Here is a 115,343-nt window from a genome sequence, read left to right on the forward strand (position 1 = left end):
CCGAGGTCGTCCACCTCAATCACGGCTCCTTCGGTGCCGTGATGAACGAGGTCGTCGCCGTGCAGGACGCCCTGCGCCTGCGCGCCGACCGCAACCCGGTGGACTGGTTCCCGCGGGTGCCGGAACTGGTGGGACACGCGCGAGAGCGGATCGCCGGCTTCGTCGGAGCGGACCCTGCGGACACGGCCTTCGTGACCAACGCCTCCGCCGGCGCCACCGTCGTCTTCAACAGTCTCCGGCTCGAGGCGGGCGATGAGATCCTCGTGACCGATCACGGCTACGGCGCCATCACCATGGGAGCGCGCCGACTGGCGCTGCGCTGGGGTGCACGGATCGTCACCGTGGCGCTGCCGCTGGATGCTAGTGAAGAGGAGATCCTCGGGCGGTTCGATGAGGCGATCACGACGCGGACACGACTCATCGTCGTGGACCAGATCACCTCCCCCACCGCCCGCTTCTTCCCCACCCGAGCCATCACAGATCTCGCGCACCGGCACGGCGTGCGTGTCCTCGTCGACGGCGCTCACGCCCCCGGCCTCGTGCCCGACGCGGCAACGGCGGGGGGCGGCGACTGGTGGTTCGGCAACCTGCACAAGTGGCCGTGCGCCCCTCGCGGGTCGGCGCTCCTGGTGACGCAGGCACCGGATCGCGAGGACCTGTGGCCGCTGATCGACTCCTGGGGTGGCGATGACCCGTGGCCCCTGCGTTTCGACTCGCAGGGCACGGCGGATGCCACCGCATGGATCGCTGCCCCCGACGCCGTCGACGTCATCGAGCGCGAATACGGCTGGGAGCGCACGCGCGCGACCATGTCCGAGCTCGCCGACTACGGTGCCGCGGTCATCGGCGAAGCGATGAGCGAGCACATCTCGGGTCCGGCGACCCCGGACGTCGGGATGCCCGTCGCCTCGATGCGACTGGTGCGTCTTCCCGATGGCCTCGGCCGACGCCGCGAGGACGCCGATGAGCTGCGCATGCAGATGATCGACCGGGTCGGCGTGGAGACCGCGTTCACGAGTTTCGAGGGCATCGGATACCTCCGCCTCTCGGCACATCTGTACACGCTGCCCGAGGACTTCCACGGATTCATCGATCGCTGCATCCCGGTGATCCTCGAACTGGCCGCCGAACGGCGTGCCGAGGCGCTCGCCTGAGCGCCGTGACTTCTCACCTCACACAACCACAGCACCAACGAAAGGAAGCACCATGAAGCGCACACGCATGGCCGCCGTCGTCTCGGGAGGCATCGTCGCCGCCCTTGCTCTGACGGCCTGCTCCGGCGGCTCCGGCGACACATCGGATTCCGGCGAGGCCGGAGGCGACGTCACTCTCCAGATGGTCGAGAGCCTCACCAATCCCGCCCGAACCGAGCTGATCCGCGGACTGCTGGACGAATTCGAAGCCGCCAATCCCGGCGTGAAGGTCGACCTCGTCTCGCCGCCCACCGAGCAGGCCGATCAGAAGATCCAGCAGATGCTGCAGGCCGGCAACGGGATCGACGTCCTCGAGGTTCGCGATATCACCGTCGGTCCGTTCACCAACAACAAGTGGATCTACGACATGACCAGCGATCTGGAGGGCTGGGATGGCTGGGACGCCCTGACCGACAACGCGAAGAGCGCGGCGGTCACCGACGGCAAGACGTGGTTCCTGCCGTACGGCTTCTACGGTCTGTCGCTGTTCTACCGCACCGACCTGGTGAAGGACGCGGGCTTCGACGCCGCGCCGCACAGCTGGGAGGATCTGCTGGCCCAGGCCGAGAAGATTCAGGACCCGAGCAAGAACCAGTACGGCTATGCGTTCCGTGGCGGCACCAACGCCAACAGCAACGCGGTCGCGATCATCGAGGCGTACACCGCCGACCAGCTCGACGACAAGAACGCGTTCCTGCTGAAGAGCGGCAAGACGATCTTCTCCGCTCCCGAGGCTCAGGACGCGATGGATCTGTACCTCGAGCTGTTCAAGAAGGGCTCGCCGCCGTCGGCCGTCTCGTGGGGTTACCCGGAGATGGTCGAGGGCTTCACCAACGGCTCCACGGCGTTCCTGCTGCAGGACCCCGAGGTGATCGCCACCGTGCAGGCATCCACCACGCTGACAGCCGACCAGTGGTCCACCGCTCCGCTGCTGGTCGGCCCGACCGGCAAGGCGGCTCAGCCGCTCGCCACCGCCGGCTGGGGCGTCTCCGAGTCGAGCAAGCACAAGGCCGAGGCCGTCAAGCTCGTCGAGTTCCTCGCCTCGGGCGATGCCGCCGTCACCTTCGCTCAGAAGAACAGCCTGGTGCCGATCATCGCCGCGGCCTCCGATGACCCCTTCTACAAGGAGGGTCCGTGGGCCAGCTACGTGACGATGACGCAGGACCCGGACACCTACGTGAACGTCATCCAGCCGCGTGGCGTCTCCTGGTGGACCGACTGGATCCAGCGCGCCGACAAGGACATCCAGAACGTGCTGCTGGGTTCGATGACCACCTCCGACATGCTGGCGGGCTGGGACACGTACTGGACCGAGAAGCTCGCATCGGAGAAGGGCTGATCCGTGACTGCGGATTCGCTCACCCGTGAGGGCCGCACCGCTTCCCGCGGTGCGGCCCCCCGCGGCGGCACTCGGCGCCGCACCTTCGGTGCGAAGACCGCGCTGTCGCTGTTCCTGTTCATGGTTCCGGCCATCGTGTTCGTCGTCTGGTTCACCTACCTGCCGATGCTGCAGGGCGCGCAGATGGCCTTCCGCGACTGGAACACGTGGGACCTGACGTCGACCCCGTGGGTGGGTCTGCAGAACTTCGTCACCGTGTTCCAGGATCCGGCCTTCCCGATCGTGGCGGGCAACACCGTGATGTGGGTGGTCGGGTCGATCATCCCGCAGCTGGTGATCGGATTCATCCTCGCGCTCTGGCTGCGCAAGAAGTTCCGCTTCCGCGGGGTGTATCAGGCGCTCGTGTTCTACCCGTGGGCGGTGTCCGGCTTCCTCATCGGTCTGCTGTTCCGCTGGATGTTCAACGCGGAGTTCGGCGTCTTCAACGACCTGCTGATGAAGGCCGGGATCATCTCGCAGCCCGTGCCGTGGTTGGCGGATCCGAGTCTCGCGATGACCTCTGTGATCGTCGCCAACGTCTGGTACGGCGTCACGTTCTTCGCGATCATGATCCTCGCCGCACTGCAGTCGGTGCCGGACGAGCTCTTGGAGGCAGCCAGCCTCGATGGCGCCGGCAAGGCTCGGCAGCTGTTCTCAGTGATCATCCCGTACATCTCCACCACGCTGCTGTTGACCGTGCTGCTGCGCATCATCTGGATCTTCAACTTCCCCGACATCATCTACGCGATGACCGGCGGCGGTCCGGCCAACCGCACCGACATCATCACCACCTGGATGATCAAGTACACGCAGCTGGGCAACTACGGCCTGTCCAGCGCGATCGGCCTGCTGGTGATGGCGTTCCTGCTGGTGTTCTGCGCCTTCTACCTGATGGCGATGGGAAGGGTGAACAAGCGATGACCGACACCACGCGCACCATCGTCACCGGCACGAAGTCGGTGCCCGTCACCCGCCCGACCGGCCGCCCGAAGGTCACCGTGGGCGGCATCATCAAGGTGATCGGGCTGGCCGTCTGGCTGATCATCACGCTGTTCCCGCTCTACTGGATCCTGGTGACGTCGTTCAAGTCGCCCGGCTCGATCAGTCGTTTCCCGCTGGAGTACTGGCCCACTGAGCCCACGACCGAGAACTACGTCGGCCTGTTCGAGAAGTCGAACTTCGGCGGCTTCCTCGCCAACTCGGCGCTCGTCGCCGTGGTGGCAGGACTCGGAGCCACGGTGATCGCCCTGCTCAGCGCCTACGTGCTGGCGCGGTTCCAGTTCCGTGGCCGCGGCGCCGTCATGCTGGCGTTCCTCGTGACGCAGATGATCCCGGCGTTCATCGCGCTGGGACCGCTGTACTCGATGATGTCCAGCCTCGGCCTCGTGGACAACAAGTTCGGACTGCTCCTGGTGTACGTCGCCATGTGCATCCCGTTCTCCACGATCATGCTCCGCGGGTTCTTCGAGAACGTCCCGGATGCGCTGGAGGAAGCGGCGATGGTGGACGGCTGCTCCCGTCTCGGCGCCCTCTTCCGGGTGCTGGTTCCGGTGATGATGCCCGGCATCATCGCGGCGTTCATCTTCAACTTCGTCAACTGCTGGAACGAGCTGTTCCTGTCGGTGATCCTGATCAACTCCGACGCGAACAAGACGATTCCCGCGGCCCTCAACGGCTTCATCTCGACGTTCAACATCGACTGGGGCCCGATGGCCGCAGCCGCTGTGCTGACGGTGCTGCCCACGATGGTGCTGTTCGCCCTGGCGAGCCGGTGGATCGTCGCCGGTCTCACCTCCGGTGCCGTCAAGGAGTGACGCGTGCCTGAAACGAGTGATGCCCGGTCCTTCTGGACCGGGCATCACTCGTTCAGTGGCAGATGATCACTCGGCCGCCTGGCGCATCGTCGCCACCTGGTACAGCGCCACGGACGTGGCGATACCGGCGTTCAGCGACTCGGTGGCGGCAGAGATCGGAATGGAGACGATCTGGTCGCAGTGCTCGGTCACCAGACGCGACAGGCCCTTGCCCTCGGAGCCCACGACGATCACCACGGGCCGATCGGCCAGCTCCAGCTGCGGGAGCTGCACGTCGCCGTCGCCATCGAGGCCGAGGATGAACACGCCCTGCTTCTTGAACTCCTTGAGGGTGTTCGTGAGATTCGGGGCGATCGCGACCGGGATGCGAGCGGCAGCACCGGCGGACGTCTTCCATGCGGCGGAGTTCACGCTTGCGGAGCGGCGCTGCGGAAGGATGACCGCCTGGCCGCCGAACGCCGCGGTCGAGCGGATGATCGCGCCGAGGTTGCGGGGGTCGGTGATTCCGTCCAGCGCCACGAACAGCGGCGTCTCGTTGCGGTTCAGGACCGCTTCCAGGACGTCCTGCGGGTGCTCGTACTCGTACGGCGGCACTTTCAGTGCAACGCCCTGGTGCACACCGTCGAAACCGGCCATGCGGTCCAGCTCCTGGCGCGTGACCTCCATGACGGGGATGTCACGGTGACGAGCGATCGCCAGCATCTCCTTGACGCGGTCGTCCATCTCCACGCGCTGGGCGATGTAGAACGCCGTCGCGGGGATCTTCGTCCGCATCGCCTCGAGCACCGAGTTGCGTCCGGTGACGGTCTCGGTGTCGTCGGTCGACTTCGCGCGCGATCCGCGGTTGATGTTCCCCTGCGGCTTCTGACCGGGCTTGCCCTTGCCACCGGCGGCGGCGTAGCGCTCAGCCGCGGCCTTGCGCTTGCCGGCGGGGTGCCAGGCGCGATCCTCCGCCTTCGGGGTGGGTCCGCGTCCTTCGAGGGCCTTGCGGCCGAGGCCGCCGGTGCCCTTGGTGGCACCCTTCTTGCTCGCGGCGCGACGTGCGCCGGGGCGTCCTGGCTTAGCCATTGATACTCCAGTGTGTTCCGTCCGCCGCATCCTCCAGCGCGATGCCGGCTGCGGCGAGTGCGTCTCGGATGCGGTCTGCCGCACCCCAGTCCTTGTCAGCGCGCGCCTGCGCACGCTGCGAGATCAGTGATTCCATGAGGGAGTCGAGTGCGACCCGCTCCGCTCCTGCGGTCGCGGGCTCATCGATGTCGAGCCCCAGGATCTGCATCATCAACCGCACGCTCTCGGCAGCGAACGCCGCCGCGGCACCATCTCCGGCGTCGATCGCGGAGTTGCCCGTGCGCACCGTCTCATGAATGACGGCGAGCGCTTGCGGCACGTTCAGGTCATCGTCCATCGCGGCCGTGAACTCCGCGGGCAGCTCGTCGATGGTGGCCGCCGCCACCGTCTCCGGGAACGTGCGTGCTGCGCGACGGAAGAAGCCGGTGATGCGCCCCAGCGCCGCCTCCGCCTCGTCGTAGGACGATGCCGTGAGATCGAGCGTCGAGCGGTAGTGGGCTGCGGCAAGCGCATAGCGCACCACCTGCGGGTCCCGCTCGGCCAGCACGTCCTCGGCGAGCGTGAAGTTGCCGAGCGACTTGGACATCTTCTGTCCGCCGACGGTCACCAGGCCGTTGTGCACCCAGTACGTCGCGAACGGATCGCCCGCCGCGGTCGACTGCGCCAGCTCGTTCTCGTGGTGTGGGAAACGCAGGTCCAGTCCGCCGCCGTGGATGTCGAACTGCGGACCGAGGTAGCGGCGCGACATGGCGGAGCACTCGATGTGCCAGCCGGGACGACCGGCGCCCCACGGGGAATCCCAGATCGCCGAGGCGGGTTCGCCCTCCTTCGCGCCCTTCCAGAGCGCGAAGTCGTGCGGGTCGCGCTTTCCGCGCGGGTCCGCGTCGGCGGCGTCCTCCATCGCATCGACGGACTGGTGCGTCAGCTCGCCGTAGCTCGGCCACGAACGCACATCGAAGTAGACGTCCCCGGCGGCCGCGTAGGCATGGCCTGCGTCGATGAGGCGCTGGATGAGCTCCTGCATCTGCGGGATCGACGCCGTGGCGCGCGGCTCGTACGTGGGCGTGAGGATCCCGACGGCCTCGTAGGCCGCGGTGAACTCGCGCTCCATGCGGTACGCCCGCGCCCACCACTCCTCGGTGTCGGTGGCGTTGGTGAGGACCTTGTCGTCGATGTCGGTGACGTTGCGCACGAACGTAACGCGCCCGTAGCTGTACTCCAGCCAGCGGCGCAGGAGGTCGAAGCCGAGCGCCGCGCGAACGTGGCCGATGTGCGGGCCCGACTGCACCGTGGGACCACAGACGTACATCGTCACGTTCGTAGGATCGAGCGGGACGAATTCGCGCAGCGTCTGGGTGCGCGTGTCGTGGAGGTGCAGAGTCACCCCTCCAGCCTACCGGCGCGGCCCGGGAACCCGCTGGGCTGTGACATCACGGGCATCCTGCCGGCGCCGGGCTGAGGTGCCGGCCAGCGGTGCCACGCGCGAACCCAAGGATGAAACCGACCCGCGACCTCAGGCTGCGAACCCACGCCACGAACCCAGGCAGCCAACTCGGGCTGCGAACCCACGCTGCGAAGCCAGCCTGCGCACCCGACCCGCGAACTCAGGCTGCGACCAGCATCGCGACGGCGAAGGCCTGGACGCCCTCTGCCGCGCCGACGAATCCCAGTCCATCGGTCGTCGTGGCGGACACGGACACCGGAGCGCCGAGCACGTCCGACAGCACCTGCTCCGCCTCCGCGCGGCGCGGGGCGAACTTCGGCCGCGCCGCCTGCACCTGAACCGCGACGTTGCCAATGCGGAATCCGGCGCGCTCGACGATCCGCCGAGTCTCGGCGAGGAAGGCGGCACCGTGAGCTCCGGCGAACTCGGGTCGCGCGGTCCCGAAGTGCGCCCCGATGTCCCCGAGACCCGCCGCCGAGAGCAGCGCGTCGACGATTGCGTGCGCCACGGCATCGCCGTCCGAGTGTCCCTCCAACGCCGACTCGCCCGGCCATTCCAGGCCCGCGAGCCACAGCGTTCCCTGATCCGTGAAAGCGTGCACGTCGGTCCCGATCCCTACGCGCGGGGTGACCTGGCGGGCCCGCTGCACTGTTCCGCTCAAAGACGTGCCGGCGGATGACGGGGCGACAAGCTGTCGCGCGCGTTCGAGATCCGCGGGGGTCGTGATCTTGAACGAGAGCTCGTCACCCGCGACCGTCCCGACGGTGTGGCCCTGGCTCTGCAGCAGGGCTGCGTCATCGGTGAATTCCTCGCCCGCGGCGGCGTAGGACGTGACAAGCACGTCCCGCCGAAATCCCTGCGGGGTCTGCGCGGCCGCAAGTTCGGCGCGATCGACCGCAGCGGTGATGCGCGCACCGTCCACCCGCTTCAGGGTGTCGACGACGGGGATCACCGGGATGATTCCCCACCCGGTCTCATCGACCGCCGCGATCACACGTTCGAACACCTCCGGCGGAGTGAGGGCCCGGGCGGCGTCGTGAACGAGGACCACCTCGATGTCGCCCCACAGGGCGGCGAGCCCGGCCGCGACCGATGCCTGCCGAGTGTCGCCGCCCACGACGACCGAAGCGAGGTGCCGGCGCTCGCCCGCGCGAACATCCAGTTCGGCGGTAGCCTCACCCACGCGATTCGCCGGGGCCACCACGACGATCTGCATCGGCGTCGGCACCGTGAGGACACCGTCCAGGGCATGCGCCAGGATCGTTCGATCATCCAACCCCACGAACGCCTTCGGCTCCCCCGCCCCCAGCCGGGTGCCCGCCCCCGCCGCAACGATCACGACGGCCACTCGGGGAACAGGGATGTAGTCCATACCCACCATTTAAGCCACTAACTCAACTAGTAGCGCGTTCCGGTTCATGCAGCACCCGGTACGCGCCGGTTTCCGCGCGGAGTTTATGTCGTCGCTCCCCGGGTTCGTGAGCGCGCTCGAGTCTCGTCACCAGTTCTCGGTCCCTGAGCGAGCGAAGCGAGGCGGAGGCGTTGGAGGATCGCCACGGATCACCGTCGTGAACGATGGGCAAGGTCACGAGGTGACGGTCCTCTGCTCCTGCAAACTGCATTCTGTCGCGGTTCGAAGCGGGGCGGAGTGAGTGTCGCGAACCGAGGATATTGTCGCGAATCGAGGACCGAATGCGGTGCAGCGCCCTACCGTCACGCGAATCTCCTCCGTTCACACCGCGGAGACACGCCGGCGGTTCACCGTCCCCAGGAAACGACGAACGCCGCCCGGTACACGGGCGGCGTTCGAAAGGATCTCAGGAGGCGAGGACCTCGTCGAGGAGGCTGGACGCCTTCTCCTCGTCGGTCTTCTCGGCGAGAGCCAGCTCGGAGATCAGGATCTGGCGCGCCTTGGCCAGCATCCGCTTCTCCCCAGCCGACAGTCCGCGGTCCTGATCGCGGCGCCAGAGGTCGCGCACGACCTCGCTGACCTTGATCACGTCACCCGACGCGAGCTTCTCCAGGTTCGCCTTGTAACGGCGTGACCAGTTGGTGGGCTCCTCGGTGAACGGAGCACGCAGCACCTCGAACACGCGCTCGAGGCCCTCCTTGCCGATCACGTCACGTACACCCACGAGGTCGACATTGTCTGCCGGCACCTCGATCATGAGGTCCCCCTGGGTCACACGGAGCTTCAGATACGTTTTCTCGACGCCCTTGATCACGCGGGTCTTCACCTCGGTGATCGTCGCAGCACCGTGGTGCGGATAGACGACGGTCTCGCCAACCTCAAAAAGCATGCAGCTGTGTCCTTTCGGCAACCTCCAGAATACCACAGCAGATATGCGCTAAGGTTTGCGCCCTCGTGGGAGTGAACGGTGAACGACGGCCGTACCCCTAGACTGGAGGGAGACCGTCAGCATCCTGAGGAGGATCAGTGAACACGCGCGCTCTCGCGTCCATCGCCCTCGGTGCCGCCATCATTCTGGGCACCACCGGCTGCAGCATGATCTCGCCGCAGGCCACCACGATCCCCTACTCGGCGGCAGAGGGCGTCAACGTCCCGAACGCCTCCGGCCCTGTACTGGTCCGCAACGCTTTCTTCATCACCGGTGAGGACGCCGTCAACCTGGTCGCCGTCTTCATCAACGACACCGCGGAAGACCTGACCGCCACGGTCGCCGTCGACGGTGTCTCCGCCCCGCTCAAGGTTTCGGTTCCGGCCGGCGAGCGCGTCAGCTACGGCGTCGACGGAGAGCACCTCGACGTCCCCGGTCTCAAGACCGCCGCGGGCGACACCGTCAAGGTCACGTTCACCTCGGGTGACGGCACGTCGGAGGCCGTCGAGGTCCCCGTGCTCGACGGCACCCTCACCTACCTTGAAGAGGCCGTGCCGACCCCGTCGGCCACCAACTGACCTCAGACAACGAGAGCGCGCCGCATCCGAAGGGATGCGGCCCGCTCTCGTTTCAGCTCAGGCCTCGAAGCGGTATCCCAGACCGCGGACGGTCACCAGCATCACCGGCTGTCCGGGGTTCTCCTCGATGCGCGAGCGGATGCGCTTGATGTGGACGTCCAGCGTCTTGGTGTCACCGAAGTAGTCGCTGCCCCACACCCGATCGATGAGCTGACCGCGCGTGAGCACACGACCGGCGTTGCGCATCAGCACCTCGAGCAGTTCGAACTCCTTCAGCGGCATGTTGATCTCGCTGCCGGCCACCGACACCGTGTGACGGTCGAGGTCCACGGTCACACGTCCGCCCTGCAGCAGGCGCTCGTCGAGGTCTGCCTCCGCTGCAGCCGTGCGGCGAAGCACCGCCCGCATGCGGGCCAGCAGCTCGCGCGCGGAGTAGGGCTTCGTGACGTAGTCGTCGGCACCGATCTCGAGTCCCACCACGATATCCACCTCGGTGTCCTTCGCGGTGACCATGATGATCGGAACCGCCGACGTGGTGCGCACCTGGCGAGCGACCTCGGTACCGGGCATACCCGGGAGCATCAGGTCGAGCAGCAGGATGTCGGCGCCGCGCTCCCGGAACGCGGCGAGGGCCGCGGGACCGTCTTCGGCGATCTCGACCTCATATCCCTCCCGACGCAGCAGATACGCCAGCGGATCGGCGAGGTCGGGCTCGTCCTCGATGAGCAGCACTCGGGTCATGACGGGTTCTCTCCGTTCTGCGTCTCGGTCAGTGCCGGGACGGGGACAGGCGCCGATGCGGTCGCGTCGGCAGAGACCTCATCGCGGCGCGCTGCGGGAGCGGAACCTTCGACGAGGTCACGGCGGTCCGCGACGATCGGGACGGATGCCGGGAGGGGGCTCTCCACAGCGGGGGCCAGCGGTGCGGTCTCGGTGGCGAGCTCTTCGCTCTTGCGCCGATCCTCACGCTTCTGCTTCTTGCGCAGCTTGTCGGCCTTGCGAGCTTCGTCGCTCTTGCGGGCCTTGTCCGCTTTGCGCGGCTTGTCGGTCTTTCGCGCTTTCTCGTGCGCGGGCGACTCGGACGCGGGCAGCACGATCGTGAACGTCGCCCCCTTGCCCGGACGCGACCACAGGCGCACGTCACCACCGTGGCGCTGTACGGCATGCTTGACGATCGAGAGCCCGAGTCCGGTGCCGCCGGTGCTGCGCGAGCGCGCCTGATCGGCGCGGTAGAAACGCTCGAAGATGCGCTGCTGATCGTCCTCGGCGATGCCGATGCCCTGGTCCGCGACCGCGATCTCGATGACGTCGTCCACGCGTTTGACGCCGATCCCGACGCGGGAACCCGGCGCGGAGTACTTCACGGCGTTGGAGACGAGGTTGCCGAGCGCGTCGCTGAGGATCTGCGCATCACCGCGCACGAACAGGCCGCGCTCACCGCCGCGGAGAAGCTCGACGTTCGCTCCCTGCGCGGCGACGATGTTCGCGTCCACCGCCGCGGCGACGACCTCATCCACCGAGACGTCGCGCACCTCGGAGAGGCCGTCGGTGGACTGCAGCTTCGACAGGCTCATGATGCGGCCGGTAAGGCCACCGAGGCGACGTGCTTCGGCCTGCAGCCGCGCGGCGAACACGCGTACCTGATCGGGGTCGTCCGCTGCCATGTCGACGGCTTCGGACAGCAGCGTGATCGCGCCGACGGGCGTCTTCAACTCGTGACTCGTGTTCGAGACGAAGTCGTGGCGCATCTGCTCCAGCCGTTCGCTCTCACTGATGTCGCGCACGGTCAGCATGGTCAGACGGGCACTGAGGACCGTGGCCCGAGCGCTCACCAGACGAAGCTCGGGAGACAGCTCCCCCAGCCGGATGCGCAGCGTCTCGGTCTCCGTTCCACCGGCGGAACGCGCTCGACGTACCAGCGCACGCAGATCCGTGTTCTCCAGCGCACGCCCGGTCTCGAAACCCAGCCATCCGGCCGCGGTGGACGTGGCCAGCAGCTGAAACGAGGTGTCCAAGACGGCTGCGGCGTCGTCCATCCCGGCGAGTACGGCGGTGATCCCCTCCGGCACATCGCCGGCGACTTCGCGCAGGTGGCGGTCACGAGCGCGCAGCGCCACAACCAGAGCCACGGTGACGGCAGCGCCGATGACCAGGCCCAGGGCGAGGGCGAAGATCGCCAGCTGCGTGGAGGACATGACTACAGCGTATTCTGGCCGCGAAGGCCGACGAGCCCGGATTCCGCGCCAGCACAGGCATCGCCGCCGGATATTCACGCGGGCGGCACCAATCGTTAACCTTCGCTCGTTTTGATTGCGCCGAAGCCCGACAGCCTGGAGATCCCGGCGAGTGCACGGGCGGCGCAGACCTGCAACAGTGAAAGGCACACAGCCATGCGGGAAGTTTTCCACCAGTCCCTCGACGACGTCCAGGGACGCCTGGTCGAGATCGCCGAGCTCGTCACCATCGCGATCACGAAGGCGACCACGGCGTTCGCCACCAGTGACGTCGCGCTGGCCGAGGAGGTCATCGAGGACGACCGTCTGATCGATGCTCGCGCCGTCGTGCTCGACGAGCTCGCCATCGAGATCCTCGCCCGTCAGCAGCCGGTCGCGCGCGACCTCCGCATGGTGGTCTCCGCGCTGCGCATGAGTGCATCGCTGGAGCGCATGGGCGACATGGCCGAGCACATCGCTCAGCTCGCCCGCTACCGCTTCCCCGAGCGCGCCATCCCGAAGGGTCTCAAGAGCACCTTCACGTCGATGGGTGAGCTCGACGTTCAGATCGCCACGAAGCTGGCCGACCTGCTCCGCACGCAGGACCTGACGATCGCGGACGAGATCCGCAACCTCGACGATGACATCGACGAGCTGCACGCGCGGGTCTTCGAGAAGGTTCTGAGCGACACCTGGAAGGGCGAGGCCGGAGCGACGGTCGATGCGACCCTCGCCAGCCGCTACCACGAGCGCTTCGCCGACCACGCGGTGTCGGTCGCGAAGAAGGCCGTCTACCTCGCCACGGGCGACTGGACGGCGGAGGGCGAGACGAGCGAGAACGCCGTCTGACGCCCGATGAAGCGGCGCGGGCCACGTCAGGGGTGGCGGACCGCGCCGCTTCGTCGTTCCGGTCGTCGGACCGGTCTCCGTCGGCGCTGCCAGAGGCGAGTTGAGGAGCAGGATCTGAGAGCCACCAGCACGCTGGTCTCAGATACGGTTCGACACAGCTCGAGCTGGAGCGGATAGCGAGACCACTCGACCGGATCCGGGGCGTGATCGGCCATCAGCCCCGCGAACGTGAACGTCCCCGCACCGATCCGGTGCGGGGACGTTGCGCGTGAGCCTTACTTGTTGCCCTGGTTCGCCACTGCTGCAGCTCCCGCGGCGGCAGCCTCGGGGTCGAGATACTCGGCCGGGGCGATCGGCTTGAGGTCGGCGTCGAGCTTGTAGACCAGCGGAATGCCGGTCGGGATGTTGAGCTCGGCGATGTCGTCGTCGCTGATGCCGTCGAGGTGCTTCACGAGGCCGCGCAGCGAGTTGCCGTGGGCCGTGACCAGCACGGTCTTGCCCGCGCGCAGATCGGGAACGATCTCGGCGTCCCAGTACGGCAGAAGACGGTCGATGACCAGGCTCAGCGACTCGGTGCGCGGAATGTCGCCGTCGATGCCCGCGTAGCGGGGGTCGTTCACCTGGCTGAACTCGCTGTCGTCCGCGAGCGCGGGCGGCGGCACGTCGAACGAACGACGCCAGAGCTGGAACTGCTCCGGACCGAACTCCGCGAGGGTCTCGGCCTTGTCCTTGCCCTGCAGCGCTCCGTAGTGACGCTCGTTGAGTCGCCAGGACCGCTTGACCGGGATCCACAGGCGGTCGGCGTTGTCCAGCGCGATGTTGGCGGTCTGGATCGCGCGGCTGAGCAGGGACGTGTGCAGCACGTCGGGCAGGATGCCGGCCTCGGCCAGCAGCTGTCCGCCGCGGGCCGCCTCGGCCTTGCCCTGGTCGGTGAGACGGACGTCCACCCAACCGGTGAACAGGTTCAGCTCGTTCCACTGGCTCTGGCCGTGGCGAAGAAGGATGAGGGTGTACGGCTCGGTCATGTCTCCAGCCTACCGGCGGCACCAGCGCCGTTCACGTGCGCGACGCCGGATGACACGGGCACGAGAGAATGGATGCATGCCGCGTCCCGTCTCTCCCGCAGGTCACGCCACACGCGGCACGACGAACACCAACCGACTCCGCCGTGTGGATCGGTGGATCAGCGCACAGCCCCACCTCCGACGAGCCGATTCGCCGCTCGTCGTGGACCTCGGTTACGGCGCCAGTGGTGTCACCGCGTTCGAGCTCTACGACCGGCTTCGCCGCACGCACTCGGAGGTCGAGGTTCTGGGGCTGGAGATCGACGCGGAGCGTGTTGCCCGCGCCACGGCGCAGCTCGCGGAGATCCGCGAGGGCCACACGCGATTCCCCGCCGACAGCCGCGTGTCGTTCGCGCGCGGTGGCTTCGAAGTTCCCTCCCTGCGGCCCGCCACGGTGATCCGCGCGTTCAACGTGCTGCGCCAGTATGACGAAGCGGACGTCGCCGATGCGTGGCGAATGATGTGCTCTCGGCTCACGCCGGACGGGATCCTGGTAGAGGGGACCTGCGACGAGATCGGTCGGGTGTCGAGTTGGATCTCTCTCGACAGCGAGGCGAACCCGCGGAACCTCACGATCTCGCTGCGCCTCGCGGAGCTCGAGCGTCCGAGCATCGTGGCGGAGCGCCTGCCGAAGGCGCTGATCCACCACAACGTGCCGGGCGAACGCGTGCATCGGCTGATGACTGACCTGGATGCATCCTGGGATCGCAACGTCGGCCTCGGCACGTTCGGCGCGGTGCAACGCTGGCTCGCGGTGGTCGCCGATCTGCGTGCGGGAGGATGGCCGGTTCGAACGCCGAAGACGCGTGCGAAGCTCGGCGAGCTCACCGTGGACTGGGCATCGGTTGCGCCGGAAGTCGCGGGCTAGGCTGGCGAGGTGACGACGGCAACGGTGGTGGGGTCCGGCCCGAACGGACTCGCCGCGGCGATCCGCCTCGCGCAGGCCGGTGTGCGCGTGACCGTGCTCGAGGCCGCCGATGTGGCCGGCGGCGGTGCGCGTACGAGCGAACTCACGCTGCCCGGGGTGCGCCATGACGACTGCTCGACCGCTATGCCCGGCGCCGTGGCATCGCCGTTCTTCCGGTCTCTGAATCTGGAGCGCCATGGCCTGGAGTGGCTGCATCACGACACGGTCGTCGCTCATCCGACAGACAGCGGCGTCGGTGTGGTCTTCCGCGACCTCGAACGCACTGCGCAGGGCATGGGCGCAGACGGCGCATTGTGGCAGCGCCTGTTCGACCCCCTGACGCGGGACGCCGACGCAGTCTTCGACACCGCGTTCGCCCCCGTCGTCTCGATCCCTCGCCACCCGCTGGCGCTCGTCCGACTCGGACTGCGGGCCGCCCCACCGGCGTCCTGGTGGGCGCGCGGGTTCCGGCGTCCCGAGAACGCGGCCGCGTTCGGCGGGATCGCAGCGCACATGATCGGAAGCCTGACCGCTCCGCTGTCGAGCTCGGTGGCGGCGATGCTGACCACCGCGCTGCACGCGCACGGCTGGCCCTTCCCACGCGGCGGTGCGGGGTCGCTCACGTCCGCGCTGCTCGCCGAGCTGGCAGAGCTCGGCGGGCGGATCGAACTCGGTCGGCGCGTCGCGCGCGTGGACGAGCTCGACTCCGAGATCGTCATTCTCACCGTCCCGCCGCGCAGCGCCCTCACGATGGTCGACGTTCCGGCGGGGGTCCGCCGAGCGTGGCGCCGGTTCCGCCCCGGACCCGGAGCGTTCAAGCTGGACATCGCGATCGAGGGCGACGTGCCCTGGCGCGACGATGCGCTCCGCCGCGCCGGCGTTGTGCACCTCGGCGGCACGTTCACGCAGGTCGCACGTGCCGAGGCCGACGTCGTGCGGGGCCGCATGCCGGAGCACCCGTTCATGCTCGTCACGCAGCCGCACCTCGTCGACCCGACGCGCTCGCACAACGGCGTCAACCCGCTCTGGCTCTACGCCCACGTGCCGAACGGCTGGCCGCACGATGAGACCGAGCGGCTCCTCCGCGAGTTGGACAACTACGCGCCCGGCGTGCGCGAGCAGATCCTCGCCGTGCGCACTCGTGGCCCTGCCGCGATGGAGGAGCACAACGCCGCGTATCTCGGGGGCGATATCGGCGGCGGTGCCACCACCCTGCGACAGCTCATCGCGCGCCCGCGAATGGGGAAGCGCGGCTTCACCACCGGCGTCCGCGGCGTCTACCTCGGCGGCGCGTCGACCTCGCCGGCGGGCGGCGTGCACGGCATGTGCGGCGTCAACGCCGCCGAGCTGGCCCTCCGCGACCTCGCCCGCTGACCCTGATGCCGCAAGCCCAGTGGGGCAGCGAGCAGGAGCGGCTCAGTCCTGCTTCAGGGGGCGGCGCGACAGCCGCGTCAGGCGCGGCACGTCGGCCACCGAGCCTGCGTCGGCCGGGACCACGACCTCCTGTGCACCGGTGATGTCTGTCTCGCCAGAGCGAACGTGCAGCACGACATCGGCCGGGATGCGACGCGCGACCACCGCGAGCGCGATCGGTCCCAGCTCATGGTGCATGGCGCTGGACGTGATGCGGCCCACCTCATCGCCGTCGACCTCCGAGCGAACCTCATCGCCGGGGGCGGGGAGCACGCTGTCGCTTCCGTCCAGATGCAACATGACGAGGCGGCGCGGCGGGTGACCGAGGTTGTGCACCTTCGCGACCGTCTCCTGACCCCGGTAGCAGCCCTTGTTCAGATGCACGGCGGAGCGGATCCAGTCGACCTCGTGCGGGATCAGCCGATCGTCGCGCTCGCGCGCCCACCGCGGCCGCCAGGCCGCGATCCGCAGCGCGTCCGCTGCCAGTACACCGGCCGCGCGTAGCTCGCCGAGATTCGAGGCGAGCGCATCCGCCTGCTCCGTCGTGACGATCGCCTCGCGCCAGTCGCGCTCGGCACCCGGGTGATCGGCGACCTGGGCGTACTGCCACCCGCCCGCGGCGACGACGCCCCACGGGTCGTGCCACACGATGGCATCGGGAGCGACAGAAGCGACCTGCTCCCCCGCCGCGTCGCCGACGTAGCCGATCACGCGCAAGTCGTCGCGCACGGCGATGTCCACCTGCGCGCGGAAGCGCATGCGCAACAGCCACGTGGACAGCGGGTCGGCGTCATCGCGGTCGACCAGGAGCCACGCCGTTTCGCCGTCGTCGATGATGCCCGCGGCGTGTTCGACCCGCCCCTGTGGATCCAGCACCAGCAACTCGGACGAGAAGCCGGCGGGAAGATGGGCGACCGACTGCGACGTGATGGAGTCCAGCCAGGTCAGCCGATCGGGTCCGCTCAGCGCGACGATGGCGCGATCGCCCAGCGGAGCAAGGGCGCGTCCCTGCTCCAGCGTGCGCTGCTCGCGCAGCGGCTCACCGAAATGCGTGACCGCGTCACCGTCGAGGACGGCACCAGGCAGCGAGGCGAAGCCAGCCATCTCAGGACACTTTCGCCAGGCGAGCCGAAGCGTGGGACGCCAGCGGAGCGCCGAGGGCAGCGATGTCCCAGGCCCACAGCAGGTGTCCCTGCACCAGGCCGTACATTCGCTCGGCGGACGCGTAATCCTTCGCGGACGACGGCCGCAGCACCGCATCTGTGGCGAGGTCGATACGGGGACCCTTCACCTGTCCGAGATACAGCTCCGTGACGCCGTCCGCATGAACAATGGACACCTCGATATCGAAGGCGTCATCGGCGTTTCGCAGCGCTTCGACGTCCTCCACCGTGCGGGCAACAAGTGCCTCCGCTCCCGGCAGCAACCCAGGGCCGACATCAGAAGCCCCGCGCGGACGAGCGATGCGCCAGAACCCGACCTCGGAGTTCAGCCGAACCCGTTCTCCGCCCTCGTCCACCGGTGTCAGCACAGCGGTAGCGGAGTAGTTCAACGCGTCGCCGCCGTCATGGCTGAAGCTCACGCGATGCGTGAACTCGCCCGTGAAGTGATGATCACCGGCGGTGTAGTCGATGACACCGGTGCCCTCCCAGACCCCGAGGAGCCAGGACAGCGGCACCAGGTCTGCGGGCAGATCGCTGGGCAGCTCGATCATGGCTTGCGCGCGATCAGCGCTGGCCGCGGAAGAGGTTGTAGACCACGACGCCCGCGACGAACGCGATGGCGAGCGACGCGAGGCCCAGCAGGCCGACGAAGAGCATCTCGAGTGCGAAGAGGTCCATGAGATCCACTCTAGCCCGCTTGCCGCTTCCCGCGGGTCAGAGACCGCTCAGTGCGGCGAGTCCGAAACCCGCGGACACCAGACCCATCACAACGAGGGCCCCGAGCATGCTCGCACCCATGCGCCCGATGAACCCCTGGGCGGGTGCGGAGAAGATCTGCACCGCGAAGGCGACGATCAGGGTGATCCCGAGTCCAACGCACAGCCAGCCCACACGCTGGTCCAGCGGTGCCACGATCCCGACCGCCACGGCGATCAACGCGCTGACGATCCAGACCGCCGCGATGCCGATGAGGGGCGAGCGCGGAGCGAGCTGCGGCTGTGACATGACGTCATTCTCCCAGACCTGGCGCGGGACCGCTCCCGAGTGCGGCATATCATGGGGGCTTAGCCGCAGGAGAGGAATCGGCGTGGCGCAACTGCTCGTGCTCAGTTCGACACCGGATGCAGCCCTGCCCGCCCTGGAGCTGCTCAGCCACACGGTGCGCACGATCCCGGCGACACCGGCGCAGCTGGTCGCCGCCCCGGACTCGGATCTGATCCTGGTGGATGCACGCGCAGACCTGGTCGCGGCGAAGTCGCTGTGCCGGCTGCTGCGCACCACGGGTATCAACTCCCCCCTGCTGGTGGTGGTCACCGAGGGCGGACTCACCGCACTGTCGCCCGACTGGGGCGTGGATGACCTGCTGCTGACCTCGGCCGGCCCCGCCGAGATCGATGCGCGGCTGCGGCTCGCGCTGGGTCGCGCCGCGGCGATGGATGAGCGGCCCACGCGCGTGCAGACCTCGGGGATCACGATCGATGAGGCGTCCTACTCAGCGAAGGTCAACGGTCGTCCGCTGGATCTGACCTACAAGGAGTTCCAGCTGCTGCACTTCCTCGCCACCCATCCGTCTCGCGTCTTCACGCGCGAGCAGCTGCTGAGCGAGGTGTGGGGCTATGACTACTACGGCGGCACCCGCACGGTCGACGTCCACGTCCGCCGCCTGCGCGCCAAGCTCGGTGACATGGAGCAGCTCATCGGCACGGTGCGAAACGTGGGTTATCGTTTCGACGCCTCCGAAGAGGAGCAGCAGACGGAAAGCGTCCGCTGAGCGCTTAACCTGTTCGTCACCCGCCACTGTAAGGATGAGCACATGATCGACACGACGATTCCTGACGCCGGACTGGGCGAGGACGACGACGACTTCGACGTGCTTGCCGTGGAATCGGATGACCAGTTCCCCGACGACCGCTACCTGGATCGCGAGCTGAGCTGGCTGAAGTTCAACCAGCGCGTGCTGGAGCTGGGCGAGGACCCGACGACCCCGCTGATCGAGCGCGCGAACTTCCTGGCGATCTTCGCCAGCAATCTGGACGAGTTCTTCATGGTGCGCGTCGCAGGTCTCAAGCGTCGCATCATCACCGGTCTCGCCGTCCCCACGAACGTGGGTCGCGCACCCGCCGACGTGCTCGCCGACATCTCGGCAGAAGCTCACCGGCTGCAGCTGCGTCACGCGCAGGCGTGGACCGATTCGGTGCGCCCGGCGCTGACCGAGGCGGGGATCTCCGTGGTGTCGTGGGACGCCCTGGACGACGCAGACCGTGCCCACCTCGCCGAGTACTTCCAGGCGCAGGTCTTCCCCGTGCTGATGCCGCTAGCCGTCGACCCCGCACACCCCTTCCCGTACATCTCGGGCCTGTCGCTGAACCTCGCCATCCGCATCCGCAACGCGCGCACGGGTCGCACCGAGTTCGCGCGACTCAAGGTGCCGCCGATGCTGCCGCGCTTCATCGAGGTGCCGGGTTCGGGCGGCGTGCGCTACATCCTCATCGAGGACCTCATCGCCAACCACCTCGGGGACCTCTTCCCGGGCATGGAGGTCATCGATCACCACGCCTTCCGCCTCACCCGCAACGAGGACATGGTCATCGAGGAGGATGAGACCGAGAACCTCATCCAGGCCCTCGAGGCGGAGCTCATGCGTCGCCGGTTCGGACCGCCGATCCGTCTCGAGATCACCGACGACATGGACGAGGTGACGCTGGAGCTGCTGCTGAAGGAGCTGTCGATCACCGATCAGGAGGTCTACCGCCTCCCCGGCCCGCTCGACCTGCGCGCGCTGTTCTCGCTGACGCGCATCGATCGTCCCGAGCTGCGGTACGCGCCCCATGTCCCGGTGACGGCCGTGCCGTTCCGTCCCGTCGGCAACGAGAGCCGCGCCGACATCTTCGGCGCGATCCGCAACGGCGACGTGCTCGTGCACCACCCGTACGAGTCCTTCGCCACCAGTGTCCAGGCGTTCCTGGAGCAGGCGGCGCGCGACCCGCACGTGCTCGCCATCAAGCAGACCCTGTATCGCACCTCCGGCGACAGCCCGATCGTGCAGGCGCTCATCGACGCCGCCGAGGCCGGCAAGCAGGTGCTCGCGCTGGTGGAGGTCAAGGCCCGCTTCGACGAGGCGGCCAACATCGGCTGGGCGCGCCAGCTGGAGAAGGCCGGTGTGCACGTCGTTTACGGCCTCGTCGGTCTGAAGACGCACTGCAAGCTGGCGCTCGTGATCCGCGAGGAGGACGGCGTGCTCCGCCACTACTCGCACGTGGGGACGGGCAACTACAACCCGAAGACGTCGCGCTTGTACGAGGACTTCGGCCTGTTCACGATCGACGATCAGGTGGGCAAGGACCTCACGCGTCTGTTCAACGAGCTCAGCGGGTACGCGATCGAGAAGAAGTTCAAGCGCCTGCTGGTGGCTCCGCGTCACCTTCGCAAGGGACTGCTGCGACTCATCGACAAGGAGCGTCGCAACGCCCTCGCCGGCAAGGACGCCTCGATCCGCATCAAGGTCAACTCGATGGTGGACGAGCAGATCATCGATGCCCTGTACCGCGCCTCCAGCGCCGGGGTGAAGGTGGAGGTGTGGGTGCGCGGCATCTGCAGCCTCAAGCCCGGCGTCCCCGGCCTCAGCGAGAACATCACGGTGCGCTCGATCCTCGGCCGCTACCTGGAGCACTCCCGCATCTTCGCGTTCCACAACGACGGCGACCCGCAGTTCTACATCGGCTCGGCCGACATGATGCACCGCAACCTCGATCGTCGTGTGGAGGCGCTGATCCGCGTGGTCGCGCCGGCGCATCTCACGGAGCTCGGCGACCTGTTCGCCCTGGCGATGGACGAGGGCACCAGCTCCTGGCACCTCGGCCCCGAGGGCGAGTGGACGCGGCACTCGGTGGATGCGAAGGGCGCTCCGCTCGTCGACGCACAGGATGCGACCATGGCCCAGATCGCGCGGCGTCGCCGCGCTCGCGCGGTGCGATGAGCGACACCGCGGTCTACGCGGCCGGCGCGGTCGTCTGGCGCATGGTGGAGGGGAAGCTGCGCATCCTCGTCATCCATCGCACCAAGTACGCCGACGTCACGCTCCCGAAGGGAAAGGTTGATCCCGGCGAGACACTCGCTGAGACGGCCGTGCGCGAGGTGTTCGAGGAGACCGGCGTGCGCATCGTCCTCGGTGCGCCCGTCGGGGTCTCCCGCTATCACCTCCCCAGCCGCAAGCAGAAGATCGTGCACTACTGGACGGCGGAGGCCACGGAGGCGGCGCTGCGGGCATCGGCTTTCGTGCCCAACCGCGAGGTCGCCGGGATCGAGTGGGTGTCGCCGAAGAAGGCCCGCACGTATCTCAGCTATCCGGTCGACGTCGAGATCCTCGACAACTTCCTGCGGCTGGTCGATGACGGGGCGCTGGAGACGTTCCCGATCATCGTGCTGCGTCACGCGCGTGCCGTCGCCCGCGCGGACTGGAAGGGCGAAGATGCTGCTCGTCCGCTGACCGCACGCGGCACCAAGCAGGCCGCACAGATCGCGGGTCCGTTGCGCGCGTTCGGGGTGAAGCGGATCATCTCCTCCCCCGCGGTGCGCTGTGTGACGACCTCGGTACCGCTGGCGGCATCACTCGGGCGCGAGATCGTTCGGGCCGAGGGCATCAGTCAGGACGCGTTCGAGGCGGGCGAGGACGACATCCGCGGGATCGTCGGCAAGCGGGTGCGCTCGCGCAAGCCGGCTGTGCTGTGCAGCCACCGACCCCTGATCCCGAAGATCTTCCATGAGATCGCGCTCGCCACCGGAACCGTCGAAGGCCGATATCTCGTGGACGCCGCGGAGCTGCAACCCGCCTCGTTCAGCGTCGTTCACCTGTCGGCAACCAACCCCGGATCCGGCATCGTCTCGATCGAGACGTACGAGTCCCGGGTCTGAGCGACGCCGCGGCGTACGCAGTGAACTGAGATCGCCCGTTCACCTCCCGTTCACGTAGCCAGCGACACCTGTTTAGAGTCCACGCTTACGTTCGTCGTGTGCCTGCACCAGGGCACCAACCGACACAGTGAAGGATTCACCTCGTGAAGCTCACCCGCTTTGTTCAGATCGGCGCCATCGGCGCCGTCGCCGCTCTCGCGCTCGCCGGCTGTGCCGCGAACGAGGGCGGCTCGGGCACCACGGACCCGACCAACGGCTCTTCCTCGGCTTCGACCGAGACCACCACGTCCGCCGCTCTCGCGGGTGACCTCGTCGGCGGTGGCGCCACCTCGCAGCAGGTTGCGATCCAGACGTGGACCAAGGACTTCCAGACCGCGAACCCGGACGCGACCATCAGCTACGACCCGCAGGGTTCGGGCGCGGGCCGCGAGTCGTTCGGCACCGGCGCGTTCAACTTCGCGGGCTCCGACCGCGCGTTCAAGACCGATGAGATCTCGGGTGGCACCTTCGAGGCGTGCGCCGACGGCAGCGCGCTGGTGGAGATCCCGGCGTACATCTCGCCGATCGCCATCGTGTTCAACCTGGGCGCCGACATCAAGAGCCTGGATCTGGACCCCAGCACCCTCGCCGGCATCTTCGCGGGCACCATCACCAAGTGGAACGACCCGGCGATCGCCGCGACGAACCCCGACGTGAAGCTGCCGGACAGCACCATCAGCCCGGTGCACCGCTCCGACAAGTCGGGCACCACCGGCAACTTCACCGACTACCTGTCGGCCACCGGTGCTGACGCCTGGACCTACGGCTCGGTCGAGGAGTGGCCCTTCGAGGGCGGCGAGGCCCGTCAGGGCACCTCGGGCGTCATCGAGGCCATCAAGGGCGGCGAGGGAACGATCGGCTACGCCGACTCGTCCCAGGCCGGTGACCTGGCCTCCGTCAAGGTGAAGGTCGGCGAGGCATACGTCGGTCACTCTGCCGAGGGTGCTGCCGCTGCCGCCGACGCGTCGCCGTTCGAGGAGGGCCGCGAGGCCACCGACCTGGCGATCAAGCTGGACCGCACCACCACGGCGAAGGACGCCTACCCGGTCGTGCTCATCAGCTACCTGATCGGTTGCGCCGAGTACAAGGACGCCGAGATCGGTGCGCTGGCGAAGGGCTTCTTCTCCGCCGCGATCAGCGAGGCCGGCCAGGAGGCCGCCGCCACGTCGGCCGGCTCGGCGCCCATCTCGGACACGCTCCGCGAGAAGGCTCAGACCGCTGTGGATGCCATCAAGTGATGACCTGAGGGGTGCGGACCGCCGGTCCGCACCCCTCACCTCTGCTCACCTCACGGAAAGGCGACATGTCAGCCACCACTGCCGCGACCGATGAACCCATCGTCGCCAAACGACGCGCCGGAGACATCTGGTTCTCTTCAGCCGCGCTGTTCGCGGGTTCCATGATCCTGGTCACGCTGGCCGCTGTTGCGATCTTCCTCATCGTGCAGTCCCTGCCCGCCTTCACGGCGACCAGCGAGGATGCATCGGTTCTGAAGACGAACTTCTGGGACTACGTCTGGCCCCTGCTCTTCGGAACCATCTGGGCGGCCTTCCTCGCCCTGCTGATGGCCGTGCCGCTCTCCCTGGGCGTTGCGCTGTTCATCACCCACTACGCGCCGCGCCGACTGGCGCAGACACTGGGCTACATCGTCGATCTGCTCGCCGCGGTCCCGTCCGTGGTCTTCGGCCTCTGGGGCATCATCGTGCTTCCCGGGGCCGTTCAGCCCGTCTACGCGTGGCTGAACACGAACCTCAACTGGATCCCGCTGTTCGGCGGCGACGTCTCCAAGACCGGCAACACGATCCTCACCGCGGCCATGGTGCTCGCTGTCATGGTGGTCCCGATCATCACTGCCATCTGCCGCGAGATCTTCCTGCAGACCCCGAAGCTGCACGAGGAGGCTGCACTCGCCCTCGGCGCCACGCGCTGGGAGATGGTCCGCATGGCCGTGCTGCCCTTCGGTCGCTCGGGCATCGTGTCGGCCTCCATGCTCGGCCTCGGCCGCGCACTGGGCGAGACCATGGCCGTCGCCATGGTGCTCTCTGCAACCGGGACGGTCTCGTTCCAGCTGCTGACCTCGCTCAACCCCTCGACGATCGCCGCGAACATCGCGCTGACGTTCCCGGAGGCGTACAAGGTGAACATCAACGTGCTCATCGCCACCGGCCTCATCCTTTTCGTCGTGACGTTCGCCGTCAACGCCGCCGCGCGCTGGCTCGTGAATCGTCGCAAGGAATTCTCGGGAGCGAACTGAGATGACCTCCACCATCGTCCCCCCGAGCGTTCCCACCGTGGCCGCTCCCGCCTCTGCTCCGCTCACGCGCGGTCAGCTCCCCCGCTGGGCCCCCTGGGCTCTGCTCGGCGGACTGATCGTCGCCCTGGGCGCCGTCTTCGCCCTCGTCTCCGCGGCCAGCGGTGAGGCCTTCAGCATCGCCGGCTGGCTCGTGGTCTCCGGCATCGCCTACGTCGTGCTCGTGACAGTGCTCTCGGGCATCGTGGAGGGTCGCCGCAAGGCCACCGACCGACTCGTGCTCGCTTTGGTCACCGGCGCCTTCGTCATCGCGATGATCCCGTTGGTCTCGGTGGCCTGGACGGTCATCGCCTACGGCGTTGCACGCTTCGACGTCATGTTCTTCTCGAACTCGATGCGCAACATCGTGGGCGAGGGCGGTGGTGCGCTGCACGCCATCATCGGAACGCTGCTCATCACGCTCGGCGCCGCGGTGATCTCCATCCCGATCGGCCTGCTCACCTCGATCTACCTCGTGGAGTACGGGCAGGGTCGCAAGCTCGCCCGCGGCATCACGTTCCTCGTCGACGTCATGACGGGTATTCCGTCGATCGTCGCGGGTCTGTTCGCCTACGCGGTGTTCGCCCTGATCTTCGGACCGGGTGTGCGCATGGGAATTATGGGCTCCGTGGCTCTCGCCGTGCTGATGATCCCGGTGGTCGTCCGCTCCAGCGAGGAGATGCTGCGCCTGGTTCCCAACGAACTGCGGGAGGCGGCCTACGCGCTGGGTGTGCCGAAGTGGCTGACCATCCTCAAGGTCGTGCTGCCCACCTCCATCGCCGGAATCACCACGGGCATCATGCTGGCCATCTCCCGTGTGATCGGTGAGACGGCGCCACTGCTCATCACGGCAGGCTTCGCCGCCTCGATGAACTACAACCTGTTCGACGGGCGCATGCAGACCCTGCCGGTGTTCGTCTACACCGAGTGGGCCAACAAGGGAATCCCGCCCGAGGCCTACGTGGATCGGGCCTGGGCCGGTGCCCTCACACTTATCATCATCGTCATGGTGCTGAACCTCGTCGCGCGTCTCGTCGCGAAGTTCTTCGCCCCCAAGACCGGCCGCTGAGCCGAAAGGAACATCGTGTCCAAGAGCATCGAGGTCAACGACCTGAACGTCTACTACGGCGACTTCCTCGCCGTGGAGGGCGTCTCCATCAACATCGAGCCGCGCACCGTGACCGCGTTCATCGGCCCGTCCGGCTGCGGCAAGTCCACGTTCCTGCGCACCCTGAACCGCATGCACGAGGTCATCCCCGGCGCGCACGTGAAGGGCGAGGTCCTCCTCGACGGCAACAACCTGTATGGCCCGGGTGTCGACCCGGTGATGGTTCGCCGTCAGGTGGGCATGGTGTTCCAGCGCCCCAACCCGTTCCCCACGATGTCCATCAAGGAGAACGTGCTGGCGGGCGTCAAGCTGAACAACTCGCGTATGAGCAAGTCCGACCAGGACGCGCTCGTCGAGAAGTCGCTGCGCGGGGCCAACCTGTGGAACGAGGTCAAGGACCGGCTCGACAAGCCCGGCTCCGGCCTGTCCGGCGGACAGCAGCAGCGTCTGTGCATCGCGCGCGCGATCGCAGTCTCCCCCGACGTGATCCTGATGGACGAGCCCTGCTCCGCCCTCGACCCGATCTCGACGTTCGCGATCGAGGAGCTCATCAACGAGCTGAAGAACGACTACACCGTGGTCATCGTCACGCACAACATGCAGCAGGCGTCGCGCGTAAGCGACAAGACGGCGTTCTTCAACATCGCCGGCACCGGCAAGCCCGGCAAGCTCATCGAGTACGCCGACACCACGACGATCTTCACGACCCCGTCCGTGCAGGCCACCGAGGACTACGTCTCGGGCCGCTTCGGTTGATTCGCGGTTTCCTGTGACGGGGCCGGCTCTTCGGAGCCGGCCCCGTTCTGTGTTCTTGGTGTGCGGCGGGCGAGTGGGGTAAGCGCATCACTGCGTATGCGATCGTGCCGGCGTGCGTCGCAGCGCTGGCTGCGCCGCCGACGTCGCGAAACGAGGACATTGTCGCCAAGTGAGGACGATTCCGCGCTTTCGGTACTCGCCAGGACGAAATCCCCTCCGTTCGGGACGCGCAGGGACGCTGGCGATTGCTCTGTCGCGGCCAGTTCGTCAGACGACCTGCTTGAGCTGCAAGCGACTCGCCGAACGCCTGCGAGCATGTGAGCGTGCGCGGCAGCGACTCCCCAGTTCGCCGGCGAAGCAGGGGCGCCACCGGCGTGATCGGAGTCGCGTTCGGCGTCGGGCAGGCGGAGCGGTGGCAGCACTGAGCTGGTCCGCGCCGAGTGCCCTGCTGACACTGGCGGACGCAACAGTGCTGGCACTGCTACGACTGCTCTGGCTGAATCCGTTGCCCGATGCGCTCATGCTCGCGGAATCGTCGCGATCCTGCTCATGGCGATCATCACGATTGCGGCCCTGGCTTCCCCGGCCGAGCGTCGAGTCCCGCAGGATTCTGCCCGCGAGCTTGCTGATGCGCGCGACCAGTGCCTTCACCGCGACCTTCGCAATACTGTCTCTCGGAGTGCCGCTCGTGACATCCGGGGGTCGTCGGCCGTCATGGGCATGCTCCCGAGCGAAGCCGATCGGCGCGCGGAATCAGCGCGTCTGCGACCACCGCAGCGTCATCGACAGCGCCTCTGTTCCTCCGGCGTCCGTGATCCGCTCTCCTGCCGCGAACTCGCCGGGTGTGCAGGTCCACGGCTCCACGCAGATCCCGCGCGGGTCCTGCTCGTAGATGACCCAGACCCGCGACTCGCTCTCCACCGCGAGCGTGCGCCCGTCTTTCCAGCGCAGCCGCGGCACGATGCGGGCACCACGATGCACGGCGTTGCGCGGCGTCGCCGCAGGCTCGTCCGAGAGCGTCTCGGCACCGGCATCGTCCGCAAGGATCAGCTCGTCGAAGTCCGCGTCGAGTTCGGGCAGGCTCCCGTCGGCTTCTCGAACGAACCACGGATGGAATCCGAGCCCCACCGGAGCGGACTGCTCCAGGGTCAGCTCAAGATTCACGTCGAGTCGGTCCGGGAAGAGCTGATACGACTGCCACGCGACTCCCTGCCACGGCCCGTCGGTGATCTCGTACTCGAACTCGACCCAGCTGGTCCCCTGCCCGACGACCTCCCACGTGCGCTCCAGGAGGAATCCATGCGAGATCTTCCCCTGGCTGCGGCTCGGCAGGTCGATCCGATCGGTGCCGTTCTGGGCGACCCGTGAGGGCACGGTGCCCGGCCAGGGAGCGAGCGGGTAGTTGCCGCCGACCCACTCCCCTGTGCCTGCGGCGCTCGGGTCGGCCGCGAGGAACTCCGCGCCCGCGACGGTCAGCGACAGCAGGGCGGCACCGTCGGTGGGAGTCAGACGCGCGCGGGCGTCTCCGGCGACGAGGTCGATCAGCTCCGCCATCAGTCGCGCGGCGAGAGCAGGTAGGCGTTCATCTCGGCCGTGAGCTCGTCGTCGACGGTCAGCGCGCTCTCGTCGACCGACGTGATGGGCGCGGCCAACCGCACGCTGGAGACCAACCAGGCCGCATCGGCCTCCGCGAGGGCCTCGGTGCGCAGCGTCTCGTAGCCGACCTCGAATCCGCGGGACGACAGGTACTGGAACAGGCTGATCTGCGTGGTGCCGTGGAGGATTCCGGCGCCCGGCGCTGGTGTGACGAACCGGTCACCCGTGCGGATGACGACGGATGCGGTCGGGGCCTCCAGAAGGATGCCGTCCGACGAGTGGAACACCGCGTCGTCCGCGCCGCGCTTGTGCGCTTCGCGGATCGCCGCCATGTTCACCGCATACGAGAGCGTCTTCGCTCCGAGCAGCAGCCACGGAGCCCTCGCGGGCGCTTCGCTGTCGATGCCGCGATCGAGGGTGACCACGGCGATGCCCTCTGTGCGTGCCTGCGAGTTGTCCGCTGCGGGGGCGAGCGTCACCCAGGCCGTCGGGGTGGGTCCGTGCTCCACGCCGCGGCTGAGGATCAGCTTGATCACGTACTCGCCCGGTCCGCTGTGCGATGCGGCGATGGCGATCGCCTCGCGCCACTGGGTCAGGTTCGGTGCGGGCAGATCGCACAGTCGTGCCGAGTGCTCCAGCCGCTCGAGGTGCGGTCCGACCTCCTGCGCGTGCCCGTCGACCACGCCGATCGACTCGAAGATCCCGTCGCCGCGCTGCGTGCTGAGTTCTCCGACAGACAGAGCGGGGGCGGACGGATCGGTCTCAGCGAACGTGTCGGAGAATCCGGAGCGGTGGTCATCGGCCGCAACAGGCCGGATGAGCAGTGCGAAACGCGTCATGTCCCGAGCCTAGTCCGGCCGGAATCCTCGACGCGCGGATTGCCCGGACATGGAAAGACCGGGCCGCAGAAACGCCTCTCGGCGCGAGGCCGCTCGGAGCGGCAAGTTTTGGAGCCCGGGGTTACTGCGGCCCGGCACTCGATCATAACGCGGTCGAGCGCGAACGTATTCCGCGCCTCGGGATCACGGGGCTGGCGGAGGTGGCGCCGGGCGTGTCTGGGCATCGGCCGGGTATCGGGCACGGATCCTGGGCTGCTGAGCTTGGCGCTCTGCGAACGGACGTGCTGACGGGGCACTCCGCTGACGGCGCTGGCGTCAGGTGAGGCGCACGATGTCTCAGGTGAGGGTGCCGGCGCGCCAGTGCGCTGCCGCGGCATCGAGGTCCGCAGCGAAGGTGGACAGCCGCAGAGCCTTCGTCGTGAGCGCGGTGGAGCGTTCCGGCTCGGTGAGTTCATAGTCGTCCGCGAGATGGGTCGCCCCAGACGCTTCGACGCGGCTGAAGGACGCGGCGCGATTGAGCGCGACAGCGAAGTCGCCGTCAAACACTCCGCGGAGGATAGCATCAGCAAGCGCCACCATCTCGTCCGGCCCCGCCGGTGTCGGCGCTCCCGCGACGATCGGATCGGCAGATGCGAGCTCGTGGCGTCCCCGCTCGTAGATGATGCTCGAGGTGTGGGCGTCCTCGTGCACCATCAGCTGCAGCAGGTAAATCCGCCAGAGCGCGCCCGGGAGGCTGCGGGCCGGTGCCTGAGACCACAGTGAGGCGATGGTGTCGATGCCATGATCCGCGGTGAAGGCGACGAGCCGCTCGACGACCTCCGCTTCGGGATCCTCGCGCACGCGTGACAGCAACGCGTGCGCGGTGGAATGCGCCACGCGAGAGGTGTCGGCCGGGTCATGTCCGCCGAAGATCGTGTCGAACATCGACGACGGCCGACGCACCGGCTTATGGAACGACTCAGGCATCCATCCAGCGTACGCGCGGCTCCCAGCACGAGGGTCCAGGTGCGCCGAATCGATGAACATGCACCGAGAACATGAGACATTCGCCGAAGTGGTCATGGGCTCGGCGCATGTTCCTGCACGCGCGCCGGGTCCTCTGCGGAGCGCGACACCGCGCCGAACCTCTAGAGTGGAGGGACGGGCCTCTAGCTCAGTTGGCAGAGCATCGGACTTTTAATCCGCGGGTCGTGGGTTCGAGCCCCACGGGGCCCACCGTGACTTGTCGGCAGGCTCTCGGAGAGAGCACCGGGATCGAGCGCCCCTCACTCTCCGCCACCTCAGGCTTCGATGACACCAGAGTGGCAACACTCGCGCGAGAAGCGGACTGATCCAGAGCGACGGCGTCCAGGTCGTTGTCAAACACGTCGCAACGTCATCGCCGCTGAGGCGTGGCCGAGCATGCCCCTGACCGGTTTCACGTCGGCACCCGCGATGATGACCAACGGCGGTGCGGTGTCGAGCAAGCCGTGAAGTGTCACTCGCACGAACAGAGCTGACCCCTTCTCGCCACACTCTTCGCTGCGGTGATCTCCTTCGCGATGTCGGCTTGCCCCGACCTCGCCGCCGCAGTGACCCATCTGCTGGTTGCCTTCGATGGCCGCCCGCGATGTTCACCGTCACGAACATGAGCGCATCATGTGGCGCACCGCTTCGAAAGCCAACCTGCATTCCATCGCGGTCGATGAAGGCACAAGGATATGGCGAGCAACGGCGCCCGCAACGACAACAGAATGCCAGCCTTTCCCCGTGGTGAGGTTGGCACGGAGCGTGTTTAGCCTTCCGTTCGTTGTTCCCCCGGATTACCATCCCCGCATGGTGGGAAACTGATATGTACGACATCCATCAGATCGTCTGCGCTCCGCAGCCGGATATCGGCGGATACCTGGACCCCTCTCCTAGGGTCGCCTTGCCTCCTCGCGCCAGTGGCATCGCTCTTTTCGCCAAGCCTCTGAATGTCTGGGGACATACTCGACGCGATCAAGGCTCGATGGTCATTAACGCCGACATCGTGAGCGGAGCTCATGCGAGCACAGCGATGTGCCATGAGATCGGACGCTTCACAAACCTCCCGCGATACTCGGGGACTGCCGACAACTGCGTGGTGAGCGCGCCTTCGACTGTGGCGAGCTACCACACCACTGAAGTTCCACTGATCAACGGAAGATACTAACCATGTCCAGCAAAGACGACACCGTCTCTCCGCGCGGCGATTCGGCCGCGGGCATGCGAAAGCGTCGACCGATCCGCTCCGTTTACCCGATCATCACATCGGTCCTTCTCGCATTGTCACTGGTGTCATGCGCATCTCCTCAAGATAGGCGGGATGCGACCCCTCCGCCATCACAAGAGACAGTCGCGACGTCGTCGGAGATTCTCGGCGATTGGGGTTCGCTCGGCCTCGATGTCGAGCCCGTGACCAACACAAGCGAGATCCTCCAGTGGTCGGATATCGCCGTCACGGGCACGATTAGCGGCTACGTCGAAGGGAGTTATGTCGCGCGAACCAATGGTGTCGTCGTGAAACCCGTCATCGCGAGCATCGAGAATGTGACCGTCCAGTACGGCGACCTGCCGAAGCAGTCTGATGGCGTTGTCTATGTCGCCCTCATCGCGCCCGCGGGCGTCGAGGCCGTCAGCCGGAGCGTCCCCCCGGGGACGCCCGTGGCTCTGTACGGCTGGCAGATCAACGCACCAGAAGGTGAAGGGGACGAACCAGGCAGTGTCGAGGGAATCCCGGACGGACAACCGCTGTACGGATCGGCTCATCCCGCCGGCCTTGTGTTCCAGCTCGTTTCACATGACAAGCCGATCCTCGTGTGGCCCGAGCTCGGCGGCGTCGCGCCAGGGCTCACTCTTGATGATGTGCTCCCCGGACATGACCTCAAGATCATAGAGGACGAAGCCACCTATCGGGACGCCTTCGACTGAAGCGCAAGCGGGCACGTTCTCACACGGGCTCGCGCATGTCGACGAACGCCGACCGAGCGGACCCACACCTACGCCTCTGCGGCGCAGGCCTCGAATCGTGCAAGTTGGCCCGTCGGGGAGAAGCCAACGTAGGTCCTGCCCGTTGCGACGATGATCGCGTGACCGCGCCAGCGGCACGGCCCGAGCTTCACACCCGTGAATGTGCGCCGCAGCGCATCACACCGATACGGTGATTCCATGACCGAAGACCCGGCCGGTTGGGTCCGTGGCGGCGCTGCCCGACGCGCCGCGCTGATCGTGCGCTTCGTGATGGAGCTCGCACTGTTGATCGGCGCGTTCACGGCGGCGTGGCGTCTCACCACCGGCGGGTGGCAGTGGGCGACGGGAATCGCCGCGGTGGTCGTCGTCGCGGTGGTGTGGGCGCTATTCCTCTCGCCGAAAGCGGAGTACCCGCTTCCCGAGGCGGCGCGGCTCGCGATCGAGACAGCTCTGGTTGCAGCGGTCGCGATCCTGCTCTCCGTCGGCGGATTGACTGCCGTCGCGGTCGTCGGATTTCTGGTGTGGCTCGCCGACCGGATCGCGGTGTACGTATTGGACCCCCACCGCGGACAGCACCCGGCGAATCGCCGCTGAATCACAGCGGGCGCGACATCTCCAGTTCGTCGCCGATCGACGCCGTGAAATGAACACCGGTGGCGACGAAACCCGCACGACGATACGCGGCCTGCGCACGCAGATTGTCGACGTGGACGTCGAGGAAGATCTCCGACAGACCCTCGGCACGCGCCCACGCACCGCAGATGGTCAGCAGATCGTCGATCACGCCCTCCCCGCGAGCCATGGGGTCGACGTAGACGCCGACGATGATGGCGCGATCGGCCGGACGAAGCACGCCGAACTCGTTGACGGAACCCGCCTGTTGGATCAGCACCGTGGCCGTTCCGATCCACTCCCCCGCACGCTCCGCGATGAACTGGGCGGCGGTCGAGCTGCCTTCAGCCGCGTTCTCCGTGCGATCCTGCCAGAACGAGTCCGGCTCCGCGCTGGATGCTTCCACGGTGCTGAGGAACGCGATGTCCGCGTCCGGATCGGCCAGCGCGCGCAGGCGCAGCTCCTTGACACGCATCCACTCGTCCGCACGCACCTGGCGCACCGTGGTGATGATCTCGGAGGGCTCCAGGTCCGCACCGGCGGCGGCGAGTTCGCTCAGCGCGCGTGCGCTCGACTCTGGCGCCACTCCCGCGATCAAATCGGTGAGGACGCGCACCTCGAATCCGGCGTGGACGGCATCCAGCGCGGACGCCCGGACGCAGTGGTCGGTCGCGATACCGACCACGTCGACCTCGGTCACGCCATACGAGGCGAGGAGCGCCGCCGTGCCGATGCCATCCTCGGTCGTCCCCTGAAACATCGAGTAGGCGGGGATCCCCTGTCCCTTGCGGACATGGTCCGTGATGGCGCTCGTGTCCAGCAGCGGGTCGTAGTCAGCGCCCGGGGTGCCGGCGACGCAGTGCACGGGCCAGGTGTCCACGAAATCGGGGGTGCCGGTGGCGAAGTGGCCCCCGTTGTCTCCGTCCGCATCGTGCCAGTCACGCGAGGCGACAATCCGGTCGTACTCGTCGGCGTGCTCGGCCAGGAAGGCCGTGACGCCCGCCGCGACGGCATCGCCTCCGGCGACGGGGAGGGCGCCACCCTCCGTGAAGTCGTTCTGGACGTCGACGATCAGAAGTGCACGAGCCATAGAGCGAGCCTACGTGTTTCCGCGGAGAAGCACGCTCTGCTCACACGAGCGAAGGACGGATCATGGAGAAACTCGAAAACCCCCGGAGAACCGGGGGTTTTCTGTGGAGCCGCTTGTCGGAATCGAACCGACGACCTAGTCATTACGAGTGACTCGCTCTGCCGACTGAGCTAAAGCGGCGGGCCGTGGATCAGCTTACAGCATGCGCGAGTGTGCTCCGAAACCGGCCAGATTCCGGGCGAGCCGGATCACTCGCAGCGCAGACCGTCCTCCGGCGCGGTGCCGTCGATGAGGTAGGCCTCGACGGCGTCGTCCACACAGTTGTTGCCCTTGCCGTAGCCGGTGTGTCCCTCACCCACGCGCGTGATCAGCACGCCCTGTGCGAGCTGATCGGCGAGGTTCACCGACCACTGGTACGGCGTAGCGGGGTCATTGGTAGTGCCCACCACGACGATGGGTCCCGTCCCCTCGGCCACGATCGGAGCACGCACTCCGGTCGGCGGGACGGGCCACGATGCACAGGTGTTGGGGCCGTCCCAGAAGTCGGCGATCGTGGGGGCCTCAGCCCGCAGACGCTCCTCAGCGGCCGCGCTGTCGGTATCGCCCTCGTCGGGGTAATCCATGCAGTTGTATGCCGTGAACGCCTCGGTGGAGTTGTCCTCATACTCGCCGGGACCGACCCGACCGTTGTAGAAGTCGGCCAGCGACATCGCGACGCTGCCGTCGCCCTCCAGGGCGCCGGCCAGGGCCTGCGAAAGATAGCTCCAGTTGTCCTGGTTGTACATGGCCGCCGAGATCGCGGTCATGAGCGAGCTGCCGTCGAGGACGCGATTGTCGCTCGTCGGCAGCGGCGACGCATCGACCGTGTGCATCAGCGTGGACAGGTCGGTGAGCGCCTGATCCACGGTTCCTGTGAACGGGCAATCCCGTGTGGTGATGCAGTCTGACATGTACGCCCGCAGCGCGGACTCGAAACCGGCAGCCTGGGTGAGGCCCACGTCGGTACCCGAGATGCTCGGATCGATGGCACCGTCGAGCACGAGTCGCCCGGCCCGCTGCGGGAACTGCTGCGCGTAACTGGCGCCCAGGAAGGTGCCGTACGAGTAGCCGAGATAGTTCAGCTGCTCGTCGCCGAGGACACCGCGGAGGATGTCGAGGTCGTTCGCGGCGTTCACCGTGGTGATGAACGGGAGGATGCCGTCGGAGTTCTCGGCGCATGCCTCCGCGAAAGCCTGGCCGCGTGCGTCCATCTCGGTGCGTCGCTCCTCACTGCCCAGCGCACCGGCATACGGATCGTAGAGGAACGCGTCCTTCTCGTCGCCGCTGAGGCAGGAGACCTCGGTCGATTCCCCCACGCCGCGAGGATCGAAGCCGATGATGTCGTAGTTCTCGCGCAGCGGCTTGCCCACGGCGAAACTCAGCGAGTCACGGATGAGCGCGACGCCGCTCGCACCCGGTCCGCCCGGATTCGTGAGGAGGGATCCCTGACGCTTGCCCATCGCGACGCTGCGGATGACCGCGAGCTCGATGCTGCGCTCCTCGGGGTGCTCATAATCGAGCGGCACCTTCACCGTGGTGCACTGGAAGGTCGTGTTGCAGATCTTCCAGTCCAGCTCCTGCGTGTAGAAGGAGACGAGGTTCTCCGGGACGCCCTCCGTTGAGGCGGGAACGTTCTGATAGATCTCGCCCGCACCCTTCGGGATCTGCGAGTACAGACAGGCGCTGAGGGTGAGCGAGGCCGTGACCAGCAGCGCGAGCGCAGCCATCCCCCGTCGCAGCAGCGAGGTCTTCATGGTGTCCTTCCGGTTCCGACCGTGACGAGCAGGCTCTCGATGGCGAGCACGGGCGCAGCGTTCTGCTGGAGCGCCTCACGGGTGGCGGTGATCGCGTCCAGCACGGTGAGTGTGCGCTGTGGCGTCCACTGTTCCGTGCGAGCGCGTGCATCCGCGGCGAGTTCGACATTGATCAGTCCGTCCGTGCGCCCGAACTGCATCATGGCAACGTCACGGAAGAGGGACTGCATATCGGTGAGCACGCGGTCCAGACCATCGCGCAAGCTGCGGGTGGCGCGACGCTTCTGCTCGTCCTCGAGCGCGTTCAGCTGGGAGCGCACGGCGGGCGGGATCGCAGCTCCCTCGACGATGCCGACGGTGCGCAGGAGCGCAGCCCGCTCCTGCGCGTCCCGCTCCGCGGTGAGCGCCTTCGCGTCCTCCGTGGCGGCTTGAACGATCTGTCCGGCTACCTCGATCACGTCGCCGATGGAGCGCACCGCCAGCACACCGCGCAGTGTGGCTTCGCGACGTCGACGCGACGCTTCGTCCGTCGCGAGGCGCTGGGCCATGCCGATGTGACGCTGCGCATGGCGGGCGGATTGCTCGGCGATTTCAGCCGACACACCCGTGCGCGCCTGGATCAGGCGTGCGACGTCGGCGACCTCCGGTTCCCGCAGGCGCAACGTACGGACGCGAGAGCGGATCGTGGGAAGAAGGTCCGCCTCGGACGGAGCGCACAGCACCCACACTGTCTCGGCGGGCGGCTCCTCGAGAGCCTTCAGGAGGACGTTCGACGTGCGCTCGGTCATGCGGTCGGCGTCTTCCACCACGATCACGCGATGACGGCCCGCCGACGGTGACAGGTAACTGCGCTCGACGAGGGCGCGCGCGTCCTTGATGGAGATGATCACGCCCTCGGTGCGCAGAGCAGAAAGGTCGGGATGCGTGCGTGCCATCACCTGCCGCATTGCGTGCTCATCGCCAGGAGCGGCGATCAATGACGCGGCAAAGGCGTAGGCGAGCGTGGAACGTCCGGAACCGGGCGGACCGGTGATGAGCCAGGCGTGCGTCATGCTCGCGGGATCGGCAGCGGCGGAACGCAGCGTTTCGACCGCGTCATCCTGCCCCCAGACATCGCCCCAGGGAAGATCCCGGGTGTCGGAGGTGGTCGCCGTCTGCATGGTTTCAGCCTAGCGGGGGCCTCCCCCACTGCCGGTGTGGTCAGCGCAGGCGCGCAAGCACTGCCGAGCGGATCCGATCGGCGATATCGTCCACGGAACCGGCGGCGTCGACGACGAGGAAACGCTCGGGTTCGGCAGCGGCGAGCGCCAGGTAGGCGGCGCGGACCCGAGCGTGGAAGCTGTCGCCCTCGGCTTCCATCCGGTCGAACGGCTTGTCCGCCGCGTTCAGACGGGTACGGGCGGTGGCTTCGTCGATGTCGAGCAGGATCGTGAGGTCAGGCAGCGCCCCATCGGTCGCCCACAGCGAAAGGTTGCGAACCTCGTCAGCGTCGAGCACCCGCCCGGCGCCCTGATACGCGACCGACGAGTCCAGGTACCGGTCCTGCAGCACCACATCACCGCGCTCCAGCGCCGGACGCACGACGGTGGTGACGTGGTGAGCGCGATCAGCGGCGTACAGAAGTGCCTCGGCGCGCGGCACGATATCGCCGCGGTGGTGCAGCACGATGTCGCGAATGAGCTGCCCGACTTCGGTGCCGCCCGGCTCACGGGTGCGCACGACCGTGCGCCCCTGTTCCTCCAACCACGCCGTCAGCAGCTCGGACTGTGTGGTCTTCCCCGATCCGTCGCCGCCCTCGACCGTGATCCAGAGGCCGTGCGGAGTGCTCACTCCGCGGCGTCCGTCGTCTTCTTCGCGGCAGGCTTGCGCGTTGCGGCCGGCTTCTTGCCCGCGGTCGACTTCGTCGCCGTGGTCTTCGACGCCGTGGTCTTCTTTGCGGCCGTCGTCGCCTTCTTCGCCGTCGTGGTCTTCTTGGCTGCCGCCTTGCGCTTCGGGGCGGGCCCCTTGGCGCGCTTGTCGGCGAGCATCTGCACCGCGACCTCGAACGTGATGTCGTCCGGCGTCTGACCCCGCGGGATCGTCACGTTGGTCTCACCGTCGGTGACGTAGGCGCCGAAACGCCCGTCGCGAATTCGGATCGGCTTGCCGCTGACGGGGTCCGCCTCGAACTCCTTGAGCGCACTGCTCGCCCGGCGCGCACCGTACTTCGGCTGCGCGTACAGCTCCAGCGCCTCCGGGAGGGTGATGTCGAAGATCTGCGACTCCGTCTGGAGGGACCGGGAATCTGCGCCCTTCTTGAGGTACGGACCGAACCGACCGTTCTGGGCGGTGATCTCCTCCTCCGTGGCCGGGTCCACACCGACGACGCGCGGCAGGTCGAGCAGCTGCAGCGCCGTGGCGAGGTCGAGCGTGTCCACCGACATCGACTTGAAGAGCGACGCGGTGCGCGGCTTCGGCTCGTCCGCCTTCTTGGTGCGGCGCTTGGGCTTCTCCTCGACCTCTCCGGTCTCCTCGTTCACTTCTTCGTCCGACGGCGGGTCGATCTCCTGCACGTACGGACCGAAGCGCCCGTCCTTGACGACGATCAGCTTGCCGTTGTCGGGGTTCTCGCCGAGCACACGGTCGCCCGCGACAGGCGCGTCGATGAGCTCCTGGGCCTTGGCGGGGGTGAGCTCGTCAGGCGCGAGATCCTCCGGGATGTTGACGATGCGCGGCTTCGCGTCGGGGGAAGCCGGATCCGTGACCTCCAGGTACGGTCCGTAGCGACCGAAACGCAGCGTGGCGTTGTCGGTGATGCGCGTGGCGTTGAGGGCGCGCGCGTCGATCTCTCCGACGTTGTCGACGATGTTGCGGAGCCCCGTGTGATCGTCCGAACCGAAGTAGAACTCCTTCAGCCAGTCGGCACGGTGCTGCTCGCCCCGAGCGATCGCGTCCAGGTCGTCTTCGAGAGCCGCGGTGAAGTCATAGTCCACGAGCTCGGCGAAGTTCTCCTCCAGCAGTCGCACGACGCTGAACGCCATCCAGCTGGGCACGAGGGCCTGGCCGCGCTTGCTGACGTATCCGCGATCGATGATCGTATCGATGATGCTGGCGAACGTGGAGGGGCGACCAATGCCGCGCTCCTCGAGCGCCTTCACCAGCGAGGCCTCGGTGTAGCGGGGCTTCGGCGTGGTGCGGTGGTCCTTGGCCTCGACCTCGGAGACGCCGACCGACGAGCCGACCGCGAGCGCGGGCAGGGACTGGTCGGCTGCGGCGTCGGAGTCGCGACGGCGCTCGTCCTTCCCCTCCTCGTACGCTTCCAGGAAGCCCTTGAAGGTGTACACGGTACCCGACGCGGTGAACTCGGCCGACCGCCCTGCGGCGTCGACGGCGATGGTGACCGTGGTGGTCTCGAACTTCGCGTCGGACATCTGGCTGGCGACGGTGCGCTTCCAGATGAGGTCGTACAGCCGCAGTTCATCGCGATCCAGGGCGGAAGACACCGACGCCGGCGTGCGGAAGTGTTCGCCCGACGGACGGATGGCCTCGTGCGCCTCCTGCGCGTTCTTCGACTTCGACTTGTACAGGCGCGGCTTGAGGGGGACGGCCTTCTCACCATAGAGCGACACGGCCTGCTCGCGTGCGGCGGTGATCGCCTGCGAGCTCAGCGCGACCGAGTCGGTACGCATATAGGTGATGTACCCCTTCTCGTAGAGGCGCTGCGCGGTGGACATCGCGATCTTCGCCGTCATCGAGAGCTTGCGTCCGGCCTCCTGCTGGAGGGTGGACGTGGTGAAGGGAGCGTACGGGCTGCGGGTGCCGGGCTTGGCCTCGACCTTGGTGACCTCTCCGGTGCCCACGGCGGTGATCGCGCTGGCGAGAGCGGTGGCGGCTGCCTCGTCGAGAACGACGACGGCCTTCTTCAGCTCACCCTTGTCATCGAAGTCGGCACCGCGCGCCAGCGGAGCGCCGTCGAGGCGAACCAGACGGATGCCGAAAGCGGCGCCGGAAGCCGAAGCCTCGGCCTCCACGTCCCAGTACGCGGCGGAGACGAACGCCATGCGCTCACGCTCACGGTCGACGACCATGCGGGTGGCAGCGGACTGCACTCGGCCGGCGGACAGGCCCGGCTGGACCTTGTACCAGAGGACGGGGCTGACATCCCAGCCGTAGAGGCGGTCCAGGATGCGTCGGGTCTCCTGGGCATCGACCAGGGCCGTGTCCAGTTCGCGGGTGTTACCCACGGCGGCCTGGATCGCGTCCTTCGTGATCTCGTGGAAGACCATGCGCTTGACGGGGACCTTGGGCTTCAGCGTCTCCAGAAGGTGCCACGCGATGGCCTCGCCCTCGCGGTCTTCATCAGTGGCGAGCAGGAGCTCGTCGGCGTTCTTCAGGGCTCGCTTGAGCTCGCTGACGGTCTTGGTCTTGCGCTCCGAGACCACGTACAGGGGATCGAAGTCGTTGTCGACGTCGATGGAGTACTTTCCGTACGCCGCCTTCTTGTCGGCGGGAATGCTCTTCTTGTCGGCGAGGTCACGAATGTGCCCCACCGAGGACAGCACCTCGTAGTCGTCTCCCAGGTAGCCCTGGATCGACTTCATCTTCGTCGGGGACTCGACGATGACGAGCTTCTTGCCGTTTGCCACGGAGCGTCCTTTCTTCGACAGCACACCATACACGCCGTTTTCGCGGCGGTGGCTGTGACGCACATGATCGGGTCCCGCGGTGGAGGGAAGTCCAACTGCGGGTCGGGAGCCGGATCGGGGCGCTGTGCGCGCGATGATCGGGGCCGATGATCCAGCCTAGGGCCTGTTCTTGGGGGTTTGGTGCAGACGCCGGTCCAGATCGCGCAGCGGTGAACCGACAAGGCGTCCGCCCGAGGCACGCCCAGGCTCGGAGCGCGATGATCGCACATCTCAGAATCACGAGCGCAATCTGCGCCTCGGCCACTACCGGCTCGATGCGGGCGCGCGTAGCCTCCGGTGCGCGCCTGACTCGCCCCCGTGCCGGCACCCTATTCCGGCGGCCCAGCACGAGCGCGCGCCGCAGCGGTGAGGACGCCTCCTCTCACGTGCACCGTCACGGAGGCAATGGCGCCGTCGACGACGCACGAGTCGACGACAGCGCCATTGGCGGCTGCCACGTCACCAGCGCGTGCACACGGGTCGCCGGGGATCACGCCCGTGACCGTGTCGGCGGCCGCGAGCGCGGCGGCGTCCGCAGCACCCGCCGCACGTTGGGACATCACCCCTGCCTCGCCGATCACGATCGCACCGGCCATGAGCGTGCCGGCCGCGACCATGACGCTGATCGCCGTCGCCACTCCGGACATCCGTACCTCCTTACTTATGACGTGTCCGTCGAAGTCACATGCGAGGCGAACCTCTCCGTCACAGACCGCCCGACAGGGCGCATGCCCGTGCCGAGATCGTGATGGTGGCTTCGCCGAACAGCACCATGGGTGCGGTGGCAGCGACGCAGACAAGATCGCCCTCAGCTCCTGAGCTCACCTGCGCTGCCGGCACAGCAGCCGTGACTGCTGCCGATGCCCGCCCGCTGTCCTCGCCCCGCGCCAGCAGACGAGCGGCATCTGCCACCGCGTCCTGCAGCAGCACCCGTTGCCCCTGAGCCGATACGGCGCCGAGAGCGAGCGTGAGCACCAGCAGCACGGCGGGCAGCGTCACGGCGAACTCCGCCGCGACGCCGCCCCGTTCGTCGCGCCATGCTCTCCTGGTGAGCGAGACCATGGCACGACGGATCACGGCACGGAGAGCGCGCGATGCACCAGGTCGGTGAGGATGCCGCGCACCTCGTCGGACCTCATGATGACGACCAACATCCCGGCGAACGCCACGGCCGCCATCGTGGCGATCGCGTACTCCGCGGTCGCCGCACCGCTCTCGTCCCTCAACGAGACCGCCCATCGGCTCGGCCGACCCGCAGATCGGATCACGGGCAGGGCTCCGCGCTGGACGACTGCCGCGATCTCGGCACGGGAGCGCCGCCGGGTCGCGGCGCTGGTCAAATTGTTCATCTCTTCTCCTGTTCATGGGCACGATTTGCGGGCAGGGCACGTTCGTGGCGGAATCAGCGGGCCGATCCCGGCTTGCGGGGTGGCGACGACGGTGAGCAGACGTGCAGCTCATCACCACACCACCGGTGTCGAGGCGAGCACGCTGAGGATCATCGGCGCGACGCCGAGAAGGAAGAAGGCCGGCAGGGTGCAGGCCCCGAGAGGGAGCAAGAGCCGGCTTCCGAGCTGTGCGGCAGCGAGTCGCCCCTGGGTTCGAGCGCTCTGACGGTCATCGGCTGCCGCAGCGCGGAGCAGCTCTGCCGCCGGAACACCCGCGACGCGAGACAGTTCCAGCACGCGTGACGTGGTGGCCTGGTCACCGCCCGGGTCGGCGTCTTCGACGAGGGCGGATGCGCGAGAGGCTGACGCTCCGCCCGACAACGCAATCGCGGTGAGCTCCGCTCGCAGCCCCGGCATCTCTGTTCGCCGTGACGCCGATCGGATCAGGCGAGCGGACCACCACCGGCCGAGCAGCATCATCCCCGCTCCGCCGATCACACTGGCAGCACCGAACGGCGTACCGACGACCACCCCGATCACGTCGAACCCCAGTGCGGCGCCGAGAACGAGACCGGCGGCAGGCAGCCAGGTCATGAGGCGAGCGGTCATCGCGGGTTCCGCGAGCGCGATGGCGACATCGTCCGCGGCTTCAGCGGCGTCGCGCGCGGCGCCTGCGATGGCACGCAGGCTGTCGGCGAGTGGTGCGCCGACCTCGGCCGCGATCCTCCACGCACCGGCGATAGCGCGCCAGTGCTCGCCCTCCTGCTCTACCGAGTCCGCGATCCGCTCCCCGCTGCGTACCCGTGCGACGATCGACTCGGCCGGCCCACCGTCGACCTCCGCGACGAACTGCCACGCGCGTTCCGGCGAGATCCCAGCACGCAGAAGCACAGCCAGACGCTGCGCAGTCTCGGCCACGACCCGACGCTGTTCTGCTCGGCGTCGTTCAGCGCCCCGCATGAGCGGCGCTCTCAGACGCTGCGGGCGCCGACGGCACCGGCACGAAGGTCCACGCGCCGCCACGGTGGCGCTCGCGCACGGGTGGTGCTGCGGGTGCGGAGTGCTCGGAGGGATGAGGTAGCCCAACACCGCGGCCGTTGCCGACGGTGCCGCTCGCATCCCACCCGGCGATGAGCCGATCCCACTGTGCGTCGAGCTCTGCAGGCGACAGCGTCGGCGCTTCTCGCGGCGCGCGCAGCGCTCGCATGCTCGGTTCGCTCCACGCCTGCGCCTCGTCCGCGTCACTGTCTCGGGCGGGGCTCGGGTGTGCCGGGTTGCCGCGGTCGACGATCTGCTCCCTCTCGCGGAGCGAGACTCGCGGTGCGCCGTTCGCGGAAGCCCCGTCTGACCGAGGCGTGATGCGCAAACGCTCCCGCCACTCGTCGAAAGTGGGCAGGACGCCACCCTCCGCGGGCCCTGTGCTCGTGGCCTTCGCGGTCGCGCGAGGCGAGCCGGCGGTCGACGTCGCCCTTCGCCCGCGAAAGGCAGGTTTGCCTGTTTCCTCGGCGGTGTGCAACGAGGACTCGTCGGACGTCCGAGCGGACGCCGACCCGTCGAACCGGTTGTCCGAGATCGTCCGGATCGGAAGCGAGCCGGGACGGACCGCCGCGACGCGATGCCAGTCGCCGTCTGTGGTGAAGTGTGATCGGGCGACGGATTGACGCAGCGGTCGGTCGTCAGCGACATCGTCCTGATCTGACGACGAACTGTCGCGACGCCTCGGGAGTTCCTGACTGGCGAGGGTTCGCGGCGGGATGAAACGTCGGTCAGAAGCCGCCGACCCAGCTTGACCGCCGATTCCAGAGGACGGGATCTCCTCAGCTTCGCCCGCCGCGGGGGCTCCGCCACGAGCCTCGTGAGGTAGCTCCGTTCCGCCGCGAGCGCCCCCGGTGAATCCCGCCGGCAAGGCCGGTGTCGGCGACTCCGCGGCCACGACTGCACGTCGTCGTGATCGACGCGTCATCACGGGAGCGGGTGTCTGCGGGATCTCCTTCGGCACCACGAACAGCCGGCCGTCGACGATGCGGAATTCCCCCACCGCGGCGACACGGCGGTATCCGTTGGCGTCGCGTTCGAGGTGGATGACGAACTCGATCGCGCTGGTGACCTGGCGGGCGAGGGTGGTCTCGTCGAGTCCGGCCAACGCGCCGAGCGCTTCCAGGCGGGTGGCCACGTCGGCGAGGCTGTTGGCGTGCACGGTGCCCGCGCCGCCGTCATGGCCGGTGTTGAGGGCGCTCAGCAACTCACGCACCTCGACACCACGGCATTCACCGACCACCAGACGGTCCGGCTTCATTCGCAGCGCCTCGCGAACCAGCCGCGCCAGGCCCACTTCTCCCGCACCTTCCAGATTCGCCTGGCGCGATTCCAGCGCGACGTGATGCGGATGATCCAGGGCGATCTCCGCCACGTCCTCGATGGTGACGATCCGCTCCATCGGCGGAGCTTCACCCAGCAGCGCGGACAGCAGGGTGGTCTTGCCGACGCCGGCGGCGCCGCTCACCAGCAGGTTCGCCCGACGTGCGACCGCCTCCCGCAGCACGGCCTCGACACTGTGATCGATCATCCCCTGCTCCACCAGCGTGGACAGCGTCGTCGCGGCGAAGCGCGGGATCCGGATCGAGAGCGTGGTGCCCGCGGTGGCGATCGGTGCCAGCACGGCGTGAACGCGGATGCCGCCGCGCAGTCGAACGTCCACACAGGGATGAGCGTCGTCAACGTGCCGCCCGCCCTGTGCGATGAGCTCGGAAGCCAGTTCGCGCACCTCCCGTTCGGACGCCGTCCAGTCGGGAACAGGCTCGGTGCCGAAGCCACGGTCGATGAACATGCCGCGCGAACCATTCACGAACACGTCGGTGACGAGCGGATCTTCCAGCTGCGCGCGAAACGGAGCGAGAGCATCCTCGATGGCGATTTCCTGCGCCTTCGGTGCCGGTGTGATGACGAATCCAGATCCCATGCCGCGAGCGTAGGCAGGGCGCGACACGACCGGAGCGAGAAGGCTGCGGAGGGGAAGAACTTCTCCGTCGGAGAGGCCTGTGGAGAGGCAAAGAGAAGGTGGCATCCCGTGGGGGGAACAGGATGCCACCTGATGCGATGACCGCCCTTGGGGGTGCGGCGGCCTCGCCCATGCCAGGATCGATTGATCGGCCAGCACCGATCTTACGCATCCCGTGCCGCCGAGCACAAGCCATGTTCAGACCCCTCACAAACCGTCCTGCACTACTCCTTTCCGGCAGTAGTCTGGGCGCGAGGAGCGAAGTAGATTCGCCAAAGCCGCGATGGAGCGGCCTTCGTCATTTCATCGCAAAGGAGCATGCGCATGAGCAGTCAGATCGACCACCTGCTGAACGAATCACGGCGATTCCCGCCGGCGCCAGAGTTCACGGCACAGGCCAACGCCACGGCGGATCTCTATGACGAGGCTGCCGACCGCGAGGCCTTCTGGGCGCAGCAGGCTCGCGATCTGATCACCTGGCACACGCCGTTCACCGAGGTGCTCGACTGGTCCAACCCGCCGTTCGCGAAGTGGTTCGCCGACGGGAAGCTGAACGTGGCCTACAACTGCCTGGACCGTCACGTCGAAGCGGGCAACGGTGACCGCGTCGCGCTGCTGTGGGAGGGTGAGCCCGGCGACTCTCGGGCAGTCACCTACGCCGAACTGACCGACACCGTGAAGCGCATGGCCAACGTGCTCGAGGGTCTCGGTGTCACGCAGGGCGATCGCGTGGCGATCTACATGCCGATGATTCCCGAGGCGACCGCGGCGATGCTCGCGTGCGCCCGCATCGGCGCCATCCACTCGGTGGTCTTCGGAGGATTCTCCGTGGACAGCCTGCGTTCGCGCATCGACGACGCCGGAGCAAAGGTCGTCATCACCGCCGACGGCGGCTACCGCAAGGGCAAGGTCTCGTCCCTCAAGCCGGCCGTGGATCAGGCGCTCGCCGATCGCAACGGCGAAGGCCCACAGGCCACGGTGGAGCACGTGATCGTGGTCAAGCGCGGCGACAACGAGATCGACTGGGACGCGGAGCGCGACATCTGGTGGCACGAGGCCGTCGAGGCAGCGAGCCCGGAGCACGAAGCACAGGGCTTCGACGCTGAGTCGCCGCTGTTCATCCTCTACACGTCGGGCACCACGGGTAAGCCCAAGGGCATCGTCCACACCTCAGGCGGCTACATCACCCAGGCCGCGTACACCAACCGCATCGTTCACGATCTGCACCCGGAGACCGACGTCTACTGGTGCACCGCGGATATCGGATGGGTCACCGGGCACACGTATGTGACCTATGGTCCGCTCGCGAACGGCGCGACCCAGGTGATGTACGAAGGCACACCCGACGCGCCGCACCCCGGCCGCTGGTGGGAGATCATCCAGAAGTACGGCGTGACGATCCTGTACGCGGCTCCGACTGCTGTGCGCTCCTTCATGAAGACGGGCCGCCAGATCCCCGAGCAGTACGATCTGACCTCGATTCGTCTCCTCGGTTCGGTGGGCGAGCCCATCAACCCCGAGGCGTGGATGTGGTACCGCGAGGTCATCGGCGGCGGCTCGGCTCCGATCGTGGACACCTGGTGGCAGACCGAGACCGGCGCGATCATGATCAGCCCGCTGCCCGGTGTCACCGAGCTCACCCCCGGGTCCGCTCAGATCCCGGTTCCCGGCATCGATGTGGCGATCGTCGACGAGGGTGGCAACCCGGTTGAGGACGGCAACGGTGGTCTGCTGGTGATCACGCGGCCGTGGCCGAGTATGCTGCGCGGCATCTGGGGCGACCCGGATCGCTACGTGGACACCTACTGGAAGATGTTCGCCGACAAGGGCTACTACTTCGCCGGCGACGGCGCTCGCAAGGACGAGGACGGCGACATCTGGCTGCTCGGGCGCGTGGATGACGTGATGAACGTGTCCGGACATCGCCTGTCGACCGCCGAGATCGAGTCCGCCCTGGTCGCACACGAGGCCACCGCGGAGGCCGCCGTGGTGGGCGCGAACGACGAGACCACCGGCCAGGCCGTCGTCGCCTTCGTGATCATCAAGGAGAACTACCTCAAGGCGCATCAGGTGGACGGACTCGCCGACACGCTGCGTCTGTGGGTGGGACAGCAGATCGGTCCGATCGCGCGCCCGCGCGACGTCTACATCGTCGGAGAGCTGCCCAAGACCCGCTCCGGCAAGATCATGCGTCGCCTCCTGCGCGACGTGGCCGAGGGCCGCGAGGTCGGCGACACGACGACCCTCGCCGACACCGCCGTGATGAGCGTGATCTCCAAGCAGGTCAAGTAGTCACGATCCAGACGCGAAGGCCCGACCGTTCCTGCTCCGGAACGGCCGGGCCTTCGTCCGTGCGCGGGGCGTGGGCGCGGCCGGGGTGGTCTTGCGCGGCAGCGGACGGCGATCACCGCGCTTCACGCCGTGCGTGAGCCCCGGGCCGGGCGTCGGCATCTCTTGTGACGGGGGTTAGGCATCATACATACTTACCTTCAACCCGACTGATGCTTCACCTCCCCTCCCCCGAAAGGCGCATCATGTTCTCTCGCCGTCCCCGCGGCCTGTCCTCACCCGTCCCCTCACGTCGCAACCTCCGCGCCGCGCGGTTCGGTGGTGCCGTTCTGGCCACCGTCGGGCTGATGTTGACGGGACTTCCCGCCGCCGCCGATCCCACCTCCATCGTGGACGTCCACGTCTTCATCGCTGATGGCTCCTCCGAGGCACCACTCGCGGGCGTGCGCGTGAATGTCCAGCGCTCCGAGGGCGACGGAACCGCTCTCGTCAGCGGGATCACCGGCCCGACCGGCGAGGTGAGTCTGGCAGTGACCGGCGAGCCCACGAGCTACATCGCCGAGGCGACCTGGCCGGGCGCGCGCGGTGATCTGGAACAGACGACGGTGCGCACCGAGTTCTTCCTGAGCGACGATGCCTCCGCCGACCTCCTCTTCTGGGGCCAGTACAACACCGTGGCCGGATGGCTCACCGCGTCGACGGCCGACGGCTACCTCAGCGATTTCGCGGGCGCGTCGCTCGCGGTTCGCAGCCAGGACATCGTCGTGCAGCGGATTCCGGTCCAGCCCGACGGCTCGTTCCAGACCGGTGCCCTGCCGACGAGCAGCGATGACGACTATCGGCTGACCTTCGAGCCGCCGGCGGGATACCTCCTTGCGGAAGAGCAGCCGTCGGTGAACAGCGCATTCGCGCTCCCCCGGGATCTCGGCTCCCCCCTTCAGGTGGAGCGTTCGTTCGCGCTGGTGTCGATGACGACACCCGAGCCGACTCCGACACCGACAGCGCCCGAGCCCACGAGCACGCCAGAGCCCACGGTGACGCCGACGCCAGAGCCGACTCCGACGCCGGAACCGACGGCGACCCCGGAACCGACCGCAACACCGGAACCGACTGCCACTCCGGAGCCCACCCCCACTCCGGAGCCCACCTCCACTCCGGAACCGACAGCGACCCCGGAGCCCACTCCAACGCCGGAACCGACCGCAACGCCGGAACCGACTGCAACGCCGGAACCGACTCCCACCCCAACACCGGAACCGACGGTCGAGCCCACCGCAACTCCGGAACCCACCCCAACACCGGAACCCACCCCAACACCGGAACCCACCGCGACACCGGAACCCACGGTTGAGCCCACGGCAACGCCCGAACCCACCGGAACCCCAGAGCCGACAGCAACACCGACAGCGACGCCGACCCCGACGCCCACCTCATTTCCGCCCGGGTCCCCGACGCTCAGCGTTCCCGGTGCTGTGAACATCTCCGATGTGTTCACCGCTCCCAGCAGCACGATGCTCCTCGAGATCCTTCGTGGGCTGCAGACGCAACAGCCCACCGTCGTGTTCGGCGATGTGGGTCAGGTGCTCGGTGTCGCCTGGCAGCCCGGTATGTCTCCCGTCACTCTGTCGCCCATCTTCACCCCGGTCATCCCGCTGCTTCCCGACGTGAATCTCGGCCAGCAGCCCGTCGTCGCCATGGACCTCGAGGCCATGTTGCGCGCGGTCGCCGACTCCCGCACGTCGACGACCGACGCTCAGCTGCTCGCGCAGATTCGGGCGATCCAGGATCAGAACACGCTGATCACCGCCTACCAGGCGCTGCTGTCTGCCGCGAACGGATTCAACGCCGCTAACACCGACGAGGCCTTCGCGGCCGTGGTCGAGGCTGCGCGCGCCGCCGCGGTCGACGACCCGTTCCTGCACGCCGCTCCCGCGGATCGCGCATCGAAGCTCAGCGAGCTGATCTCCGCCGTGAAGAAGAAGGTCGATGCCGCTGCGAGCCTGCAGCAGATGGACGCCCTGCGTCTGCAGGAGCTGACGAACAAGCGCAACGAGTCCGCCGACCTCATGGCCGACATCACAAAGAAGATGGAGGATGCACGCTCGAAGCTCATCGGCACGATGCGTTCGGAGCCGGTCGGCATCGGAACGCTGCAGTGGGATCGGGGCGCTGTCACCGGCTCATTCGATCTGAGCCGGGTTCCGGCGGGTGAGCACCACCTCATCCTCGACTTCGCGGACCTCGGTGTCACCCTGGTCTCCGACGCGACGGTGGGCCGAACCGCGCTGCCCACCACCGGTGTCGAGCAGTCATCCGCACCCGCGATCGGCGTCGGTCTGCTGCTACTGGGCGCGCTGACGTTGTGTGCACCCGCACTGCGACGGGGGCGTCGCGCCACCCGCTGACGGAACACGGAACGAGCCCCGTCGTACCCGAGGGTGCGACGGGGCTCGTTCCGTTTCAGGCGAGTCCGAGCTCCGCTCCGGGGATGGCCGCCAGCAGCTCCCGTGTGTACTCGTGCTGCGGCGCGTCGAAGATCTGCTCCGGCGTTCCGCTCTCCACGATCCGCCCGCGCTGCATCACGTGCACATGGTCGGAGATCATGCGGACCACCGCGAGGTCGTGGCTGATGAAGAGGTAGCTGAGTCCGAGACGCTGCTGCAGGTCGGCGAGCAGATCGAGGATCTGTGCCTGCACCAGCACGTCGAGCGCTGAGACCGCCTCGTCGAGCACGACCAGCTCCGGCTCCAGAGCGAGGGCCCGGGCGATCGCGACGCGCTGACGCTGACCACCGGACAGCTCGTGCGGCAGCCGAGACGCCATCGCGGAGGGCAGCGCCACGCTGTCGAGCAGCTCCGCGACGCGCGCGCGGCGCGATGCGGCCGTGCCGACCCGATGCACCGCCATCGGCTCCTCGATGCTCTGCTGCACCGTGTATCGCGGATCGAGGGAGGCGAACGGGTTCTGGAACACCGGCTGGATCCGCCGGCGCAGCGCGAACATCTGCCGACGCCGCGCGCTGGCGATGTCGATGCCGTCGATCGTGATGGTGCCGCTGGTGACATCCTCGAGTCCCAGCACCATGTTGGCGGTGGTCGACTTGCCCGAACCGGACTCCCCCACGATGGATACTGTGCGCCCGCGTGGGATCTCGAAGCTCACGCCGTCGACGGCGGTGAACGTCGTCGGGCCGCCGGCCACGGGGTTTCGCAGCGAGAACACCTTCGTGAGGTCGGAGACGATAACGAGCGGCTCGGAGGAAGTGGCCGATCGCTCCGGCAGCGGTTCCCGTCGGCTGGACAGGCTGGGAGCCGCGGCGATGAGCTGTTTCGTGTACTCGTGCTGCGGGTTGCGCAGCACCTCCTCGCTGGTGCCCGTCTCCACGACGTCGCCGCGGAACATCACGACGATGCGATCGGCGCGCTCGGCCGCGAGCGCGAGGTCGTGGGTGATGAGAAACACCGCGGTGCCCAGCTCGTCGGTCAGCGTGTCCAGCTGATCGAGGATGCGCCGCTGCACGGTGACGTCGAGCGCGGAGGTGGGTTCGTCCGCGATGAGCAAGCGCGGACGGCACGCCAGGCCCATGGCGATCAGCACACGCTGGCGCATACCGCCGGAGAACTCGTGCGGGTACTGACGCGCGCGGTTTCGTGCGTCGGGGATGCCGACCATGTCGAGCAGCTCGATGACGCGCTCGGTGGTCTTCTCCCCCTTGGTGAGTCCGTGCACCTCGAGCGCCTCGCCGATCTGGTCGCCCACGCGCATCAGTGGATTGAGGTTGGACATCGGGTCCTGTGGCACGAGACCGATCCCGGCACCACGCAGGCTCACCATCTGATGCTCGCTGAGCTCGGTGATCTCGCGCCCGTCGAAGCGGACGCTGCCTCCGGTGATGCGCCCGTTCTCGGGAAGCAGTCGGTTGATCGCGGCCGCGGTCGTCGACTTCCCGGAGCCGGATTCACCGACGACAGCGACCGTCTCGCCCGCGGCGACGTCGATCGAGACGCCCTTGACCGCGGTGACGGTCTCGGATCCGGAGCGGAAGGCGATCGAGAGGTTCTCGATGCGCAGAACGGGTTCCGTGCTCATGATGTGCTCTCCCAGGTGAGGTTCGGGACCGCACGAAGCGCGTCGGTCCAGATGGAGTCGGTGGTTCGCGGCTCGGCCGCAAGGAGGCGGTTGCTGAGCACAGCCACCGCGGTGTCGGCGTCGGGAAGCACCCCGAACGCGCATCCGGTGAAGCCGGGATGCCAGATGATGCGGTGAACCGTGCCGTCCCGCCGCACTCGGCCCGTCCGCCAGCCGAGCGCCTGGCCGTGATCCGGCCCCTCCGCGAAGAACTCTTGGGAGACCTGCTCTGCGACGAAGTCGTCGCAGAGCAGGGCGCGGCCGAGTGTGAGCAGATCCGCCACCGTGGTGAACAGGCCGGCGTGGCCGGACACGCCACCGAAGGCGTGGGCAGCGTTTCCGTCGTTGACGGTGCCACGGATGTCCGCCTCGCGCCAGGTGAAGCCCGGGTCGGCGAGCAGGACGGGATACGGCTCCCCGGTGCGGACCATGCGCTGCTCGGTCGCATCCCCATGACCGCTCACCACCGCATCCTCGACCGGACCGTATCCGGTCGAGGACAGCCCCAGCGGCTCGGTCACGAGCGCTCGCACGGCCTCTTCGAGGGGCGCGCCGGCGACTGCCGACACGATCCGGCCGAGGATCATGAAGCCGAGGTCCGAGTAGTGCCTGCCCGAACCGGGCTCATAGCGCAGCGCCAGCTCGCACACCGTCGCCCACGGATCGGGAGTGAAGTAGAGCGGCTGCCATTCCCAGAGCCCTGCTCGGTGAGTGAGGAGATCGCGGACGCTCGCGTCGGCCGCGCTGCGCACCTCCGGGAGGATGCTTCCCGCCGCGACATCGATGTCGAGCTCGCCCTGCGAGACCAGGCGCATGAGTGCCGAGGTCGTCGCGGCGACCTTCGTCACCGACGCCACGTCGAAGCGTGACAGCGGCGTGACGGTGCCTCCAGCCCCGTCGACACCCCCGGCAGCGACGTCGACGACACCGGCGATGGACGTGCCCACGACAACGCCGGTGGGCGGATTCGCCCCGGTCAGGATCTGGGCGACGGCTGCGGTGGTACTCATATCGTCTCCTCCGTGATGGTCTCGATCCCGAGCCCATCACGCTCGCTCAGCAGGATGCGGTCCCGCTCGTAGCGCGCCCCACCGACCACGGGTGATCCGTGCAACCACAGCCCGCCATCGAGATCGTGGACGCGGTTTGGCGCGCACGCGCCCGCCACCGCAGCAGCGGCGGCAACGCCCACTGCGCTCTCGAGCATGCAGCCGACGAAGACACTGACACCGGCATCGCTGGCCCGCGTGGCGAGGCGTAGCGTCGCGGTGGGACCCCCGCTCTTGGCCAGCTTGAGATTGACCGCATTGGCGGCACCGAAGGCGAGAATCCGATCCAGATCATCGTCCGTGCGGATCGCCTCGTCGGCCAGAACCGGGATTCCCACCCGCGATCGCACGGTGGCGAGTCCGGCGATATCCGCGGCGGCGACGGGCTGCTCCACCAGCTCGATGGCGATGCCCGCGCGCTCCACGGCATGCAGCCGACCCACCGCGTCCGCGACGCTCCAGGCCTGGTTCGCATCGATGCGGATGCTGATATCGTCGCCCACGGCTGCTCGGACCGTCCGCAGCAGCGGGACCAGGTCGCTCGCCGCATTCACTTTCAGTTTGATCGTGCCGAACCCCCGCTCGACGGCGGAGACCGCGGCGGCTTCCGTCTCGGCCACGGACGCGGCGGACAGGGTCATGTCGGTTCGGACTGACGAGGATGCAGCTCCGAGCCCAGCGGCGAACGAGCGGCCTGCGCGCTGGGCGGCCAAGTCCAGCACGGCGCATTCCACCGCACTGCGCGCCGCGGCATTCCCCCAGACGGCCCCCGCGATCATGCCCGGCAGATCCGGATCCGCGGGATCGCGTCCCACCACGGCGTCGGCGAGCGGCCCCGCGACCACGGCCGTCACCGATTCGGGACTCTCCCCCGTCACCCGCCAGCTCACGGCTGCTTCGCCCCAGCCCGACCGTCCGGCATCGTCGCGCGCCTCGACGAGGGTCACATCGAGGTGATCCGCGCGCCGCACGGCGGTGACGAACGGCTGCGCCAGCGCGAGCCGACGACGGTGAACGAGGAGCTTCGTGATCATCCGATCACCTTCTCCATCTGCTGCTCGGTGCTGCCGAACTCCTCCTCCACGCGCGTGGTACCGGTCGGCACCCACCCCCGCGAACGGTAGAAAGCGACCGAGGGCGCGTTGTCAGCGAACACCCAGAGGTGTGCGCGCTCGAAGCCCGCTTCGGCAATGCGCGCGACCGCCGCGTCCAGCAGCATCGATCCGATGCCCGCTCCGTGGATGTCGGGGTCGACGTACAGCGAGTGGACATCGCCGGCCGACCAGCGCGTCACGCCCACAACGGATGCGTCACGCACGGCCACCAGACTCGCACCCTCCGCCGCATCGAGCACGCGCCGCCACAGGGCGGCGGCGCGCTCGTCCGTCATCGCCGCGATCGTCTCGTCGGCGAGGATTCCGCGATAGCTCTCGCGGAAGCAGCGCAGAAACAGCGCGGTGATCGCCGCGTGGTCGTCGGCGACGGCGGGACGGAGGGTGATGGTCGTCATGCGGATTCCAGGCGCAGGTCTCGCAGCACGGGCACGGGCGCGGGAAGCCGCAGCGGCCCGGCACCGGGTGTGATCGTCCCGAGCACGCGGGGTTCGCGAGCGCCGGTACCACCGGGGACGATCGCGGGAACGGCGTGCAGGGTGCACCAGCCGATGAGCGAAAGGAGAATCGCCTCCTTGGCATCAGCGGGTGCTCCCAGTTCGTCCGCCAGTACCACCTCCGTGTCGGGAAGGCCGGCGCGCAGCCCCTCGAGGATCACGGGGTTGCGCACGCCTCCACCGGACGCGGCGAGATAGCCGACGTCCGCACGGCGAACGTCGTCCACGATCGTGCGAACCGTGAGCTCGGTCAGGGTCGCGATCAGATCAGCGGGGGCGACCTCACGACCGAGTGCCGCGACATGCTGGTGGACGTACGGGAGGTGGAACAGCTCCTTGCCCGTGCTCTTCGGCGCCGACTGTGCGTAGTACGGCTCCGCGAGGAACGACGCCAGCAGCTCGTCGTCGACGGTGCCCGAGCGAGCAATCGCGCCGTCGGCGTCGAACCCGAGCGGATTGAGGCCGAGATCGGTGACCACGGCATCGATGAGGGCACCGGCAGGACCGATGTCGTACGCCACCACCGAGCCGTCACGGATGACGGTGACGTTGGAGATGCCGCCCATGTTGAGCGCCGCCGCGGTGCCACGGCCCCGCAGCAGCAGCTCATCCAGGAACGAGACCAGCGGGGCACCATGTCCGCCCGCGGTGATGTCGCGGATGCGTACGTCCGAGATCACGGGTGCCCCGGTCAACTCGGCGATCCAGGCGGGCTGGCCGATCTGGAGAGTTCCGCGCGCATGCCCGTCCTCCACCCAGTGGAACACGGTCTGCCCGTGAGAGCAGATCGCATCGACCGCACCGGCCGCGGTGATCGAGGCCGCCGCTGCGTCTGCGAACGCCTGCCCCACGAGGGTGTCCAGCTCGCACATCTCGGCGAAGGTGGTGGGGTGTGGCGGGAGGGCGTCGATGATGCGCTGCCGTAGCGCCGGCTCGTACGGGGTCTCGGCGGTGTGCACGACGCGACCGACGAGGTGGCCGTCACTCTCCTGGAAGTCGACGATCGCGGCATCGATCCCATCGTGGGACGTACCGGAGATCAGTCCAAGAATGCGCATCAGTGCTCCTCCTCCGACGCATGGCGCCGGTTCTGCAGGGACGGGGCCGCCGTTCGGGCGGTTCGGGGGTTTCGGGTCATCGCTTGCCGCGATTGCGAGGATCGAGGCTGTCACGCAGTCCGTCGCCCAGCAGGTTCAGGCCGACGACCAGCAGCACCACCACGATGCCGGGGGCGATCATCGTCCACGGCGCCACCATGATCAGCGTGCGTGCTTCGAAGATCATCGATCCGAGCGAGGGAGCGGGCGGCGGGGCACCGAGACCGAGGAAGCTCAGCGCAGCCTCCGTGAGTACCGCCCACGACAGCGAGAGCGTGACCTGAACGATGATGATCGACGTGAGGTTGGGGATCACGTGGCGGAACACCGTCGCGATGCTGGACTGCCCCGTGCTCTTGGCAGCCTTCACGTACTCCACCTCGCGCAGCGTGAGCACGGGTCCGCGCGTCACGCGGATGAAGATCGGCACGTACACGATGGCGATGGCCACCGCGATCGTGAACCAGTTGCGCTCGAACACGGATGCCAGCGCCAGGGCCAGCAGCAGCGGCGGGAAGGCGAACAGGATGTTGGTGATGGCCGTCACGACGCCGTCGGAGATGCCGCGGTAGAACCCCGCGAACACACCCGCGAGGGTTCCGACGACGGTGGCGAACGCGACGGCGACCACGGCGATCAGACCGGAGTTGGCGACGCCCGCGGCCACGCGCACGAACACGTCGCGTCCGAACTGATCGGTGCCGAACCAGTGCGCACCGCTCGGCGGCTGCAGCCGCGAGGGCGGATCCTGCGCCAGCGGGTCGTACGGGAGCCACCCGAACGCGGACGCGAGGCTCAGCAGCGTGAGGAGGATGACGAGGATCAGACCGATGAGACCGGAGCGGCTGCGCAGCAGCAGCCGAACACGTTCGCGCAGCTGACCGCCGCCGGGGGCGATCGCGGTGGTGGAGAGGTCGCTCATGATGCACGCACCCGGGGGTCGATGATCCGGTAGAGAAGGTCGGTCAGCAGGTTCACGATCACGAAGGACAGCGCGATGATCAGCACCGTGGATTGCACCAGCGCGTATTCCTTCTGCTGGATGCCCAGCAGCACCTGACGGCCGATCCCGGGGAGGGAGAAGATCTGCTCCACCACGACGGCACCGCCGAGGAGATAGCCGAACTGGAGGCCGGTCATCGTCACGATCGGCACGAGGGCGTTTCCAAGAACGTGGGTGAACTGCAGGCGGCGCGCGGGCACGCCCTTGGCACGCGCCGTGCGGATGAAGTCGTTGGAGCGCACCTCCAGCACCGCCGTACGGGTGGTCCGCATGATCGGTGCCGCGATGCCGAAGGCGAGCACGAAAGCGGGCATCAGCATCTGTTGGAGGTTGAGGCCCGGGTTCACCCACAGCGGGGCGTATCCCTGACCGTTCGGGTTGTAGCCGAAGGACGCCGCGAAGACGGCGAGCAGGGCCGTCCCGAGAAGGAAGGCCGGGATCGAGAGACCCGCGAGACCGACGACCTGGCCCACCGCATCTCGCGGGGAGTCAGGCTTGGAGGCGGACAGCATGCCGAGCGGGATCCCGATCACCAGCGCGAGCACGATCGAGAGGATCGCCAGCTCGATCGTCACCGGCAGCGAGGCCGCGGTGAGGTCGGCGACGCTTGTCTGCGCGCGGGATGAGAAACCGAGGTTCCCGACGAAGATGTTGCCGAGCCACGAGAAGAACTGCACGATCAGGGGCTGGTCGATGCCGTAATAGGCCTCCAGCGCCTGCCGCTGCTCCGGCGTCAGCGACGCTCCCTCTGTGCCCAGGCTCGCGGTGATCTGGTCGCCGGGGATGGCGCGCAGCATCACGAACACGAAGACGGCGACGCCGAACAGCGTGCCGATCGCGGCGAGGATTTTCCGCAGCCAGACGTTGCGGAGGATCGATCTCAGCATGGATCAGCTCCCGTGGATTCAGGCGAACGTGCGGGGCGGGCGTGATGCCCGCCCCGCACGTCGGATCAGTTCAGACCGGTGGTGCGCAGCGACTGCAGCGAGCCGTTGGCCATCGGGGTGAAGCCGGTCACGTTCGACGTGGTGGCGGTGTAGGTGTAGCTCGTGAACATCCAGATCCACGCGGCGTTGTTCTCCAGCTCATCGGAGACCTGCTCGTAGATCTTCTTGCGCTCGGCGGGGTCGCTCGTGGCCTTGCCGTCCGCGAACAGCTTGTCCAGCTCGGGCGAGCTGTAGCCGGCCACCTGGTTCAGGTTTCCCGTGCTGGTGAAGTAGCGCGAGTACATGCCGTCCGGGTCCGGACGACCGCCGTTGAGCGCGACAGCGGCGTCGAAGTCGCCGGCCTTCCACCGCTCGACGTACGCGCCCGACTCCAGAACGTCCAGCTTCAGCGTGATGCCGGCCTCGGCCAGCTGCGACTTGAGGTTCTGTGCTTCGTTGACGGACGTTGCGTACTCGCCCTGGGACACGATCGTGGTCAGCTCGACGCCGCCCGCCTTGCCTGCCTTCGCGAGGTATTCCTTGGCCTTGTCCAGGTCACGGGTGGGGCAGGGACGCGCATCGGGGTCGGAACGGTAGGCCGGCGATGTGATCGGGCCGGTCACCTCGCCCTCGCCCAGTGCCGCCGTGTCCAGCACCTGCTGACGGTCCACGGCGCACTGGATGGCCAGGCGGACGTTGACGTCGGAGACGGCGTCCTTGTGGGCGTTCAGCTGCAGCGCGTGGTAGCTCAGCTGCGGCGTCTTCGCGACCGAGATGGTGCCGGTCTCGGCGGTCTGCGCCACCAGCGGGTCGTTGAACACAGCGAACTGCACGTTGCCGGATTGCATCGCGGACACGATGGAGGACTCGTCGGGGATGACGCGGAACTCGACCGAGTCGAGGATCGCCTTGTCGCCCCAGTAGGACTCGTTGCGCTTGAGCGTGATCGACTGGCTCGGGGTGCGGCTGTCGAAGCTGAAGGCACCGGTGCCGTTGGGCTTGGTCTCCAGAGACGACTCAGCGTCGTCGCTGGAGAGCATCGCCATGTTCACGACGGCGAGGTTGGCGAACAGCGCCGCGTCCGGCGACTTCATCGTGAGGACAACGGTGCTCTCGTCCGGTGCGGCGACGGATGCTACCGAGGCGAGCGATGCGGCCGAGACCGCAGCCGTGTCCGGGTTCATGATGGCCTCGAGCGAGTGCTTCACGTCGGCGGAGTCGAACGCGCTGCCGTCGGCGAACGTGACGCCGCTGCGGAGCGTGAACGTGACGGTGAGGCCGTCTTCGGAGACGTCCCACTTCTCGGCGAGCCCGGGAACCACGTTCAGGTCGGCGTCGAACTCGGTGAGCGTGCCGTACAGGTTCTGCAGCACGTTGACGGCCTGGAACTGCGTGGCCTTCCACGGGTCCAGGGTGTCGGGGTCGCTGGTCACGCCGATAACGAGGGCACCGCCGGCCGCGGCGGCACCGCTGCCCTCGGGCGCCGAGCTCGGCGACGTGTTGCCACCACCGGAGGTGCAGCCGGTGACGACCAGCGCCAGTGCGGCCACGAGGCCGGTCGTGGCGAGGGTGACGCGCATCCTGCGCGATCCTGCGTTCATGAGGACTCCTCTTCAGATGCCTCGCCTGACGATGGGTGCTGTGCCGCCGAGGAGAGCATCGGTGATCTCGATTGGCACAAAAGTACACCAGAACGTTCGCAGATGAAACTTTTTTCCATGCACGGTAGTGTCAAGCCGGAAAGAGGAGTTCCGATGAGCCCAACGACCGCCCGCGATGATGCGAGCGCGACCACCGTCCTCGTCCGCATGCGGGCGATGATGCCCGAGCTTCGCCCCACGGAAAAACGGATCGCCGACTTCTTCCTGGGCGACCCCCTCACTGCGGCGGAGACGTCGGTCGGTCTGATCGCCACGGCGTGTGACACATCCACCACGTCGGTGATGCGCTTCGTGCAGCGTCTCGGCTACGCGCACATGAAGCAGCTGCGCGCCGACGTCCTCGCCGCCAGCGTCAGTGAGCGCCTCATGGCCGAGCGGCTGACCGAGGCCCGCGGCGACATCGAGCGCGACGACAGCATGGACGACATCGTGGCCAAGGTGTCGCTGGCGGAGACGCTCTCCATCGCCGACACCGCGCGCACTCTGGATACGACGGAGCTCGCGCGCGCGGTGGAGATCGTGTCACGCGCGCCACGCGTGGACGTGTTCGGACTCGGAGCCAGCGCCTTCATCGGACTGGACCTGCAACAGAAGCTCAACCGCATCGGCCGCACCGCTCTGTCGTGGAACGACGCGCACGCCGCGTGGACATCCGCGGCCACGTACGACGCCCGAAGCGTCGCGATCGCGGTGTCCCACTCCGGAAACACCAGCGATACGGTCGAGTACCTCTCTCTGGCTCGAGCCCGCGGTGCGGCGACCATCGCCATCACGAACCACGCCGGCTCCCCACTCGCTCAGCAGGCGGACATCGTCCTCACCACCGCGGCGCGAGAGACCGGGTTCCGCTCCGGAGCGCTGGGAAGTCGCATCGCTCAGCTCATGGTGGTCGACTGTCTCTTCATCGGCGTGGCGAGCTCCGAATACGACGCATCGATGAGCGCGCTGCACTCCACGTACGACGCGATCCAGCGCATGCGAAGCCGCTGAGATGAACGCCCGCGCAGCTGTCTATCTGGCCTTCGCCGGACTCGGCATCACCACGGCCACCTTCCCGGCGCTCATTCCTTCTCGGGCCGCAACGGACGGCGAACTCGTGCTGCTCGCCGCGCCGATGCTGTTCTTCGGGCTCTTGATCGGTGTGCTCGTGACCACTGCCATCGGCGCGCGCCTGCGTCCGACAGCAATGGCGGCGATCGGATCCACCGTCCAAGCAGCGGCGCTCATCGCGGTGCCGATCGCGCCGGGCGCCGTGGGGTTCGTCATCGCGGCCGCGATCGGCGGTCTCGGGTTCGGCATCTCCGAGGCCGCAGGCAACCTCGTCGCGCGTGCTGCGGCGGAGACCGTCGGAACGGCCGGGCTCCTCGCTCGGCTCACCGGCGTGGTCGCGATCGTGGCCGCCACGGTTCCTCTGCTCTTCGCTGCGGCCCTCGCCGAGCCGTGGCGGCTGTCGCTGATCGGGATCCTCGCGGTCGCTCATCTGCTCACGGCGATGCTGCTGTGGCGCTCGGTTCTGCCCGATGCGCGTCCCGCCATCGCCGCCACACGCCTCGGCCACCGTGGCACGCTTCTGATCGTCGCGATCACTCTGGCGTTCTTCGTGGGTGTGGAGAGTGTGTTCGCCGGCTGGTCGGCCGTTTTCGGCGAGCGTCTGGCGGATCTGTCACCGACCGCCGCGTCGATCGCGACCACCGCGTACTGGGGCGTGGTGGCAGCCGGCCGCTTCGGTTTCGCCGCGCTCGTGCACCGGGGGCATCCGCCGCGGCGCACCTTCATCATCGGAATGATCGCCGCGACCGTGCTGCTCGGCGTTGCCGCATCGGTTCGCGACGCGGCTCCTCTGGTAGCACTGGTGTGCATCGCGATCGTGGTGGCGACGCTCGCGACCGGCTACGCCGCGCTGGTGGGCATCGGCCTCGACACAGCTTCGGACGCGCAGGCACCGCGCGTCGTCGGGATCCTCGTCGCGTGTGGTGCGACCGGCGGCACAGTGATCCCGGCTCTGCTGCTCGCCACGACCGGCGATCCCACCGCCATGGCGACGCTGGCGGCGTGTGCGGCGCTCACCGCCGCCGTCGCTATCACGTCCGCCATCGTCGCCGCGAGGCTCACCTCCGCCCACTCCATGCATCGCTGAGCGAACGCCACCGCTGCGGTCGCGAAAGCGCGCCCGCCAGCTGTCACAAAGCTCGCGCGTCGGCCTCCGGGCGCTGAGCGCCACCAGCGAGACGAAAGCACCGAACACACGAACGGCCTCCACCCGTCGGGCGGAGGCCGTTCGTCACACCGGACGTCAGGCGACGGTGAAGATCACCTCGACCTCGACAGGCGCGTCGAGGGGAAGCACGGGAACACCCACGGCGGAGCGGGCGTGCACGCCGGCGTCACCGAAGATCTCACCGAGCACGACAGAGGCACCGTTGATGACACCCGGCTGCCCCGTGAACTCGGGGACGGATGCCACGAACCCGGTGAGCTTCAGCACGCCGGTGACGTTGTCGACTCCGCCAACGATCGCGGCTGCGGCGGCGAGCGCGTTCAGCGCCGCCTGACGTGCATAGGACTGTGCGTCGGAGGCGGGAACGAGCCCGTGCCCCTCCCCCACTTTGCCTACGGCGGGAAGCGCGCCGGAGACCATGGGCAGCTGACCCGACGTGTAGACGAGGTCACCGTGGCGAACCGCGGGGACATACGCGGCAACGGGCGCTGCGACCGGAGGCAACTCGATGCCGAGCTCGGCGAGACGGGCGGAAACGGTCATGCTCACTCCTGGAACTGCTGGGCGGCCTGCGCTGCGGAAGCGAGGCCGGTGTTGGCGGGTGCCGCGTCGGTGACGGGGCGCTTGAAGTAGCCGACCAGACCACCTTCGGGTCCGGTCACCACCTGCACCAGCTCCCAGCCCTGCTTGCCCCAGTTGTTGAGGATGGCTGCGGTGTTGTGGATGAGCAGGGGTGTCGTCAGGTATTCCCACGTGGTCATTGAAAGCTCCGAATGCGGCGAATGAGAGGCCGTCCTCTCAGGGAGCGGCATTAGCATCTAGCCTATGCCTCGAACCAAACGCACGGCCAGCGGCGTCGTCGGCGGCCTTCTCGGCCTCGTCGGCCTCAGTGCCATCGCCGGTGTTCTCGTCACCGCGACCGTCACTCCCGCCATCGCCGTCGGCGGTACCGCGGCCACCGGCGCGATCTCGATGTTCAACGAGCTGCCCCCGATGCTCGAGATCGACACCGCCATGTTGCCGTCGACGTTCTACGCCAAGGACCCGGCAACCGGACAGTACGTCGAGATGGCGAAGTTCTACGAGCAGAACCGCGACCCGGTCACACTCGAGCAGGTCGCGCCGGTGATGATCGACGCACTGCTGTCGAGCGAGGACAACCGCTACTTCACCCACGGCGGGATCGACTTGATGGGAACGACCCGAGCCCTCATCAGCAACGCGCTGAAGAAGGAGACCTCGGGTGGCTCGTCGATCACCCAGCAGTATGTGAAGAACGTGCTTCTGCAGAAGTGCGAACGCGAGGCTACTCCCGGTGATGAGGAAGCGCTGAAGAAGTGCGTCGACGAGAACGCCGGTGTCGATGGCATCGAGGGCATGGAGCGCAAGCTCCGCGAGATGCGCTACGCGATCACGCTGGAGCAGCAGTACACCAAAGAGGAGATCCTCCTCGGCTACCTCAACATCGCCTCCTGGGGCGGACTGACCTACGGCATCGAGGCCGCCGCGCAGCGCTATTTCAGCGTCTCGGCCGCCAACCTGAACCTCAACCAGGCGGCGACTCTCGCCGGCATGGTGCAGTCGCCGAACTACTACCGTCTCGACCTTCCCGACAACGAGGACAACGGCACCGCGAACGGCTATGCCGGCACGAAGGAGCGTCGGGACACCGTTCTGTACAACATGCACAAGGACGGGAAGATCACGAAGGAGGAGTACGACGCCACGCTCGCCGCTCCCATCGAACCCGTGATCAAGGATCTCAAGAAAGGCTGCGCCACTGCCGCTGGCGCCGAGTACTTCTGCACCCTGGTGCAGGAGAGCATCCTCTCCGATCCCGCATTCGGCGCCGAACAGGAGGACCGCGAGCTCCTCCTGAACCGCGGCGGCCTGAAGGTCTACACCACGCTGGACTGGAACCTGCAGACGCGCGCGAACGACGCGATGCACTCGCTGGTTCCCGCCGCAATGGATGGGATCCTCGTTGGTTCGTCGGGACTGAACATCGAAGCGTCGACCGGTCGCGTCCTGAGCCTGACGCAGAACACCAATTACGACCCTGTGGGCGGAACCCCGGGGACAACTCCGCTTGTCTTCGCTGGAGACTATCGATGGGGCGACCAGAGCACAGGGTTCTCGGTCGGCTCGACCTTCAAGGTCTTCACCCTGATCGACTGGCTCGAAAAGGGAAAGTCTCTGAATGAGCAACTCGATGGCAGGTACCGCAAGAACTTCACCTCCCACTGTGGCGACGACACCGTAACTGGCACATCAGAGAACTTCGCGAGCAATCCTGGCTACCGAGGCACGCCATTGAGGTTCACCAAAGACTCTCTGAACACCGGGTTCTTCGCCATGGCGGAGCAGCTTGACGTGTGCGAGATCATCGAGGTCGCCAAGCGCTTCGGTGCCGTCGACGGGCGCGAAGGAACGAACCCGGATACCGGTCAGCCCTACGACTTCGACAAGGTGCTGTTCACCCTTCTTGGCTCAGGCAACGTCTCGCCTCTCGGAATGGGCGGCGCATACGCAGCGCTCGCCAACGGCGGTGTCTACCACAAGCCGCGCCTCATCGACAGCGTTCAGAACGCCGACGGCTCCGAGATTGACCTCGGCATCAATCCCGCTGGAACGCCCGTGACGCGTCCTGAAGTGGCTGCGACTGCGCTCTACGCGCTGCGCGGCGTCATGGAGGGCGGTGGAACTGGAGCGCAGGGCAACCCTTACGACGGCACCATGGTGGGTGGAAAGACCGGAACGCACCAGTCTCAGCAGACCTGGCTGATCCAGACCAGCTCCCGGGTGACGAGTGTCGCCTGGGTGGGACAGTACAACGGCGATGTCCCGGTTGAGAGCACTTGGGTGGACCAGGCGGGGATGTACTTGAACAACATCCGCTACTACCTCGGTCGCGATCTCCAGTCGGCGGCGGATGAGTTCTATCCCGCTCCAGACTTCCCCGCACCGGATCAGAACCTCATCCGCACCGTCTACAAAGACCTCCCCAGCGTCATCGGCATGACCACGGACCAGGCCACGAAGGTGCTGGAAGATGCGGGATTCCAAGTCGCGGTCGGTACGCCGGTCGATGCTGACGAGGCCGCGGGAACCATCACGGCGCAGGATCCTGGCGCCGGAAAGGCAGCTGGAGGAACCACCGTCACCATCACGCCGAGCAACGGCAAGGGCAAGCCCGATAACTCGAAGGGCAACGTCACGGTTCCTGATGTGACGGGACAGGCCTTCAACAAGGCCGTTGCGGCTCTCCAGCAGGCGGGATTCTTGTCACTCCTGCAGATCTGCAACACGGATAGCAACGCCCCCGGCAACGGTGTCGTCACCGGGACGAATCCGGCAGGCAACACCAAGGCGAAGACGGACACCACGGTGACCATCACTTACTCGGCCAAGGATTGCAGTAAGACAGGATGACCATGACGTCGGACATCACAGCCTGATGCGATCCACGGCACGCCAGGCCCTCACCGCCCTCGGGGCGGTGGGGGTCGCCGGTGCCGCCGCCCTCACGTGGGGCATCGGCATCGAACGTCACCTGTACACGCTTCGACAGCACACCGTCGCGGTGCTGCCGGAGGGGTCCGACCCCATTCGCATCCTGCACGTGTCTGACGTGCACATGGCGCCATGGCAGGTGCGCAAGCAGGCCTGGCTCGCGTCGCTCGCCTCTCTGCGACCGGACCTCATCATCGACACCGGCGACAACCTCGGTCATGAGGATGCTCTGCGCGGCATCCGTGCCGGATTCGCCGGCTTCGCGGGCGTACCGGGAGCGTACGTGTACGGATCGAACGACGTCTTCAGCCCCGCGCCGCGCAATCCGTTCCGCTACTTCTCTGGCCCGTCGAAGTTCATTGAGGATGCGCCGCGGCTCGACATCGAGGGTCTCGATTCGTTCCTCTCGGATGGCCTCGGCTGGAACAGCGTCGACAACGGCGCAGCCTCAGTGGACATCCGTGGCCACCGCATCGACATCATCGGAACCGGCGACGCACATCGGCAGTGGGATCGCCTCGACGAGCTTCCGACGCATGCGGCTGCGCTGCGCGCCCAGGAATCCGACCTCCCGCGTCTCACGATCGGAGTGACACACGCTCCGTACCGTCGAGTACTCGACGCGTTCGCGGCCGAAGGCGCTGACATGATCTTCGCCGGCCACACCCACGGCGGTCAGATCCGTATCCCCGGTGTGGGTGCGCTGGTGGCCAACTGCGACATCCCACTGTCGCAGTCGCGCGGGCTCAGCTCCTGGCCGTCGGCGACACGCCCGATCCCCCTCAATGTGAGCGCAGGACTCGGCCACTCGATCTACGCGCCAATCCGCTTCGCGTGCCGCCCCGAGGCGTCTCTGATCACCCTGGTGCCCCGAAAAGGGTGACTTTGGTCAAGACCACCTCACCCGATCAGGTAGACTGAATGAGTTGTCATCAACGGGGTGTGGCGCAGCTTGGTAGCGCGCTTCGTTCGGGACGAAGAGGCCGCAGGTTCAAATCCTGTCACCCCGACACAATCGCCGAAGGGCCGGTTCATCAGAACCGGCCCTTCGGCGTTTCACCCTCCCACGGCTCGCTGCCGCGGGCTATCGGCGTCTCTCGATCCGAGGCGCAGATAATTGCAGGCAACGATTCGTCCGGAGGGGGAAGAGTGCGAGCACCGACAGCGGTCGGCCACGTCCTCGTGGCCCCAAGCCGCCACGCCTCCCCTGCCGAACTCACGGACGCGGGCGGTGAGTCGTGATCCACTCGCCGCGAATGGCAACGGTAGCAACGGCGCGGCTGCTGCTCGGCATCCTCGTGCTCGGCGTCCTCGCCTACACGTTCACGCTGCTCGCCAGGACCCACGGCGTCTCGTTCATTGACTATTTCGGGTTCTTCACCAACCTCACCAGCTTGCTCACCGCGATGGTGCTGATCGCGACCGGCGCGATGACCCTGCTGCGAGGGCGCACGCCACTCCCCCTCACGCTCGCGCGAGCCATCGCGACTGCGTGCATGATGCTGGTCGCTGTGATCTACAACGTGCTCGTTCCCGGAACCGGTGCCGCACCGCCGTGGGTCAGCGCTCTGCTGCACGTGGTGTTGCCCCTGCTCCTGTTCCTGGACTGGATCCTGATCCGCGACCACCCCGGCATTCGATGGCGCCACTTCTGGCTCGTCCTCCCATACCCGGTGGCGTGGCTCGCGGTGGTTCTCGTGCGCGGCGTCACGGACGGTTGGGTCCCCTACGGCTTCCTGCTGCCGGAACGCGGGTGGCTGAGCATCCTGCTGACCTCGCTCGGACTGCTCCTCGCCCTCGGAGCGGCGGGCGCGGTGGTTTGGGTCACGCGCACCTCACCGTGTGGACTGTCCGGCCAGCGTTCAGAAGCTGCTGGATAAACTGGTAGCTTCCCGCACAAAGGACTGTCTGCCGTGCCTGCACCGAAGCTCGTCGCCTTCGATCTCGACGACACTCTCGCTCCGTCGAAGTCCCCTGTGGACCCGCGCATCGCGCAGCTGCTCGTGGACCTCGCTGAGCGAGTGGAGGTTGCGATCATCTCCGGCGGGCAGTGGGAGCAGTTCCGCAACCAGGTCCTCGCCTATCTTCCCGCCGGCTCCGAGCATGCCCTGGAGCGTCTGCACCTGATGCCCACCTGTGGCACCCAGTACTTCCGACACGACGGCTCGGACTTCACCGCCGTCTACGCCGACTATCTCACCGACGATGAGAAGTCCCGTGCGATCACCGCGCTGCGTTCCGAGGCGGCGCGGCTCGGGCTCTGGGAGTCGAACCCCACGGGCGATGTGATCGAGGATCGAGGGTCGCAGATCACGTTCTCCGCACTCGGACAGCGAGCCGCTCTTTCCGACAAGAAGGCGTGGGATCCCACGGGTGCCAAGAAGGCCGCGCTGCGTGACGCCGTTGCCGCGCTCGTGCCGGATCTCGAGGTCCGCTCCGGCGGCTCCACCTCCATCGACATCACCCGCATCGGGATCGACAAGGCATACGGGATGACGCGTCTGTCCGAGGCGACCGGCATCGCGTTCGAGGACATGCTCTTCTACGGCGACCGACTCGACGAGGGTGGTAACGACTACCCCGTGCTGACTCTCGGCGTGCCTGCGCGCCCTGTCGAGGGCTGGGAGGACACCGCGGCGCACCTCGACGCGCTGCTGTTGGAGCTTCCGATCCGCATCTGACACCCCTTCCCTGGTCTGCATCGCACCCGGAGTGCGAGCGGACCGAGCGCAGGTCCCACGAAGCCCGACGGGCGAGGCGCGAGCCCCGGCAGAGCACGACTGGTGAAGCCCGGCGCGTTTCGAAGCGCGGGACCGCGAAACATGGGAAATCGCGAAGCGCGGGACATCGTCAAGCGCGGGCCCCAGAGCGCGACGGACCACGCGGAGGTTCGGCAGCGAGTCCGACGGGCGAAGCGCGGGGATCGCGAAGCGCGCAGGATCGCGAAGCGCGCAGGATCACGGATCGCGAAGCGCGCAGGATCACGGATCGCGAAGCGCGCAGGATCACGGATCGCGAAGCGCGCAGGATCACGGATCGCGAAGCGCGCAGGATCGCGGATCGCGGATCGCGGATCGCGGATCGCGCAGGATCGCGGGTCGCGGGTCGCGGAGCGCAGCAAAGCGTGGGCGTTGCAAAGCGCCGGGGCGCGAACACGGCGCACTGCGAGCGCGAAGCACGGGCATTGCGAGGCGTGGTGCATCGCGAAGGGGGAATGCGGCGAGCTCATGAGCCTCGGCCGAATCCATGACCATACCGGCGTTTCCCTCATGGATTCGGCGCATGTTCATGGACTCGACGCAGGCATCACGCGCGAAGGGCCGGACGAGACGCCTCGTCCGGCCCTTCGCAACTGCAGGTCAGCTCGCGGCCACGTCCTTAGCCTTGGCCGCCTTCGCCGAAGCCTTGACGGAGCGGGCCGGCTTGTTGGCGGGCACCGTGCGCGGCTGGTGGGCGGTCATCGCCTCGGCGACGTCCGCGAACGGCTTCGCGATGGGCTGCAGTCGCGACAACTGCGTGACGTGCTTCGGGCTGAGCTCCTCGATGCTCGCCGCCTCCAGCAGCTTCATCGTGCGCTCGATCTCGGTGCCGAGGATCGAGATCGTCTTGTCCACACCGCGGCGCCCGCCCGCCATCAGGCCGTAGAGGTACGCGCGACCCACGAGAGTGAACTTCGCCCCCAGCGCGACGGACGCCACGATGTCGGCGCCGTTCATGATGCCGGTGTCGACATGGATCTCCATGTCGGAGCCGAGCTCCTTCACCACGTGCGGCAGCAGGTGGAACGGGATCGGCGCACGATCGAGCTGACGGCCGCCGTGGTTCGACAGCACGATGCCGTCGATGCCCTTGTCGGCGAGCAGAAGCGCGTCCTCGATGGTCTGCACGCCCTTCACCATGATCTTGCCCGGCCACAGCGAGCGGATGATCTCCAGATCATCGAAGGAGATCGTGGGGTCCATAGCGGCGTTGAGCAGGTCGCCGACCGTGCCGCCGGTCGACGACAGCGACGCGAACTCGAGCTTCGGCGTCGTGAGGAAGTTGATCCACCAGGCCGGGCGCGGAATCGCGTTGATGACCACACCCGGCGTCAACTGGGGCGGGATCGAGAAGCCGGCGCGCTTGTCGCGCAGGCGGGCGCCGGCGACGGGGGTGTCGACCGTGAAGAACAGGGTGTCGAAGCCGGCGGCAGCGGCCCGGCGCACGAGGTCGTAGGACACCTCGCGGTCGCGCATCACATAGAGCTGGAACCAGTTGCGACCGTTCGGGTTGTTCGCCTTCACATCCTCGATCGAGGTGGTGCCGAGGGTCGACAGGGTGAACGGGATGCCGGCAGCACCCGCGGCACCGGATCCGGCGATCTCGCCCTCGGTCTGCATCATCCGCGTGAAGCCAGTGGGTGCGATACCGAACGGCATCGACGACGTCCCGCCCAGCACGTGTGTGGTCATGTCGACCTCGGGCACGCTGCGCAGGATCGACGGGTGGAACTCCACATCCTCGAACGCCTGACGCGCGCGTGCCAGCGACAGCTCACCCTCGGCCGCGCCCTCGGTGTAGTCGAAGGGTGCACGCGGGGTGCGGCGCTGAGCGATGGTGCGGAGGTCCGCGATCGTGAGCGCCTTCTCCAAGCGACGATCGGTGGGGTTCAGGGTGGGCTTCTTGAACTTCATGAGCTCGGCGAGCTCGATGGGGTTCGGGAACTGGCGCTTGACCATCAGGCGCTTTCCTCTCGCTGTGCGGTGTCTGTGTTGTGGGGGTCGAGGGAGATCGCCGCGTAGTAGCCGGCGATGTGATCGTGCGTGCGGGTCGAGGCGGCGTCGGGATCACCGTCGCGGATTGCCGCGACGATGTTGCGATGCTCCCCGCGGAGCCGGGCAGCCATCGTGGGCCAGTCCGCGAGGCGAGCGGCTCCGTCGCGCACGTACGTCTCGATGCTGTGGCGAAGTCCAGCCATCGTCGCGATGATGACCTGGTTCCCCGCGGCCGATGCGAGCGCGAGGTGGAACGCGGCGTCGAGCGCGAGGAACTCCTCGGGTGTGACGTCGGGGGCGTCCATGGCGTCCAGCAGCGCGGCAGCAGCGGTGAGATCGCCTCCGATACGAGCGAGGTCGCCGGCGACGGCGGACTCCAGGATCAGTCGGGTGCGAACGATGTCCGCCACCCGGAATCCGCTCGCCGCGACCTGCAGGCGCATGAGCGCGCTCATCCCACCCTCCGGCGTGGCCACGATGATCGCGCCCGCGTTGGGACCGGATCCGGTGGCTGTGCGGATGAGACCCATGACCTCGAGCACCCGCAGCGCCTCACGAACGCTGGAACGGCCGACGCCGAGGTCGACAGACAGCACCCGCTCGCCGGGCAACCGATCCCCCGGCACGAGGTCACCCGACAGCAATCGGGATTCGACATGCTCGATGACGCTCTGCCATGCCTTCGGCACCGCCTCGCCCGCGCTCTCGCCCATCTTGCCCCATCGCTCACACGCCGCTCCCGCGGTCGCCATTGTGGTCCGACCACAGCGTATCACTGTGGTCCGACCACACACAACGCCAGAGTTTCGCGGCGGAACGCACCCCACATAACCCGCGAGACTTCCGTCTGTGGGCGAAAATCAGCGCAATGCGGCGATTGTCACCCACAGACGGAAGTCTCGCGGGAGGTGGGGAGGCGTCAGGATGTGAGGACGCCGCCGGATTCCTCGAGGTAGCACGAGCCGCAGAGGGACTCGTAGGTGACGAAGTGCTCGTCACGGACATCGGCGGTGGCGGCATCGATGGCCACCTGGTCGCCATCGAACACGAACCGGCCGTCGATCACCCGGCCGTTGAAAACCGCCTTTCGGCCGCACCGACAGATCGTCTTCAGCTCCTCGAGGGAGTGGGCAATCTCCAGGAGCCGGCGTGATCCGGGAAACGCCGCCGTGCGGAAGTCGCTGCGAATCCCATAGGCCAGCACCGGGATCCCGTCCAGCACGGCGATACGGAAGAGATCATCGATCTGCGCCGGCGTGAGGAACTGCGCCTCGTCCACGAGCACGCACGCGATGTCTGCGACCCCGCCGGGGATCAGAGCCTCCGCCGCCTGGGCGCGGTGTCGCTCCCGATACTCGCCGACCACGGCGCGCGCGTTGTCATCCGCGTGCAGGAGGAAATCGACGTCGCGGGTCATTCCGAGGCGGGATTCGACCTGCCCGGCACCCTTGGTGTCAATCGCCGGCTTCGTCAGCAGAACCGCCTGACCGCGCTCCTCGTAGTTGTACGCGGCCTGGAGAAGAGCGGTGGACTTGCCGGAGTTCATCGCGCCGTATCGGAAATAGAGTTTGGCCACCGGACGAGTCTACGGACTTGCGCCGACACTCGAAGCGCACACCCGCTGCACTCCGGCGCGGACGCGCCTGGGACAAGACGGGCCCGCGACGAGGGGGAGTTGAGATCTCAGCCGGAACAGCGTGCACAAAGCTGTGAGGCGCGTGGCGCGAGCAACCCAAGCCTCGGGCGTGCGAGCGGTTCACACCTCGGACGTGCGAGCGGAGACCCACAGTCGCCAGGCGCGAGCGGCTCACACGCCAGGCACGAGCGGCGCACGTGTCAGGCGCGGGAGCTCAGGCTCGCAGAGCGAGGGTGAACGGCAGCACGCGGGTGGCGCCTGCCGCGCGCAGTGCGGAGGACGCCGCCTGCAGCGTCCACCGGCTGTCGGCGATGTCGTCGACGAGCAGCACAGGTCCTGCAGGCACGTCGAGGCCCGTGGCATGGAGCGTGCCCCACACGCGCGACAGGCGGAACGCGCTGTTGCCGCCCGTCTCGGACGGCGCACCGACGGCCGTGCTCGCGAGCTCACCAAGATACGGAAGCCGACCGAGGCCGGCGAGCCCCTGCGCGAGTGAAGAGACAAGCTGTGGCCGGGTGCGAGACGGCACGGACACCACCGCGACGGGTCGCTCTGCCCAGGCCCACTCCCCCAGCACGCGTGCACAGGCGTTGAGCACGGCCGGCTGCAGCGGTACGTCCGCTGCCCCGGCGGCGAAGATCTCCCGCAGGGTGTTTCCCCACCCGAGGTCGGTCAGTCGGGCAAGGGCGCGGCCCTCGTCATAACGCTCATCGACTGGGATGCGTCCGGACAGGCTCAACCCGAGCGACGACATGCCCGTGGGCCACTGCGCGCGCGGTTCGATCACGGCACCGACGCGGTCCATGGCGGTGCGGGCCTCCTCTGCCGCGAACGAGGCCACCTGTGCGTCGATCCACGTCCCCACACAGTTATCGCACCGCCCGCAGGGCGCGGCTGGCGTCGTCCAGCGCGCGTTGGAGGAACATCATCCGGCACTCGGTGGTGCGCTCGTACGCGAGCATGGCGTCCTGCTCCGAGCGACGAGCGGCGGCGATCCGCCCATAGCGTTCGGCATCGTAGGTCCACGGCTGCCCCGTGCCGACCCAACCGCCCTGGACCCGACGGACCGCGCCATCGACGTCCAGCACCTTCAGCAGCAGCTCGAGTCGGGATCGTCGGATGTCGACCCGTGCCTCCAGCGCGGGGGTCGACATCGGAGAGTCGGAGAGGGTGGAGATCACCCGCTCGGCACGCTCCTGGTCGGGCATGGACGAGGTGGCGAAGTACTCCCAGATCTCGGTGTCTTCCGGGCCGGGCAGCAGCAGGACGTCGGCGCGATCCGTGGCACGACCGGCACGACCGACCTGCTGGTAGTACGCGACCGGCGACGACGGAGCGCCGAGATGGACGACGAACCCGAGGTCGGGCTTATCGAACCCCATACCCAGCGCAGAGGTGGCGACGAGCGCCTTCACCTCGTTGCGCCGCAGCTTCTCTTCGAGCTCCTCCCGCTCTTCGACCGGGGTCTGGCCGGAGTAGGCATAGGCATCGATGCCCGCGGCACGCATGGCTCGCGCGGTGTCTTCCGCGGCAGCCACCGTGAGCGTGTAGACGATTCCCGATCCGGTGAGATCACCGATGTGGGTGATGAGCCACGCGAGTCGCGTGACCGCATCAGGAAGTCGCAGAACGCCGAGCCGCAGGGAAGCCCGAGCCAGTGGCCCACGGATGGTGAGCACATCGGTGTCTGCGGTCTCCATCTGCTCGGCGATGTCGGCGACGACGCGACTGTTGGCCGTTGCCGTGGTGGCGAGCACCGGGACGGCGGGATCGAGCTCGGCGATGAGGTCGCGCAGGCGCCGATAGTCGGGCCGGAAATCATGACCCCAGTCACTGATGCAGTGGGCCTCATCGACCACTAGCAACCCCATGCGCCGCACGAGCGATGGCAGTTGATTCTCTCGGAACGAGGGATTGTTCAGGCGCTCCGGCGAGACGAGGAGGACATCGATCTCGTCGTTCTCCAGTGCCGTCGACACCGTGGCCCACTCGTGCGCATTGGTGGAGTTGATGGCGACAGCGCGAACACCGCTGCGCTCGGCAGCCGCGATCTGGTCTCGCATCAGCGCCAGCAGCGGCGAGACGAGCACCGTGGGTCCGGCGCCGCGCTCACGCAGCAGCGCCGTGGCCACGAAGTACACCGCAGACTTTCCCCATCCGGTGCGCTGCACCACCAGTGCTCGACGGTGTCCGTCGACGAGGGCCTCGATCGCCTCGAACTGCCCGTTGTGGAAGTCCGCATCCTCCCGCCCCACGAGGGAGCGCAGGATTCGTCGTGCCGCCTCGCGGGTGTTCTCGCTCATCACTCCACCCTGCCACGGGGCACCGACATTGGCCGTCGCGCGATGCGCCTACGAGGCGTCAAGCGGGACGCCCCGCTCCCAGGCCTCGATCGGACCGGGAACCGCCACAAAGGAGGGCGCCGCAGCCGCGGAGGTCAGACGAGGAAGCCACTCGGGGTCACGCACGATCACCTTGGTCCGCAGCCATTCGAGCTCGTAGGCGAGCTGACCCTCCGTCACGGGGATGAGCGGATTGTCCGCATCCGCGACGCCGATGCGCGTGGCGTCGAACCGGTATCCACGCGCGGTCGCCTCGACCTGCAGCGCGCCGAGGAAATGACCGATCGCTGCGGCCGGGTCAGCGGCGTCGCGAAAACGCTCCAGCTGCGGGTGGCGAGTGTAGCCCCGAGTTCCGCCCGCCAGCACCTTCTGCGCCAGCAGCCCTTCGCGCCAGCACGCGATGAGCGCCGCACGGTCGAGGATGGACGGAGCCAGGGACCACAGGCGCATGGTTCGAGACTACTAGCCGCCGCCCGATGCCCATCATTGGTCCCGCCGCTGCCAGGAACCCCATCGCCAGGATGCCCGTCGCCGCCGCCAGATGCCCGTCGCCACAGGCGGACGACCACCCTGGCTGGTCTCAAAAACTGCGCCGATGCGCGCCGACAGCGACAGCTTCTGAGACCACACCGCTCACCGGTCTCAGAAGCCGCACGTCAGCGCCCCGGCGTCGACGGATGGTGAGACCACCCGCGACGGCTGAACCTCAGGCCGAAAGCTGGAGGGTCTCCGCCGTGGCGGCGAACTCGGCGGCGGCGGCCTTCGGGTTGCCGTTGAGCTTCTCGCCGTAGCTGGGGATGAGCTTCTTCAGCTCGGGCTGCCACGCCTCGATGCGGTCGGGGAAGCAGGTCTTCAGCAGGTCGAGCATGATCGACACGGCGGTGGACGCACCCGGCGAGGCACCGAGCAGACCGGCGATGGAGCCGTCCTTGTGTGCGACGACCTCGGTGCCGAACTGAAGCTTGCCGCCCTTCATCACCTGCGCGCGCTGACCGGCCTGGAGCAGCTTCCAGTCGGCGTCCTTCGCGGTGGGCATGAACTCGCGCAGGCTCTCGACCTTGCGGCGGTGATTCTTCGCCAGCTCCGAGACCAGGTACTTGATCAGGCTGAAGTTGGTGAAGGCCACGTTCAGCATCGAGAACAGATTGCCGAAGCGCACCTGCGTGACGATGTCGGTGAGGCGTCCCTGCTTGAGGAATTTCGGCGTGAAGGTCGCGAACGGGCCGAACAACAGGCTGGTCTCTCCGTTGACTACGCGAGTGTCCAGGTGCGGCACCGACATCGGGGGCGCACCGACCGCGGCCTGCGAGTACACCTTCGCCCGGTGCTGCGCGACGATCTCCGGGTTGCTGGTCATCAGCCACTGCCCACCGATCGGGAAGCAGCCGTAACCCTTGATCTCCGGGATCCCCGAGTTCTGCAGCAGCTTGAGAGCCCAGCCTCCGGCGCCGACGAACACGAAGCGCGCACGGATCTCGCCCGGCGTCTTGCCCAGCGAACGCCGATAGTTGATGCGCCAGGTGCCGTCCTTCATGCGCTTGAGGCTCTTCACCTCGGTGTTGGTCTGCAGGGTGGCACCCTTGTCGACCAGGTTCGCGAACATCTGACGGGTGACCTCGCCGAAGTCCACGTCCGTTCCGTTGGGCACGCGGGTTGCCGCGAACGACTCCCCCGCGACACGCTTCTGCATGAGCAGCGGCGCCCACTTGTTGATGACACGTGAGTCGGTGGAGAACTCGATGCCCTCGAAGAGGGGCTGTTCCTTGAGGATCTCGTACCGACGACGGAGGTAGTCCACATCCTTGTCACCGCGCACGAACGTCATGTGCGGGGCCGTGTTGATGAACGAGGACGGGTCGTGCAGCACCCCACGCTCCACCAGGCTCGACCACAGCTGACGGCTCTGCTGGAACTGCTCGTTGATGCTGATGGCCTTGGCCGGGTCGAGCGATCCGTCCTTCGCCTCCGGCATGTAGTTCAGCTCGCACAGAGCGGAGTGTCCGGTACCGGCGTTGTTCCAGGCGTTGGAACTCTCCTCAGCGACCTCGCTCAGTCGCTCGAAGACGGTGATCTTCCAGTCGGGCTGCAGTTCCGAGAGGAAGGTGCCCAGGGTGGCGCTCATCACGCCACCGCCGATGAGGACGACGTCTACGGTTTCGGTCACCAGACAAGTCTAGGCCGGGTTTGACCCTCGAAACGCACGACGAAGATCCCGGTGGGGCGGACGAACGGCGCCCACCCCACCGGAGGGCGATCATCAGGAGAGGTTGCCGGCGACCACTTCCGCGATCTGCACGGCGTTCAGAGCCGCTCCCTTGCGCAGATTGTCGTTCGAGACGAACAGAACGAGGCCCTTGCCCTCCGGCGCGGACTGGTCCTGGCGGATGCGACCGACGTAGCTCGGGTCATTGCCCGCGGCGAGCAGCGGCGTCGGGATCTCCTCGAGCGCCACGCCGGGGGCTGCGGCCAGGATGTCGCGCGCGCGATCAGGCGTGATGTCCTCGGTGAACTCGGCGTGGATCGAGAGCGAGTGCCCGGTGAAGACGGGGACACGAACGCAGGTGCCCGCGACGAGCAGATCGGGGATGCCGAGGATCTTGCGGCTCTCGTTGCGGAGCTTCTTCTCCTCGTCGGTCTCGTTGTCACCGTCCTCGACAAGGTTGCCCGCGAAGGGCAGCACGTCGAAGGCGATCGGGGCGACGTACTTCTCCGGCTGCGGGAAGTCCACGGCGCGACCGTCGTGAACGAGGTTCAGCACCTTCTCGGGTCCCTGCGCGAGCACGCCCTCGACCTGACCGAAGAGCTCCTGCGCACCCGCAAGGCCCGATCCGGAGACCGCCTGATAGGTCGAGACGATGAGGCGCTGCAGGCCGGCGGCCTCGTGCAGCGGCTTCAGCACCGGCATCGCGGCCATGGTGGTGCAGTTGGGATTGGCGATGATGCCCTTCGGCGGGTTGACCGTGGCCTCGGGGTTCACCTCGCTGACGACGAGGGGAACCTCCGGGTCCATCCGCCAGGCGCTGGAGTTGTCGATGACGATGGCGCCGGCCTCAGCAAAGCGGGGCGCGTGCGCGCGGGATCCGGTGGCTCCAGCGGAGAACAACGCGATCTCCACGCCGGCGGGATCCGCGGTCTCGACATCCTCGACGATCACGGTCTGTCCACCGAACTCGATGGCGGTGCCGGCGGAGCGGGCCGTGGAGAACAGACGCAGCTCGCGAATCGGGAACGCACGCTCGATGAGGATCTCGCGCATCACGGTGCCGACCTGACCGGTGGCACCGACAATGGCGACGGAGTATCCGGAATCGGAGATGCGCGTCATGTCGTGTCCTTCGAATAGGGGACGCGCGCAACCGCACGCGCCCAGCGTTCGGCGTACGTTGCCGTTTGGGCGATCTTACCCGCGACACGGCCCCGTGCTGATTCCTGTGACCGCGATCGACGAGGCCGTTTGATTAGTTATAGTTAAACTAGAACTAACCCGGAGGGAGTGATCATGACCGAAACCGTGGTCAGCACGCGATTGCTGGAGAAGCGGTATGGCGAACGCACCGTCGTTCGCGGTTTGGATCTCGACGTCCGTCCGGGACGCGCGTACGGGCTCCTCGGCCCGAACGGTGCCGGGAAGACCACGACGCTCCGACTCGTCACCGGTCTCATCGCCCCGACTGCGGGGACGATCTCCGTTTTCGGCGAACAGCTCACGTCCGCCACCGCCGACCGAGTCCGTCAGCGCATCGGCGTGCAGACAGACACGGAGCTCTACACGAGTCTCACTGCGCGCGAGAACCTGGAGCTGTGGGGAGGCTTCTTCGGCCTGCGCGGATCCGAGGCGCGACGGCGTACCGACGAGGTGCTGGAGATGATGTCGCTCACCGATCGGGCTTCCTCCCCCGTCGGGTCTTTCAGCAAGGGCATGCGCCAGAAGATGGCGGTGGGACGCGCCCTCCTCCCGCGCCCTGAGCTTCTCTTCCTCGACGAGCCGACGGCCGGTCTGGATCCGGAGGCCACCGAAGATCTCATCGCCGACCTCACCGCCCTCATGCGCGATACCGACCTGACAGTTGTGATCTGCACGCATCAGCTGGCGGGGCTCGACACCCTCTGCTCCGATGTCGGCGTGCTCGTCGGCGGAACCCTGGTGGCGCAGGGAGACATCAGCGAGCTGATCGCGCGGCGATGGCCGCGAACGCCGGTGCGGATCGATGTGGCGGGAGACCCTGCCCGCGCTGCCGCCCTCGTTCCGGACGCCACGGTGACCTCCGCAGGCATCGAGGTGCAGTCAGCGTCGGATGCGGATACTGAGCACGCGATTGCGACTCTGGCCGCCGGAGGCATCCCGATTCGCGCGGCGGTTCCGCAACGACCCACCGTCCAGGACCTCTACTTCGCCACCGTCGCCGATGCTCGTCGCAACGCGATCGAATCCGGAAAGGTCGTCGCATGAACCGCCAGCGCGTGCTGACCCTCGTCCGCAAGGACCTCCTCGAGGTGGTCCGCAATAAGCAGGCGCTCGCCCCGATCCTCGTCGTGCCCCTTGTTCTGGTGGTACTCATCCCGGCGGCGATCATCGTGCTCGGTGGCAACCCGGTGCTGCTGTCCTCCATCAACGGTGTGCGCCCGTTCCTCGAGAACCTTCCGCCGGGATTCGTGCCTGAGGGGTTCACCACGCAGCAGACGATCATCTACGCCGTGATCGTGTTCTTCATGGCCCCGATGTTCCTCCTCATCCCGATTCTCGTCGCCTCCGTCACGGCGGCATCCGCGTTCGTGGGTGAGAAGGAGCGGCGCACGATCGAGGGTCTGCTGTACACGCCGCTCACCGATCGCGAACTGGTGCTCGGAAAGGTGCTCGCCTCGTTGATCCCGTCCGTCGGTGTCGCGTGGGCGTCGTTCGTCCTGTACACGATCGTGGTGAACGTGCTTGGCGGACCGGTGATGGGCGGCGCGTTCTTCCCCACACCGACGTGGTACGTCGTGATCCTCCTTCTCGTCCCCCTCGTGGCGGTGCTCGCGATCACGCTCATCGTCGCCATCTCGGGCCGGTCGAGCACCATGCAGGGCGCCCAGGGACTCTCGGTACTCGTGATCCTGCCCGTCCTGGCTCTCATCGTGGGCCAGGCGACCGGTCTGATGCTGTTCGATCTCTGGGTCGCCGTCATCGCGGCGGGCGTGCTCCTCCTGGTGGACGTGGTCGTATTCTCGCTCGTCGTGCGCTCCGTCAGCCGCGAGCGGATCATCACGCGACTGAGCTGACGGATCGGGAATGAAGCCGAGATCCATTCGGTTGCATCGATCATGAAGAACATCGGATTCCTGTCGTTCGGGCACTGGACCGACCATCCCGACTCCGGCACGCGATCGGCTTCCGACGTGCTGCATCAGTCGATCGATCTCGCGGTCGCGGCAGAGGAGATCGGCGCGGACGGCGCCTACTTCCGAGTGCATCACTACGCGCAGCAGTTGGCCTCCCCGTTCCCGCTGCTGGCGGCGATCGGCGCGAAGACCTCGACCATCGAGATCGGCACCGGAGTGATCGACATGCGGTACGAGAATCCGCTGTACATGGCGGAGGATGCGGCAGCCGCCGATCTGATCTCCGATGGCCGACTGCAGCTGGGTGTGAGCCGTGGCTCACCCGAGCAGGTCATCGACGGGTGGAAGCACTTCGGCTACGCAGCCCCCGAAGGAATGACCATGGCCGATGCGGCCCGTCACAACACCGAGGTGTTCCTGCAGGTGATCGATGGTGCGCGCTTCGCCGAGCCGAACCCGCGCCCGATGTTCCCGAACCCGCACGGCGGGCCGCTGGGCATCCAGCCGCAGTCCCCCGGTCTGCGCGAGCGTATCTGGTGGGGCGCCGGCTCCAACGCCACGGCGGAGTGGGCCGCCCGCGCCGGCATGAACCTGATGAGCTCCACGCTGAAGGATCATGAGTCGGACGAGCCCTTCCACGTGCAGCAGCGTCGTCAGATCGAACTCTTCCGCGATGCGTGGAAAGAGGCGGGACACGAGCGCACGCCGCGCGTCTCGGTGAGCCGCTCGATCTTCGCGCTCACGACGCCCGAAGACCACCGCTACTTCGGCCTGAATCGCGAGAAGAACGACCAGATCGGCTACATCGACTCCGGCCAGGCCATCTTCGGTCGCTCCTACGCCGCAGAGCCCGAGACGCTGATCGCAGAGCTGGCGGAGGACGAGGCGATCGCCGCGGCAGACACTCTTCTGCTCACGGTGCCGAATCAGCTCGGAGTGGCGTACAACACCCACGTGATCGAGTCGATCATCCGCGACGTCGCCCCCGCCCTCGGCTGGCGCTGACCGTTCGTGGTCCATGGGTACTGCGAACCCATGGACCACGAACCCGTCTCCGGCACGACCACATGATCTTCGATCGCGTGCTCACGCGGGCCGAATCGACGGATGTCCTCAACGAGGTCATGTCGCGCCTCACGGCTCGACGGTTCCATGCCCGAGTCATCGTTCAGGAATCGACGGTGATCACCCAATGGCACCTGGAGATCGACAAAGACGACGGCAACTGGTTTGCCTGCTCCGACGCGGGTGATGTACATGAGTTCCGCGACGGGAGAATGTTCGACAACGGCAGTCTCATCGCGCACGCTACCTCGATCGTGGACGCGCCGCTGTTGCCGCTCGCGCTCGTCTTCCCCGAGACTCTGATGATCTGGGGCCAGCACCCCGGTGCTTTTCAACCCCGCCTGGTCGAGAAGCTCGGCAACCGATCACTCCTCATCACCTCTCACCACCCGCTGGATCACTCGATGCAGATGACCGTCGTGGTCGATGAGGTGGGCGGGTTCGTCTCGAGGATCATGAACTTCAATGCGCCCTACCTCATCGTCGCCGGGTTGGAGCTCGGGCGCGGCATCGAACGACGCATTCCGAGCGCCTTTGCTCAGCTCGACGTGGTCATTCCCGACTACTGACGATGGTGCCCGTCTGAACCGGGCACCGACATCGTGAACTCGACGATCAGAGAGATCGTCGGGAACAACCCGTCGGTTGAGATCCTGCAGCAGCCAGGGCAGGAGCTCGCTGAGGTTGAGCGTGGATCAAGGCGCTGCGCAAGCGCCAGTAAGCGCGCCTCTCGCCCTACTTGGTCGTCGCCTTGTTCGAGGATCGCGTGCCCCTGACGGATCGGTCATACTCCGTGGGTGACCGGACTTCGAGACTCGCGTCGGTCCCCGTGTGGATTTTCACGATCACACCGCTCCGCCAACCTTCCACCTGAGCAGCGACCTTGGACTTCAGCGCACCAAGGCGCCCATCGTCGGCTGGATAGGCGTCAGCCGTGGTGAAGTCGATCAGGCACCACGGCATCATCGAGCCGTCACCCCACGTGCTGTCGAGCGCGGGACGCTCACCCAGCGAATGTTCGATGAGAGGTGTGAGTTCGTCGGCAAGATCCGCGCATTCGCCGCTCGCGATGTAGTCACCCACGCATCCGGTAAGCGGCAACACCAGCACCACGAGCGCACAGCCCGCAAGAACACCCCTCATGCGCCGACGATAGCTTTCGGTGTGGTCGCCGACAAGCGCTGATGCGCGGCAGCCCGCCGGCATCACCCCTTGTCACCTGACTATTAGCAGTGTCCGCTGACGGGTTCAGATCTCAATGACGTCGACGGGACAGCGGACGCCGTGCGCAGCGATGAGGCGAGCATCACCCGTAACCAGGCGGGCGTCGATCCGTTCCGCGAGGGCGACGTAGCCGCCGTCGTACGTGCTGCAGTTGTGGCGCAGTTCCCACGCCCGCTCGCCCAGCACTTCCCACGGCCACAACTCAATGGGGAGACGATGCGCGTGTCGGCGAGCAGCTGCCGCCTGCACCCTCGTGAGCTTGCGGCCGAGTTCGAGGCCCCGTAGCGCACTATCGATCTCCGCAGGAAGAACCGCCGGCGCGTAGAGGTCCGCCTGCGCAAGCCGACGCGCCAGCTCCATGACACGTGCTGACCCGCTGGCTACCACGGCGACAACCACCGAGGCATCGACCACGAGACGTTCAGCGTCGTGCATCGTTCACGGCGGCGACGATGTCGGTCATGGTCAGCGCCGGATACGTCTGCGCGTTCATTCGCGCCTCCAACACCGCCTCCGCGGCGCTGGGGCTCATGGCGATGCGACGCAGCTCCATGCTGAGGAACTCCTGGAGCGAGTGGCCCGACCGCGCCGCACGCGCGGCGAGTTCGTCGCGCACGTCATCGGGAACGTTGCGAACAGTGATGGTTACGGACATGCATGCATTTTAGCTGCATTGCCTGCGTCGTGCTTCATCACTGTGGAGCCCGGAGAACCGTCAATACGAAGCGGACGTGGTGGGTCACAGCTGGCGCGTCATGTACACGCTGTGGGGATCCAGGCGGTACTTGCCGAAGGGTCCGCACTCCTCGAAACCGGCACGCAGGTACAGGGACCGGGCGGCGGCGAAGAACTCACCGCTCCCGGTCTCGAGCGAAATGCTGCGCACGCCGCGGCTGCGGGCGTCGTCGAGCGCGTACTCCAAGAGCGTGCGGCCGATTCCCTGACCACGGCGAGCCGGAGCGGAGCGCATGCTCTTCAGCTCCTCGTGGTCGTCCTCGAGGGCCGCGAGCGCGACGGTGCCGACCACGGCGCCCTCGTCCTGGGCCGTCCAGACACGCACACCTGGAGCCTGCAGGCCGGTGAGATCGAGCGCGTGGCGGCTCTCCTTCGGTGCGGTCGGCTCCATATCGCGCAGGTGCTCCTCCAGGAACGCGATCACACGAACGTCGGCAAAATCTGCGGGCACAATGGTCACCATGACCTCCAGTAGATCATCGCGTGCCGCCCGGCGCGAAACTCGGTGATCCGCCGACGAAAGGCACACATGCACGCCGTCCTGCAGTACACCTATGCCGATGACTACCTCACCTCGCGCGAGGCGCATCGGCCCGCTCACCTCGCCTATGCGTGGGAGGCGGTGGCGCGAGGCGAACTGCTCGTCGGCGGTGCGGTCGGTGAGGTCCCGACGACCGGGCTGATCATCTTCCAGGGCGACGACGCGCTCGAGAACGCGCGGAGGTTCGCCGCGGAGGATCCGTACGTGCACGCCGGCGTGGTCGTGTCCTGGACAGCCGAGCCGTGGACGACGGTGGTGGGCGAGATCGCAGCCACGCCGGTGCGCCCCTGATGTTCGCATTGAGCAGAGCGCGCTTCTCCCCCTAGGTTGCGTGTATGGGCCACGTCAACCGGCCCCGAGGGATGGAAGCTCTTCGCGCCACCTGGAAATGACGAAGGTCCGAGTCCCGTCGGACTCGGACCTTCGTGCGTGGCTGTGGTCAGCGACCGGTGCCGGCGTAGACCGTGGCCTCGCCCTCGGCGTCCAGCCCATACGCGGTGTGCACCGCCGCAGCGGCGGAGGCGACGTCGGACGCGCGCAGCACGACAGAGATGCGGATCTCGCTGGTGGAGATCATCTCGATGTTGACGCCGGCCTTGCTCAGCGCTTCGAAGAGAGTCGCGGAGACGCCGGAGTGGACGCGCATGCCGGCACCCACGACGGACAGCTTGCCGATCTGGTCGTCGTGCAGCAGGTTCTCGAACCCGACGCTTTCCTTCTCCCCCTGCAGAGCCCGGATCGCGGTGGCGGCGTCGGCCTTGGGGAGCGTGAACGAGATGTCGGTGCGACCGGTGCTGGCGGCCGACACGTTCTGCACGATCATGTCGACGTTGGCGCCGGACTTGGCGACGATGGTGAAGATGTCGGCGGCCTTACCCGGCACGTCGGGAACGCCCACGACGGTGACCTTGGCCTGGCTCAGATCGGTGGCGACACCGGCGACGACGGGCTCTTCCATTGCATCTCCCTCAGCTGCGCGCGGGCTCTTCATGCCCTCGCCAAGAACATAGGTTCCCTCGTTCGATGAGAACGAGGAGCGGGCGTGGATCAGCACGCCATGACGACGCGCGTACTCGACCGCGCGGATGTACAGCACCTTCGCGCCGTTGGCCGCGAGCTCCAGCATCTCCTCGCTGGAGACGGTGTCGAGCTTGCGGGCATGCGGGACCACGCGCGGGTCGGCGGTGAAGATGCCGTCGACATCGCTGTAGATCTCGCACACATCCGCGTCGAGCGCGGCAGCGAGCGCGACGGCCGTGGTGTCGGATCCGCCGCGACCGAGCGTGGTGATGTCGCGGGTGTCGCGGTTGAAGCCCTGGAAGCCGGCGACGATGACGATGGCGCCCTCGTCGAGAGCCTCACGCAGGCGCACCGGAGTGACGTCAACGATGCGCGCCGCACCGTGATGGGCGTCGGTGATCATGCCGGCCTGGCTGCCCGTGAACGAGCGTGCTTCGAACCCCATCGAGTGGATCGCCATGGCGAGCAGTGCCATCGAGATACGCTCGCCCGAGCTCAGCAGCATGTCCAGCTCACGCGGCGCCGCGATCGGTGCCACGGCGTTCGCGAGGTCGAGAAGCTCATCGGTGGTGTCACCCATCGCGCTCACGGCGACCACGACATCGTGTCCGGCACGACGTGTGTCCACGATCCGCTTGGCGACCCGCTTGATGCTCTCCGCGTCGGCGACCGAGGATCCGCCGTACTTCTGCACGATCAACGCCATGGGGCAACTCCTGTGAATGTTGAGCGATCTGCTCACTGAAACACCAGTTTACGAGGCGGCGCATGCCGCTTCTGCCATGTGACGGCCTGTCGACACGCAGAGCGCGCGGTCAGCTCTCCCAGCTGATCACGGGCGTCTGTCCATCGGGGAAGCGTGCGACCAGGAGTTGATCGGTCTCGGGGTCTTCGATGCCGTAGTCGATGCTGAGCACGGAGTCCCTCGCCCAGGCACCGTCCGGGAAGATACCGACGCGGACCACGACCAGCGCGTCCAGGAAGTCCCCCGGTGTGCGATCCTGCCAGCCCTCGACCTCGTCGTGGAAGAAGCGCCAGTACTCGGCAACCGTGGTGCCGTCCTCGCCGAGGTCGGCGGCGATGCGCTCGCGAGCCGAGGTGTCGTGTTCGTCGAGGCCATCGAGCACGCTGTCAAGGCGCTGCACTGCCGCCTCGTCGAAGGCGGCGACATCAGCGACCACGAGTGTCGCGGGAGCGGGGCGCTGGGCGATGGTGACGGCAGCATCCACGACGGATTCGTCGCCATCCTCGCAGAACGAGAGAGAGCCCAGATGTCTGCTGTGCTTCATGGCGTGAGCGTAGCGTCTTCCGGGGCGGGCGTCTCCGGACGCGGGCGCAGCCGTCCTCCGGTCGCGGCGAGCCAGCAGCCGACGAGTACGATCGGGGCTCCCACGAGGAGACCGGGACCGAACGGCTCACCCATGATGATCACGCCCAGCCCGAGGGCGACGATGGGGTTGATGTAGGTGAACAGGGGCGCGTTCACCGGACCGACCTGGGCGATGAGGGCGAAGAAGACCAGGAATGCGACGGCGGTGCACAGGACGCCGAGCATCACGAGGCTGATGACGCTCGGCATCGACGGCACCGTGTGTGTCGTAAGGATCGCGGCCGGCAGGTAGCCGACGCCGACAACGATCAGGGCGAGGCAGATCGACCCCATCGAGGGCACGTCCGCGAGCTTTCGCGCGATGACGAACGGCGCAATGGCGTAGAGCAGCGCGACCAGGAGCACCTCTCCCACCGCGAAGAGCCCGCCCTCGCTGATGCCGACCCCCGGGCCGAGCACGATGAGGGCGACGCCGCCGAGCCCGAGGAGAAGGCCCACGACGCGCACTGGCCGCAGCGCTGTGCGGTCACCGCCTCCGAGCGCGATGAGCGTCGCGAACAGGGGCACCGTGGCGACGAGGAGTCCGGTGAGACCGGACGGCAGCGACTGCTCAGCGTGGCCGAGCAGGAGGAACGGTCCGGCCATCTCGATGAGCCCGAATGCCAGCACCCACGGCCACTTCTTCGCCGCCTGTTTCAGCGCACCGGAACGAACGGCGAACGGCAGGAGCAGAAGAGCGCCGATGAGGGTGCGTCCAGCGACGATGGCGGGTGGTGAGAACGAATCGACAGCGATCTTGATGAGCAGGTACGGGATTCCCCAGAGCAGTCCCATCGCCGCGAACAGCAGCCACCCTCGACGGGTGAACCCGCTCATCAGTGAGAATCCCTCGGCGTCGTCGGGGCGCCGTCAGACAGCACGGCGTCCCTCGAAGGCACGGCCCAGGGTGACTTCATCGGCGTACTCGAGGTCGCCGCCGACCGGAAGGCCGGACGCGAGTCGGGTCACCGAGATCTGCATCGTGGTGAGCAGGCGGCTGAGGTAGGCGGCCGTCGCCTCGCCTTCCAGGTTCGGGTTGGTGGCGATGATCACCTCTTGCACCGTGCCGTCCGCGAGCCGCGACAGCAGCTGGGAGATTCGCAGGTCATCGGGACCGACACCGGCGATGGGGCTGATCGCGCCGCCCAGCACCTGATACAGACCGCGGTACTCGCGTGTGCGCTCGATCGCGGCGACGTCCTTCGCGTCTTCCACGACGCAGATGAGGCTCTGGTCGCGGCGCGGGTCACGGCAGATGGCGCACCGGTCCTGCTCCGAGACGTTGCCGCACACCTCGCAGAACCGCACCTTCTCGCGAATGTCGACGAGCAGCGCTGACAGCCGCGAGACGTCGAAACTCGGCGTCTGCAGAATGTGGAAGGTGATCCGCTGCGCGGACTTCGGCCCGATTCCCGGCAGGCGACCGAACTCGTCGATCAGCTCTTGAACGATTCCGTCGTACATCAGGCGAACCTCGTGGGCGGCTCGTAGGGTTCCTCGCGGACGAAGGTGGCGCCGAGCACCTGTCGCACGACCGCCTCGCCGTAGCGCTGGCGGCCATCACCGATGTCAATGGATCGAGACGAGACCGTGGGCCGTTGTTCTTCCTCGACCGGGTCAGGCTCCGGGTCGGGCTCCGGTTCCGGTGCCGCGGGTGCCTGCTCCGCCGCGGCAGGCACCGACAACGGCGTGGATCCACCGGGGATCGCGGCAACGGCCCAGTCGGTGACGGGCGCCGCGGCGGCCGGGGCCGAGCGGGGTGCACGCCCCGCGGGCGGAGTGCTCGCGTTCGACGTCTGAGGGGGGCGAGAAGCGGGGCGCCGCCCGGTGTCTTCGGGCGCCTCGTCCTCTTCGGGCGGTGCTTCGTCGGATGGGTACCAGCCGTCATCGGCGGGCATCGAAGGCGCTGGTGCGTCGGTCCGCCAACCGGGTCCGGGTGCCTCCGGCGCACCCGGCAGCGGAGCCGCCGCTCGGTCGTGGCGCGCGAGGTACTTCACCCGCACGCCGAGCACGTCGATGATCGCCGCGCGGAGATCCTCGCTCGGACCGGCCCCGGCGTTGAGCTTCTTGAAGGCTGCGACATCGGCCTGGCTCTGGAAGCCGAGGGTGAGCACGTCGCCCTCGAAGGCCAGCACGCGGGCGTCGCTGGCAACGAGCCAAGACGCGCGATTGATGGCTTCGAGGCGCTGGAGCACCTCGGGCCAAGCGTCCCTCATCCGTTGCACGGTGATCGGCGCGACCGCGTCGGCGGGTGCATCGGCGGCAGCAGAGGTCGCGGCCGGTGCGGGAGCAGAGTCCGCCGCGACAGCTTGCGGTACCGAGGGAGTCACCGGGGCCGGAGCGTCGGCGGGAGCCGGAGCGTCGGCGGGAGCCGGAGCGTCGGCGGGAGCCGGAGCGTCGGTCGCAGCTCCGGCGTCGGTCGCAGCCGGAGCGCCGACCGGAGCCGGAGCACCGGCGAGAGTCGTAGCCGGGGAACCCGTCGAGACCGCGGGCGGCTCTGCGTCGCTCGGGGTCGACAGCGACGTCGCACCGAGGGAAGCCGCGGCCGGCGCGCCGGTCTGGGGCGCGTCGTCCACACCTGCGTCGCCACCCCCTGCGTGCGTCGCTGAGCCCTCCGTCGTGGTGGGTTCTGCCTCCGGGGCGTCGGGTTCTACCGCGAACATCGGAGTGTCGTGGTGGGTGTCATCGCCGTCGGACACGTCCGTCGACTCACCGGCAGTAGCACCCGCAGGCGCAGCGCCCGAGACATCGGGCAACGCTGCGCGCACGTCCTCGTCTGCCGGTTGATTGCCGCCCCCGGCCGCGCGGGAATTCGGCCCCTCAGCGGCCGTGGTCGTGGGGGGCTCCTGAGCGGTCGGCGCAGACGAGGCATCGGCGCCGGTATGCGTGGACGTCGTTAGTGCGGGCGATGGCGTCGAGGACCCAGCAACCGGACGCGGTGCTTCCGGCGTTGACGCCTCCCGAGAGCCGACCGGCTGGGCGGCTCCAGCAGGCGCCGACGGACCAGCCGCAGGCGCAGCGGGCACCGCAGCAGGCGCAGCGGGCGCCGTCGCTCCCGCCGCGAGAGCACCGGGTGCCACCGGCACGGCACCATCGATGGCGCCGGTGCCCGCGAGCACGCGCGCCACGAGAAGCTCCAGATGCAGGCGCGGCGAGGTGGCGCCGGTCATGTCGTCCAGGGCGGCCGACACCAGGTCCGCCGTCCGAGACAGACGGGCTCCCCCGGTCGCCGCCGCCTGTCGCGCCATGTGCTCCAGCTCGTCGGCGGGAACACCGCGAAGAACGGCGGTGGCTCCGGCACCCGCGGCGGCGATGATGATGAGGTCGCGGAGTCGCTCCAGCAGATCGTCGACGAATCGTCGCGGGTCCTGACCGGTCTGCACCACGCGGTCCACGGCGGCGAATGCGGCCGCAGCATCGTCGGCGGCGAACGCGTCGACCACGGCGTCCAAGAGCTCGCTGTGCGTGTAGCCGAGCAGCGCGACGGCACGCTCATAGGAGACGCTGTCGTTCTCGGATCCCGCGATGAGCTGATCCAACAGCGACAGGGTGTCTCGCGGAGATCCGCCACCGGCGCGAACCACGAGCGGCAGCACGCCGGGCTCCACAGACACGCCTTCCTGCTCGCACAGGCTGCCGACGTAGTCGAGCATGGCGGCGGGCGGCACGAGTCGGAACGGATAGTGATGGGTACGCGAACGGATGGTGCCGAGCACCTTCTCCGGCTCCGTGGTGGCGAAGATGAACTTCACGTGCGGCGGAGGCTCTTCCACCAGCTTCAGCATGGCGTTGAAGCCCTGCTGCGTGACCATGTGCGCCTCATCGAGGATGAAGATCTTGAAGCGGTCACGGGCCGGGGCGAACACGGCGCGCTCGCGTAGGTCGCGCGCGTCGTCGACACCGTTGTGGCTCGCCGCGTCGATCTCGACGACGTCGAGGGATCCGCCTCCGCTGCGCGACAGCTCAACGCAGCTGTCGCACACGCCGCAGGGCGTGTCTGTGGGGCCAGCGGCGCAGTTCAAGCAGCGCGCGAGAATACGGGCTGACGTGGTCTTTCCACATCCACGCGGACCCGAGAACAGGTAGGCGTGGCCAATGCGATCGGCACGCAGCGCGGTCATCAGCGGATCGGTGACCTGCGACTGCCCGATCATCTCGGCGAACGTCTCCGGACGGTAGCGGCGGTACAGGGCTGTGGTCACCCCTCCAGCCTACGGGAGGGCACCGACATTGAGTCCGGCGGGTGTCCCCACTCAAGCCTCAGCCCGCGCCCGGCACCCCCAAACCATGAACATGCGCCCAATGCATGAGGGACTCGCCAGAATCCTCATCGGTTCGCCGCATGATCATGCGTTCGCCGCATCCCGTCGCAGCAAACACCACCGGCGGATACGCGCGAGGGGCGGACCACATCCGTGGCCCGCCCCTCGCGCACGTCCGCTATTCCGCGGCGACGTCGATGACGCCCGTCGGCGGAATGCTCGCCGTGATGTAACTGCCGTCCTCTCGACGCCCACGCGCGACATCGCTGATTGTCGGCCGCCCCTCGAGCACCGGGCCCTGATCCGCCAGTGCCACGACCGCGTCGGCTCCCACCGCGGCGGTGTGAGACGCGCCGCGGACGGTGAACTCCACCGCATCGCCGGATTCGACGCTGACCCGCAGCTCGGATTCCGTGACGGTCACGTGCAGCTGCGAACCATGCCAGTCCAGGGGGAACGCCAGCTCGGGCCAGGCCGCCGGCAGGCGCGGATCGAACGACAGCTGCCCGCCGTGATCACGCATGCCACCGAAGCCCGACACAAGCGCCGTCCACACACCGCCGGCCGAGGCGATGTGCGCGCCGTCCGCCGTGTTGTGGTGCAGGTCGGCAAGGTCCACGTTCAGAGCGTGAAGGAAGTACTCCATCGCCAGGTCGCGATAGCCGACCTCTGCCGCCAGGATCGACTGCACCACCGCGGACAGCGTGGAGTCACCCGTGGTCAGCGGGTCGTAGTAGTCGAAGTCGGCGAGCTTCTGCGTGGCGGAGAACTGGTCGCCCTGCAGGAACAGCGCCAGCACCACATCGGCCTGCTTCAGCACCTGGAACCGGTAGATCACCAGCGGGTGGAAATGCAGCAGCAGCGGGCGCTGCGACGCCGGCGTGTTGTCGAGGTCCCACACCTCACGATCCAGGAACAGCGCGTCCTGCGGGTGGATGCCGAGGTGCTCATTGAACGGGATGTGCATCGCGTCCGCGGCGGACTGCCAGGCATCCGCCTCCCCCAGCTCCAGACCGACACGATCCGCCAGCGCACGATACGCCTCGGGTGCAGCCACCGCCATCTCGCGCACCACACTCGCCGCATAGGCGAGGTTGAAGCGAGCCATCACGTTGGTGAACAGGTTGTCGTTGACGACGGTGGTGTACTCGTCGGGGCCGGTCACGCCGTGGATGTGGAAGGTGTGATCGCCGTTCTCCCGCCAGAAGCCGAGGGTCGACCACATGCGAGCGGTCTCCACGACGATGTCGGCTCCCTCACGGTGGAGGAAATCGACGTCCCCGGTGGCACGCACGTACTTGGCCACGGCGAAGGCGACGTCTGCGTTGATGTGGTACTGCGCGGTACCGGCGGCATAGTAGGCCGATGCCTCTTCGCCGTTGATGGTGCGCCAGGGGAACAGGGCACCGGCCTCGTTCAGCGCCGCCGCGCGCCGGCGAGCCGCCGGGAGCATCATCGCGCGCATCCGGAGGGCATTGCGAGCCCAGTCGGGAGACGTGTAGGTGAGGAACGGGAGGACGTACACCTCGGTGTCCCAGAAGTAGTGACCGCTGTACCCGGAGCCGGTGAGGCCCTTCGCGGGAACGCCCTGCGCGTCGGCCCGAGCAGCGGCCTGCGCGAGCTGGAAGAGGTCCCAGCGCACGGCCTGCTGCACCTCGTCGTCACCGGAGATGCGGACATCGGAGCGCTTCCAGAACGCGTCGAGGAACGTGCGCTGCGCGGTGAACACCGCGTCCGCGCCATCCGCGCGCACCCGATCGAGCGTCCGACGTCCACGGTCGACCAGTTCGCGCGCGGGGGCGATCTCCGACGAGTGGTACGCGACCGTCTTCGTCACTGTGATGGGAACTCCGGCGCGTGCCTGCACCCGGTACACCGTCTTGGCGATGTCGCCCTCGATCAGGCTGCGTGTATTGTAGTCGTTGGCCGTCGCGATCTCGTGATCGGCGACAACGGCGAGGGTCATGCCGGAGTTGGTCACCCGGTACGACAGCGCAGAACGATCCCCGTCCTCCCAGAACTCCTGCGGCTGCAGCACGCGGTTGCTGATGCGCTCGGTCTTGCGGGGGTCGAACTTCGCGGTGCCGTGACCGCGAGCGGGCGCGGCACCGCCGAAGACGTCCTCGCCGTCCTGACGGTTGACGATCTGGCTGCTGATCGCGACCGGCGCATCGGTGTCGACGCTCACGGACAGTCGCTGCAGGGTCAGGTGGCGATCCGTGAACGAGACGAGCCGCTCCAGGTTGACGCGCACCTTCTTACCAGCCGGCGTACGCCAGAGGAGGTGTCGGCGCAGGACGCCGGCCTGCATGTCGAGCTCGCGACGGTACTCCAGCAGTTCAGACGTCTCCAGCACCAGCGGCTCATCGTCGACGTAGACGCGCATGATCTTCGCGTCCGGGGCGTTGACGATGGTCTGACCGACCTCAGCGAATCCGTACGCCTGCTCGGCGTGACGGATGGGCCAGGTCTCATGGAATCCGTTGACGAACGTGCCGTGCTCGTGCGCGTCCCGTCCTTCCGGATGGTTGCCGCGCAGGCCGAGATAGCCGTTGCCGACGGAGAAGAGGGTCTCGGTGAGGCCCTTGTCCTCCGCACTCACACGGGTCTCGACGAGACGCCAGGGGTCGACAGGGAAACGATCGCGATCGAGCATGTCTGCTTTCAGGAACGAGAGGGATCGGATGGGGTTCAGGTGAGGAGGTCGGCCAGATCACCGACGACGACGTGCGCACCGGCGGCACGGAGGGCGTCCGCACCGACGCCGCGATCGACGCCGATAACGAGTGCGAAGCCGCCTGCGGCAGCGGATTCCACGCCGCTGATGGCGTCCTCCACGGCGACGGCGCGAGAAGGAGCAACACCGAGATCGGCCGCGCCACGGAGAAACACGTCCGGCGCAGGCTTGGAGGGCAGTCCGTCACGCTCGGCGACCACGCCATCGACCACGGCAGCGAAGCGATCGGCGATGCCCGCGGCGTCGAGGACCTCGACGGCGTTCTTGGAGCTGGAGACCACGGCGAGCGGGACGCCGCGAGCCACCAGAGCGTCGACGAGAGCAAGCGATCCGGCGTACGGCTCGATGCCCTCTTCGCGCAGCACCCGAGTGAAGACCACGTTCTTACGGTTGCCGATGCCGCACACCGTGTCGGCGGTGACCGGGTCGGACGGGTCGCCCCACGGTACCTCGACGTCGCGGGAGCGCAGCAGCGATGCGACGCCGTCGTAGCGCTTCTTGCCGTCGACGTACTGGAAGTAGTCCTCGGAGGTGTACGGAGGCGTGATGTCCCACTCCTCGAAGAGGGTGTCGAACATGCTCTGCCACGCGTGCATGTGCACCTCGGCGGTGGGCGTCAGCACCCCGTCAAGGTCAAACAGCACCGCGTCGTAGGCGGTCAAATCAACAGCTGCACCAGTGGGCAGTTCGGCCACTGCTCCTCCGAATCGGACGGGTTGACGCGCACCCTGCGCGCACTCGGCCCAGGTTATGGTGTGGAACCGTTCCACTGCACACGAACGGGTGAGCCCTCGCGTGCCTTAGCTCGCGACGGCCTGCAGCGTCTGACGGGCGATCTCCAGTTCTTCGTTCGTGGGCACGACGAGCACGGTCACTTGCGACTCATCCGTGGAGATCACGCGGGCTCCTGCGGAGCGGGTGGCGTTGCGTTCCGGATCCAGTGCGATGCCCGCCCATTCGGCACCGGCGAGCGCGGCGGCACGCACGGCCGCCGCGTTCTCACCCACGCCCGCTGTGAAGGAGATCACGTCCACTCCGCCGAGAACCGCGAGGTAGGCACCGAGGTAGTGCTTCAAGCGGTGGATGTACACGTCGAAGGCCAGCTTGGCCCGCTCGTCACCCCGCTCACGCCCCTCGAGTACGTCACGCATGTCCGAGACACCGGCGAGACCCAGAAGCCCGGACTGCTTGTTCAACAGCCGATCCAGCTCATCCGTGCTCATCTCGGCACGCCGCGCGAGCTGGAAGAGGACCGCCGGGTCCAGGTCGCCGGAGCGCGTCCCCATCACGAGGCCCTCGAGCGGAGTGAACCCCATCGACGTGTCGACGCTGCGTCCGCCGTCGATCGCCGTGACGGAGGCCCCGTTGCCCAGGTGGAAGACGATCTGCTTCAGCTCAGCGTTGTCGCGGCCGAGGAAGGCTGCGGCGGTCTCGCTCACGTACTTGTGGCTGGTGCCATGAAATCCGTAGCGGCGGATGCGGTGGCGGTGTGCCACGTCTGCGTCGATCGCGTAGGTGAAGGCCGCGGGCTCCAGTGTCTGATGGAAAGCGGTGTCGAAGACAGCGACGTGCGGCACATCCGCGAACGCCTGCTTCGCGGCGACGATGCCCTCCACGGCCCCCGGGTTGTGCAGTGGGGCGAGCGTGGAGAGATCGTCGATGTTGATCTCCACCAGCGGCGTGATCACCGTCGGCTCGAAGAATCGCGCACCGCCGTGCACCACCCGGTGCCCGACCGCCGCGGGCGGATTCTCGGAGAGCCGCGGTCCGTGCTCATCGAAGGCCGCGAGCATCAGAGCGAAGCCGGTGGTGTGGTCGGGAATCGGCACGTCGCGGTCGTAGGTAGCCTTCTGCATCGCCACCTGGATGCCGCCTGCCGGAGCATGCACGGTGTGGTGGATCGCGCCGGTCGCCTCCCCGATGCGCTCAACCAGGCCGCTCGCGAGAACGCGCTCGCCGTCCATCTCCAGCAGCTCGTACTTGAACGAGCTGGAGCCGCTGTTGATCACCAGCACTGCGCTCATGTCAGATCCCCTGCGCTTGGATGGCCGTGATGGCCACGGTGTTGATGATGTCCTCGACCAGCGCGCCCCGCGAGAGGTCGTTGATCGGCCGGTTGAGGCCCTGCAGCACCGGTCCCATGGCCACCGCACCGGCGGAGCGCTGCACCGCCTTGTAGGTGTTGTTGCCGGTGTTCAGGTCCGGGAAGATGAACACTGTGGCGCGTCCGGCCACCTCGGATCCGGGCATCTTGGCCGCTGCGACGGCCGCATCCGCAGCCGCGTCGTACTGGATCGGCCCCTCCACCAGCAGCTCCGGCGCTCGCTCACGCACGAGCGCGGTCGCGGCGCGCACCTTGTCGACATCGGCACCCGATCCCGACTCCCCCGTTGAGTACGACAGCATCGCGACGCGCGGTGAGATGCCGAACTGCGATGCGGTGGCCGCAGAGGAGATTGCGATGTCCGCGAGCTGCTCGCTGGTGGGGTCCGGGATCACGGCGCAGTCGCCGTAGACCAGCACGCGATCCGCGAGCGCCATCAGGAACACGCTGGACACCACAGAGGTTCCCGGACGGGTCTTGATGATCTCGAACGCCGGACGGATGGTGTGTGCCGTGGTGTGCGCGGCTCCGGAGACCATGCCGTCCGCGAGTCCCAGATGGACCATCATCGTGCCGAAGTAGGAGACGTCCGTGACGGTGTCTGCGGCGCGTTCGAGAGTCATTCCTTTGTGCGCGCGCAGACGCGTGTACTCCTCGGCGAACGTCTTCACGAGCTCGGGATCGAACGGGCTGAGGATGTGAGCACCGCCCAGGTCGACGCCGAGTTCCACCGCGCGTGCCCGCACGGCCTGCTCGTCGCCGAGAATGGTGAGCTCCGCCACTCCCCGCGCCTCCAGCGTGGCCGCAGCGCGAAGGATGCGATCGTCATCGCCCTCAGGGAGCACGATGTGGCGGCGGTCGGCACGCGCCCGCTCCACCAACGCGTACTGGAACATGAGCGGCGTGACCACATCGGTGCTCGCGACACCGAGCGCCTGCGCGAGGACCTCGGTGTCGACGCTGGTGTCGAACAGTGTCAGCGCTCGGTCGAGGCGTCGGCGGGAGTCGGAGGCGAGCCGGCCGCGGGTGCGCATCACGCGCAGCGCGGTGTCGTACGTTCCCAGGTCGGTCGCGATCACCGGAAGCGATGAGGACAGACCATCCAGCAGGCGCGTGATCTCCTCGGGAAGCGGGAACGGCCCGTTGAGGAGGATGCCCGACACGGACGGGAAGGTCCCGGACGCATTGGCGAGCAGGGTCGCCAGCAGCACATCGGTGCGGTCTGCCGCGATCACGACCATCGCGTCCTGCTGCAGCCGCGGCAGCACGTTGACCATCGACATGCCGGCGACCACCACGGAGAGCACCTCGCGGGTCATCAGCTCCGGATCGCCCTGGATGAGACGTCCATCAACCGCCTGCATGATTCCGCGCACCGACGGTGCGACCAGCGAGCGGTCCTCGGGGATCGCCCACACCGGGGTTCCCGGCGCGGCACCATCAGCGACGATGGCCGCGGAGACCGCGTCGATGATCGCTTCGGACTGCGCGGGATCGGCGCGGTTCACGATCGCCGCGAGCAGGTGAGCGCGGCTGTGGCGCAGCTCTGTCATCGCGATGTCAGCAGTAGCCGCGATCTCGGCGGCGTTGCGAGCGGTGGTCGTACCGAGCTGCTCCCCCTGTCCGAGCTGAGCGCGACCGCCGAGCACGAGCAGCACGGGCGCTCCGAGATTCGCCGCGATGCGCGCGTTGAAACCGAGCTCGGTGGGGCTCGCCACATCCGTGTAGTCGCTGCCGATGATCACGACCGTCTCGCACTGGGACTTCACCGCATTGAATCGCTCGACGATCTGCGACAGCGCAGCCTCCGGGTCCGCCCGCACATCGTCATAGGTGACGCCGGTGGCGGAGGTCGCATCCAGGTCGACGCCGTCGTGATCGAGCAGCATCGCGAGAACGCTGTCGATCTCATCACGCGAGCGCGTGATGGGGCGGAACACCCCCACGCGAGCCGTGGTGCGAGTGAGGAGGTCGAGCACGCCCAGCGCGATCGCGGACTTGCCGGTGTGTCCCTCAGCTGACGTGATGTAGATGCTCTTCGCCACGCTTCCAGCCTAGGCGGGGCGCTGCCGGGGCGGGCTGGAGATATTCAGTGCAGGCAGGCGATGGGCGTCCTTCGACGTTGTGGCGACGAGCGCCGCGGCTTCGCGGATCGCCGAAGAGATTTCGATCCGATCCAGTTCGAAGTACATCCGGGCGAGGCGCTGCTCCGGCGGCGACAGGTCGATGCCACGCTCATCGCGCTGCTGTTCGATGGCGACGATGTCCTCGATGCGTACGAATGCGGCGTCCAGTCCGTAGACCAGCACCGCCGCATCCACGCGCTCCAGCGGAACCCGCGCCACGAGGTCGTGGAGGTTGAGGGTGTCTTCCACCGGTCGCATCGGCTCAGAACAATCCGAACAGGTGCGCGACGAGTGCACTGATCGTTGCGGCCCAGATGAAGAGCAGCGCGCTCGTGGTCGCGCCGGGATGCGCTGCGAGAAATGGCAGCCTGCGGCGGACGATGGGGGTCGGAGGCCAGAGGAGTCCGATGGCAGCGACGGACATTCCGGCGATCAACGCCAACGCGGTTGCCAGAAACGGGTTCACCGAGTGCTCGGGGGCGAGCCCGATCTGGGCTGTCACCTGAGGAAAGCCGATGACGGCGATGACAAGCGTACACACGCCCCAGAATTGCGCCTGTCCGGGCTTCAACAGCCGTCGTTCCCGTTCCTCCGGCGTCAGCGGCTGACCATCGTCATCGACCTCGTCCTCCGTTTGAGGCGGCGGGCCGTATACAGCGGCGTTCGCGGAATAGAAGGCGCGCTGGAGTTTCATCGGAGTCAGCAGCGCAACCGGACTGACGTGAAGGAAGATGAGGAAGATAACCGTCCCGAAGACGAACTCGACATTCATGATCGTTCCATCGCGAGTGTCCACACACGCTCTTCAGACCTGCAGGTCGGGCTGAAGAACATCTGATCCATGCTGCGCATCGGCTCACACTAGCGTCAGAGCACCGTCGGCCACAGCAGAATGCCCGGCGACACGAATGTCCCGGGCATGAAAAGACTCTCCGCGCACCCGGCAGAGCCCGGTTACCCTTGCTACGTTTCCGTCCTGGGGGAGTTGGCCTGGATACCGCCGCGCGGAGAGCTGACATCAGTCTAACAAGCTCCGCGCGCATCCTCTGACCACCTGGCCCGGTTAGAGTGTGCCCGGACGGTGTTGTCATACCCGAGGGCACCGCCCCACCCGCGCGAGCGGGTATCGCGGACGAGAGGATTCCGATGGATCAGGGCACCACTCCGGCAGCGCCGCCAGCAACCGACCACGCGGGGGCTGCGGTCGATCAGGATCGCTTCTCCGCGGTCGTGGGCAGCATCGTGGAGTCGGTGGAGCGCGTGATCGACGGCAAGCGTGCCGCAATCGACGCCGCGCTGGTGTGTCTGTTCGCCGAAGGCCACCTGCTGATCGAAGACGTGCCGGGCGTCGGCAAGACGATGCTAGCCCGCGCGCTGGCCGCGTCCGTTGACGCCGAGGTCCGTCGAATCCAGTTCACCCCGGATCTGCTGCCCGGCGACGTCACGGGCGTGTCGGTGTTCAATCCGGTCACACGCGAGTTCGAGTTCAAGCCGGGTGCGATCTTCGCGAATGTGGTGATCGCGGACGAGATCAACCGCGCGTCGCCCAAGACCCAGTCCGCACTGCTGGAGGCGATGGAGGAGCGTCAGGTGACCGTGGACGGTCTATCCCGCCCGCTGCCGGCGCCCTTCATCGTGGTGGCGACGCAGAACCCCCTCGAGATGGACGGCACCTACGCACTTCCTGAAGCGCAGCGGGACCGATTCCTGGTGCGCCTGTCGATGGGTTACCCGGACGCTCAGGCCGAGCAGGCGATGATCCGCCAGCGCGACACCGGCAACCCGCTCGGCGAGCTCCGTCCCGTCACCGATGCCGCCGAGATCACGGCGATGATCCGCTTCGTACGAGGAATCCACGTGTCGCCGCTCATCGAGGAGTACGTGGTGCGCCTGGCGCAGGCGACCCGAGTGCACCCCGATCTTCGGCTCGGTGCTTCGCCGCGCGCCACGCTGCAGCTGGTGCGTGCGGCAAAGGTCTGGGCAGCGCTGGACGGCCGCGACTTCGTGCTGCCCGACGATGTCACTGACCTCCTCTCCCCCGTGTTCGCGCATCGCCTGCTTCCCACGCGGACGGCGCTCGGTCGTGCCAGCAACGACGAGATCATCGACGAGGTCCTGTCCGGGCTCACACGCCGAGTTGCGGTGCCCATCGCGAGCCGCCGCTGACATGCGGGCTCCGTTCTGGCCGTTGACGAGCCGCGGCACCGTGCTGTTCGTGGTCGGGCTCGTGATCACAGTCGTGGGCCTGCGCATCGGGCTCGATGCGGTCGTCTACGCCGGTGTGGCGCTCGTGCTGCTGGTGCTGGGCAGCCTGGCGATCCTGTGGTTCGGCGGTGTCGCCGGGGCGGTTCAGCACCGGGTCCTCCCCGACGTCTCGGCCGTCGGCGAGAAGATCGAGATCGCGGCCACCTGGTCGGCGGGGTCGGCACCCGCCGGTCTTACGCGCTGGAGCGAGCACGTACCGACCGGCCTTGCGGGTCGGGCGAGCGGGATCGTGACACCGAACGACCAGCGCATCGACCGCGTCACGATCCGCTACGAACTCACCGGCACCGCTCGCGGCGATCACAGCGTCGGGCCGCTGCGCGTGGGACTCGTCGACGCTCTGGGGCTCGCCCGACGGATGCCGACGATGGGCGAAGCGTTCTCGGTGCTGGTCGGACCCGAGGTGCACGAACTCGCCTCACTGTCCGAGGCCGCGGGAGAGAGCGGTGGCACACACTCGGCGATGTCACCGCGAGCGGTGGAAGGCGCCGACAACCTGATCGCGCGTCCTTACACGCCGGGCGACTCGCTGCGCCGGGTCCATTGGAGGGCGACGGCGCATCGGGACGAACTCATGGTGCGTCAGGAGGAGTTCGAGAGCACACCGCGCGCCACGGTGATCATCGACCGGGTCCGCCAGCACGGGGCGGGTCGGTCAGCGTCGGCAGACCTGGAGACGGCACTGGCCGCCGCGATCTCGGTGGTGGTGCGGCTCGTTCGCGACGGGTACGCCGTGACGCTGACCGACACGTCTGGATCGACCCTCGTCGCCGACATCGCCGACGAGGACGGCATCCGCTCGGCCCTGGCGGTGCTCGCGCGGCTGCAGAGCGTGCACGCGGCCGTGCGTGTGGCTCCGATGGCCGCCGAACTCGGACCCGTCGTACTCATCACGGCGGGACGCGTGGACGCCGCCGTGGATGCGACGGGAAGCATCGCGGCGCGCTCCTCCCTTCCCGTCTTGCTCGCTGTCGGCGCCGCCGGATCGGGAGCGGAACGTGCGGCGGCTCGCGGCTGGCGTACGAGCGCGGTGAGCGAACCGGGAGCGACGGCGCTGCGCGCGGCGTGGGCGCGTGCGGTCGGCACGGAGGTGACTCATGGTCGTCCGTGAGGCCCTGGCGCCAACCACGCGTGCGCCGGAGATGCCGCCCGGCTCGCCTTCTTCGCCGGGTGCCCGTCGTCGCCGCTCGGACGCGATCACGACGCTGCTCCTGGGCGTGCTGCTCTGTCTGCCCCTGCTGCCGTTCGGACGGATCTTCTCCGGTGAGACCTGGCGACTGCAGGCGGTGCTGACGATCGCGGTGCTGCTCGGCGTGGGATTCCTGATGCGCGTCCTGCGCACGGGCGGGATCGGTGCGTTGATCGCCCAGGTGCTCGTCGGGCTCGGGTCGGCCACGCTGCTCGCCGCTCCGACTGAGGCGCTCCTGCTGGTGATCCCCACACCCGAGGTGTTCGGTCGCTGGGACCTGCTCGCGGGCGGCGCAGTGCAGCAGATTCGGGAGGGCGTCGCCCCCATGCCCGAGGATCCCACGCTCTCCTTCTTGCTCGTCTCAGCCATAGCGCTCGTCACCGTGCTGGCCGACCTCATCGTCACCACCTTTCGCGCCACGATCGCCGCGATTCTCATCCCCCTGGCCCTCGCGCTCGCGCCGTCCGCCGTCCTGCCCCACGGCAGCGATGGGGTCGCACTCGCGCTGATCATCGCCGTCGGAGCTGCGCTGCTGTATCGGCGCGTGCGACTTCGCGGTGGTCTCCGCCCGGGCGGCGTTGTCGGAGCCGGCGTCGCGTCGGTCGTCATCGCGCTGGTCGCGGCTTTGGTCGTCGCTCCGCTCCTGCCCCGCGGCGGCACGGGGTCGTTGAACGGCTTCGGCCTCGGCAGCGCCAACCGCATCGACGCAACGCTCGACCTCGGCGAAGATCTCCGACGTCCGAACAACACCCGGATGCTCACGTTCACCACCGATGGCGGGCCGGTGCCGTACCTTCGCCTCACGACCATGTCGGCGTTCACGGGCAGCGTCTGGGAGCCGGATGAAGCTGAGCGCGTCGATCTGGAGTGGCTCGCCCAGTTCCCCGAGCCGCGCGATCCGGCGATCACGACCACGACTCATGAGTTGGCAGCGGCGGTCGACGGCGTCGATTCCACGATGCTTCCGCTGCCGGCGGAGCCCTTCGATCTGACCGGTGTCGACTCATCGTGGAGAGCGGATCCCGATAACCGGACGGTCGCGTCCGACGGTCAAGTGATCAACGGCCTCGCCTACACCGCCTCCTACACGACCGCCACTCCCTCCCTGGAGCAGATCCGCGCGGCATCGGCGCAGGTCGGCGCCAGCACGGGGCTCTCTGCGGAGGAGGCGCCTCTGCTGCACCAGTACGCCGCGCAGGTGACTGCTGAGGCGGCGACCGACTACGACAAGCTGGTGGCGCTGCAGACCTGGTTCCGCTCGAGCGAGTTCTCCTACTCGCTGGACACGCCGGTCGAAGACGGCTATGACGGATCGAGCGCCGCCGCCATCGAAGCGTTCCTCACACAGCGCAGCGGCTACTGCGTCCACTTCGCCGCCGCGTTCACGCTGATGGCTCGCGACCTCGGCATGCAGGCGCGGATCGCGCTCGGCTTCCTTCCCGGTGAGGCAACCGGGACGAGCGTCAACGAGCGAGTGCAGTATGAGGTCACCTCGGACCAGCTCCACACCTGGCCGGAGGTCTACTTCGCCGGCATCGGCTGGGTTCCGTTCGAGCCCACCGCCAGCCTGGGCGTAGCCACGCGGTTTCTCTCCGCGGCCCCGACGGCGACGACCCCGACCGAGCCGACGGCTGCCGCCCCGACGCCGACCGCCACCGCTCAGCCGGAGCGTCCCGATATCGAGAACCCGACTGACACCGGCACCACGGGCGGCGGACTGAGTTTCGATCTGGGTGCCCTGCTCACCGCTCTGGGGTGGATCATCCTCGCGGCTGTCATCGCGCTGGCCCCGTTCGCCACGCGCACCGTTCTGCGGTCGCGACGCATGGCCGCGACGCGCCGCGGTGACGCGGCCGCCGCGTGGGCGGAGCTTCAGGCGGACGCCACGGACCATGGCGTCCGTGTCGACGATTCGGACACTCCCCGTGAGTTCGTCGATCGGATCGTCAAGGCCACCGGCGCTCCGCGCGACGAGCTCGATCTGCTGCGTGCCGCCATCGAACAGGCGAGTTACGCGCGCGCTGGCGATGCTCATCGCGACGGCGAGGCGCTCGCCGCGGCTGTGGCGGACGTCCATCGCATCTGGCGTCAGACATCGAGCCCCCGCATCCGACGCCGCGCTCGGTTCCTGCCGGCGTCTCTGCTGCCGCGGCGGACGGTTCCGTCGTCGTGACGCGCCCGGTCGGTCAGGCCGGTCATGAGCACCCCACAACACAGGGTAGGATCGTACGTGGCTCACTGAGCCGAGGAGAATTCGCCTAGTGGCCTATGGCGCACGCTTGGAAAGCGTGTTGGGTGTTAAAGCCCTCGGGGGTTCGAATCCCCCATTCTCCGCAGAAGTGCACGACGGCAAGGCCCTCGATCCCCGGGAATACGGGGATCGAGGGCCTTCGCCGTTCGGTCGTTGCGAAGGGTGTGTTGAAAGAACCGTGACTAGTGGGCCTCGTGAGGCGCTGCATCGAGGTCATCGGTGAGACGGCGTCGCGACCATGCACCTGCGGAGTCCGTGGTGAGCGCAAGGAGGCCGAGACACTGGACCGTGGCGTTCAACAGGGCGAAATCGAGCCCGAGCGCGATCGTGCCGTCGAGGTAGCTGACCGCGGCTGCGACGATGGTGATCGTCAGGAGGACGATGAGGGTGTTGCGAGCGCGCCGACCGCCGCGAAGCATGTTGATAGCCAGCACGATCTGAATCCCGAGGGCCACCGCGAAGATCCCGAGGACGATCCAGAGCGCGGCGATCTCGATGTCGTCGAGACCGGCCGTGTCGGTGAGGGCGCTGAGGATATCGAGGCCGCTCAACAGCGCGCCGATCAGAACCACGATCGCGCCGAAGATCGTGGTCATCGGAGGACGCGCTCGCTTCTCGGCTACGTAGCGTGCAGTTGTGGTGGCGTCCGAGAGGGAGGTCTCCACCTCGGACAGGTCGAGGATGGGCAGGTCACCGTCGGTGATGAATCGATCCCCGCCCCCGTTTCGCGAGTGGTATCCCGTCGTGAAGTCTCTGAGCACGCCCACGCGGACGGAGTCGTCCGCCGCCACCGCGGAAGAGACCACGAAGTCACGCTCGACGTCGGTGTCTTCGTCGATACGATGCGTGATCTGGAGGGTGAACAGCGACAGACCCACGTCGGTGTCGTAGGTGCCCGCTCCCAACCAGTCCACGCGCGCACCACCCGGGAGCGGCCATCCCGGCGGTGTGTGCCAGAAACGCACGTGATGTCGCTGCTTCGGGTTGCCGGCGACCTCCTGCTGGTAGGCGACGTCCTGACGGCGTCCGAAGAGGTACAGGTTGGAAACCGGCGCCGTGGGATAAGACCGCCGCGTGAGTGTCGAGACGATGATCCCCCAGGTGGAGGAGGGCGAGATCTCGTCCGCCGTATGCCACCCGGCGCGGCGCATCACCGCGTCGAGCTGTTCGAAAGAACCGTCCACCGCGAGATTCACCGGGTCTCCGAGGAGGCCGTCCGCCGTGCGCGTGCGGCCGAAGAAATAGTCGGGAACGTAGAGATCGGAGAGCATCTTGTGCAGCCGTGGAAGGGCGAGGTAAGCCAGCAGCGCCCAGACGACGAGCGCGAGCCCGAGCCCCCACCAGGTGCGGAATCCCTGGAGCACGAGGAGCGTCGCCAGCCAGACCGCAGCGACCGTTCCGATGAGAAACGCAACGCGGTCGAACACCGTGAAGCGATCAAACGGCTGCTGCATGCGCAGCGCGCTACGCCTCACTGTGGTGGAGCGCTCCTCAGCAGGATCCGACGTGTGGGGCATGCTCTGTCACAGTGTCCGATCAAACGACCCGCGTCGCGTCGAGACGATCTCCTTGCCCAGCGGTGCCAGCGACACCGGGATCATCTTGAAGTCCGCGATGCCCATGGGGATGCCGATGATGGTGACACACAGAGCGATTCCCGACACGATGTGTGTGATCGCCAGCCACCAGCCGGCGAGGATCACCCAGACTACGTTGCCAAGGAATGAGCCGACTCCCGCCGTCGGTTTGGCCACCACCTCGCGTCCGAACGGCCACAGCGCGTAACCGGCGATGCGGAACGAGGCGATCGCCCACGGGATGGTGAAGATCGGGATGCACAGCAGGATTCCCGCGAGCGTGTAGCCCAGGAACAGCGCCCACCCCGAGAGGATCAGCCAGATGATGTTGAGGATCGTGCGCATGCGGCCATGATTCCATGTGCATCGGATTTCGGGGTCAGGATCCGGCGTGACGCCGGATGATCGCCGCTGCTCCGGTGATTTGTCCCGCGCCGTACAGGAACCCGCGAGCGTCGCTGATCCGCGTGGCGATGAAGGCATCGGACACCGCGGTGGGCGCGTGTCTCACGAGGAGCGAACCCTGGAGCGACACCGCGAGCGCTTCGGTCAGCGCACGTGCGGAGGCCTGCGCCTCGGGAGAGCTCGGATCGACGGCGGCTCGATGCGCGAGTGCCACCGTGTGATCGACGAATTGGTCCAGACGCCGGTCCGCTCCCGCCGCTGTCTGCACTTCGTCAACGTAGGCGTCGAGCGAGTCAGGCTCCCGCGCGAGGGCGCGGAGCGTGTCGAGCGCGATGACGTTTCCGGATCCTTCCCAGACCGCCATCACCGGCTGCTCACGATAGCGGCGAGCGAGCGGGAACGCCTCCGTGTACCCGTTCCCGCCGAGGCACTCCAATGCCTCGTATGCGTGGCCCGGACCACGCTTGCAGACCCAGTACTTCATGACAGCCGTGGCCAGGCGACGGAAGGGCTCGTCGGCTGCCGGCGCGTCGGTGTCGTACGCTGCCGCGATGCGAAGCGAGGCGACCGTCGCCGCTTCCGTCTCCACCGCGAGGTCCGCGAGCACCTGCGTCATGGCGGGCTGGCCGGCGAGTGTTGCGCCGAACGCGGAGCGGTGTTGTGCGTGCCAGATCGCCTCTGCTGTGGACTGGCGCATCCCGGCCGTCGAGCCGAGCAGGCAATCCAGTCGAGTCTGATTGACCATCTCGATGATGGTCCGTACGCCGCGTCCTTCTTCGCCCACCAGCCAGGCATGCGAGGCGTCGAACTCGACCTCGCTGGACGCGTTCGCCCGATTGCCGAGCTTGTCTTTGAGTCGCTGGATTGCGAACGGATTGCGACGTCCGTCGGGGAGTAGGCGTGGCAGGAGAAAGCAACTGAGGCCGCCCGGGGCCTGGGCGAGCACGAGAAACCCATCGGACATCGGAGCAGAGCAGAACCACTTGTGACCGCGAAGCAGATACTCTCCCCCGCCGATCGGAACCGCGATCGTCGTGTTAGCACGGACGTCGGAGCCGCCCTGCTTCTCGGTCATGGCCATGCCGAACAGCGCCGATCTCTTGTCGGCATGCAGCACCGGGTCGTACCGACGATCCATGAGCCGCGGAAGCCAGGCTCTCTGCAGCTCCGTGGAAGCGAACTGCTGGAGCGCAGGCACAACCGCGTGTGTCATGGAGATCGGACAGGCATGCCCAGGTTCGATCTGCGCGAAGAGCATGAACTGCGCGGCTCGTGCGACGTGCGCTCCCCCACGTGGCTCTGACCAGGCGGAGGTGTGGGCTCCGGATGCCACGGCACTGCCGATGATCGAATGGTAAGCCGGGTGGTACTCCACCTCATCGCGTCGATTCCCCCAGCGATCGAAGGCGATGAGCCTCGGTTCCATCGTATTCGCGAGCTCGGCGTCATGCTGGAATTCCGCCGTACCGACGAGCTCTCCGGTCTTCGCAAGATCCTCTCGCGCCCAGTCGGCCCCGAACGCGGTGACGCCCTCGACCAGCGGCCGATTCAACAGATACTCGTTCAGCCCCTCGCGCGGTGGGGCCTGGTTGGTGACGGTGTGGGTGCTGGTCATTGTGCTCCCCCTCGTTCGGTGTTTCGGACGAGGTTACGCCGGGGCTCCGACGTTGAGGAGGAGATTGTGTGGATGGATTCATGCGTTGCTCCGGGTGGCGTGGCGGCGGGCGCGGACGCACCGGGATGCGGCGGCGCGTTCTCGGTCGCGAGGGTCGGTTGGGACGGGCGTTGTTCATTGCGGTGCATTGATCATTTGTGGGGGCGCGGAGTTGGGGGTCCGTGGCGTTCCGGGTCCGTGGCGTTGCGGGATCCGTCTCACCGTGGGTCGGTCTCACCGTGGGGTCCGTCTCACCGTGGGGTCCGTCTCGCCGTGGGTCCGTGTCGTTGCGGGTCCGTGTCATTGCGGGGCCACGCCGTTGCGGGGCCGCATCGTTGCGGGGCCACGCCGTTGCGGGGCCGCACCGTTGGGGGTCCATGTCGTTGTTCGTCCGCGACATCGTGGAAGCCGCGACGGCGCCGGTCGAATCCGGAGCGGGGTTTCCGCGCTGGTGGGATCTGCGGCGACCGCCGCGAGTTATCCACACCTCTCACGCCTTCGCGTTTTTGTTCTATGAATCGAAGCAGAATAGTCACATGACCTTCGAATCTGATTCGCCAGCGGTATCCAGGGATGCAGCCCGAGCTGCAGATGTTGGTGCCCCGGCGCCGAGGACGTCAAGCGAACACCACCGTCCGGCCGCTTCGAGGGGAATGACAACCGAGACCGGACCCACCCGAGGCATCGCGGTGGCCGATATGGGTCCGAATGTCGAGGTGGTGCGGGCGTATGTGGATGCGATCGTGGCGGTGACGCGGTCGCGGGCGGCGACGGATGCGTTGGAGGCGGCGTTGCTCGCGGATCTCGTTGAGCTCTCGGGTGCGACGTTGGGGCGGTCGTCGGAGTCCGATCTGGGGTTGCGGTCGCTTGCGGCGGAGGTGGGGGCTGCGGTTCGGGTGAGTGATCGCACGGTTCAGCGGTGGATGTCGGATGCGTTTCAGTTGGTGCATGACTTCCCGGCGGTGCATGTTGCGTTGTCGTCGGGTGATATCAGTTCCCGGCATGTTCGCGAGATTCTGGAGCATGGCGTCCGGATCGAGGCTGGTCCTGCGCGTGAGGAGTATGTGGGGCGTGCGTTGCCGCTCGCGCGGGTGCAGTCTGCGAATCGGTTGAGGGGGATGCTGGCGCGGGTGGCGGAAGAGGTTCGGGATGTGGGCATCACGGAACGTCATCGTGAGGCGCGCCGTGCCCGGTCGGTGTGGGTGACGGATGATCTGGATGGGATGTCGACCCTGCATGCCTACCTGCCGTCCGTGCTCGCGCACGGGGTGAAGGATCGGTTGGATCAGATGGCGCACGCCCTGCGTGATGCGGACAACGCCGCAGGACGTGCCGGCTCTGACGTGGGCGTCACTGGTGCTGCCCCCGCCGCCACGGATGCCTCCACAGCCACGGCGGCGAGTGCGGGTACGGGTACGGGTACGGGTGTGGGTGCGAGCGTGGGTGATGTGCGTGATTCGCGGACGGTGGATCAGATGCGTGCCGATATTCTCGCGGACCTGCTGTTGACGAACACTCCCCACAGCGTGGACACGGCGATCGGCTCCATCCACGCCACAGTCGCGGTCACGATCCCGGTGCTCACCCTGATCGGAACCGGAGACGATGGTGCCGAGCTGGACGGTGCGGTCCCGATCGATGCGGACACCGCCCGCCTCCTCACGGGAGGTATGCCGGGGTGGGATCGGATCCTCACCCACCCGATCACCGGTGCTGTGCTCGCCACGGATAGGTATCGTCCCACGGCGGAGATGAAACGCTTCCTCACTCACCGGGATCAGCACTGTCGACACCCCGGGTGCCGTGTCCCGATCCGGTACACCGACATCGACCACAATGAGGGATGGGCTGAGGGTGGCAAGACCGACGTCGGGAACCTTGCCCCGCTGTGCCGCCGACACCACACGTTGAAGACCAACGCCGGATGGAAGATCACCCCACACCCCGCCGGGGTTGTGGAGTACATCACCCCGGCCGGATACCACTACATCGAAGACCCCGAACCCCGCACCGTCACCTTCACCACGAACCCCGAATCCGGCGGCGGCGGTTCGAGCGGGAGTAGCAGTGGAACGGCACCCGACGGCGAACCACCCTGGTGACCGGCCTCATGAACCACCCTGGTGACGAGCCCGATGAACCACCCTCGTGATCAATCCAATGAACCAGCTCGGTGTTCGGCCTCGTGATTTGTCGACCCGCCAGTTGAGACCGGCCGTCTCGACAGCCCCGGGCTTGTGTCACTGAACCGCGCGCTCGCGCCGCAGAAATGCACACCTACTTGCTGTGGCTTCGTGCGTCATCCGTAGGATCGAGACATGGGCACGGAACTCGGGGTGAGGATTGTGCTGTTCGTGGCGATGGCGGGCTCCGGCGTTCTGCTGGCGTGGTCAGCGCAGGCGGCGGCATCCGGAAAGCTCAAGCGCAACCCGATCGTCGGCATTCGGATCGCGAGCACGATGGCAAGCGATGAGGCCTGGCTTGCGGCTCACATGCGAGCCAAGCGCCCGACCATGCTCGCGGCGGCAGCCGCGACAGCCACCGGGCTTTGCGCGCTGTTCCCGCTCCCTGCCCCCGTCATCGCCGCGGTCGCGCTCACTGGCGCCATCGTGATGTTGGTCTGCGTCTTATTCGCCGCGCGCGTCGGCCGTCAGGCCGCCAATACGGTCGCTCAGCAGTCCGGCATCAGCTGACGGGCGAACCTCGCTGCACGCACTCGACTCGAGCCGCGACAGTGACGGTGGCGGTCAGGTCCGCAGCGCTGCCTGCCAGACATGTTCACGCTGCCGAATCCACGCCGCCGCTGCCGCCCAGAATGCGCCGTGTTCCTCCTTGTACATCCGCGCCCACGGCATTCGGCCGTCGCGATGAGCGTCCGCGAGCATGTCGTGCATGGCCTGCGCTCGAATGGCGAGGAGGGCGGGAAGCGCACGCCGCAGCACCTCATCTGGACCATAGCCATCGACGATCGCGCGCAAGCGCTGCGCACAAGCGGCCTCATCCGCTTCGGCGTGAAGCCCCGCGAACGCCTGCGCCGAATACGCAAGATCCCACGCGCGCGTACTCGGACCCGCACCGTCCCAATCGATGAAGACCATGCGCTCGCCCATCACGAGATTCCACGGCGTGAGGTCGTTGTGGCAGATCAGCTCCGGGCTACCGGGCGGGGGAATGATCGCATCCCACACCGCGTCAGGTTCGGGAACGTACAGGAGCGACGCATCATGAATCCGCCGGATGAGTCGGCCAACCTCCTCCAACTGGCCGAGCTCGGGCGCATCATCGTCGGCCAGGGTGCCGGGAACGAACTCCAGGATCAGCCGCCCAGCGGCATCCACGCCCTGCGGGCGGGGTACATCGATCCCCGCGCCGAGCATGGCCTCCATGAAGTGCGTCGTCGCGGAGCTCGACGCCACGACGGGCTTGCGCACCGTGTCACCTACACGCACGACACCGGCAGTCGCGTTGCCACCCGTCAGCGGGACTTCCACGTCAGCCATCCCACGATGCTACGTGCATAGTCCCGCGTCCGGTCCGTGCAGAGCCAGTCCGCGCAGAGCCGGTCCGCGCAGCGCGAGTCCACGCCAGTCCGCACAGCACCGGTCCGCCCCAGTCCACGCGGCACCGGTCCGCCCGAGTCCACCCCGCACCGGTCCACCCCGCACCGGTCCGCCCCAGTCCACCCGGCACCGGTCCGCCCCAGTCCACCCGGCACCGGTCCGCCCCAGTCCACCCCGCACCGGTCCGCCCCAGTCCACCCGGCACCGGTCCGCCCCAGTCCACACGGCACCGGTCCGCCCCAGCCCACACGGCACCGGTCCGCCCGAGTCCACGCGGCACCGGTCCGCGAGAACTTCGCCGCGTCAGCGTGCGATGTCGATCCGGGCCCGCAGCTGCGCCGCAGAAACCGCAGCACCGAACACCGGACCGCGCGGCTCCAACACGCCGCTCTCCGCGAGCGTTCCCACCGTCACAGGGTCGAAACCCAGGCACCGCACCACATCCGCCACCGCGTCCAGCGCCGCGCCCTCGCCCGCGACGCCGATCCCGATGCGGTACGGCGACCCGACCGGCTTCGCGCCCGCTTCCAGGTCGCGGAACGCGACATGGTTCAGCGCCTTGATCACCTGCGCGTCAGGGAACCGCTCAGCCACCAGTGTGCTCGTCGGGCGCGACGGATCGTCGAACTCCGGGCGAACGCCATCCGTTTCGGGCCAGTAGTTCATCGCATCGATCACAATCGCTCCCCGCAGAACAGCGGGATCGATGTCATCGATCCCGCTCAGCGGCATCGCCAGCACCACGATGTCCCCACCCAACTGCTCTCCAGCATCAAGCACCTCAGCCCCGGGCGCGAACATCGCCACCACCTGACGCGTGCGGATCGCTGCCCCGGAACCAGCGACCCGCACTGTCATACCGGCCGCGAGCGCGAGCCGGGCCACGGCAAGCCCCAGCCGCCCCGCGCCGATGACACCAAGGACGACGCCGGAGCACGCGGGAACACTCATGTCTCCGACACTATCGATCTGTTTCTCAACGTCGGCTCGCACCGAGAGCGCGGCCGGAACACGAGGGAACACGAACGCCACCGACACTCTCGACCCGCTTTCCAACTTCGGCTCGCATCAAAGAACGAGACCGGAACACGCAGGATCACCTATATCCCCGACGCGCACGAACCGATCCACGTCGCCTTCCGCCGAACACCACACCGCACCACACGGAACACCCCACCTCCCCGACACGCACAACCCGGTCCACATCTTCCACCGAACACGACACCGGGCCACGCGGAACACCCCACCTCCCCGACACGCACAACCCGGTCCACATCTTCCACCGAACACGACACCAGACCACGCGGAACAACCCACGTCACCGAGACGCACGAACCGGTCCACTTCTTCCACCGAACACGACACCAGACCACGCCGAACAACCCGCGTCACCGACACGCACGAACCGATCCACATCGCCTTCCACCGAACACGACACCGGACCACGCGGGACAACTCACATCACCGACATGATCGACCCGTTTCTCATCTTCGTCTGCCATGCTGGAGTCATGGCCACGCCCCATGGCTACAGTCCGATCTCCAGCGAATCGCGCGTTCGCATCCTGGCGATGCTCCTCGAAGGAGCCGATCGCACCATCGACGATCTCACGAGCGCCACCGGCCTCCACCCGAACACGGTGCGTGAGCATCTGCAGCGCCTCATGGAGAGCGGATTCGTCCTCGCCGAGACCGAGCACCGCACCACCCGCGGCCGTCCTCGCACCCTCTACCGTGCGGCGACCGGCCAGCGCGGTGCGTCGAGCCCGATCATCCGGGAGAAGGCACGGCAGGCGGCAGAGCACGGCGACCTCATGCGGCGCGTCATGCCGGAGACGATTCCCGAGGGTCTGACCACGGAGGAGCTGCACCAGCTCGACGCCATCACGGAGCACCTCGAAGACAGCGGGTTCGACCCCATCGTCGACGAGCAGCACCTCACCGTGGATCTCACCCCGTGCCTGCACGCGTCCGACGCTCTGTCGGCCGCCCGCTGCGGGGTTCATATGTCGCTGATCCAGAGCGTCCTTGCCGAGGCCGGCGGCCCGCTCGTCGTCGAGGGCATGCACCCCGCCTGCAACCCCGGCGACTGCGTCATCCAGCTCCTGCGTACCGCCGCAACACCCACCGATTCCTGAGAATCGAATAGACAACCCGATCAGGGGTTTTCCTGATCAGTTGAATCGTTCATCCCGAAATCCGGCGCGCTTCGGTTATTCACGGCCCGAAGCTGAGAATCCCGTTTGAAAGACTGCCTATCGTGGTCGAAGAGCGTGGGTAAGACACGCCCGCGCACGACACGGAGGTCGTTCCCATGGAACTGCTCGATCCGCTGGCGCTGGCGCGCTGGCAATTCGGTCTCACGACCGTTTACCACTACCTCTTCGTGCCCTTCACGATCGGAATGGTGGTCGTCGTCGCGATCTTCCAGACGATCTGGACGCGCACGGCGGATGTGAAGTGGCTGCACCTGACGCGACTGTTCGGCAAGATCTTCCTCATTAACTTCGCGATGGGTGTGGTCACCGGAATCGTGCAGGAGTTCCAGTTCGGCATGAACTGGTCGGACTACTCGCGCTTCGTCGGTGACGTCTTCGGCGCACCGCTCGCGTTCGAGGGCCTGTTGGCCTTCTTCTTCGAGGCGACCTTCATCGGTCTCTGGATCTTCGGCTGGAACAAGCTGCCCCCGAAGATCCACCTGCTGACCATCTGGGCGACAGCCGTCGGCTCGGTCCTGTCGGCGTACTTCATCCTCGCCGCCAACTCGTTCATGCAGAACCCCGTGGGTTACGAGATCAACGAGGTGACCGGACGCGCCGAACTGGTCGACTTCCTGGCGCTCATGACCAACCCGGTCGCGCTACGCGCCTTCCCCCACACGATCTTCGGCGCCTTCATGTTCGCCGCCGGCATCATCATCGCGGTCTCCGCGTATCACCTCAAGCACGGCAACCACACGGCCGCATTCCGTTCCAGCCTGAAGTTCGGGCTCTGGGGCATGCTCGTCGCCGTCGCCGGCACGGTGCTCACGGGCGACCAGCTGGGCCTTGTCATGGTGGAGACCCAGCCGATGAAGATGGCCGCGGCTGAAGCCCTCTTCAACAGCGCGTGCGGGGCGAACGCCTCCTTCTCGATCTTCACGCTCGGCACCCCGGACGGCTCCAGCGAGCTGTTCTCGGTGCGAGTTCCGTACCTGCTGAGCTTCCTGTCCACGCACACGTTCGACGGCTGCGTGGAAGGCATCCGCGACCTCAACGCCGAATACGGCGTGCGCTTCGCAGACACCGGTCTCACCGACTTCAGCCCGATCCTCTGGGTCACCTACTGGGCGTTCCGCTGGATGATCGGCCTCGGCATGGCGCACGCGCTGGTCGCAGTGGTGGGCCTCTGGATCACCCGCAAGAACGCGAAGCCCGTCCAGAAGTGGATGTGGAACATCGCGATCTTCTCCGCTCCCCTGTCGCTGCTGGCTTCGCTGGTGGGCTGGGTCTTCACGGAGATGGGGCGTCAGCCGTGGCTCGTGTTCGGGCTCATGACGACACAGGACGGAGTCTCACCGAACGTCTCCGGCGTCGAGGTGCTGATCTCGCTGATCGCCTTCACCGCCATCTACGCCGCCCTCGCGGTGGTCGAATTCGGACTCATCATCAAGGCCGCCAAGACGGGCATCGACGACACGGAGCAACCGGTCGACGACAAGCCGCTCGCGTCGGTCGTCTACTAAGGGGTCATCATGGATCTTCAGACTCTGTGGTTCTGGATCGTCGCCGCGCTGTTCGTGGGCTACTTCGTCCTCGACGGCTTCGACTTCGGCGTGGGCATGTCCCTCCCCTTCCTCGGCAAGGACGACGTCTCGCGCCGCCACGTGATCAACACGATCGGCCCGGTGTGGGACCTCAACGAGACCTGGGTGATTGTGGCGGGTGCGTGCCTGTTCGCCTCCTTCCCGGAGTGGTATGCGTCGCTGTTCAGCGGGTTCTATCTGGCCCTGCTGCTCATCCTGCTCGCGCTCATCCTGCGCGGCGTTTCGTTCGAGTACCGCCACCAGCGCGACAGCGCGAAGTGGAAGCGGGGCTTCGACACGATGATCGTCGTGGGTTCCGCCGTCCCCGCCCTCCTCTGGGGTGTGGCCTTCGCCAACATCGTGCAGGGTGTGCCGCTGGATGCCGACCACAACTTCACCGGCACCCTGTTCACCCTGCTCAACCCCTATGCGCTGCTCGGCGGGCTCACCACGCTGCTGCTGTTCTTCACGCACGGCGTCACCTTCGTCGCGCTGAAGACGGACGGCGAGCTGCGCACCAACGCGCAGAAGCTGGCCACCCGTGCTGGGCTCATCTCGATCGTCGTGGCCGCCGCGTTCCTCGTGTGGACGGTGATTGCGCACTTCTCGATCGCAGGATTGGTGCTGTCCGCCGCTGCTGCCGTGGCGCTCATCGCCTCCGTGGTGATGAACCTGCGCGGCCGTGAGGGCTGGGCCTTTGCGTTCGGTGCCGCCACGATCGCGCTGGCGGTGATCGCGCTGTTCGCATCGCTGTTCCCGAACGTGCTGCCTTCGACCATCGATCCCGCCACCAACAGCCTCACGATCGAGAACGCCTCGTCCTCGCCGTACACGCTGCAGATCATGAGCTGGGCCGCGCTCGTCTTCCTGCCGCTCGTGCTGCTGTACCAGGGCTGGACCTACTGGGTCTTCCGCAAGCGCGTGACGCGCGCCTCGATCGAAGCGGCGGCCGCCCACTGATGCCGGAACCTCGATGACGGACACACCCCGCCGGGGACCCGTGGACCCGCGACTGCTGCGTTACGCACGCAGCAGTCGCGGGTTCCTCGCGCTCGCCGGTGCCATCTCCTTCGCCCAAGCGCTGTGCACGCTGGGCTTCGCCTGGTTCTTGACATCGGCGATCACGGGCGTGGTCGATCACGGTGTCACCGCCGCGCTCGGGCAGGACCTGGTGATGTTGGGGGCTGTCGTGCTGGTGCGCGCCCTGCTGGTCTGGGCCTCCGAGCGCACGGCGGCGGGCGCAAGCTCGCGCATCGGCTCGGAACTGCGCACCGCGATGCTCTCAGCGATCCGCCGGCTCGGGCCGGCGTGGCTCGCACGGCAGAACTCCGCGCGCCTCACCGTCACCGCAGGTCATGGCCTCGAAGCGCTCGATGTGTACGTCGGACGCTTCCTCCCCCAGCTGATCGCCACCGCGATCGTCACGCCGATCCTGCTGGCCGTGATCTGGTGGCAGGACTGGGTGAGCGGGCTGACCGCCACCCTGTGCCTGCCTCTCATCCCGATCTTCATGACCCTCATCGGCTGGGCGACTCAGGCCGTCCAGCGCAAGCAGTGGGACACCTTGCAGCACCTCGCCGCGCGATTCGCCGACACGGTCGAGGGCCTCGGAACGCTTCGTCTGTTCGGGCGCGAACGCAAGGCGGTCGCATCCATGGGCGCGATCTCTGACGGGTATCGCCGGGAGACGATGAAGGTGCTGCGGATCACGTTCCTCAGCGGCTTCATGTTGGAGTTCATCGCGTCGATCTCCGTCGCCATCATCGCCGTCTCGATCGGTCTGCGCCTGCTGGGCGGCGAGATGACGCTCGCGGTGGGGCTGTTCGTGCTGCTGCTCGCTCCGGACACGTTCCTGCCTCTCCGGCAAGTGGGCGTGCAGTTCCACGCCGCGACCGAAGGCGTAGCCGCCGCCAACGACGTGTTCGCCGTGCTGGACGAAGCGGTGCTGGTGCCGGAGGAAGCCAGGGAGATACCGGACGGGGCAGTGCCGGGCGAAGCAGAGACCGTAACGGGCGAGGCAGAAACTGTGTCGGGCGATGCAGAGACCGTGCCGGGTCCGGAAGGAGCGTCGGTGCCGACCGGCGTTCAGCGTGCCGGGCACGCAGGCGCGCGCCTCGAACTGCGAGACGTCCGCGTGAGCCGCGACGTCCTGTTGCCTCCGGTGTCCTTCACGGCGTCCCCTGGTTCGCTCACCGTCCTGCACGGCCCCTCCGGTGCCGGCAAGTCGAGCCTCTTGGCCGCGCTGCGCTCCGCCGCGGACTACGAGGGCCGCATCAGCATCGACGGGATGGACGTGCGACGGCTGGAGTCCACGACGTGGCTCGCGTGGGCAGGACAACGCCCGGGACTGATCGCCGGGACGATCGCGGCGAACGTCGCGTTGGGCGACGATCGAGACGATGATGCGATGGCCTGGGCGATGCAGGCCGCCTGCGCCGAAGACCTCGACCCCGATCAGGAGCTCGGTGTGCAGGGCGCAGGACTGTCCGGCGGACAGGCACAGCGGGTCGCGGTGGCGCGAGCGCTGTATCGCTACCGCCGCGGACACGCGCGCGTCATCGCACTGGACGAACCCTCTTCGGCGCTGGACGCCGAGACGGAAGCACGTCTCTGGCACCGACTGCGCGCGGTAGCGGACGCCGGCGCGACCATCGTTCTCGTGTCTCACCGCGCGTCCGCCGAGGCCGTCGCGGACCAGGCCATCGGCCTGAGGACACCGACCGCGGCGGGAAGCTGGGAAACGACGAACACGGAGGTGCCGCGATGACCACGACACGTGACGTGCTGCGCATCGCACAGCCGCCGCTTCGCCGCTTCCTGCCCGGAGTGCTGTGGGGGCTGGCGTCGGCGGCCGCAGCGGTCGCACTGCTCGCATGCAGCGGGTGGTTGATCGTCAGCGCTTCCGTCACCGACACCCTCGTAACCCTCAACATCGCGATCGTCGGCGTGCGTTTCTTCGCCGTCTCCCGCGCCGTGTTCCGCTACCTGGAACGCCTCACCGGCCATGATGCGGCGCTCCGGCAGCTGGCGACCACGCGGTCCGATCTGATGCGCCGACTCGTGCCGCTCGCACCCGACGGGATCTCGCGCACCGATCGGGGTTCGGTGCTGTCGAGCCTTGTCGACGATGTCGAAGAGCTGCAGAACCTGCCGCTTCGCGTCGTTCAGCCGGTCGTGATCGGCTCGCTCACGGCTATCGGATCGGTGGTCGTGATCTCGATCATTCGCCCCGCCGCCGGTCTCACCCTGGCCGTCTGCCTGCTGGCTGCCGCCCTCGCCGCGGTCGGCTGGGGATGGTTGGCAGGCTCCCGTGCGGAACGCCAGATCGCGCCCGCCCGCGCCCGACTGACCAGCGCCCTCACCGACTACATCGGCAGCTTCGACGTGCTGGTCGCCTACGGCGCGGAAGAGCGCGCCCGCGCGGAGGTGCTGACCGCCGATCAGTCGCTACGCC

At 67.5% G+C, this 115,343-nt stretch carries 99 protein-coding genes, 4 tRNA genes, 1 other RNA gene and 2 pseudogenes (2 of these 106 cut by a window edge); 43 read left to right on the plus strand and 63 right to left on the minus strand.

From position 1 onward, the window contains the following. The 4 genes in view from ABTV68_RS15585 to ABTV68_RS15600 are tightly spaced (at most 52 nt apart) and all read left to right on the plus strand, a layout consistent with a single transcriptional unit that may run on beyond the window. Window positions 1-1,154, plus strand: partial view of an aminotransferase class V-fold PLP-dependent enzyme gene (locus ABTV68_RS15585; RefSeq protein ID WP_433674615.1) — the 3' portion only. The gene continues 79 nt to the left of window position 1, outside the view; 1,154 of the gene's 1,233 nt are visible here — the last part of the coding sequence; its start codon lies off the left edge, out of view; it ends in the stop codon at window positions 1,152-1,154. Between the two features lie 52 nt (window positions 1,155-1,206). Then, window positions 1,207-2,532 (plus strand): ABC transporter substrate-binding protein, encoded by a 1,326-nt coding sequence (locus ABTV68_RS15590; RefSeq protein WP_433674616.1) that lies wholly within the window; start codon window positions 1,207-1,209, stop codon window positions 2,530-2,532. A 3-nt stretch (window positions 2,533-2,535) separates the two neighbouring features. Beyond that, window positions 2,536-3,492: a carbohydrate ABC transporter permease gene (locus ABTV68_RS15595; protein ID WP_433674617.1), complete on the plus strand. Its 957-nt coding sequence runs from the start codon at window positions 2,536-2,538 to the stop codon at window positions 3,490-3,492. Beyond that, window positions 3,489-4,385 (plus strand): carbohydrate ABC transporter permease, encoded by an 897-nt coding sequence (locus tag ABTV68_RS15600; protein WP_433674618.1) that lies wholly within the window; start codon window positions 3,489-3,491, stop codon window positions 4,383-4,385. Before ABTV68_RS15595 ends, ABTV68_RS15600 begins: the two co-directional genes overlap by 4 nt. Before the next feature lie 66 nt (window positions 4,386-4,451). On the opposite strand, the gene rlmB is transcribed toward ABTV68_RS15600, so the two are convergent. The 4 genes from rlmB to ABTV68_RS15620 all read right to left on the minus strand — a co-directional run bounded on the left by rlmB (window position 4,452) and on the right by ABTV68_RS15620 (window position 9,197). Then, on the minus strand, window positions 4,452-5,453 hold the full coding sequence (gene rlmB, locus ABTV68_RS15605; RefSeq protein ID WP_433674619.1) for a 23S rRNA (guanosine(2251)-2'-O)-methyltransferase RlmB: 1,002 nt from the start codon (window positions 5,451-5,453) through the stop codon (window positions 4,452-4,454). Then, window positions 5,446-6,837: a cysteine--tRNA ligase gene (gene cysS / locus ABTV68_RS15610; RefSeq protein WP_433674620.1), complete on the minus strand. Its 1,392-nt coding sequence runs from the start codon at window positions 6,835-6,837 to the stop codon at window positions 5,446-5,448. The genes rlmB and cysS overlap by 8 nt, the downstream gene beginning before the upstream one ends. Before the next feature lie 220 nt (window positions 6,838-7,057). After that, window positions 7,058-8,269 (minus strand): 2-C-methyl-D-erythritol 4-phosphate cytidylyltransferase, encoded by a 1,212-nt coding sequence (gene ispD, locus ABTV68_RS15615; RefSeq protein ID WP_433674621.1) that lies wholly within the window; start codon window positions 8,267-8,269, stop codon window positions 7,058-7,060. A gap of 445 nt (window positions 8,270-8,714) precedes the next feature. After that, complete coding sequence (locus ABTV68_RS15620) at window positions 8,715-9,197, minus strand: CarD family transcriptional regulator (protein WP_433674622.1); 483 nt, start codon at window positions 9,195-9,197, stop codon at window positions 8,715-8,717. Window positions 9,198-9,334: 137 nt separating this feature from the next. Between ABTV68_RS15620 and ABTV68_RS15625 the strand changes: the two genes are divergently transcribed. Next, the gene (locus ABTV68_RS15625; RefSeq protein ID WP_433674623.1) at window positions 9,335-9,814 is read left to right on the plus strand and encodes a DNA modification methylase; all 480 of its coding nucleotides are present in this window, start codon (window positions 9,335-9,337) and stop codon (window positions 9,812-9,814) included. Window positions 9,815-9,871: 57 nt separating this feature from the next. Here ABTV68_RS15625 and ABTV68_RS15630 read toward each other — a convergent pair whose 3' ends face one another. After that, the gene (locus ABTV68_RS15630; RefSeq protein WP_433674624.1) at window positions 9,872-10,555 is read right to left on the minus strand and encodes a winged helix-turn-helix domain-containing protein; all 684 of its coding nucleotides are present in this window, start codon (window positions 10,553-10,555) and stop codon (window positions 9,872-9,874) included. Next, entirely contained in the window at window positions 10,552-12,009 is a 1,458-nt protein-coding gene (locus ABTV68_RS15635) for an ATP-binding protein (protein ID WP_433674625.1), read from the minus strand. The genes ABTV68_RS15630 and ABTV68_RS15635 overlap by 4 nt, the downstream gene beginning before the upstream one ends. A 195-nt stretch (window positions 12,010-12,204) precedes the next feature. Here ABTV68_RS15635 and phoU point away from each other — a divergent pair, with 195 nt between their 5' ends. Beyond that, complete coding sequence (gene phoU / locus ABTV68_RS15640) at window positions 12,205-12,876, plus strand: phosphate signaling complex protein PhoU (protein ID WP_433674626.1); 672 nt, start codon at window positions 12,205-12,207, stop codon at window positions 12,874-12,876. Between the two features lie 275 nt (window positions 12,877-13,151). On the opposite strand, the gene ABTV68_RS15645 is transcribed toward phoU, so the two are convergent. Then, a complete protein-coding gene (locus tag ABTV68_RS15645; protein ID WP_433674627.1) occupies window positions 13,152-13,901 on the minus strand; it encodes a phosphoglyceromutase in 750 nt (249 codons plus the stop codon). 76 nt (window positions 13,902-13,977) lie between these two features. Here ABTV68_RS15645 and ABTV68_RS15650 point away from each other — a divergent pair, with 76 nt between their 5' ends. After that, on the plus strand, window positions 13,978-14,808 hold the full coding sequence (locus ABTV68_RS15650; RefSeq protein ID WP_433674628.1) for a class I SAM-dependent methyltransferase: 831 nt from the start codon (window positions 13,978-13,980) through the stop codon (window positions 14,806-14,808). A 9-nt stretch (window positions 14,809-14,817) separates the two neighbouring features. Next, window positions 14,818-16,221, plus strand: coding sequence for a phytoene desaturase family protein (locus ABTV68_RS15655; RefSeq protein WP_433674629.1), 1,404 nt, complete (start codon window positions 14,818-14,820; stop codon window positions 16,219-16,221). A 42-nt stretch (window positions 16,222-16,263) separates the two neighbouring features. On the opposite strand, the gene ABTV68_RS15660 is transcribed toward ABTV68_RS15655, so the two are convergent. The 3 genes from ABTV68_RS15660 to ABTV68_RS15670 form a co-directional block, all read right to left on the minus strand. Continuing rightward, window positions 16,264-17,364 (minus strand): YgfZ/GcvT domain-containing protein, encoded by a 1,101-nt coding sequence (locus ABTV68_RS15660; protein WP_433674630.1) that lies wholly within the window; start codon window positions 17,362-17,364, stop codon window positions 16,264-16,266. A gap of 1 nt (window position 17,365) precedes the next feature. Then, window positions 17,366-17,974: an FABP family protein gene (locus ABTV68_RS15665; protein WP_433674631.1), complete on the minus strand. Its 609-nt coding sequence runs from the start codon at window positions 17,972-17,974 to the stop codon at window positions 17,366-17,368. A gap of 163 nt (window positions 17,975-18,137) precedes the next feature. Then, a complete protein-coding gene (locus tag ABTV68_RS15670) occupies window positions 18,138-18,428 on the minus strand; it encodes a hypothetical protein (RefSeq protein WP_433674632.1) in 291 nt (96 codons plus the stop codon). Window positions 18,429-18,510: 82 nt separating this feature from the next. Between ABTV68_RS15670 and ABTV68_RS15675 the strand changes: the two genes are divergently transcribed. The 7 genes from ABTV68_RS15675 to pstB all read left to right on the plus strand — a co-directional run bounded on the left by ABTV68_RS15675 (window position 18,511) and on the right by pstB (window position 26,527). Continuing rightward, window positions 18,511-19,194, plus strand: a complete 684-nt coding sequence (locus ABTV68_RS15675; protein WP_433674633.1) for a response regulator transcription factor — start codon at window positions 18,511-18,513, stop codon at window positions 19,192-19,194. 42 nt (window positions 19,195-19,236) lie between these two features. Continuing rightward, a complete protein-coding gene (locus ABTV68_RS15680; RefSeq protein WP_433674634.1) occupies window positions 19,237-21,399 on the plus strand; it encodes an RNA degradosome polyphosphate kinase in 2,163 nt (720 codons plus the stop codon). Beyond that, window positions 21,396-22,334, plus strand: a complete 939-nt coding sequence (locus tag ABTV68_RS15685) for an NUDIX hydrolase (protein ID WP_433674635.1) — start codon at window positions 21,396-21,398, stop codon at window positions 22,332-22,334. Before ABTV68_RS15680 ends, ABTV68_RS15685 begins: the two co-directional genes overlap by 4 nt. A gap of 143 nt (window positions 22,335-22,477) precedes the next feature. Further along, a complete protein-coding gene (gene pstS, locus ABTV68_RS15690; protein WP_433674636.1) occupies window positions 22,478-23,611 on the plus strand; it encodes a phosphate ABC transporter substrate-binding protein PstS in 1,134 nt (377 codons plus the stop codon). A gap of 65 nt (window positions 23,612-23,676) precedes the next feature. Continuing rightward, on the plus strand, window positions 23,677-24,627 hold the full coding sequence (gene pstC, locus ABTV68_RS15695; protein ID WP_433674637.1) for a phosphate ABC transporter permease subunit PstC: 951 nt from the start codon (window positions 23,677-23,679) through the stop codon (window positions 24,625-24,627). Window position 24,628: 1 nt separating this feature from the next. After that, window positions 24,629-25,732 carry a phosphate ABC transporter permease PstA gene (gene pstA, locus ABTV68_RS15700; protein ID WP_433674638.1) on the plus strand — a complete coding sequence of 368 codons (1,104 nt, stop codon included), beginning with the start codon at window positions 24,629-24,631 and terminating at the stop codon, window positions 25,730-25,732. A gap of 15 nt (window positions 25,733-25,747) precedes the next feature. Continuing rightward, a complete protein-coding gene (gene pstB, locus ABTV68_RS15705) occupies window positions 25,748-26,527 on the plus strand; it encodes a phosphate ABC transporter ATP-binding protein PstB (RefSeq protein WP_433674639.1) in 780 nt (259 codons plus the stop codon). Window positions 26,528-27,280: 753 nt separating this feature from the next. On the opposite strand, the gene ABTV68_RS15710 is transcribed toward pstB, so the two are convergent. From ABTV68_RS15710 to ABTV68_RS15720, 3 genes are all read right to left on the minus strand, one after another. Then, window positions 27,281-28,081 (minus strand): hypothetical protein, encoded by an 801-nt coding sequence (locus ABTV68_RS15710; RefSeq protein ID WP_433674640.1) that lies wholly within the window; start codon window positions 28,079-28,081, stop codon window positions 27,281-27,283. Then, window positions 28,081-28,962: an aminodeoxychorismate lyase gene (locus ABTV68_RS15715; protein ID WP_433674641.1), complete on the minus strand. Its 882-nt coding sequence runs from the start codon at window positions 28,960-28,962 to the stop codon at window positions 28,081-28,083. The genes ABTV68_RS15710 and ABTV68_RS15715 overlap by 1 nt, the downstream gene beginning before the upstream one ends. A gap of 336 nt (window positions 28,963-29,298) precedes the next feature. Beyond that, on the minus strand, window positions 29,299-29,928 hold the full coding sequence (locus ABTV68_RS15720) for a DNA-directed RNA polymerase subunit beta (RefSeq protein WP_433674642.1): 630 nt from the start codon (window positions 29,926-29,928) through the stop codon (window positions 29,299-29,301). A 176-nt stretch (window positions 29,929-30,104) separates the two neighbouring features. Between ABTV68_RS15720 and ABTV68_RS15725 the strand changes: the two genes are divergently transcribed. The 3 genes from ABTV68_RS15725 to ABTV68_RS15735 all read left to right on the plus strand — a co-directional run bounded on the left by ABTV68_RS15725 (window position 30,105) and on the right by ABTV68_RS15735 (window position 32,526). After that, a tRNA-Lys gene (locus tag ABTV68_RS15725) sits at window positions 30,105-30,177 on the plus strand. 960 nt (window positions 30,178-31,137) lie between these two features. Continuing rightward, window positions 31,138-31,893: a hypothetical protein gene (locus ABTV68_RS15730; protein WP_433674643.1), complete on the plus strand. Its 756-nt coding sequence runs from the start codon at window positions 31,138-31,140 to the stop codon at window positions 31,891-31,893. A gap of 237 nt (window positions 31,894-32,130) precedes the next feature. Further along, window positions 32,131-32,526, plus strand: coding sequence for a YrdB family protein (locus tag ABTV68_RS15735; RefSeq protein ID WP_433674644.1), 396 nt, complete (start codon window positions 32,131-32,133; stop codon window positions 32,524-32,526). Window position 32,527: 1 nt separating this feature from the next. Here the strand turns inward: ABTV68_RS15735 and ABTV68_RS15740 are convergent, their stop codons facing one another. The 12 genes and pseudogenes from ABTV68_RS15740 to ABTV68_RS15795 all read right to left on the minus strand — a co-directional run bounded on the left by ABTV68_RS15740 (window position 32,528) and on the right by ABTV68_RS15795 (window position 44,438). Further along, window positions 32,528-33,019, minus strand: coding sequence for a GNAT family N-acetyltransferase (locus ABTV68_RS15740; protein WP_433677628.1), 492 nt, complete (start codon window positions 33,017-33,019; stop codon window positions 32,528-32,530). A gap of 51 nt (window positions 33,020-33,070) precedes the next feature. Beyond that, a pseudogene (locus tag ABTV68_RS15745) lies at window positions 33,071-33,634 on the minus strand (isochorismatase family protein); the annotation flags it as partial. Window positions 33,635-33,738: 104 nt separating this feature from the next. Beyond that, window positions 33,739-33,814 (minus strand) — tRNA-Thr (locus ABTV68_RS15750). A gap of 68 nt (window positions 33,815-33,882) precedes the next feature. Then, complete coding sequence (locus ABTV68_RS15755) at window positions 33,883-35,427, minus strand: alpha/beta hydrolase (RefSeq protein ID WP_433674645.1); 1,545 nt, start codon at window positions 35,425-35,427, stop codon at window positions 33,883-33,885. Next, window positions 35,424-36,587, minus strand: coding sequence for a DNA polymerase III subunit delta' (locus ABTV68_RS15760; RefSeq protein WP_433674646.1), 1,164 nt, complete (start codon window positions 36,585-36,587; stop codon window positions 35,424-35,426). Before ABTV68_RS15760 ends, ABTV68_RS15755 begins: the two co-directional genes overlap by 4 nt. A 40-nt stretch (window positions 36,588-36,627) precedes the next feature. Beyond that, on the minus strand, window positions 36,628-37,257 hold the full coding sequence (gene tmk, locus ABTV68_RS15765) for a dTMP kinase (protein WP_433674647.1): 630 nt from the start codon (window positions 37,255-37,257) through the stop codon (window positions 36,628-36,630). Continuing rightward, the gene (gene topA, locus ABTV68_RS15770; protein ID WP_433674648.1) at window positions 37,254-40,052 is read right to left on the minus strand and encodes a type I DNA topoisomerase; all 2,799 of its coding nucleotides are present in this window, start codon (window positions 40,050-40,052) and stop codon (window positions 37,254-37,256) included. Before topA ends, tmk begins: the two co-directional genes overlap by 4 nt. Window positions 40,053-40,420: 368 nt before the next feature. Next, a complete protein-coding gene (locus ABTV68_RS15775) occupies window positions 40,421-40,738 on the minus strand; it encodes an Rv3654c family TadE-like protein (protein ID WP_433674649.1) in 318 nt (105 codons plus the stop codon). A 58-nt stretch (window positions 40,739-40,796) separates the two neighbouring features. Then, the gene (locus tag ABTV68_RS15780; RefSeq protein WP_433674650.1) at window positions 40,797-41,153 is read right to left on the minus strand and encodes a TadE family type IV pilus minor pilin; all 357 of its coding nucleotides are present in this window, start codon (window positions 41,151-41,153) and stop codon (window positions 40,797-40,799) included. 11 nt (window positions 41,154-41,164) lie between these two features. Continuing rightward, a complete protein-coding gene (locus tag ABTV68_RS15785) occupies window positions 41,165-41,359 on the minus strand; it encodes a DUF4244 domain-containing protein (protein ID WP_433677629.1) in 195 nt (64 codons plus the stop codon). Window positions 41,360-41,551: 192 nt separating this feature from the next. After that, a complete protein-coding gene (locus ABTV68_RS15790) occupies window positions 41,552-42,397 on the minus strand; it encodes a type II secretion system F family protein (RefSeq protein WP_433674651.1) in 846 nt (281 codons plus the stop codon). Between the two features lie 28 nt (window positions 42,398-42,425). Further along, on the minus strand, window positions 42,426-44,438 hold the full coding sequence (locus ABTV68_RS15795) for a TadA family conjugal transfer-associated ATPase (protein ID WP_433674652.1): 2,013 nt from the start codon (window positions 44,436-44,438) through the stop codon (window positions 42,426-42,428). Between the two features lie 363 nt (window positions 44,439-44,801). Here ABTV68_RS15795 and acs point away from each other — a divergent pair, with 363 nt between their 5' ends. Further along, window positions 44,802-46,769, plus strand: a complete 1,968-nt coding sequence (gene acs, locus ABTV68_RS15800; RefSeq protein WP_433674653.1) for an acetate--CoA ligase — start codon at window positions 44,802-44,804, stop codon at window positions 46,767-46,769. A gap of 242 nt (window positions 46,770-47,011) precedes the next feature. Further along, entirely contained in the window at window positions 47,012-49,171 is a 2,160-nt protein-coding gene (locus ABTV68_RS15805) for a hypothetical protein (protein WP_433674654.1), read from the plus strand. A 55-nt stretch (window positions 49,172-49,226) separates the two neighbouring features. On the opposite strand, the gene ABTV68_RS15810 is transcribed toward ABTV68_RS15805, so the two are convergent. The 8 genes from ABTV68_RS15810 to ABTV68_RS15845 form a co-directional block, all read right to left on the minus strand. Next, complete coding sequence (locus ABTV68_RS15810) at window positions 49,227-50,855, minus strand: ABC transporter ATP-binding protein (protein WP_433674655.1); 1,629 nt, start codon at window positions 50,853-50,855, stop codon at window positions 49,227-49,229. After that, the gene (locus ABTV68_RS15815) at window positions 50,852-51,904 is read right to left on the minus strand and encodes a serine hydrolase domain-containing protein (protein ID WP_433674656.1); all 1,053 of its coding nucleotides are present in this window, start codon (window positions 51,902-51,904) and stop codon (window positions 50,852-50,854) included. Before ABTV68_RS15815 ends, ABTV68_RS15810 begins: the two co-directional genes overlap by 4 nt. Next, window positions 51,901-52,977 carry a mandelate racemase/muconate lactonizing enzyme family protein gene (locus tag ABTV68_RS15820; protein ID WP_433674657.1) on the minus strand — a complete coding sequence of 359 codons (1,077 nt, stop codon included), beginning with the start codon at window positions 52,975-52,977 and terminating at the stop codon, window positions 51,901-51,903. Before ABTV68_RS15820 ends, ABTV68_RS15815 begins: the two co-directional genes overlap by 4 nt. Continuing rightward, window positions 52,974-53,453, minus strand: a complete 480-nt coding sequence (locus ABTV68_RS15825) for an N-acetyltransferase family protein (protein ID WP_433674658.1) — start codon at window positions 53,451-53,453, stop codon at window positions 52,974-52,976. Before ABTV68_RS15825 ends, ABTV68_RS15820 begins: the two co-directional genes overlap by 4 nt. Beyond that, window positions 53,450-54,610, minus strand: coding sequence for an anhydro-N-acetylmuramic acid kinase (locus tag ABTV68_RS15830; protein ID WP_433674659.1), 1,161 nt, complete (start codon window positions 54,608-54,610; stop codon window positions 53,450-53,452). The genes ABTV68_RS15825 and ABTV68_RS15830 overlap by 4 nt, the downstream gene beginning before the upstream one ends. A gap of 76 nt (window positions 54,611-54,686) precedes the next feature. Next, window positions 54,687-55,571, minus strand: a complete 885-nt coding sequence (locus ABTV68_RS15835) for an ABC transporter permease (protein WP_433674660.1) — start codon at window positions 55,569-55,571, stop codon at window positions 54,687-54,689. After that, window positions 55,568-56,539 (minus strand): ABC transporter permease, encoded by a 972-nt coding sequence (locus ABTV68_RS15840; RefSeq protein ID WP_433674661.1) that lies wholly within the window; start codon window positions 56,537-56,539, stop codon window positions 55,568-55,570. The genes ABTV68_RS15835 and ABTV68_RS15840 overlap by 4 nt, the downstream gene beginning before the upstream one ends. Before the next feature lie 65 nt (window positions 56,540-56,604). Further along, on the minus strand, window positions 56,605-58,179 hold the full coding sequence (locus ABTV68_RS15845) for an ABC transporter substrate-binding protein (protein WP_433674662.1): 1,575 nt from the start codon (window positions 58,177-58,179) through the stop codon (window positions 56,605-56,607). 153 nt (window positions 58,180-58,332) lie between these two features. Between ABTV68_RS15845 and ABTV68_RS15850 the strand changes: the two genes are divergently transcribed. Together ABTV68_RS15850 and ABTV68_RS15855 are read left to right on the plus strand one after the other, a co-directional pair. After that, window positions 58,333-59,229, plus strand: coding sequence for a MurR/RpiR family transcriptional regulator (locus tag ABTV68_RS15850; RefSeq protein ID WP_433674663.1), 897 nt, complete (start codon window positions 58,333-58,335; stop codon window positions 59,227-59,229). A 1-nt stretch (window position 59,230) separates the two neighbouring features. Continuing rightward, window positions 59,231-60,376: an MFS transporter gene (locus ABTV68_RS15855; protein WP_433674664.1), complete on the plus strand. Its 1,146-nt coding sequence runs from the start codon at window positions 59,231-59,233 to the stop codon at window positions 60,374-60,376. 156 nt (window positions 60,377-60,532) lie between these two features. Here ABTV68_RS15855 and ABTV68_RS15860 read toward each other — a convergent pair whose 3' ends face one another. After that, window positions 60,533-61,000 carry a RidA family protein gene (locus ABTV68_RS15860; RefSeq protein WP_433674665.1) on the minus strand — a complete coding sequence of 156 codons (468 nt, stop codon included), beginning with the start codon at window positions 60,998-61,000 and terminating at the stop codon, window positions 60,533-60,535. Window positions 61,001-61,002: 2 nt separating this feature from the next. Then, window positions 61,003-61,218 carry a DUF4177 domain-containing protein gene (locus tag ABTV68_RS15865; protein ID WP_231091843.1) on the minus strand — a complete coding sequence of 72 codons (216 nt, stop codon included), beginning with the start codon at window positions 61,216-61,218 and terminating at the stop codon, window positions 61,003-61,005. Between the two features lie 64 nt (window positions 61,219-61,282). Between ABTV68_RS15865 and ABTV68_RS15870 the strand changes: the two genes are divergently transcribed. From ABTV68_RS15870 to ABTV68_RS15890, 5 genes are all read left to right on the plus strand, one after another. Continuing rightward, window positions 61,283-63,889, plus strand: coding sequence for a transglycosylase domain-containing protein (locus tag ABTV68_RS15870; RefSeq protein WP_433674666.1), 2,607 nt, complete (start codon window positions 61,283-61,285; stop codon window positions 63,887-63,889). A gap of 25 nt (window positions 63,890-63,914) precedes the next feature. Then, window positions 63,915-64,853, plus strand: a complete 939-nt coding sequence (locus ABTV68_RS15875; protein WP_433674667.1) for a metallophosphoesterase — start codon at window positions 63,915-63,917, stop codon at window positions 64,851-64,853. 53 nt (window positions 64,854-64,906) lie between these two features. Then, window positions 64,907-64,980 (plus strand) — tRNA-Pro (locus tag ABTV68_RS15880). A gap of 246 nt (window positions 64,981-65,226) precedes the next feature. Then, window positions 65,227-65,850, plus strand: coding sequence for a Pr6Pr family membrane protein (locus tag ABTV68_RS15885; RefSeq protein ID WP_433674668.1), 624 nt, complete (start codon window positions 65,227-65,229; stop codon window positions 65,848-65,850). Between the two features lie 33 nt (window positions 65,851-65,883). Next, window positions 65,884-66,651 (plus strand): HAD-IIB family hydrolase, encoded by a 768-nt coding sequence (locus ABTV68_RS15890; protein ID WP_433674669.1) that lies wholly within the window; start codon window positions 65,884-65,886, stop codon window positions 66,649-66,651. A gap of 678 nt (window positions 66,652-67,329) precedes the next feature. Here the strand turns inward: ABTV68_RS15890 and ABTV68_RS15895 are convergent. The 7 genes and pseudogenes from ABTV68_RS15895 to ABTV68_RS15925 all read right to left on the minus strand — a co-directional run bounded on the left by ABTV68_RS15895 (window position 67,330) and on the right by ABTV68_RS15925 (window position 76,027). Next, a complete protein-coding gene (locus ABTV68_RS15895) occupies window positions 67,330-68,688 on the minus strand; it encodes an alpha-hydroxy acid oxidase (protein WP_433674670.1) in 1,359 nt (452 codons plus the stop codon). Further along, window positions 68,688-69,476 (minus strand): FadR/GntR family transcriptional regulator, encoded by a 789-nt coding sequence (locus ABTV68_RS15900; RefSeq protein ID WP_433674671.1) that lies wholly within the window; start codon window positions 69,474-69,476, stop codon window positions 68,688-68,690. Before ABTV68_RS15900 ends, ABTV68_RS15895 begins: the two co-directional genes overlap by 1 nt. Before the next feature lie 167 nt (window positions 69,477-69,643). Then, the gene (locus ABTV68_RS15905) at window positions 69,644-70,300 is read right to left on the minus strand and encodes a thymidine kinase (RefSeq protein ID WP_433674672.1); all 657 of its coding nucleotides are present in this window, start codon (window positions 70,298-70,300) and stop codon (window positions 69,644-69,646) included. A 274-nt stretch (window positions 70,301-70,574) separates the two neighbouring features. Continuing rightward, window positions 70,575-72,663, minus strand: a pseudogene (locus ABTV68_RS15910) (RecQ family ATP-dependent DNA helicase). 48 nt (window positions 72,664-72,711) lie between these two features. Beyond that, complete coding sequence (locus tag ABTV68_RS15915; protein WP_433674673.1) at window positions 72,712-73,152, minus strand: pyrimidine dimer DNA glycosylase/endonuclease V; 441 nt, start codon at window positions 73,150-73,152, stop codon at window positions 72,712-72,714. A 256-nt stretch (window positions 73,153-73,408) separates the two neighbouring features. Next, entirely contained in the window at window positions 73,409-74,824 is a 1,416-nt protein-coding gene (gene mqo, locus ABTV68_RS15920) for a malate dehydrogenase (quinone) (protein ID WP_433677630.1), read from the minus strand. A 135-nt stretch (window positions 74,825-74,959) separates the two neighbouring features. Next, a complete protein-coding gene (locus ABTV68_RS15925) occupies window positions 74,960-76,027 on the minus strand; it encodes an aspartate-semialdehyde dehydrogenase (protein WP_433674674.1) in 1,068 nt (355 codons plus the stop codon). 174 nt (window positions 76,028-76,201) lie between these two features. On the opposite strand from ABTV68_RS15925, the gene ABTV68_RS15930 reads away from it, so the two are divergent. From ABTV68_RS15930 to ABTV68_RS15945, 4 genes are all read left to right on the plus strand, one after another. Next, window positions 76,202-77,152, plus strand: a complete 951-nt coding sequence (locus ABTV68_RS15930) for an ABC transporter ATP-binding protein (protein ID WP_433674675.1) — start codon at window positions 76,202-76,204, stop codon at window positions 77,150-77,152. Beyond that, entirely contained in the window at window positions 77,149-77,961 is an 813-nt protein-coding gene (locus ABTV68_RS15935) for an ABC transporter permease subunit (RefSeq protein WP_433674676.1), read from the plus strand. Before ABTV68_RS15930 ends, ABTV68_RS15935 begins: the two co-directional genes overlap by 4 nt. Before the next feature lie 42 nt (window positions 77,962-78,003). After that, a complete protein-coding gene (locus ABTV68_RS15940; RefSeq protein ID WP_433674677.1) occupies window positions 78,004-79,026 on the plus strand; it encodes an LLM class flavin-dependent oxidoreductase in 1,023 nt (340 codons plus the stop codon). A gap of 62 nt (window positions 79,027-79,088) precedes the next feature. Continuing rightward, window positions 79,089-79,655: a hypothetical protein gene (locus tag ABTV68_RS15945; protein ID WP_433674678.1), complete on the plus strand. Its 567-nt coding sequence runs from the start codon at window positions 79,089-79,091 to the stop codon at window positions 79,653-79,655. A 166-nt stretch (window positions 79,656-79,821) separates the two neighbouring features. Here ABTV68_RS15945 and ABTV68_RS15950 read toward each other — a convergent pair whose 3' ends face one another. From ABTV68_RS15950 to ABTV68_RS15965, 4 genes are all read right to left on the minus strand, one after another. After that, window positions 79,822-80,295, minus strand: coding sequence for a hypothetical protein (locus tag ABTV68_RS15950; RefSeq protein ID WP_433674679.1), 474 nt, complete (start codon window positions 80,293-80,295; stop codon window positions 79,822-79,824). Between the two features lie 39 nt (window positions 80,296-80,334). Further along, on the minus strand, window positions 80,335-80,745 hold the full coding sequence (locus ABTV68_RS15955; protein ID WP_433674680.1) for a type II toxin-antitoxin system VapC family toxin: 411 nt from the start codon (window positions 80,743-80,745) through the stop codon (window positions 80,335-80,337). Further along, the gene (locus tag ABTV68_RS15960; protein ID WP_433674681.1) at window positions 80,732-80,965 is read right to left on the minus strand and encodes a FitA-like ribbon-helix-helix domain-containing protein; all 234 of its coding nucleotides are present in this window, start codon (window positions 80,963-80,965) and stop codon (window positions 80,732-80,734) included. Before ABTV68_RS15960 ends, ABTV68_RS15955 begins: the two co-directional genes overlap by 14 nt. Before the next feature lie 84 nt (window positions 80,966-81,049). After that, a complete protein-coding gene (locus ABTV68_RS15965) occupies window positions 81,050-81,508 on the minus strand; it encodes a GNAT family N-acetyltransferase (protein WP_433674682.1) in 459 nt (152 codons plus the stop codon). A 66-nt stretch (window positions 81,509-81,574) separates the two neighbouring features. On the opposite strand from ABTV68_RS15965, the gene ABTV68_RS15970 reads away from it, so the two are divergent. Next, window positions 81,575-81,877: a YciI-like protein gene (locus tag ABTV68_RS15970; protein WP_433674683.1), complete on the plus strand. Its 303-nt coding sequence runs from the start codon at window positions 81,575-81,577 to the stop codon at window positions 81,875-81,877. 148 nt (window positions 81,878-82,025) lie between these two features. On the opposite strand, the gene ABTV68_RS15975 is transcribed toward ABTV68_RS15970, so the two are convergent. The 12 genes from ABTV68_RS15975 to ffs form a co-directional block, all read right to left on the minus strand. Continuing rightward, window positions 82,026-83,312 (minus strand): aspartate kinase, encoded by a 1,287-nt coding sequence (locus tag ABTV68_RS15975; RefSeq protein WP_433674684.1) that lies wholly within the window; start codon window positions 83,310-83,312, stop codon window positions 82,026-82,028. 109 nt (window positions 83,313-83,421) lie between these two features. Next, a complete protein-coding gene (locus tag ABTV68_RS15980) occupies window positions 83,422-83,895 on the minus strand; it encodes a hypothetical protein (RefSeq protein WP_433674685.1) in 474 nt (157 codons plus the stop codon). Beyond that, window positions 83,892-84,812, minus strand: a complete 921-nt coding sequence (locus tag ABTV68_RS15985; protein ID WP_433674686.1) for a DMT family transporter — start codon at window positions 84,810-84,812, stop codon at window positions 83,892-83,894. Before ABTV68_RS15985 ends, ABTV68_RS15980 begins: the two co-directional genes overlap by 4 nt. 33 nt (window positions 84,813-84,845) lie before the next feature. Further along, window positions 84,846-85,439, minus strand: coding sequence for a recombination mediator RecR (gene recR, locus ABTV68_RS15990; RefSeq protein ID WP_433674687.1), 594 nt, complete (start codon window positions 85,437-85,439; stop codon window positions 84,846-84,848). Then, entirely contained in the window at window positions 85,439-88,129 is a 2,691-nt protein-coding gene (locus tag ABTV68_RS15995; RefSeq protein ID WP_433677631.1) for a DNA polymerase III subunit gamma and tau, read from the minus strand. The genes recR and ABTV68_RS15995 overlap by 1 nt, the downstream gene beginning before the upstream one ends. Window positions 88,130-88,415: 286 nt before the next feature. Further along, window positions 88,416-90,893, minus strand: coding sequence for a glycoside hydrolase family 65 protein (locus ABTV68_RS16000; RefSeq protein WP_433674688.1), 2,478 nt, complete (start codon window positions 90,891-90,893; stop codon window positions 88,416-88,418). Between the two features lie 35 nt (window positions 90,894-90,928). After that, a complete protein-coding gene (locus tag ABTV68_RS16005) occupies window positions 90,929-91,669 on the minus strand; it encodes an HAD family hydrolase (protein ID WP_433674689.1) in 741 nt (246 codons plus the stop codon). A gap of 105 nt (window positions 91,670-91,774) precedes the next feature. Next, a complete protein-coding gene (locus tag ABTV68_RS16010) occupies window positions 91,775-92,998 on the minus strand; it encodes an acetate/propionate family kinase (RefSeq protein WP_433674690.1) in 1,224 nt (407 codons plus the stop codon). 1 nt (window position 92,999) lies between these two features. Further along, window positions 93,000-95,123: a phosphate acetyltransferase gene (gene pta / locus ABTV68_RS16015; protein ID WP_433674691.1), complete on the minus strand. Its 2,124-nt coding sequence runs from the start codon at window positions 95,121-95,123 to the stop codon at window positions 93,000-93,002. 9 nt (window positions 95,124-95,132) lie between these two features. Further along, window positions 95,133-95,453, minus strand: coding sequence for a hypothetical protein (locus ABTV68_RS16020; protein ID WP_433674692.1), 321 nt, complete (start codon window positions 95,451-95,453; stop codon window positions 95,133-95,135). Window positions 95,454-95,466: 13 nt separating this feature from the next. Further along, complete coding sequence (locus ABTV68_RS16025; RefSeq protein ID WP_433674693.1) at window positions 95,467-95,976, minus strand: hypothetical protein; 510 nt, start codon at window positions 95,974-95,976, stop codon at window positions 95,467-95,469. Window positions 95,977-96,124: 148 nt separating this feature from the next. Continuing rightward, window positions 96,125-96,221: signal recognition particle sRNA small type (ffs, locus tag ABTV68_RS16030), an RNA gene on the minus strand. Window positions 96,222-96,350: 129 nt separating this feature from the next. Here ffs and ABTV68_RS16035 point away from each other — a divergent pair. The 4 genes from ABTV68_RS16035 (at window position 96,351) to ABTV68_RS16050 (ending at window position 100,992) form a co-directional block, all read left to right on the plus strand. After that, window positions 96,351-97,370 (plus strand): AAA family ATPase, encoded by a 1,020-nt coding sequence (locus tag ABTV68_RS16035; RefSeq protein WP_433674694.1) that lies wholly within the window; start codon window positions 96,351-96,353, stop codon window positions 97,368-97,370. Window position 97,371: 1 nt separating this feature from the next. Continuing rightward, window positions 97,372-98,580, plus strand: a complete 1,209-nt coding sequence (locus ABTV68_RS16040) for a DUF58 domain-containing protein (protein ID WP_433674695.1) — start codon at window positions 97,372-97,374, stop codon at window positions 98,578-98,580. Continuing rightward, window positions 98,567-100,831: a transglutaminase TgpA family protein gene (locus ABTV68_RS16045; protein WP_433674696.1), complete on the plus strand. Its 2,265-nt coding sequence runs from the start codon at window positions 98,567-98,569 to the stop codon at window positions 100,829-100,831. Before ABTV68_RS16040 ends, ABTV68_RS16045 begins: the two co-directional genes overlap by 14 nt. 74 nt (window positions 100,832-100,905) lie before the next feature. Further along, a tRNA-Ser gene (locus tag ABTV68_RS16050) sits at window positions 100,906-100,992 on the plus strand. Window positions 100,993-101,091: 99 nt separating this feature from the next. On the opposite strand, the gene ABTV68_RS16055 is transcribed toward ABTV68_RS16050, so the two are convergent. From ABTV68_RS16055 to ABTV68_RS16065, 3 genes are read right to left on the minus strand one after another with little or no spacing between them, the layout of a single operon-like run. Further along, a complete protein-coding gene (locus ABTV68_RS16055; RefSeq protein ID WP_433674697.1) occupies window positions 101,092-102,426 on the minus strand; it encodes an LssY C-terminal domain-containing protein in 1,335 nt (444 codons plus the stop codon). A gap of 6 nt (window positions 102,427-102,432) precedes the next feature. Beyond that, window positions 102,433-102,831: a YccF domain-containing protein gene (locus ABTV68_RS16060; protein WP_433674698.1), complete on the minus strand. Its 399-nt coding sequence runs from the start codon at window positions 102,829-102,831 to the stop codon at window positions 102,433-102,435. Between the two features lie 34 nt (window positions 102,832-102,865). After that, window positions 102,866-104,506 carry an acyl-CoA dehydrogenase family protein gene (locus tag ABTV68_RS16065; protein WP_433674699.1) on the minus strand — a complete coding sequence of 547 codons (1,641 nt, stop codon included), beginning with the start codon at window positions 104,504-104,506 and terminating at the stop codon, window positions 102,866-102,868. 692 nt (window positions 104,507-105,198) lie between these two features. Here ABTV68_RS16065 and ABTV68_RS16070 point away from each other — a divergent pair. After that, window positions 105,199-106,647, plus strand: coding sequence for a DUF222 domain-containing protein (locus ABTV68_RS16070; protein WP_433674700.1), 1,449 nt, complete (start codon window positions 105,199-105,201; stop codon window positions 106,645-106,647). 216 nt (window positions 106,648-106,863) lie between these two features. Continuing rightward, window positions 106,864-107,238, plus strand: coding sequence for an SdpI family protein (locus ABTV68_RS16075; protein ID WP_433674701.1), 375 nt, complete (start codon window positions 106,864-106,866; stop codon window positions 107,236-107,238). Between the two features lie 54 nt (window positions 107,239-107,292). On the opposite strand, the gene ABTV68_RS16080 is transcribed toward ABTV68_RS16075, so the two are convergent. Together ABTV68_RS16080 and ABTV68_RS16085 are read right to left on the minus strand one after the other, a co-directional pair. Further along, window positions 107,293-108,045, minus strand: a complete 753-nt coding sequence (locus ABTV68_RS16080; protein WP_433674702.1) for a phosphotransferase — start codon at window positions 108,043-108,045, stop codon at window positions 107,293-107,295. 363 nt (window positions 108,046-108,408) lie between these two features. Then, window positions 108,409-109,056: an NADPH-dependent F420 reductase gene (locus ABTV68_RS16085; protein ID WP_433674703.1), complete on the minus strand. Its 648-nt coding sequence runs from the start codon at window positions 109,054-109,056 to the stop codon at window positions 108,409-108,411. Window positions 109,057-109,616: 560 nt separating this feature from the next. On the opposite strand from ABTV68_RS16085, the gene ABTV68_RS16090 reads away from it, so the two are divergent. From ABTV68_RS16090 to cydC, 5 genes are all read left to right on the plus strand, one after another. Next, entirely contained in the window at window positions 109,617-110,243 is a 627-nt protein-coding gene (locus ABTV68_RS16090; protein ID WP_433674704.1) for an ArsR family transcriptional regulator, read from the plus strand. 176 nt (window positions 110,244-110,419) lie between these two features. Then, complete coding sequence (locus tag ABTV68_RS16095) at window positions 110,420-111,829, plus strand: cytochrome ubiquinol oxidase subunit I (protein WP_433674705.1); 1,410 nt, start codon at window positions 110,420-110,422, stop codon at window positions 111,827-111,829. Window positions 111,830-111,838: 9 nt separating this feature from the next. Next, the gene (cydB, locus tag ABTV68_RS16100; protein WP_433674706.1) at window positions 111,839-112,849 is read left to right on the plus strand and encodes a cytochrome d ubiquinol oxidase subunit II; all 1,011 of its coding nucleotides are present in this window, start codon (window positions 111,839-111,841) and stop codon (window positions 112,847-112,849) included. Between the two features lie 13 nt (window positions 112,850-112,862). Further along, on the plus strand, window positions 112,863-114,656 hold the full coding sequence (cydD, locus tag ABTV68_RS16105; protein ID WP_433674707.1) for a thiol reductant ABC exporter subunit CydD: 1,794 nt from the start codon (window positions 112,863-112,865) through the stop codon (window positions 114,654-114,656). Next, window positions 114,653-115,343 carry the 5' portion of a thiol reductant ABC exporter subunit CydC gene (gene cydC / locus ABTV68_RS16110; RefSeq protein WP_433674708.1) on the plus strand. 980 nt of this gene lie beyond the right edge of the window, so the window shows 691 of its 1,671 coding nt (coding positions 1-691); the start codon lies at window positions 114,653-114,655; its stop codon lies beyond the right edge, outside the window. The genes cydD and cydC overlap by 4 nt, the downstream gene beginning before the upstream one ends.

The sequence above is a fragment of the Microbacterium gorillae genome (assembly GCF_050990725.1).
In the GTDB taxonomy this organism is placed as follows: Bacteria; Actinomycetota; Actinomycetes; order Actinomycetales; family Microbacteriaceae; genus Microbacterium; species Microbacterium gorillae_A.

Bases quoted from the DNA above. Each gene is read 5' to 3' on its own strand.
- ABTV68_RS15590 (WP_433674616.1), top strand. From the start codon at position 1,207: ATGAAGCGCACACGCATGGCCGCCGTCGTCTCGGGAGGCATCGTCGCC.
- ABTV68_RS15600 (WP_433674618.1), top strand. From the start codon at position 3,489: ATGACCGACACCACGCGCACCATCGTCACCGGCACGAAGTCGGTGCCC.
- rlmB (WP_433674619.1), bottom strand. From the start codon at position 5,453: ATGGCTAAGCCAGGACGCCCCGGCGCACGTCGCGCCGCGAGCAAGAAG.
- ispD (WP_433674621.1), bottom strand. From the start codon at position 8,269: ATGGACTACATCCCTGTTCCCCGAGTGGCCGTCGTGATCGTTGCGGCG.
- ABTV68_RS15620 (WP_433674622.1), bottom strand. From the start codon at position 9,197: ATGCTTTTTGAGGTTGGCGAGACCGTCGTCTATCCGCACCACGGTGCT.
- ABTV68_RS15630 (WP_433674624.1), bottom strand. From the start codon at position 10,555: ATGACCCGAGTGCTGCTCATCGAGGACGAGCCCGACCTCGCCGATCCG.
- ABTV68_RS15635 (WP_433674625.1), bottom strand. From the start codon at position 12,009: ATGTCCTCCACGCAGCTGGCGATCTTCGCCCTCGCCCTGGGCCTGGTC.
- phoU (WP_433674626.1), top strand. From the start codon at position 12,205: ATGCGGGAAGTTTTCCACCAGTCCCTCGACGACGTCCAGGGACGCCTG.
- ABTV68_RS15645 (WP_433674627.1), bottom strand. From the start codon at position 13,901: ATGACCGAGCCGTACACCCTCATCCTTCTTCGCCACGGCCAGAGCCAG.
- ABTV68_RS15650 (WP_433674628.1), top strand. From the start codon at position 13,978: ATGCCGCGTCCCGTCTCTCCCGCAGGTCACGCCACACGCGGCACGACG.
- ABTV68_RS15660 (WP_433674630.1), bottom strand. From the start codon at position 17,364: ATGGCTGGCTTCGCCTCGCTGCCTGGTGCCGTCCTCGACGGTGACGCG.
- ABTV68_RS15665 (WP_433674631.1), bottom strand. From the start codon at position 17,974: ATGATCGAGCTGCCCAGCGATCTGCCCGCAGACCTGGTGCCGCTGTCC.
- ABTV68_RS15670 (WP_433674632.1), bottom strand. From the start codon at position 18,428: ATGTCACAGCCGCAGCTCGCTCCGCGCTCGCCCCTCATCGGCATCGCG.
- ABTV68_RS15680 (WP_433674634.1), top strand. From the start codon at position 19,237: ATGATCGACACGACGATTCCTGACGCCGGACTGGGCGAGGACGACGAC.
- ABTV68_RS15685 (WP_433674635.1), top strand. From the start codon at position 21,396: ATGAGCGACACCGCGGTCTACGCGGCCGGCGCGGTCGTCTGGCGCATG.
- pstC (WP_433674637.1), top strand. From the start codon at position 23,677: ATGTCAGCCACCACTGCCGCGACCGATGAACCCATCGTCGCCAAACGA.
- pstA (WP_433674638.1), top strand. From the start codon at position 24,629: ATGACCTCCACCATCGTCCCCCCGAGCGTTCCCACCGTGGCCGCTCCC.
- ABTV68_RS15710 (WP_433674640.1), bottom strand. From the start codon at position 28,081: ATGGCGGAGCTGATCGACCTCGTCGCCGGAGACGCCCGCGCGCGTCTG.
- ABTV68_RS15715 (WP_433674641.1), bottom strand. From the start codon at position 28,962: ATGACGCGTTTCGCACTGCTCATCCGGCCTGTTGCGGCCGATGACCAC.
- ABTV68_RS15720 (WP_433674642.1), bottom strand. From the start codon at position 29,928: ATGCCTGAGTCGTTCCATAAGCCGGTGCGTCGGCCGTCGTCGATGTTC.
- ABTV68_RS15730 (WP_433674643.1), top strand. From the start codon at position 31,138: ATGTCCAGCAAAGACGACACCGTCTCTCCGCGCGGCGATTCGGCCGCG.
- ABTV68_RS15735 (WP_433674644.1), top strand. From the start codon at position 32,131: ATGACCGAAGACCCGGCCGGTTGGGTCCGTGGCGGCGCTGCCCGACGC.
- ABTV68_RS15740 (WP_433677628.1), bottom strand. From the start codon at position 33,019: ATGCGTGTCAAGGAGCTGCGCCTGCGCGCGCTGGCCGATCCGGACGCG.
- ABTV68_RS15755 (WP_433674645.1), bottom strand. From the start codon at position 35,427: ATGAAGACCTCGCTGCTGCGACGGGGGATGGCTGCGCTCGCGCTGCTG.
- ABTV68_RS15760 (WP_433674646.1), bottom strand. From the start codon at position 36,587: ATGCAGACGGCGACCACCTCCGACACCCGGGATCTTCCCTGGGGCGAT.
- ABTV68_RS15775 (WP_433674649.1), bottom strand. From the start codon at position 40,738: ATGTCCGGAGTGGCGACGGCGATCAGCGTCATGGTCGCGGCCGGCACG.
- ABTV68_RS15780 (WP_433674650.1), bottom strand. From the start codon at position 41,153: ATGGTCTCGCTCACCAGGAGAGCATGGCGCGACGAACGGGGCGGCGTC.
- ABTV68_RS15795 (WP_433674652.1), bottom strand. From the start codon at position 44,438: ATGGGATCTGGATTCGTCATCACACCGGCACCGAAGGCGCAGGAAATC.
- acs (WP_433674653.1), top strand. From the start codon at position 44,802: ATGAGCAGTCAGATCGACCACCTGCTGAACGAATCACGGCGATTCCCG.
- ABTV68_RS15805 (WP_433674654.1), top strand. From the start codon at position 47,012: ATGTTCTCTCGCCGTCCCCGCGGCCTGTCCTCACCCGTCCCCTCACGT.
- ABTV68_RS15810 (WP_433674655.1), bottom strand. From the start codon at position 50,855: ATGAGCACGGAACCCGTTCTGCGCATCGAGAACCTCTCGATCGCCTTC.
- ABTV68_RS15815 (WP_433674656.1), bottom strand. From the start codon at position 51,904: ATGAGTACCACCGCAGCCGTCGCCCAGATCCTGACCGGGGCGAATCCG.
- ABTV68_RS15820 (WP_433674657.1), bottom strand. From the start codon at position 52,977: ATGATCACGAAGCTCCTCGTTCACCGTCGTCGGCTCGCGCTGGCGCAG.
- ABTV68_RS15825 (WP_433674658.1), bottom strand. From the start codon at position 53,453: ATGACGACCATCACCCTCCGTCCCGCCGTCGCCGACGACCACGCGGCG.
- ABTV68_RS15830 (WP_433674659.1), bottom strand. From the start codon at position 54,610: ATGCGCATTCTTGGACTGATCTCCGGTACGTCCCACGATGGGATCGAT.
- ABTV68_RS15835 (WP_433674660.1), bottom strand. From the start codon at position 55,571: ATGAGCGACCTCTCCACCACCGCGATCGCCCCCGGCGGCGGTCAGCTG.
- ABTV68_RS15840 (WP_433674661.1), bottom strand. From the start codon at position 56,539: ATGCTGAGATCGATCCTCCGCAACGTCTGGCTGCGGAAAATCCTCGCC.
- ABTV68_RS15845 (WP_433674662.1), bottom strand. From the start codon at position 58,179: ATGAACGCAGGATCGCGCAGGATGCGCGTCACCCTCGCCACGACCGGC.
- ABTV68_RS15850 (WP_433674663.1), top strand. From the start codon at position 58,333: ATGAGCCCAACGACCGCCCGCGATGATGCGAGCGCGACCACCGTCCTC.
- ABTV68_RS15855 (WP_433674664.1), top strand. From the start codon at position 59,231: ATGAACGCCCGCGCAGCTGTCTATCTGGCCTTCGCCGGACTCGGCATC.
- ABTV68_RS15860 (WP_433674665.1), bottom strand. From the start codon at position 61,000: ATGACCGTTTCCGCCCGTCTCGCCGAGCTCGGCATCGAGTTGCCTCCG.
- ABTV68_RS15865 (WP_231091843.1), bottom strand. From the start codon at position 61,218: ATGACCACGTGGGAATACCTGACGACACCCCTGCTCATCCACAACACC.
- ABTV68_RS15870 (WP_433674666.1), top strand. From the start codon at position 61,283: ATGCCTCGAACCAAACGCACGGCCAGCGGCGTCGTCGGCGGCCTTCTC.
- ABTV68_RS15875 (WP_433674667.1), top strand. From the start codon at position 63,915: ATGCGATCCACGGCACGCCAGGCCCTCACCGCCCTCGGGGCGGTGGGG.
- ABTV68_RS15885 (WP_433674668.1), top strand. From the start codon at position 65,227: ATGGCAACGGTAGCAACGGCGCGGCTGCTGCTCGGCATCCTCGTGCTC.
- ABTV68_RS15895 (WP_433674670.1), bottom strand. From the start codon at position 68,688: ATGGTCAAGCGCCAGTTCCCGAACCCCATCGAGCTCGCCGAGCTCATG.
- ABTV68_RS15900 (WP_433674671.1), bottom strand. From the start codon at position 69,476: ATGGCGACCGCGGGAGCGGCGTGTGAGCGATGGGGCAAGATGGGCGAG.
- ABTV68_RS15915 (WP_433674673.1), bottom strand. From the start codon at position 73,152: ATGCGCCTGTGGTCCCTGGCTCCGTCCATCCTCGACCGTGCGGCGCTC.
- mqo (WP_433677630.1), bottom strand. From the start codon at position 74,824: ATGAGCGCCACCCTGGGCACCTTCCTCTCGGAACTGCAGCCCGACTGG.
- ABTV68_RS15925 (WP_433674674.1), bottom strand. From the start codon at position 76,027: ATGACGCGCATCTCCGATTCCGGATACTCCGTCGCCATTGTCGGTGCC.
- ABTV68_RS15930 (WP_433674675.1), top strand. From the start codon at position 76,202: ATGACCGAAACCGTGGTCAGCACGCGATTGCTGGAGAAGCGGTATGGC.
- ABTV68_RS15935 (WP_433674676.1), top strand. From the start codon at position 77,149: ATGAACCGCCAGCGCGTGCTGACCCTCGTCCGCAAGGACCTCCTCGAG.
- ABTV68_RS15940 (WP_433674677.1), top strand. From the start codon at position 78,004: ATGAAGAACATCGGATTCCTGTCGTTCGGGCACTGGACCGACCATCCC.
- ABTV68_RS15945 (WP_433674678.1), top strand. From the start codon at position 79,089: ATGATCTTCGATCGCGTGCTCACGCGGGCCGAATCGACGGATGTCCTC.
- ABTV68_RS15955 (WP_433674680.1), bottom strand. From the start codon at position 80,745: ATGCACGACGCTGAACGTCTCGTGGTCGATGCCTCGGTGGTTGTCGCC.
- ABTV68_RS15960 (WP_433674681.1), bottom strand. From the start codon at position 80,965: ATGTCCGTAACCATCACTGTTCGCAACGTTCCCGATGACGTGCGCGAC.
- ABTV68_RS15965 (WP_433674682.1), bottom strand. From the start codon at position 81,508: ATGGTGACCATTGTGCCCGCAGATTTTGCCGACGTTCGTGTGATCGCG.
- ABTV68_RS15970 (WP_433674683.1), top strand. From the start codon at position 81,575: ATGCACGCCGTCCTGCAGTACACCTATGCCGATGACTACCTCACCTCG.
- ABTV68_RS15975 (WP_433674684.1), bottom strand. From the start codon at position 83,312: ATGGCGTTGATCGTGCAGAAGTACGGCGGATCCTCGGTCGCCGACGCG.
- ABTV68_RS15980 (WP_433674685.1), bottom strand. From the start codon at position 83,895: ATGAAGCACAGCAGACATCTGGGCTCTCTCTCGTTCTGCGAGGATGGC.
- ABTV68_RS15985 (WP_433674686.1), bottom strand. From the start codon at position 84,812: ATGAGCGGGTTCACCCGTCGAGGGTGGCTGCTGTTCGCGGCGATGGGA.
- recR (WP_433674687.1), bottom strand. From the start codon at position 85,439: ATGTACGACGGAATCGTTCAAGAGCTGATCGACGAGTTCGGTCGCCTG.
- ABTV68_RS15995 (WP_433677631.1), bottom strand. From the start codon at position 88,129: ATGATCGGGCAGTCGCAGGTCACCGATCCGCTGATGACCGCGCTGCGT.
- ABTV68_RS16000 (WP_433674688.1), bottom strand. From the start codon at position 90,893: ATGCTCGATCGCGATCGTTTCCCTGTCGACCCCTGGCGTCTCGTCGAG.
- ABTV68_RS16010 (WP_433674690.1), bottom strand. From the start codon at position 92,998: ATGAGCGCAGTGCTGGTGATCAACAGCGGCTCCAGCTCGTTCAAGTAC.
- ABTV68_RS16025 (WP_433674693.1), bottom strand. From the start codon at position 95,976: ATGAATGTCGAGTTCGTCTTCGGGACGGTTATCTTCCTCATCTTCCTT.
- ABTV68_RS16035 (WP_433674694.1), top strand. From the start codon at position 96,351: ATGGATCAGGGCACCACTCCGGCAGCGCCGCCAGCAACCGACCACGCG.
- ABTV68_RS16040 (WP_433674695.1), top strand. From the start codon at position 97,372: ATGCGGGCTCCGTTCTGGCCGTTGACGAGCCGCGGCACCGTGCTGTTC.
- ABTV68_RS16045 (WP_433674696.1), top strand. From the start codon at position 98,567: ATGGTCGTCCGTGAGGCCCTGGCGCCAACCACGCGTGCGCCGGAGATG.
- ABTV68_RS16055 (WP_433674697.1), bottom strand. From the start codon at position 102,426: ATGCCCCACACGTCGGATCCTGCTGAGGAGCGCTCCACCACAGTGAGG.
- ABTV68_RS16060 (WP_433674698.1), bottom strand. From the start codon at position 102,831: ATGCGCACGATCCTCAACATCATCTGGCTGATCCTCTCGGGGTGGGCG.
- ABTV68_RS16065 (WP_433674699.1), bottom strand. From the start codon at position 104,506: ATGACCAGCACCCACACCGTCACCAACCAGGCCCCACCGCGCGAGGGG.
- ABTV68_RS16070 (WP_433674700.1), top strand. From the start codon at position 105,199: ATGACAACCGAGACCGGACCCACCCGAGGCATCGCGGTGGCCGATATG.
- ABTV68_RS16075 (WP_433674701.1), top strand. From the start codon at position 106,864: ATGGGCACGGAACTCGGGGTGAGGATTGTGCTGTTCGTGGCGATGGCG.
- ABTV68_RS16080 (WP_433674702.1), bottom strand. From the start codon at position 108,045: ATGGCTGACGTGGAAGTCCCGCTGACGGGTGGCAACGCGACTGCCGGT.
- ABTV68_RS16085 (WP_433674703.1), bottom strand. From the start codon at position 109,056: ATGAGTGTTCCCGCGTGCTCCGGCGTCGTCCTTGGTGTCATCGGCGCG.
- ABTV68_RS16090 (WP_433674704.1), top strand. From the start codon at position 109,617: ATGGCCACGCCCCATGGCTACAGTCCGATCTCCAGCGAATCGCGCGTT.
- ABTV68_RS16095 (WP_433674705.1), top strand. From the start codon at position 110,420: ATGGAACTGCTCGATCCGCTGGCGCTGGCGCGCTGGCAATTCGGTCTC.
- cydB (WP_433674706.1), top strand. From the start codon at position 111,839: ATGGATCTTCAGACTCTGTGGTTCTGGATCGTCGCCGCGCTGTTCGTG.
- cydD (WP_433674707.1), top strand. From the start codon at position 112,863: ATGACGGACACACCCCGCCGGGGACCCGTGGACCCGCGACTGCTGCGT.